Below are 113,115 nucleotides of genomic sequence, written 5' to 3'. Positions count from 1 at the left end.
GTTCCCGCGTGCTTGAGCGAGTTGACCGGGCTCGCGCCCGTTCCGCCGTCGTGACCCGAGACCAGGATGACGTCGGCCAGGGCCTTCGCCGTGCCCGCAGCGACCGCGCCGATGCCGGACTGGCTGACCAGCTTGGCGTGGATGCGGGCCGAGGGGTTCGCGCGCTTGAGGTCGAAGATCAGCTGCTTGAGGTCCTCGATCGAGTAGATGTCGTGGTGCGGCGGCGGCGAGATGAGGCCGACACCGGCGGTCGCGTGACGGGTGCGCGCGATCCACGGGTACACCTTGGTCGGCGGCAGCTGACCGCCCTCGCCGGGCTTGGCGCCCTGGGCGAGCTTGATCTGGATGTCGTCGGCGTGGGTGAGGTACATGCTCGTGACGCCGAAGCGCCCGGAGGCGACCTGCTTGATGGCGGAGCGGCGCTCGGGGTCGAGCAGTCGCTCCGTGTCCTCACCGCCCTCGCCCGTGTTCGACTTGGCGCCGAGGCGGTTCATCGCGATCGCGAGCGTCTCGTGCGCCTCGGGCGAGATGGAGCCGTAGCTCATCGCTCCCGTCGAGAAGCGCTTGACGATCGACTCGACCGGCTCGACCTCGTCGATCGGCACCGGCGTGCGGCCCTCGGTGTCGAGAGTGAACATGCCGCGCAGGGTCATGAGCGAGCTCGCCTGGTCGTCGACCATCTTCGTGTACTCGCGGAACACGTCGTAGCGGCGGTTGCGCGTGGAGTGCTGCAGGCGGAAGACGGTGTCGGGGTTGAAGAGGTGCGGAGCACCGTCGCGGCGCCACTGGTACTCGCCGCCGACCGCCAGGCGCTCGTGCGCGACGACCGCGCCGTCCTCCGGGTACGCGGCGCGGTGGCGCGCGGCGTTCTCCTCGGCGACGACGTCGATCCCGATGCCGCCGAGCTTCGAGACGGTGCCGGTGAAGTACTGGTCGACGAAGGCCTGGCTGAGGCCGACGGCCTCGAAGGTCTGCGCTCCCGCGTAGCTCGACACGGTCGAGATGCCCATCTTGGACATGATCTTGAGGACGCCCTTGCCGAGCGCCTTGATCACGTTCTTCACGGCCTTCTCGGGCGAGATGTCCGAGAGCATGCCGCTGCGGACGAGCTGCTCGCAGGTCTCCATCGCGAGGTACGGGTTGACCGCGGAGGCGCCGTAGCCGATCAGCGTCGCGACGTGGTGCACCTCGCGGACGTCGCCGGCCTCCACGACCAGCCCGACGCGCATCCGGTTCTCGGTGCGGATCAGGTGGTGGTGCACGGCGGCGAGCATCAGCAGCGACGGGATCGGAGCGAGGTCCTTCGTGGAGTCGCGGTCCGAGAGCACGAGGAACTGCGCTCCGGCGGCGATCGCCTCGTCGGCTTCGCTGCACATCTCGTCGATGCGGTCCTGCATGGCGCGCGGCCCGGCATCGACGCGGTAGAGGCCGCGGATCGTCGTCGTGATGTGGCTGAGCGGACGCGGCGCGATGTGCTGGATCTTGGCCAGCTCGTCGTTGTCGATCACCGGGAAGTCGAGGACGACCTGGCGGGCGTGCTCGGCTCCGGCCGACAGCAGGTTGCGCTCCGGGCCGAGCCCGAGGCGCAACGACGTGACGACCTCCTCGCGGATGGAGTCGAGCGGCGGGTTGGTGACCTGCGCGAACGCCTGGGTGAAGTAGTCGAACAGCAGTCGGGGGCGCTTGGACAGCACGGCGACGGGCGTGTCCGAGCCCATCGCTCCGAGCGGTTCGGCGCCGGCCTTCGCCATGGGCAGCAGGAGGAGGCGGACCTCCTCCTCGGTGTAGCCGAACGTGCGCTGACGGCGGTTCACGGACGCCGGCGTGTGCACGATGTGCTCGCGCTCGGGCAGGTCCTTGAGGTTGATCCGGCCCTTGTCGAGCCACTCCTCGAAGGGGCCGGACTCGGCGAGCTGGCCCTTGATCTCCTCGTCCTCGACGATGCGGCCCTGCTCCGTGTCGACCAGGAACATGCGTCCGGGCTGCAGGCGTCCCTTGCGGACCACCTTCGCGGGGTCGATGTCGAGCACGCCGATCTCGCTCGCGAGCACGACGAGACCGTCGTCGGTGACGACGTAGCGGCCCGGACGCAGCCCGTTGCGGTCGAGCGTGGCGCCGACGAGCTCGCCGTCGGTGAAGACGATCGCGGCGGGACCGTCCCACGGCTCCATGAGCATCGAGTGGTACTCGTAGAACGCACGGCGCTTCTGGTCGATCGCGGTGGCCTGGTTCTCCCACGCCTCCGGCACCATCATCATGATCGCGTGCGGCAGCGAGCGGCCGGCGAGGTTGAGGAGCTCCACGGTCTCGTCGAACGAGGCGGAGTCGCTGCGGCCGGGAGAGACGATCGGGAACAGCGGCGAGAGGTCGCCCAGCTCCTTGCTCTTCAGCTGGGACTGGCGGGCGCGCATCCAGTTGCGGTTGCCCTGCACGGTGTTGATCTCGCCGTTGTGCGCGATCATCCGGAACGGCTGCGCGAGCGGCCACGACGGGAACGTGTTCGTCGAGTACCGCGAGTGCACGAGGGCGAGCTTCGAGGTGAAGCGCTCGTCCTGCAGGTCGGGGTAGAACGGCTCCAGCTGGAGGGTCGTGACCATGCCCTTGTAGACGAGCGTGCGGCTCGACAGCGACATGAAGTACACCTCGAGCTCGCGCTCGACGCGCTTGCGGAGGCGGAAGGTCAGCCGGTCCAGGCGCACGGAGGAGAACGGCGTGCCGGTCTCGTCGGTCAGGTCGCTCCGGACGTAGAGCTGCTCGATCGCGGGCATCGCGGCGCGCGCGAGCGTGCCGATCTCGTCCGGCTGCACCGGGACGGAGCGCCAGCCGACGACCGTCAGGTTCTCCTCGCGGGCGATCTCGGCGATCGTCGACTTCACCCGCTCGCGCTCGAAGACGTCGACCGGGAGGAACGCGTTGCCGACGGCGTACTGCCCGAGCGGGGGCAGCTCGAACGTCGCGACCGCGCGGAGGAAGTCGTCCGGGATCTGCGTGATGATGCCGGCGCCGTCGCCGGTGCCCGCATCGGAGCCGACCGCGCCGCGATGCTCGAGATTGCGCAGGGCGTCGAGCGCGGCGTCGATGATGTCGTGCCCGGCGGTGCCGCGCATGGTGGCGACCATCGCGAGTCCGCACGCGTCCTTCTCGGCGCTGGGGTCGTACATCCCCTGGGCGGGCGGAGTGCCGAGAAACGGCACGACGGGGACGCGGGGCGAGGGCTGGGCGGGTGCCATGTCAGGAACCGTCCTCACGAGAGTTGTGGCGGATGGGGACGTCGCTGGCCCGCAGGGTGGTGATGGAGGGTCGGCTCCCCGATCGGGAGGGCCGTGTCGTGGGGGTCACGCGCCGTCGGCGTGACCGCACGGACGACACGCGGCAGCGCTTGTGGCTGAGCCGTGGAGTGCGATCGTGCGGTTGTCGGGCATCGGACGGGAGGCCGCGGAGTTCCGCGGCCTCCGTCAGGTGCGGGAGACCGTCTTCGTGTCGGCGTCGTCGCCGGAAGCAGTGCTGGTGGGTGCGTGCGAGTCGGACTCGACGTCCTCGAATTCTACCCCAGCCGCTTCGGGCTTCCACTCCTTGCCGGGCCGGTACGGGGACGGCTCGTCGCCGGTGTGCTCGCGACCCTGGACGATGACGATCGCGAGGCCGATCACGACGGCGATCAGGGCGGCCCACACGTTGGTGCGGAGCCCCAGGAACACCTCGCTCGGGTCGATGCGGATCGACTCGAACCAGATGCGGCCGATGCCGTACCAGACGAGGTAGACGCCGAAGACGTCGCCCCACTGGAGCCGGAAGCGGCGCTCGGCGACGAGGATGACGCCGATGCCGACGACGTTCCAGAGGATCTCGTAGAGGAACGTGGGGTGGAACAGGGTGTCGGCGGGGAGTCCGACGGGGAAGGCGGGGTTGGAGGACGGGACCTCGAGCCCCCACGGCAGAGTGGTCGGGAGTCCGTAGAGCTCGACGTTGAACCAGTTGCCCAGGCGGCCGAGGGCCTGCGCGGCGAGCATGCCGGGCGCGAGGGCGTCGGCGAAGGTCCAGAAGCGGATCCCGGTCCAGCGGCAGCCGATCCAGGCGCCGACCGCGCCTCCGATCAGACCGCCGAAGATGGCGTTGCCGCCCTCCCAGATGTAGAGGGTGCGCAGCAGATCGGCGCCCTCGAAGAAGTAGTCGCCGGGGTGGGTGAGCACGTGGTAAACGCGAGCACCGACGATGCCGAGCGGGACGGCCCAGATGATGATGTCGAGCACGACCCACGGCTCGGCACCGCGGCGGTTGAGGCGCGCGTTCGTCATGATCGTGGCGACCACGATGCCGGCGAGGATGCACAGCGCGTAGGTGTGGATCGAGAAGGTCCGCTCGAAGAGCGTGAAGTCGTACTGACTCCACGCCTCGGGCGGGCTCGGGATGCTCAGCGGTACGGACACCGGTACGTCGACCTTTCGAACGGAGGGGCTCCCCGGGCACGACGACGTCGCGCCCCGACGGGCATCCCGATTGTAGTGGGAGGCGTCAGGCGCGCGGACGCGTTCCGGCTGCCAGACCGCGTGCCGTCTCGGCCACCGCGTCGACTCCCCCGGAGGCGAGCGCGCGGACCAGCGCCGACCCGACGATCGCACCGTCGGCGTAGGCGAGGATCTCGGCGACCTGCTCCCCCGTCGAGATGCCCAGGCCCACGCACGCGCTGTCGGAGCCCGCGCTGCGCAGGCGGTCGACGAGCGTGCGCGCGGCGGTGTCGACGTCGGTGCGGGCGCCGGTGATGCCCATGGTGGACACCGCGTAGACGAAGCCGCGGCTCGAGGAGACCGCCTGGCGCAGGCGCTCATCGGTGGAGGACGGGGCAGCGAGGAAGACGCGGTCGAGACCGAGGCGTTCGGAGACGGCGATCCACTCGGCGCCCTCGTCCGGGATGAGGTCGGGCGTGATGAGGCCCGATCCGCCCGCTTCCGCGAGGTCGGTCGCGAACCGCTCGACCCCGTACTGCAGCACGGGGTTGTAGTAGGTCATCACGAGGACAGGCACGTCGACCCGGGCGCGGATCTCGCGCACGGCCTCGAAGCCGTGGCGCAGCTTAAAGCCGCCGGCGATCGCGGTCTGGGTCGCCTCCTGGATCACCGGGCCGTCCATCACCGGGTCGGAGTAGGGCAGGCCCAGCTCGATCGCGTCGACGCCGTTCTCGGCCATGGCGACCGCGGCGTCGATGCTCGTCGCGAGGTCGGGGAAGCCGACCGGGAGGTAGCCGATCAGGGCGCCCGCCGCCTCCGTGTTGCGGCGGCGGACGGTCTCGGCGACGCTCGGTCCCACTCCGCTCACGACTGCACCGCTCCCTGGTCCATCAGGCCGAAGTAGTGCGCGGCCGTGGTCATGTCCTTGTCGCCGCGTCCCGAGAGGTTGACGAGGATCGTCGCCTCGGGGCCGAGCTCGCGACCCAGTTCGAGCGTGCCGGCGAGGGCGTGCGCGGACTCGATCGCGGGGATGATGCCCTCGGTGCGGCTGAGGAGCTTGAGCGCGTCCATCGCGGCGCCGTCGGTGACCGCGCGGTAGTCGGCGCGCCCGATGCTCGCTAGCCAGGCGTGCTCCGGGCCCACGCCCGGGTAGTCGAGACCGGCCGAGATCGAGTGCGACTCGACGGTCTGCCCGTCCTCGTCCTGGAGGAGGAAGCTGCGCGCGCCGTGCAGGACGCCGGGACGCCCCTTGCTGATCGTGGCCGCGTGGCGCGGGGTGTCGATCCCGTCGCCGCCGGCCTCGAAGCCGACGAGGCGGACCTCGGGGTCGTCGAGGAAGGCGTGGAAGATGCCCATGGCGTTGGAGCCGCCGCCGACGCAGGCCGTGACGGCCGTGGGGAGCGAGCCGGTCAGCTCGAGGACCTGCTCGCGCGCCTCCTCGCCGATGATCTTCTGGAAGTCGCGCACGAGCGCCGGGAACGGGTGCGGGCCCGCGACGGTGCCGAAGATGTAGTTCGTCGTCTCGACGTTCGTCACCCAGTCGCGCATGGCGTCGTTGATCGCGTCCTTGAGGGTGCGCGAGCCGGTCTTCACCGAGACGACCTCGGCGCCCAGGAGGCGCATGCGGGCGACGTTCAGCGCCTGGCGCTCGGTGTCGACCTCGCCCATGTACACGACGCAGTCGAGGCCGAAGAGGGCCGCGGCGGTCGCGGTGGCGACGCCGTGCTGTCCCGCGCCGGTCTCGGCGATGACGCGCGACTTGCCGATGCGCTTGGTGAGCAGCGCCTGGCCGAGCACGTTGTTGATCTTGTGCGAGCCGGTGTGGTTCAGGTCCTCGCGCTTGAGGATGATGCGCGCACCGCCCGCGTGCGCGGCGAAGCGCGGCACCTCGGTGATGATCGAGGGGCGCCCGGTGTAGCTGCGGTGCAGCTCCATGAGCTCCGCGTGGAACTCCGGGTCGACCTTGGTGCGCTCGTACTCGGCGCTCAGCTCGTCGAGCGCCTCCACGAGGGATTCGGGGACGTAGCGACCGCCGAAGTCGCCGAAGTAGGGGCCGAGTTCGTCTCGGAGGGCCATGGCAGTACCGCCAGTCGGTGTCAGTGCGCCAGGAAGCTGGCGAGGGTGGAAACGGGGTCGCCGCCGGTGACGAGGGCCTCCCCGACGAGGACGACGTCGGCGCCGGAGCGCCTGTAGTGGGCCACGTCGTCGGCGGAGAGGACCGCCGATTCGGCGACCTTCACCGCGTCGGCGGGGAAGCGCTCGGAGAGGCGGCCGAAGAGGTCGCGGTCGAGCTGGAAGGTGGACAGGTCGCGGGCGTTCACGCCGATGAGGCGGGCGCCGAGGTCGGAGGCGCGCTCGAGCTCGTCGGCCGAGTGGGTCTCGACGAGCGGGGTCATGCCGAGCTCGAGGACGAGCGCGTGCAGCTCGCGCAGCACGCTCTGCTCGAGGGCGGCGACGATGAGCAGCACGAGGTCGGCCCCCGCGGCGCGCGCCTCGAGCACCTGGTAGGGCTCGGCGATGAAGTCCTTGCGCAGGACGGGGATCGACACCCGGGCGCGCACCGCCTCGAGGTCGTCGAGCGACCCCTTGAAGCGGCGCTGCTCGGTGAGGACGCTGATCGCGCTCGCTCCCCCCTGCTCGTACTGCGCGGCGAGGGCGGCGGGATCGGGGATCTCGGCGAGGGCGCCGCGCGAGGGGCTCGAGCGCTTGACCTCGGCGATGACGCGGACGCGCTCGGCCGGAGCCAGCGCCGCCAGCGCGTCGATCGCGGGAGCGCGCAGGGCTGCGCGCCGCTCGACCTCGGCGAGGGGGACGGTCTCGCGGCGCGTCGCCGCGTCGGCCAGGGCGCCGGCGGTCAGATCGGTCAGCACCTAGGCGCGCGCCTTCGGGTTGGCCTTGGAGCCGTTCACTCCGTAGCCGGCCTTGGCCATGCCCATGCCCACGAGGAGGCCGACGATCACGAGACCGGCGGAGAGCCAGACGACGAGCGGGACGTCGAACCAGAAGGCGATCGTGCCGACGGTGAACCCGACCAGCATGATGACGACGGCCGTCCATGCGGCCGGCGAGTGGCCGTGGCTGTCTTCGTCGTGCTCGGTGCTCATGGTTCTCCTCCTGGACGGGCATCGGGACCACAGCAGTCTAGCGGTTCGCGCCCGAGGCCCCCCGCGCCGGGGAGGCGGGTCGCGGGCTCCCTGTCAGCGCCGGGACGTGGGGTCGTCGCCGCGGGAGAGCTCGTCCCAGGAGACGACCGGATCGATCGTGCCGTCGTCCGTCTCGACGCTCGAGGCGCCGTGCCCGTAGCCGTCGGCGGGCTCGAAGCGCGACACGCGCTTCTTCTTCCGCGCGTCCGGCCAGCGGCGGACCGTGGCGAGGACCAGGACGCCCAGCAGGGCGGTCAGGGCGCCGGCGATCACCGCGAGGACGGGCCAGGCGGTCGAGCTCCAGGAGTCGACGAGCGCCGCCACCGACCGTTCGCCCGCGATGCCGGTCGCCTCCGTCACTGCGGCCGAGCCGGCACGCACCGGGTCGCCGAGCGCGGTCGTGGACGCCAGCACGACGGAGCCGCCGAGCAGCACCTGCAGGAGTCCGAGCACGATGCGGAAGGCGGGGCCGGCGATCGCGAGGGCGGCCGCCAGCGCGAGTCCCGCCAGCGCGAGAGCCGAGAGCGCAGGTGCGGCCACGGTGCCCGAGACGTCCAGCGCTCCGGAGTCGTCCGCGAGCTCCAGCGCGAACCACGGCTGCGTCGAGGAGGTCAACTCGAGCGCCGCGAGCAGGACGATCCCGAGGATGACCGAGTACTTGAGCCTGCGCCCGCTCACCGGCTCACGCCTCCGCGGAGGCGACCGGGTCGAGCGGATCGACGTCGAAGCAGGAGTGCTCGCCGGTGTGGCAGGCGGCGCCGATCTGCTCCACCTGCACCAGCAGGGTGTCGGCGTCGCAGTCGAGGGCGGCTCCGCGGACGTACTGGGCGTGCCCGGAGGTGTCGCCCTTCCGCCAGTACTCCTGCCGGGAGCGCGACCAGAAGGTGACGCGGCCCTCGGTCAGGGTGCGGCGCAGCGCCTCCCTGTCCATCCACCCCATCATCAGCACCTCGCGGGTGTCGTGCTGCTGGATGATCGCGGGCAGCAGTCCGGTCGCGTCGAAGGAGGCACGGTCGAGGACGGCGTCGAGCTCGGTCTCGGTCATCGTCTGATCTCCAGGCCTGCGCCGTCGAGGGCGCGCTTCACATCGCCGATCGTCATCTCGCGGTTGTGGAACACCGAGGCCGCCAGCACGGCGTCGGCGCCCGCCTCGATCGCCGGAGCGAAGTGCTCGATCGCACCGGCGCCTCCGGAGGCGATGACCGGGACCGAGCTGACCTCGCGCATCGCGGCGACGAGCTCGAGGTCGAAGCCCTGCTTCGTGCCGTCGGCGTCGATCGAGTTGACGAGCAGCTCGCCCGCCCCGCGCTCGACGGCCTCGGCCGCCCAGGCGAGCGCGTCGACCGTGGTCTCGCGGCGACCGCCGTGGGTCGTGACGACGAAGCCGGACGGCGTGGCGTCGCTCCGCTTGACGTCGAGCGAGAGGACGAGCACCTGCGCGCCGAACACGTCGGCGATCTCGCCGACGAGCGCCGGGCGGGCGAGGGCGGCGGAGTTGACGCCCACCTTGTCGGCGCCGTGGGCGAGCAGGCGCGACACGTCGTCGACGGCGCGCACCCCTCCTCCGACGGTCAGCGGGATGAAGACCTGCTCGGCCGTCGCGCGGACCACGTCGTAGGTGGTGGAGCGGTCGTCGACGGTCGCGGTGACGTCGAGGAAGGTGAGCTCGTCGGCACCCTGCTCGAAGTAGAGCCGGGCGAGCTCGACCGGGTCGCCGGCATCGCGGAGGTTCTGGAAGTTGACGCCCTTGACGACGCGCCCGGCGGCGACGTCGAGGCACGGGATGACGCGGACGGCGAGGCTCATCGCTGCCGTCCTAGAGGCGCGCGGCGTGGATCGACGTGACCAGGATCGCGCGGGCGCCGAGGTCGTAGAGGCGGTCCATGACCTGGTTCATGTCGGCGCGGGGAACCATGACGCGGACGGCGACCCACTCCGCGTCGTGCAGCGGCGAGACCGTCGGCGACTCGAAGCCGGGAGCGATCGCTGTGGCCTGCTCGAGGAGCGCGACCGGGCAGTCGTAGTCGAGCAGCACGTACTCGCGGGCGACCAGGACGCCCTGCAGCCGGCGGAGCAGGACGGGGATGCCCTCCGGCTCCCCCGCGGCCGACACGAGGACCGCCGTGGAGTCGAGGATGACCGGTCCGAAGATCTCGAGGCCCGCCTTGCGGAGGGTGGTGCCGGTCTCGACGACGTCGGCGATCACATCGGCGACGCCCAGCTGGATCGCCGACTCGACCGCTCCGTCGAGGCGGATGAGGGACACCTCGACGCCGTGCTCGCGGAGGAAGGAGCCGACGAGGCCGGGGTAGCTCGTGGCGACGCGCAGTCCGTCGATCTCGGAGAGCTCGGTGTAGCGGCCGGCCGGACCGGCGAAGCGGAAGGTCGAGTTCGCGAAGCCCAGGCTCGCGATCTCGCGGGCCTCGGAGCCCGAGTCGATGAGCAGGTCGCGGCCCGTCACTCCGACGTCGAGGGCGCCGGAGCCGACGTACGTCGCGATGTCGCGCGGACGGAGGTAGAAGAACTCGACGCCGTTGCGCTCGTCGACGACGTGCAGCTCCTTCGGGTCGCGGCGGCCGACGTAGCCGGCCTCGGCCAGCATCTGGCCGGCGGTCTCGGAGAGCGAACCCTTGTTGGGCACGGCGACGCGCAGCAGCGCGGGCGGGGTGGTGGTCACGGCAGGACGTCCTCTGGAGCTCGAGGGTGATTCGGTGAGCGGCGGTCTCGTCGACGACTCTGCGGTCGCGGACGCGCCTCGATGTGCGTGGGAGCGCGCGGCGACGGAGCGTCGGCGCACTCCGGCGATCGGAGGGAGGCTCACAGATGTCGGTAGACGTCGGCCGTCGTCAGGCCCTTCGCCAGCATCAGCACCTGGAGGTGGTAGAGCAGCTGCGAGATCTCCTCCGCGGTGCGCTCGTCGCCCTCGTACTCGGCGGCCATCCAGACCTCGGCGGCCTCCTCGACGATCTTCTTGCCGATGAAGTGCACACCGGCGTCGAGCTCGCGGACCGTGCCCGAGCCCTCGGGTCGCGCGGCGGCCTTCTCGCCCAGCTCAGCGAAGAGGTCGTCGAAAGTTTTCACCGGGGAAGTCTATACGCGCGGCGCCCCGGGGCAGGATCAGTGGCGGTGCAGGATCGACGACGCGGTGTCGCGGAGGGCGGCGATCGCCTTCTCGGGGTCGTCGGCGCCGAAGACGGCCGAGCCGGCCACGAAGGTGTCGGCGCCCGCCTCGGCGGCGATCTCGATGGTGCCCGGGGCGATCCCGCCGTCGACCTGCAGCCAGACGTCGAGTCCGGAGTCGCGGACGGCGCGACGGAGCGCGTGCAGCTTGGGCATCGTCTCCGCCATGAAGGACTGGCCGCCGAAGCCGGGCTCGACCGTCATCACGAGCACCTGGTCGAACTCGGGCAGCAGCTCGAGGTACTCCTCGACGGCCGTTCCGGGCTTGAGCGCGATCCCGGCGCGCGAGCCGATGTCGCGGAGCCGCCGGGCCAGGGCCACCGCGTCGCGCGCCGCCTCGGCGTGGAAGGTGACCGAGAACGCGCCCGTCTCGGCGTACCCGGGCGCCCAGCGGTCCGGGTCGTCGATCATCAGGTGCACGTCGAGCGGCCGCGGCGACACCTCCTGGAGGCGCTGCACCATGGGGAGCCCGAACGTGAGGTTCGGGACGAAGTGGTTGTCCATCACGTCGACGTGCACGAGGTCGGCCGAGGCGATCCGCTGCAGCTCGGCCTCGAAGTTGACGAAGTCGGCGGAGAGGATGCTGGGGTTGATCCGTGCAGGCATGCCGACCAGCCTAGGAGATCGACTCGGACGACTCGGCTCGCCGCAGCAGCTGGATGAACATGGCGTCGGTGCCGTGCCGGTGCGGCCAGAGCTGGACGTGGCGCGCTCCCTCCGGCAGGTCGAGCTCGTCGAGGGTGACGCCGCGGAGGACCTGGGGAGTGTCCATCAGCTCGAGCCCGTCGCCGTAGCGCTCCTGGGCGAGCGCCAGGACCCGCCGCGTCTCGCCGAGGTGCGGCGAGCACGTGACGTAGGCGAGCACGCCGCCCGGGGCGAGGGCCAGGAGCGCCGAGTCGAGGAGCTCGCCCTGGAGGGACGCGAGCGGCTCGACGTCCGCCGCGGTCTTGCGCCAGCGCGCCTCCGGTCGTCGGCGCAGGGCCCCGAGGCCGGTGCACGGGGCGTCGAGGAGGATCCGGTCGAACGCGCCGGGCTGCTCGGCGCCGAGATCGCGTCCGTCGCCCGTGCGCACCTCGACGTCCGGGTCGACCGCGGCGAGGGCCTGCCGGACGAGGCCGGCCCGGCCGGGCACGACCTCGTTGGCGAGCAGCGAGGCCCCGCCGAGGCGCGCCTCCGCCGCGAGCAGAGCGGCCTTGCCGCCGGGGCCGGCGCAGAGGTCGAGCCAGCGCTCCCCCTGGCGGACCGGTCGGACGCGCGACAGCGCCAGCGCCGCGAGCTGCGATCCCTCGTCCTGCACTCGCACCCGCCCCTCCCGCACGGCGCCGACGGCCTCGGGATCGCCGCCGGTGCTGACGAGGCCGACGGGCGACCAGCGGTCCTCCGCGGCGTCGGGGAGCTCGGATGCCTCAGCGAGACCCGGGAGCGCGACGAGGTTCACCCGCGGAGCCGCGTTGTCGGCCGCGAGGAGCGCGTCGAGCTCCTCGGCCCGCCCCTCCGCAGCCAGGGCGCGGCGCAGCGCCTTGACGATCCAGAGCGGATGCGAGCTCAGCGCGGCGATGCTGTCGTCGGTCGAGACGGCGGCGGCCGAGACGCGCTCCCGCCACTCCTCCGACGTGCCTCGCGAGACCGTCCGGAGCACGGCGTTGGCGAAGGCCACGGCTCCTCGGGAGCCGTCGGCGGCCACGAGCGCGACGCTCTCGTTCACCGCGGCGTGCGGAGCGACCCGGGTGCTGAGCAGCTGGTGCACTCCGAGGCGGAGCGCGTCGAGGACGGGCGCGTCGACGGACTCGATCGGGCGGCCCGCCGCCAGCACGATCACCCGGTCGTAGTAGCCGGACATCCGCAGGGTGCCGTAGCAGAGCTCGGTCGCGAGGCCCGCGTCGGCGGGCGAGAGCTCCGCGGCGCGGATCCGGCCGGGGAGGACGAGGTTGGCGTAGGCGTCCGACCCGCTGACGGCGCGCAGCACGTCGTAGGCGACGCGGCGGGCGGGGGCGGCCTCGCGGCGGGCGCTCATCGCAGCACCGTGCTCTCGCGCAGGCCCCTGGCCCAGTCGGCGGCGGCCATGGGCCTCTTGCCCGCGGGCTGCACGGTCACGAGCTCGACGGCTCCGTCGCCGGTGCCGACCAGCGCGCGGCCCTGCTCGACGAGCACCCGGCCGGGCTCGAGGGTGGGGGCCTCCTGGACCGCGCGAGCCGCGAGCACCTTCAGCCGCGCGTCGCCGACGGCCGCGGAGGCGCCGGGCTCCGGGGTCGTGCCGCGGATCAGCGCGAGGACGCGGGCGCTCGGCGCGGACCAGTCCAGGCGGCCGTCCGCCACGTCGAGCTTGGGAGCGAGCGTCACCTCGCCGGACTGCGGGACGGCCCGGGCGGTGCCCGCCGCGATCGCCTCGACGACCTCGACCGTCAACGCGGCGCCGGAGTCGGCGAGCACCTGGAGGAGCTCGCCCGCCGTGCGGTCGCGCACCTCCTCGGACACCTCGGCGAAGACATCGCCGGCGTCGAGCTCCGCGACCAGCTGGAACACGCTCGCGCCGATCGTCCCCTCCCCCGCCATCAGCGCGCGCTGCACCGGTGCCGCTCCGCGCCAGCGCGGCAGGAGCGAGAAGTGCAGGTTGATCCAGCCGTGCACCGGCACGGCGAGCAGCCGGGCGCGGACGAGCCCGCCGTAGGCGACGATCACGCCGAGGTCGGGAGCCAGCGCCTCGAGACGGTCGGTGACGGCCTCGTCGAGGCGGTTCGCCTTCAGGACGGGGAGGCCGAGCTCCTCCGCGACGACCGCGACCGGCGAGGGAGTCAGCACGCGCTTGCGCCCGACGGGTGCGTCCTGGCGGGTGACGACGGCCACGATCTCGTGACCGGAGGCGGCGAGGGCGCGCAGGGTCGGGACGGCGGGAGCCGGGGTGCCGGCGAAGACGAGGCGCACGAGGGGCTCCTGGGTGGCGGTGGTGCGGGTGGGACTAGAGGATGTCGGGATCGTCGAGGCGGACCCGCAGCTTCGGGGCCGGGCGGAAGCGGCCGGGGGTGGTCGGCGGTCGGCGGCGACGGGTGGCGTTCCGCACGACAGCGGATCGGAGCCGGGCGGCGACCTCCGCACCGCGAGCGTAGTCGAAGCGCACGATGGCCCGGACGGAGCCGTCCTCCAGCCCGACCGGGCCGAGGACCTCGTGCCGGTCGCTCTCGTCCAGCGCGTCGAGCGCCTCCTCGACCGCGTGGGCGTCGCCGCTGACGGTGGCCAGACGCACTGCGGGCGGGAAGCGGAGGGCGCGCCGCTCCAGCAGCTCGGCCCGGAGGTACTCGGCCTGGCGCCAGGTGGCCAGGGCGGTCGCGATCCGTCCGCCGACTCCGACGAGCAGGACCGGGGCGCCGGGCCGGGCCAGGGCGGCGGCGTTGGACCAGGTGCGCAGGGCGTCGTCGGCGACGCGCAGGCTCTCGCGCGCCAGCATCCGCTCGCCGTCGAGGAGGAGGACGGCGTGGTAGCCGCCGTCCACCCGGGGCTCGGCTCCCCGAGTCGCGACGACGAGCGCGGGCTCGTCGGGCAGGGTCAGGACCGGGCGCTGGCCGTCGGCGACGACGACCTTCGCTCCCGGGAACGCGCGGCCGAGCTCCTCCGCCGTGCGCCCGGCGCCGAGGGTCACCAGCCGGAGCGCCGTGGCCTCGCAGACCGAGCAGTGCCACTCGGCGGCGATCAGGCCGCACCACCCGCAGCTCGGCCGGGCGCCCGCGGCGTGCACGGCGAGTGGACCCTGGCAGCGGTTGCAGCGGGCGACCGTGCGGCAGCGGGCGCAGGCGACGACGGGCGCGTAGCCCGGGCGCGCGACCTGGACGAGGACGGGGCCCGAGTCGAGTCCGAGGCGCGCCTGCCGCCAGGCCGACGACGGGATGCGGGCCGCGGCGTCGTGCTCGTCGGCCGACGACTGCTGGGCGGTCGGCACGACGTGCGGCCGCTTGGCAGGGCGCGGTTCGACCTCGACCGCGAAGCCGATCTCGACGAGGCGCTCGACCTCGACGGTGCGGGTGTGCCCGAGGAGAACGAGTCCGGCTCCGCTCTGCTCCTGGCGTACGAGGGCGACGTCGCGGGCGTGCGCGTACGGGGCGAGCGGCTCGGCGAAGAGCGGGTCGCCGTCGTCCCACAGCGCGATCAGGCGCGGCGCCCGCGAGGGTGCGTAGAGGACGGAGCGGTTGCCGACGATCACCCGCGGCCCCGGACCGAGGCAGCGGAGGAACGCGCCGTAGCGCTCCGCTCCCTTCTGCCGGGCGTCGAGCCGCACGACGAGCTCCGCGGGCAGCAGATCCGCCAGCGCGAGCTCGAGCTGCTCCTGATCGCGGTAGTCCGGCACCGCCAGGATCGCGTCGCCGCCCGCGACCACGGTGTTGCGCGCGAGTTCGGCGAGCGTGAGAGCCCAGCCGCCGACCCACGTTCCCGTCGAGAGCTGCACCGGCGCAGGAACCGCGCCCACGGCGAGGCGACCGCCGACGGCCAGGGAGTCGAACGCGTCGGCGGCGTACCCCGCGACGGGAGCCGCTGCCACCGGCACCGGGACCACGACCGGCTCCGCCCCGAGGTGCGTGCGCTCCACCCGGACGTGCCGGCGCGGCACGGCCAGGCGAAGCACGTCGCTCGCGCCGCCGGCGGCCCGGTCGGCCACGCGGCGCGCCAGCGCCCACACCTCGGGCGTGAGGACCACGACCGGGGAGACCAGCTCCTCGATGTCGCTGAGGGTCCCGACGTGCTCGGACCCCTGGCCGACCTCGACCACGAAGGCGTCGGCGATGCGCCCGCCGGTGCGCAGCGGCACGCGGACCCGTACGCCGGGCCGGACGTCCGCGAGCATCGACTCGGGGACGGCGTAGTCGAGGAGGCGGTCGAGCTGGGGCAGCGGGGAGTCCAGGAGGACGCGCGCGACGACGTCCGACGCGCCGGAGGAGGTCTCCACCGCCTGCGCCGCGCCCGCTACGAGAGGCCCGCGGCGGAGCGGAGGTCGTCGACGCGGTCGAGGCGCTCCCAGGTGAAGTCGGGGAGCTCGCGGCCGAAGTGCCCGTAGACCGAGGTCTGCGAGTAGATCGGGCGGAGCAGGTCGAGCGCGTGGATGATCGCGGCGGGACGCAGATCGAAGACGGAGCGGATCGCCTCCGTGATCTGCTCGTCGGGGATCGTGCCGGTGCCGAACGACTCGACGTAGAGGCCGACGGGGGCGGCCTTGCCGATCGCGTAGGCGACCTGCACCTCGAGGCGCCGGGCGAGACCCGCCGCGACGGCGTTCTTGGCGACCCAGCGCATCGCGTAGGCCGCCGAGCGGTCGACCTTCGACGGGTCCTTGCCCGAGAACGCGCCGCCGCCGTGCCGCGAGGCTCCGCCGTACGTGTCGACGATGATCTTGCGGCCCGTGAGCCCGGCGTCGCCCTGCGGGCCGCCGATCTCGAAGCGTCCGGTCGGGTTGATCAGCAGGCGGACGGCGGAGGAGTCGAGGTCGACCGTCTCGAGGACCGGTCGGATCACGTGCGCCTCGATGTCGGCGTGGATCGTCTCGGTGCTCACGTGCTCGGCGTGCTGCGTCGAGAGCACCACCGTGTCGATCGAGCGCGGGGTCGTGCCGTCGTAGCCGATCGTGACCTGGGTCTTGCCGTCGGGGCGGAGGTAGTCGAGCTCGCCCGACTTGCGGACGGCCGCGAGGCGCTCGGCGAGCCGGTGCGAGAGCCAGCTCGGCAGGGGCATGTACTCGGGGGTCTCGTCGGTCGCGAAGCCGAACATCAGACCCTGGTCGCCGGCGCCCTGACGGTCGAACGCGTCGTCGTCGGAGGAGTCGGTGCGCACCTCGAGCGCGGTGTCGACGCCCGCGGCGATCTCGGGCGACTGCTGCCCGATCGAGACGGAGACCCCGCAGGAGCGGCCGTCGAATCCCTTCTCGGAGGAGTCGTAGCCGATCTCGACGATCGTGTCGCGCACGATCTTGGGGATCTCGACGTAGCCGGTGGTCGAGACCTCACCGGCCACGTGCACGAGGCCGGTGGTGACGAGCGTCTCGACGGCGACCCGGCTCTTCGGGTCCTCGCGCAGCAGCGCGTCGAGGATGCGGTCCGAGATCTGGTCGCAGATCTTGTCGGGGTGCCCCTCGGTGACGGACTCGGAGGTGAACAGGCGGAGCGATCCGGAGGAGGTCATGCGGGGGGTCTCATTTCGTTCCGGGGGCAGTGGCCGGGGCGTCGAGCGCGCCCACGGAGAGCGGGACCACCGGCGACGGCAGCGGGGCGTGGAGTCGTGCGGACACGGATCGCCGAGCTCAGGGGTGTTCCGCGCCCGACCGGCGGAGGTGCCGCGCTCGGACCTCGTCCGCGCACGCACGGGACCGCCTGAGAGCAGCCGCCGTCGGCTAGCGCGCGACCACGTCGAGGACGCGGTCGGCCACCGACGCCTTCGTGCCGGAAGCCTCGATCACTATATCCCCGGCCCGATCGAGGACGACGACGGCGTTGCTCTCGCTCTGGAAACCCTCGGTCCAGCCGACCCTGTTGAGGACGAGCAGGTCGCAGCCCTTGCGCGCGATCTTGGCGCGTCCGAGGGCCAGCATCGCCTCGCGATCCGGCTCCGTCTCGGCGGCGAAGCCGACCACGAGCTGGTTCCCCGCCTTCGCCGCCGCGATCTCGGCGAGGATGTCCGGGTTCTTGACGAGCTCGAGGACGAGACGATCGCCCTGCTGCTCCTTCTTGATCTTCGACTCCGAGACGTCGGCAGGACGGTAGTCGGCCACGGCCGCGGCCATGATGACGATGTCCGCGTCGGCGGCGGCCGCGAGTGCCGCCTCCCGCAGCTCGAGCGCCGTGCCGACGGCGACGACCTCGACCCCGCGGGGGGCCTCGACGTCGAGATTGGCGGCGAGCACGGTGACGCTCGCTCCCCTGGCCGCGGCGGCGAGGGCGAGGGCGACGCCCTGGCGACCGCTCGAGCGGTTGCCCACGAAACGGACCGGGTCCATCGGCTCGCGGGTGCCGCCGGCGGTCACGAGGACGCGGAGCCCCTCGAGGTCGCGCTTCGCGCCGACCGCGCGCCGGTGGACGGCGAGGGCCTCGGCGACGATCGTCGCGGGCTCCTCCATCCGACCCGGCCCGGAATCGGACCCGGTCAGCTGGCCGGAGGCGGGGCCGACGACGTGGACCCCGCGCGAGCGGAGGGTCTCGACATTCGCGACCGTGGCCGGATTCGCCCACATCTCGGTGTGCATCGCCGGGGCGACGACGAGCGGAGCGGTGCTCGCGAGGACGGTGTTGCCGAGGAGGTCGTCGGCGAGCCCGGTCGCGAGCTTGGCGAGGGTGTGCGCCGTCGCCGGGGCGATCACGATGAGATCGGCCGCCTGGCCGATCGCCACGTGCCGGACCTCGGCGACGCCCTCGTAGAGCTCGGTGTGCACGGCGTTCCGCGAGATCGCCTCGAGCGTCGGCTTCCCGACGAAGCGGAGAGCGGCCTCGGTGGCCACGACGTGGACGTCGTGCCCCTCGAGGACCAGGGCGCGCACCACTCCGACCGCCTTGTAGGCGGCGATGCCGCCGGTGATCCCGACGACGACGTTCAACCGCCGAGCGGTCTTCTGCGAGGAGCGCACCCGGAGGGGGCCGGACTACTCGGCGAGGGGCTGGGCGACGAGCTTGTCCTCGTTGATCTCGTGGAGAGCGACCGACAGCGGCTTGTCGTCGATGGTCGAGTCGACCAGCGGGCCGACGTTGTCGAACAGGCTGCCCTCGTGGAGGTCGGCGTAGTAGTCGTTGATCTGACGCGCGCGCTTGGAGGCGAAGATCACCAGCGCGTACTTCGAGTCGACCTTCGAGAGGAGCTCGTCGATGGGCGGGTCGATGATGCCGAGGTTGTTGGCCATGGTGTCTCCTTGTTGGCTTGTCAGCTTGTCAGCGCTGCGGGGCGCGTGAGCGCCGATCTGCGGCTCCGGAGGCGCTCGACGCCGCGGCACCGGAGGGCGGAGCCCAGTCGGCGATCGGGGCGTCGGCCCGGAGGTGGTCGGTGGCCCGGACGTCAGCGGCCCGGGTCGGCGGGCGCGCCGTCGGAACGAGGCGACATCAATTCTACGACCTCGCGGGCCGCTTCGGGCACGGTGCTGTTCACAACGGCGAAATCGAACTCGTCCTGCGCGGCCAGCTCGATGCGCGCGGTCGCCAGCCGGCGCTGCTGCTCCTCCGGGCTCTCGGTGCCGCGGCCGACCAGTCGGCGCACGAGCTCGTCCCAGCTCGGCGGGAGGAGGAAGACGAGTCGGGCGTCCGGCATGCGCTCGCGCACCTGCCGCGCGCCCTGGATGTCGATCTCGAGCATGACCTGGCGCCCCTGCGCGAGGGCGGCGTCGATCGGCCCGCGTGGAGTGCCGTAGCGGTAGGCGTTGTGGACGGTCGCGTACTCGAGGAACTCCCCCGCCTCGACCATCCGGTCGAACTCGGCGTCGTCGACGAAGTAGTAGCTGACGCCGTCGATCTCGCCCGGGCGCGGCGCGCGGGTCGTCGCCGAGACCGACAGCAGCACCTCGGGGTAGTTCTCGCGGATGTAGGTGGACACGGTGCCCTTGCCGACCGCCGTCGGTCCGGCGAGGACGACGAGGCGGGTGCGCTCCCCGCGACGCTGACGCGCCTCGCGCTGCTCGAGGAAGGAGTGGAGTCCCTCCACCTGGCGGCGGCCGAGGCCGCCCAGGCGCTTGGACGGAGCGATCTGCAGCTGCTCCATCACGCGCGGGGTCTTGACCACGCCGAGGGCTGGCACCGAGCGCAGGAGCTCGCTCACGCGCATCCGCCCCTCGACGCCGGTCGGGTCGCTCTGCGCGGCCGCGAGCACGGCCGTCGCCGGACGCTCGCCGGAGGCGACGTCCTTCTTCACGCCGGCACGAGCGCGCCGGGCGGCGATGGCCGCGGCGGAGGCGGCACGGCGGTCGACCTCGGGAGGCGACGGCCGGCGGGGGGCGGCGACGGTCCCGGGATCGGCGGGGGCGGCTTCAGCGGACAAGGGTCTCCTGGATGTCTCGGGCGCGGCGGTCGATCTCGGCGGCGATCCCGTCGGGACCGGCGCCGAGCACGCTGCGCGACTCGCTCACGAGGGTCGTCGCCGCGAGGGCCCCGAACAGCCGGGGCGCGTCCGCGACGCCGGCGCCCTGGTGGCCGAAGCCGGGTGCCAGCACCGGGAGCCCCGGGGTGAGCGCCGTGTCGGTCCGGATGCCGTAGTCGCCCAGGGCGACCGTGGCCCCCAGGACGACGCCGACCGAGCCGATCGGGGAGCGCGCGTGGTGCGCGTTCCAGGATGCCACGTCCGCCAGCACGGCGCTGGCCAGGGGGGATCCCGCGTGCTCGCCGTCCTGCACGAGCGCGCGCTGCACGGGTCCGGCCTCCGGATTGGAGGTGGCGGCGAGGACGAAGACGCCCTTCCCCGCCTCCTCGGCGAGCTCGAGCATGCCGTCGAGGGAGCCGAGCCCCTGATAGGCGGAGGCGGTCATCGCATCCGCTTCGAGAGGCGAGCCCGGGCGGAGCCACGCCTCGGCGTAGGCGGTGACGCTCGTGCCGATGTCGCCGCGCTTGACGTCGGCGATCACGAGGAGCCCGGCCGCGCGCGCGTCGGCGAGGACTCGCTCGAGCGCGAGGTAGCCCGCCGATCCGTGGCGCTCGAAGAACGCGACCTGCGGCTTCACCACGCCCACGCGCCCCGCAGCGGCCTCGACGACCCGGCGGCCGAACGACTCCAGCCCCGTCGCGTCGTCGCCGAGCCCCCACGCGTCCAGCAGGAACGCGTGGGGGTCGATGCCGACGCAGAGCTGTCCGTGCTCGTCGAAGGCGCGCTCGAGGCGCGCCCCGAACGACTCGGTCACGCCAGGCGCTCCGCCCGACGCAGCGCGTAGTCCTGCAGGCTCGTGACCTCGAAGGGCTCGTCGGCCACATCGAGCGAGGCGACGGCGGCCGCCAGCTGGGCGATGGTGGTGAAGAGCGGCTTGTCGGCGGCGACCGCGGCGGCGCGGATCTCGTACCCGTCGGCGCGGGAGGCGCCTCCGCTGGGCGTGTTGATCACGACGTCGACCTCGTCGCGGCTGACCAGCTCGACGATCGACGGCGAGTCGCCGACGGCCTCCTCGCTGTACTTGCGGACGATGCGGGTCGGGATGCCGTTGCGGTTCAGCACCTCCGCGGTGCCCTCGGTCGCGAGGATCTCGAAGCCGAGCTGGCGCAGGCGCAGCGCCGGCAGCACGATGGCCCGCTTGTCGCGGTCGGCGACCGAGATGAAGACGGTGCCGGAGGAGGGCATGCCGCCGTAGGCCGCGTCCTGGCTCTTCTTGAAGGCCCGGGGGAAGTCGCGGTCGATGCCCATGACCTCGCCGGTCGAGCGCATCTCGGGGCCGAGGAGGGAATCGACGATCTGGCCCTCCTTCGTGCGGAACCGCTTGAAGGGCAGGACCGCCTCCTTGACCGCGATCGGCGAGTCCATCGGCACATCGGAGCCGTCGCGCTCGGGCAGCAGACCCTCGGCCTTGAGCTCGGCGATCGTCTCGCCGACCATCAGCCGCGACGCCGCCTTGGCGAGCGGGATGCCGAGCGCCTTCGACACGAACGGCACGGTGCGCGAGGCGCGCGGGTTCGCCTCGAGGACGTAGAGCACGCCCTGGCCGATCGCGAACTGCACGTTGAGGAGTCCGCGGACACCGACGCCCTGCGCGATGGCGAGCGTCGCGTCGCGGACCTCGTCGATCTGCCGGCGGCCGAGGGTCACGGGTGGGAGGGTGCACGCGGAGTCGCCGGAGTGGATCCCGGCCTCCTCGATGTGCTCCATCACGCCGCCGATGTAGAGCTGCTCGCCGTCGTAGAGCGCGTCGACGTCGATCTCGATCGCGTCGTCGAGGAAGCGGTCGACGAGCAGCGGGTGCGTCGCGTCGATGATGCCCTGGTCGGCCATCCGCTCGAAGTAGTCCTCGAGCTGCGCGGCGCCGTACACGATCTCCATGCCGCGGCCGCCGAGGACGAACGACGGGCGGACGAGGACGGGGAAGCCGATGCCGGTCGCGACGCCGAGCGCGCCCTCGAGGTCGATCGCCGTGCCGTTGCGCGGAGCGAGCAGACCGGCCTCGTCGAGGATGCGGGAGAACGCGCCGCGCTCCTCCGCGAGATCGATCGCCGCGGGAGTCGTGCCGAGGATCGGGACCCCCGCCTCCTCGAGGCCCTTCGCCAGACCCAGGGCGGTCTGGCCGCCGAGCTGGACGACGACGCCGACGAGCTCGCCGGACTGCGACTCCGCGTGGATCACCTCGAGGACGTCCTCGAGGGTCAGCGGCTCGAAGTACAGGCGGTCCGAGGTGTCGTAGTCGGTCGAGACCGTCTCGGGGTTGCAGTTGATCATGATCGTCTCGTAGCCGGCCTCCGAGAGGGCGAACGAGGCGTGCACGCACGAGTAGTCGAACTCGACGCCCTGGCCGATGCGGTTCGGGCCGGAGCCGAGGATGACCACCTTGCGGCGGTCGGCCGCGACGACCTCGGTCTCCTCGTCGTAGGAGGAGTAGTGGTACGGCGTGAGCGCGGGGAACTCCCCCGCGCACGTGTCGACGGTCTTGTAGACGGGGCGGACGGCCAGCTCGTAACGGGTGGCGCGCACCTCCGCCTCCTCGAGGCCGCGGAGCTCCGCGATCTGCAGGTCCGAGAATCCGTGGTCCTTCGCGAGGCGCAGCAGCCCGGCGTCCAGCGACGGGTGCTCGCGCACCAGGTCGGCGATCTCGTTGATCAGCACGATCTGGTCGAGGAACCAGGGGTCGATCTTGGTGGATTCGAACGCCTGCTCGACGCTCGCGCCCAGCCGCAGCGCCTGCTGCACCGTGACGATCCGGCCGTCGGTCGGAGTCCTCGCGATCTCGAGGAGCTCCTCGACCGAATGCTGCTGCTCGCCCCAGTGGAAGGAGGAGCCGCGCTTCTCGAGCGAGCGGAGCGCCTTCTGCAGGGCCTGGGCGTAGTTGCGGCCGATCGCCATTGCCTCGCCGACCGACTTCATGGTGGTCGTCAGCGTCTTGTCGGCCGCCGGGAACTTCTCGAACGCGAAGCGCGGGACCTTGACCACGACGTAGTCGAGCGTGGGCTCGAAGCTCGCCGGGGTGACCTTCGTGATGTCGTTCGGGATCTCGTCGAGACGGTAGCCGATGGCCAGCTTCGCCGCGATCTTGGCGATGGGGAAGCCTGTCGCCTTGGAGGCGAGCGCCGACGAGCGCGAGACGCGCGGGTTCATCTCGATGACGATGATCCGGCCGTCGGCGGGGTCGACCGCGAACTGGATGTTGCAGCCGCCGGTGTCGACTCCGACGTCGCGGATGATCCGGATGCCGATGTCGCGCAGCTTCTGGTACTCGCGGTCGGTCAGCGTGAGCGCGGGGGCGACGGTGATCGAGTCGCCGGTGTGGACGCCGACCGGGTCGACGTTCTCGATCGAGCAGACGACGACCGTGTTGTCGGCGGTGTCGCGCATGAGCTCGAGCTCGTACTCCTTCCAGCCGAGGATCGACTCCTCGAGGAGCACCTCGGTGGTGGGGCTCTGGTGCAGCCCGTCGCCGACCATGCGCACGAGCTCCTCGCGGGTGTACGCGAAGCCGGAGCCGAGACCGCCCATGGTGAAGGAGGGACGGATCACGAGCGGGTAGCCGAGGTCCTCGGCGAACTCGATCGCCTCCTCGACGGTGTGCGCGATGTAGGACTTCGCCACGTCGGCGCCCGCATCCAGCACGAGCTGCTTGAAGATCTGGCGGTCCTCGCCGCGGTTGATCGCCTCGAAGCTCGCGCCGATCAGCTCGACGTCGTACTTCTCGAGGATCCCGAGGTCGTGCAGCTGGATCGCCGCGTTGAGAGCGGTCTGGCCGCCGAGGGTCGGCAGGATCGCGTCCGGCTTCTCCTTGGCGATGATCGCCTCGATCGCCTGCGGGGTGATCGGCTCGACGTAGGTGGCGTCGGCGAAGTCGGGGTCGGTCATGATCGTCGCCGGGTTGGAGTTGACGAGGATCACGCGCACCCCCTCGGCGCGCAGGACGCGGCAGGCCTGGGTGCCCGAGTAGTCGAACTCGACCGCCTGGCCGATCACGATCGGGCCGGAGCCGATGACGAGGACGCTGTTGATGTCTTCCCTGCGCGGCATTACTTCTGCTCTCCGGTGGTGCTGGTCGAAAGGATGTCGTTCGCGGGCTCGGCGCCGCCCTGCTCGGTCGTGCGCTGCACGACCATGGCGCGGAAGCGGTCGAAGAGGTAGTTCGAGTCGTGCGGTCCGGCGGCCGCCTCGGGGTGGTACTGCACCGAGAAGGCGGGGATGTCGAGGCAGCGCAGGCCCTCCACGACGGAGTCGTTCAGGCTGTAGTGGCTGACCTCGACGCGGCCGAAGCCCTCGGGCGAGTCGAGCTCGCCCTCGATGGGCGCGTCCACCGCGAAGCCGTGGTTCTGCGCGGTGATCTCGACGCGGCCGGTCAGCTTGTCGAGCACCGGCTGGTTGATGCCGCGGTGGCCGAAGGGCAGCTTGTACGTGCCGAAGCCGAGCGCCCGGCCCAGGAGCTGGTTGCCGAAGCAGATGCCGAAGAACGGCAGGTCGGCGCGCAGCGTCGTGCGCAGCAGGTCGACGTGGCGGTCGGAGGCCTCCGGGTCGCCCGGTCCGTTCGAGAAGAACAGGGCGGACGGGTCGAGCGCGAGGACCTCGTCGGCGGTGACCGACTCCGGGAGCACGTGGACGTCGAAGCCGCGCTCCGACAGGTAGTGCACGGTCGAGGTCTTCACTCCGAGGTCGATGACCGCGACGGAGCCCACGCGCTCGCCCTGGGCGGGCACCGTGTACTGCTCGGTCGTCGAGACGGCGGAGGAGAGGTTCATCCCCTCCATCTGCGCGCCGCCGAGGACCAGCGCGAGCTGCTCCTCCTCCCCCAGGGCGAGGTCGTCGCCCGAGAAGACGCCGGCGCGCATCGAGCCGGCCGAGCGGATGTGGCGCGTGATCGCGCGGGTGTCGACACCCGAGATCCCGACGATGCCGTCGGACTCGAGGTCGTCGTCGAGCGACCGCTGGGCGCGGAAGTTCGAGACGACACGGGAGGGATCGCGGACGACGTAGCCGGCGACCCAGATGCGCCGCGACTCCTTGTCCTCGTCGTTGGTCCCGGTGTTGCCGATGTGCGGTGCGGTCTGCACCACGATCTGCCCGGCGTACGACGGGTCGGTCAGGGTCTCCTGGTAGCCGGTCATGCCGGTCGCGAAGACGATCTCGCCGAGGGTGCGCCCGCGCGCGCCGTAGGCCTGACCCGGGAATCGTCGCCCGTCCTCGAGGACGAGGACGGCGGTGGGTTCGGTGCTGAGGCGTGACGTTGGCACGGACTAGGAGCCCTTCTGGGTCGGGGAGGAGTCGCCGTCGGCGGCTCCCGGGGTGGAGGGGGAGGAGGAGGGGCCGGCGAGCCGGCGGATCTCGGCGACGAGGTGCCGACGCAGGGGCGGCTCGGCGACGCGGAGGTAGGAGTCGACCGTCTCGGCACCGCGCGGCGACCACGAGAGGACGAGCAGGCCGCCCTCCTCGACGGCGCGGTCGATGGCGTAGCTGCCCTCGCCCGCCCCGCGCAGCAGGGCCGCCGGGATCACGGTCTCGCGCTCGCCGACCGGCGCGAGGACCACGCCGCGCTCGTGGAGTCGCAGCGTCGCCTTTCCGCGGAAGCCGAGGCCCGGCAGCACCACGCGCTCGAGCGGCTGCTCGAAGCGGGTCGTGGCGACGTAGGGCAGCTCGACCGACTCGAGCTCGGCGCCCAGCGACTCGGCCGGCACGGCCTCCGGTGCGAGGTCGGCGGAGCGGCGGCGGCGCGCTCGCCACGAGAGCATCATCCCGGCGAACACCAGGACGACGACCGCGGCGATGACGATCGTGATGACGGTCCTATCCACGGGCGGACCTCGCGGCGGCGGCGACCTCGACGGCGTCGACGAGCTGGCCGTCGAGCACCGTGGGGTAGCCGTCGTGGAACGTGGCGACGACGCGACCGGGCAGCTCTCGGCCGAGGTAGGGCGAATTCGCGCTGCGGCCGCGCAGGTCGGCCGTGGAGAAGCGGCGGCGCGCCGCCGGGTCGTAGAGCACGACGTTCGCCGGCGCGCCGACCGCGAGACCGCGGTCGTAGCCGTCGAGCCGGCCGATGCGCGCCGGAGCGGCGGAGAGGACGCGCGCGATGTCCGACCAGGTCATCCGGCCGTCGTCGACGACCGCGGCGTGGACGACCGAGAGCGCGCTCTCGAGACCGACCATGCCGAACGCGGCGGCGTCCCACTCGCAGTCCTTCGACTCCACGGGGTGCGGGGCGTGGTCGGTCGCGACGATGTCGATCGTGCCGTCGGCGAGGGCCTCGCGGAGGGCCACGACGTCCTCGTCGCGGCGCAGCGGCGGGTTCACCTTGAAGCGCGCGTCGTAGCCGCCGCCCCCGTCCTGCCCCGCGATCAGCTGCTCGGTCAGGAGCAGGTGGTGGGGAGTGACCTCGGCGGTCACGTCGATCCCGCGCGCCTTCGCCCAGCGGATCACGTCGACCGAGCCGGCGGTCGAGACGTGGCAGACGTGCAAGCGGGAGCCGACGTGCTCGGCCAGCAGGACGTCGCGGGCGATGATCGCCTCCTCCGCCACTGCGGGCCACCCGGTGAGTCCGAGCGCGCTCGAGACGGCTCCCTCGTTCATCTGCGCGCCGATGGTGAGCCGCGGCTCCTGAGCGTGCTGCGCGACGACTCCGTCGAAGGCCTTCACGTACTCGAGCGCGCGGCGCATCAGCAGCGCGTCCGAGACGCACTTCCCGTCGTCCGAGAAGACCCGCACGGCGGCACGGCTGCGGGCCATCGCGCCGAGCTCGGCGAGGGACTCCCCCGCGAGGCCCACGGTGACGGCTCCGATCGGCCGCACCGTCGCGTAGCCGGCGTCCTCGCCCAGGCTCTGCACCTGCTCGACGACCCCGGCCGTGTCCTGCACCGGGGAGGTGTTGGCCATGGCGAAGACGGCGGTGAAGCCTCCTGCGGCGGCCGCGCGCGATCCGGTGAGCACGGTCTCGCTCTGCTCGAAGCCGGGCTCGCGGAGGTGGGTGTGCAGGTCGACCAGGCCGGGCAGCGCCAGCAGGCCGTCGGCGTCGACGACGCGGGCCCCGCTCGAGTCGAGGTCGGCTCCGATGTCGACCACGACTCCGCCGTCGATCAGGATGTCGGCGGTGCTCTCGTCGGCGAGGGTCGCCCCCGAGATCAGGATCCGCCCGTGTCCGCGGGTGCTGGTCAGTGGCGTGCTCATCAGTGGATCTCCCGTTCGCCGGACAGCAGCAGGTAGAGCGCGGCCATCCGGACCGAGACTCCGTTGGTGACCTGTTCGAGCACCGTGGAGCGGCTCGAATCGGCGGCGGCCGAGGAGATCTCGACGCCCCTGTTCATGGGTCCGGGGTGCATGACGATGGTATCGGGGCCCAACCGGGCGAGGCGCTCGTCGTCGAGACCCCAGATGCGCGCGTACTCGCGGCCGTTGGGGAAGAAGCCGCTCGACATCCGCTCGAGCTGGATGCGCAGCAGCATCACGACGTCGGGCAGGCCCGAGTCGAGGGCGTCGTCGAGGTCGAAGCGGATGGTCGCGGGCCAGCCGGCGGTGTCGACCGGCACCAGGGTGGGCGGGGCGACGAGGGTCACCTCGGCGCCGAGCGCCGTCAGCAGCCAGACGTTCGACCGCGCGACCCGCGAGTGCAGGATGTCGCCGACGATCGTCACCGCGACTCCGTCGAGGCCCTTGCCGCGGGAGGCCGACGGGCCGTGCAGGCGCCGGCGGATGGTGAAGGCGTCGAGCAGCGCCTGCGTGGGGTGCTCGTGCGTGCCGTCGCCGGCGTTCAGGATCGACGCGTCGATCCAGCCGCTCGCCGCGAGCACGGCCGGGGCGCCCGAGGCGCTGTGCCGCACGACGACTCCGTCGGCGCCCATCGCGGCGAGGGTCTGCGCGGTGTCCTTGAGGCTCTCGCCCTTCGAGACGCTCGAGCCCTTGGCGCTGAAGTTGATCACGTCGGCCGAGAGCCGCTTGGCGGCCGCCTCGAACGAGATCCGGGTGCGGGTGGAGTCCTCGAAGAAGAGGTTGACGACCGTCTTCCCGCGCAGAGTCGGCAGCTTCTTGACCTCCCGGTTCTGCACGTCGGCCATGTCCTCGGCGATGTCGAGGAGGCCGATCGCGGAGGAGCGGTCGAGGTCGCGGGTCGAGAGGAGGTGCTTCACGCGTCGCTCCGTCCGTCGGATCCACCGTCGCGGGCGGACTCGATGGCGACGAGGTCCTCTCCGTCCGTCTCGACCAGGCGCACGTTGATCCTCTCGCTGAGGCTGCTCGGAAGGTTCTTGCCCACGAAGTCGGCCCGGATGGGGAGCTCGCGGTGGCCGCGGTCGACCAGGGCGGCGAGGCGGACGGCGCGCGGGCGGCCGATGTCGCTCAGGGCGTCCAGCGCGGCGCGGATGGTCCGCCCCGAGAAGAGCACGTCGTCGACGAGCACGACGGTGCGCCCGTCGATGCTCGCGGGGACGGTCGTCCTCGCGGGGGTGCGCACGGGGTGGCGGGAGAGGTCGTCCCGGTACATCGTCACGTCGAGGGCGCCGGCGAAGACGGGGGCGGCGTCGGGCTCGATGCGGGCGATGGCATCGGCGATCCGCCGGGCGAGGACCACGCCGCGCGTGGGGATCCCGAGGATCACCAGCGACTGCGCTCCCCGGTTCGACTCGAGGATCTCGTGGGCGATGCGCGTCAGAGCACGCGAGATGTCAGCGCCGTTGAGCACGATTCGTGCCGTCACACCGACCTCCTTCCCCGTCTCTCCGGACGGCCTTAAAGGAAATGTCCCCCCGAGTATAGAGGTCGCTCGACCGGTCGCGGCCCCGTTCCCGCCGAGGACCGGCACCGGCGGCGGAGCGGCGGCACACCACCACGGGTCCCCCTTTCGGGAGGCGGATCCGGGGAAAGAGAACGCCCGTTCCCGCCCCGTCCCCGATAGCCTGTAACCGGTGACGACGGCGCGCCGCCCCCCCTCCCGTCGCTGGTTCCGCCCATCCCCCTCCCGCGGAACGCCCCCGGCGCACTCCCCCGAGCGACCCGCTCACGTCCCGGCCGCTGTGCCCGCCGGAAGTAAGGATCCCCGCATGACCACGTCCTCCTTCGGCGCAGCCCCGCTCTCACGCCGCACCGTCCTCGCCGGATCGATCGCGGGGATCGGCGCGACGATCGTGCTGGCCTCCCCCGCCGCCGCGGCGCCGAACTACTCGGTGATCCCCAAGCTCCTCGGCGAGATCTCGCGCACGGACACGGTCCTCTCGCGCGTGGGCCGCACCCCCTACGAGGTCATCGACGTCTCGATCGGCGGCGACCGGACCCGGCTCTTCGTGCCGCACACCGCCGCGCCGAGCCTCACCTCCGCGAAGACCGTCCTCTGGTACTACCACGCCAACGGGAGCAGCTACGCGGCGCTCTCGGGCGCCTTCCAGTACGCGGCCGACCAGGCCGTCGACCGCGGCTTCGTCTGCATCTGCCCGAACTACGGCGGCAGCGAGTGGACCGGGCCCAAGGCGATCGCTGCTCACGGCAACGCCGTGAAGTGGGTCACCGCGCAGTGGAAGGTCGGAGCCAGCTTCCTCCGCTCCAACTCCGGTGGCGGCACCCTGCTGAGCTGGGCGTACGGCAACCGGCTCGTGCCGAACATCCGCGGTGCCTACATCGCCAGCGGCACCTTCGACATGGCCGACATCGCCGAGCGCGATCCGCTGCGCGTCCTGCCCGCTTACGACAACGACCTCTCCACCGTCCCGGCCACGAACCCGGCACTGCTGCCGCAGTCGGTCTGGGCCGGGACGCGGCTGCGGATCAGCGGCTCGGACGACGACATCATCGTCCCGTTCGCGAAGCACGGCCTCGCGCTGCACGAGAAGGCGCTGCCGGTCGCGAAGGAGACGAGCGTCCTCCGCCACTCCGGCGAGGGCGCTCCCTACGGTCACGTGGTGCCGAGCGCGACCAACAAGGACATGCTCGATCTGTTCGACCGCTGGCTGGCCGAGGGGCCCGTCGACGAGACGCCGAACCCGCCGCAGCCGACGGCACCCGGGGCGGGCACCTACCAGAACGGGTCGGAGTCCATCGTCACCGAGGGCTCCTGGTCGACGCTCTCCGCCTCGGCGGACAACGGCGGCAGCATCGCCTACTCCACCAGCACGGGAGCCTCGGCGACGCTCACCTTCACCGGCACCGCCGTGAGCTGGGTCAGCCGTCGCACGAGCTCCTCCGGCATCAACGAGGTCTACATCGACGGCGCCCTCGTCGCCTCGGTCGACCGCTACAGCTCGTCCACCGCGTACGCCCGGACGGTGTGGACCAGCGGCCCCCTCGCCGCCGGGACGCACACCATCACGATCAAGCGCGGTAGCACGAGGAACCCGTCCTCGAGCGGATCGAACATCATCCTCGACGCGTTCGTCGTCGAGAACACCCCCGTCACGACCCCTCCGACTCCGACGGCGGCCGGACCCGGCACCTACCAGAACGGCGACGCGGCGATCGTCACCGAGGGGAACTGGTCGTCGCTGTCGTCCTCCGCGGACAACGGCGGCAGCATCTCGTACTCGACCAGCGTCGGCGCCTCGGCGGCACTGACGTTCTCGGGGACGAAGGTCAGCTGGGTGAGCCGGCGCACGTCGTCCTCCGGGACCAACGAGGTCTACCTCGACGGCGCGCTCGTCACGACCGTCGACCGCTACAGCGCGTCGACGAAGTACAACCAGACCGTGTGGACGAGCGACGCGCTCCCCGCCGGCACGCACACGATCACGATCAAGCGCGGCAGCACCAGGAACGCGGCCTCGAGCGGCTCGAACCTGATCCTCGACGCGATCGTCGTCTCCTGAGACGCGACCGGGCGGCCCGTTCCCCTGAGGGGACGGACCGCCCGGTCGGCGGTGCAGTGCTCGGACGCGAGGGTCAGGCGGGAGTGCGCGACTCCGCCACCGACGCCAGCAGGCCGTTGATGAAGCCCGCGGAGTCGTCGGTCGAGAGCACCGTGGCGGCCTCGACGGCCTCCGAGATCGCGACGCCGTCGGGCACCTGGTCGTTGTGCAGGATCTCCCACACGCCGATCCGGAGGATCGCGCGGTCGACGAGGGGCATCCGCGCGAGCGTCCAGCCCTTCGAGAGGCGCTCGATCAGCGCGTCGATCTCGGCGGCGTGGTCGATGACGCCGTCGACGATCTCCCGCGCGTAGAGCCAGGAGGCTTCACGGGCGGGCTCGTGGACCGCCCGCTCCGCCTCGGCCCGCAGGGAGTCGGCGAGGGAGATCTGCCGGACGTCGGCGTTGTAGATGATGTCGAGGGCGCGCTTGCGCGCCTTCGTGCGTGCACTCACGGACGGCCCGGCTCAGCTGACGCGGCCGAGGTAGTCGCCCGTGCGGGTGTCGACCTTGACCTTGGTGCCCTGCTCGAGGAACAGCGGGACCTGGATCTGGTAGCCGGTCTCGACCGTGGCGGGCTTGGTGCCGCCGGTCGAGCGGTCGCCCTGCAGGCCCGGCTCGGTGTACGTGATCTCGAGCACCACGGAGGCGGGCAGGTCGATGTAGAGCGGGTCGCCGTCGTGCAGCGCCAGGGTGACGTTCTGGTTCTCGAGCATGAAGTTGGCCGCGTCGCCGACGACCGCCTCGGGCACGGTGATCTGGTCGTAGTCCGACGTGTCCATGAACACGAAGTCCTGGCCGTCGCGGTAGAGGTACTGGAAGTCGCGGCGGTCGACGTTCGCCGTGTCGATCTTCGCGCCCGCGTTGAACGTCTTGTCGACGACCTTGCCGGTGAGGACGTTCTTCATCTTGGTGCGGACGAACGCGCCGCCCTTGCCCGGCTTGACGTGCTGGAAGTCGATGACGTTCCAGAGCTGACCGTCGATGTTGAGGACGGTGCCGTTCTTGATGTCGGTGGTAGAGGCCATGCGAAGGGGGATCCGTTTCGGTGGAAGTCTGCTGCCGGTGGGCCCGACTCCGGGCGCGGCGATATCGGCCGGTACGGCTGACCCGTCGAGTGTAGTCGATGGGCACGGCGCGGCCGAGGGAGCCTGGACGGCCGGTGCGAATCCGCACCCGGTCCTCGCGGAGGGTGGAGGGTGGGAGGACGTCACGAGAGGAGACCCGCCATGGCGGACGTCACGACACCCTTCGACTCCGGCACGGTCGACGCCGCGTTCACCGCGGTCCCGATCGTCATCGCCGCGATGGTCGTCCTCATGGTCGTGCTGATCGTCGTGAACCTGCGACGCGCGAAGAAGCTCGGAGTGAATCCGCTCACTCTCCAGACCGATCTCGCGGCGAAGCTCGCGAAGGACGGCTTCGGCGGCGGCCGACCGCTCAGCGAGCGCCTCGCCGAGATCGACCGGCTGCACGCCGACGGCACTCTCAGCGACGAGGAGCACGCCTCGGCGAGGCGAGCGGCGCTCGAGGGCCGCACCTGACCGGAGCGGCCGCGCGAGCCTAGGAGCCGATCTCCTGGTAGGCGGCGAACAGCAGCGACGTCTCGGGCCCCTGCAGGATGCTCGGGCGTGCGATGTCGTCGAGCACCACGAAGCGGAGGATGCCCGCCCGGGACTTCTTGTCGCGCTGCATCGCCGCGAGGAGCGTCTCCCAGCGGCCCAGCGGGTAGCTGGTCGGCAGCGTGAGCGACTCGAGGACGCTGCGGTGGCGGTCGACCGCCGCGTCGCTCAGCGACCCCGTGAGCCGCGAGAGCTCGGCCGCGAAGACCATCCCGACCGAGACCGCCGCGCCGTGCCGCCACTGGTAGCGCTCGGCGTGCTCGATCGCGTGGCCGAGGGTGTGGCCGTAGTTCAGGATCTCGCGCAGTCCCTGCTCGGTGAAGTCCTCGCCGACGACGCGGGCTTTGATTCCGATCGAGAGCTCGACGAGGCGTCGGAACTCCTCGGACGTCGGATCCGTCGCCAGGTCGACATCGGACTCGATGATGTCGAGGATCTGCGGCTCGGCGATGAGGCCGTACTTCACGATCTCGCCGAAGCCCGCGAGGATCTCGTTCCGCGGGAGGCTCGAGAGCACGTCGAGATCGGCGACCACGGCGCGCGGCGCGTGGAAGGCGCCCACGAGGTTCTTGCCCTCGGCCGTGTTGATCCCGGTCTTGCCGCCGACGGCGGCGTCGACCATCCCCAGCACCGTGGTCGGCACCTGCACGACGCCGACACCGCGGAGCCAGGTCGCCGCGACGAAGCCGGCGAGGTCGGTGATCGATCCTCCGCCGAAGCCGACGACGACATCGGTGCGGGTGAAGTCCGACTGGCCCATGACCTGCCAGCAGAAGGCCGCGACCTCGACGCGCTTGGCCGCCTCCGCGTCGGGGACCTCCGCCAGGAGCACCTCGTAGCGCTCGAGCAGGCTCTCGCGGATCTCGGCGGCCAGGACCGCGAGCGTCGGCGGGTGCACGATGAGCACCTTGGCTGCGCGCGGGCCGATGGCGTCGGCGAGGCCGTCGAGGAGCCCCCGGCCGACGGTGATGTCGTAGCCGGTGGCGCCTGTCACGGTGATGGCGGTGGAGCCGTCGTTCATGGGAGTCTTCCGCTCGGGCGGCCGGAGGCGGCCGCCGGGTCGTCTGCACGGCCGCCGGCGGCGGTCGCGTCGTGTCGGGAGTCGTTCTCGCTCGCGCGCACCCACTCGGCGATCTCCGCGGCGATCGCGGTGATCGGCCGGCGGGAGGTGTCGACCGTGAGGTCCGCCAGCGCGTCGTAGATCGGACGGCGCTGCTCGTGCAGGCGCGTCCAGTCCGCGACTCCGCCGCGCACGAGCGGTCTGCTGCCCGAGCCGAGGCGGTCGCGGACGGCTTCGGCGGTCGTGGTCAGCAGGACCACGGGCACGTCGGCCAGGTCGGCCCGCGTGAGCGGATCGAGCACTGCTCCCCCGCCCAGGCTCAGCACGACGTCGCGGCGCACCGCGCGAGCGACGACGAGCCGCTCCTCCCGCCGGAAGGCCGCTTCACCGTGGGCGTCGAAGTAGGCCGCGATCGGGCCGTGAGCGGCGACGAAGTCGGCGTCGGAGTCGACGAACGGCGCGGCGAGGGACTTCGCGACCCGCTTCCCGATGGTCGTCTTCCCGGCCCCCATGGGACCGATGAACACCACTCGGGCGCGGGCCGCGCCGGTATCGTGTCCGGCCATCAGCGCTCTCGCCGGGCGGCGGGGGCGGGCATCAGGAGGCTCCGAGGGCCGGGTTGCTCGCCGTGGCGGTGCGCAGCTCCTCGGGGATCGCGTCGAGGTAGCCGCGCAGGTTGCGGCGCGTCTCGCCGATGCTGTCGCCGCCGAACTTCTCGAGCACGGCGTTCGCGAGCACCAGGGCGACCATCGCCTCGGCGACCACGCCCGAGGCGGGCACCGCGCAGACGTCGGACCGCTGGTGGTGCGCGCCGGCGGCCTCACCGGTGGCCACGTCGACCGTGCGCAGGGCGTGCGGGACGGTGGCGATGGGCTTCATGCCGGCGCGGACGCGGAGGACCGTGCCGGTGCTCATCCCGCCCTCGGTGCCGCCCGCACGGTCACTGGAGCGCGAGATGCCGGCGGCGTCCTGGAACAGCTCGTCGTGAGCCTCGGAGCCGCGGCGGGTCGTCGTGAGGAAGCCGTCGCCGACCTCGACTCCCTTGATGGCCTGGATGCCCATGAGCGCGGCGGCGAGCTGGGAGTCGAGGCGGCGGTCCCAGTGGACGTAGGAGCCCAGGCCCGGCGGGAGGCCGTAGGCGAGGACCTCGACGACGCCGCCGAGCGTGTCGCCGTCGTCGTGCGCCCGGTCGACCTCGGCCACCATCAGCGCGCTCGTGGCCGCGTCGTGGCAGCGGAGCGGATCCGCGTCCAGCGCGTCGACGTCGGCCGCGGACGGCAGCGGCGAGCCCTCGGGGACGCGCACGGGGCCGATCGCGAGGGTGTGGCTGACGAGCTCGATGCCGAGCTCGCCGAGGAAGCGGCGGGCGATCGCGCCCAGGCTCACGCGCGCCGCGGTCTCGCGGGCGGAGGCGCGCTCGAGGACGTTGCGCGACTCGGCGAAGCCGTACTTCTGCATGCCGACGAGGTCGGCGTGGCCGGGCCGCGGGCGCGTCAGTGCGGCTCCGCGCCCCTTGGGCAGGGTCTCGGGATCGCGCGGCTCGGCCGACATCACGTCGACCCACCGCGGCCACTCCGTGTTGCCGATGCGCAGGGCGATCGGGCTGCCCATGGTGGCGCCGTGACGGATGCCGGAGGAGACGGTGAGCTCGTCCTGCTCGAAGTTCATCCGCGCGCCGCGGCCGTAGCCGAGCTTGCGCCGAGCGAGATCGCTGCGGATGTCCTCGAGTGAGACGGGGACCCCCGCGGGGAGTCCTTCGAGGACGGCGATGAGTTCGGGACCGTGGGATTCCCCGGCCGTGAGCCAACGGAGCATCCTCCGATTCTCGCACACGGGGCCGGAGCGCACCGCCGGGCCACGGGCTCGCGCTCGCTGCTCGGCCGGTCAGTCCCCGTCGTCCACAGTGGCGCGCATGGCCGCGAGGACCTCGTCCTCGCGGGGCAGCGACGCGGCCGGATCCCCGGCCGTGAAGATCCGGACCTGGACCAGAGCCTGGTGCAGCAGCATCCCGAGCCCGGAGACGACGGGAGAGCCTCCGGCCCGCCAGCGGACGGCGAGGGGGCTCGGCCACGGCGAGTAGGCGACGTCGAAGAGCGTCGAGGCGGCGACGACGGCGTCGGGCACCGTGAGCGCTCCGGACGCGCCGCCGGGGAGCGTCGAGACGACGAGCGGATGCGGCTCCCCCGACTCCCAGTCGTCGAACGAGCGGATGTCGAGCTCCGTGCCCAGGGCCGCCGCCACCCGGCGCAGAGGCTCGGCGCGCTGCGGTGACCGTGCGGTCACGGTGATGCGGGTCGCCCCCCGCTCGGCCGCGGCGGCGATCGCCGAGGCGGCCGTCGCTCCCGCGCCGAGGATCTCGACGCGATCGGAGGCGGGGACCCCCGCCTCGCCCAGCGCCCGGACGATCCCGGCGACGTCGGTGTTGAAGCCCCTCCGCCGGACGACGCCGGCCCCGCGCTCGAGCAGCACGGTGTTCACCGCGCCGGTCGCGCGGGCGACCCGGTCCTCCTCGTCCAGCAACGGCCGCACCGCGTGCTTCAGCGGCATCGTCAGCGAGAGCCCGTGCCACCGGGCGACCGGATCGGCGAGCACGGCCGCGAGCGTCGCCTCCGTCGTCTCGAGGGCCGTGTAGCTCCAGTCGAGCCCCAGCACGCGGTACGCGGCCGCGTGCAGGGCCGGTGACTTCGAGTGCGCGATCGGCGATCCGAGGACCGCCAGGCGCGCGCCCGCCGTCACTGGTACTCCGGGTTCGCCCGCATCCACGCCTGCCACTGGTCGACCGCGGCGTTGTGCTCGGCGTCGGTGGTCGAGTAGACCGTCTCCCCCGTCTCGAGGTTCACCGTGACGAAGTACATCCAGGTGCCCTCGGCGGGACGCAGGACGGCCTCGATCGCGACGTCGCCGGGGTTCGAGATCGGAGCGGGCGGCAGGCCGTCGCGCTGGTAGGTGTTGTAGACGTTGTTCACGTCGGCGCGCTCGGCGTCGGTCGTCGACACGCGGTCCGTCGCTCCGGTGCCGTAGGCCACGGTCGCGTCGGACTGCAGCCGCCAACCCTGGTCGAGGCGGTTCTGGAAGACGCGCGCGACCTTCGGGAAGTCGTCGGCGATCCGAGCCTCGCGCTGCACGAGCGACGCGAACACGACGACCCGGTAGCGGTCCTCCGGCGCGACCTGCGCCTCGTCCAGCGCCTGGAACATCCGCGTCACGAGCGTCTGCAGGATGTCGTGGGCGGGGGTGCTCGGATCGATGTCGTACGTCGCCGGGAAGAGGAAGCCCTCGAGGCTGGTCGCCTCGGCGGGCAGCCCGTAGGAGCCGAAGTCCGCAGCCGCCGCCTGGAGCTCCTCCAGAGGGACCCCCGTGCCGTCCGCGATCAGCGGGAGGGCGCCCGCGAGAGCCGTCCCCTCCGGGATGACGAAAGTGTTGGCCAGGCGCGTCGACTCGGAGTCGAGCAGGGCGGCCAGGGCCGACTTCGCGCTCATCTCGGCCTTGAGCGAGTAGGCGCCGGGCTGGAACACGGGCTCCGGGCTCGTGGAGACCAGGAGCTCGTAGAAGGGCGCGTACGACTTGATGACCCCGTCCGCGACGAGGTTGCTCGCGATGTCGCTGCCGCCGTCGCCCTGGTGGATCGTGAACACGACCTCGCTCGTGCCGGTGCCCGCGTAGTCGGCCACCTCGGGCTCGGCGAAGAGCGCCCGGACCGGCTCGACGAACATCGTCACGGCGACGGCGACGAGCGCCACGAAGACGCCGAACGCGAGGAGTCCGCCGATCAGCCCGCGACGGCTGCGGCGCGCGCGGGTCGCTCCGCCGGAGCGCTCCCGGCGACGTCGGGTCGACGCACGCGCGTCGGGGTGGGCTGGCTCCACCGCGTCGCCGCGGTCGCGGGCGACGGGCACGTCGGGGCCGGAGAAGAGGCGGTCGAGCTGATCCGCGCCGGACGACGTCGTCTCGGCCTCAGTCGAACCGGGGAGCGGTCCGCGATTCGGAGGGAGCTGACTCGGCTGATCGGCGCCGCGGGCGTCGCGGCGGCTCGGGGGGACGTCGGTCACGGGTGGGTCGTCCTTCGTTCGGTTCGAGCGGGGAGCCGGCGGGGAGACCGCTGGAGCGCTCGGAATCGATGGCGTGCTGCAGGATCACCACGGCGGCGACCTGGTCGATCACGGCGCGGGAGCCGCGGGTGTCGCGTCCGGAGCGGTGGAGGGCGCTCTGCGCCGTCACCGTCGACAGACGCTCGTCGACGAGCCGGACGGGTGCGCTCGGCACCGCCGCGGCCAGACGCGCGGCGAACGCGCGCGCGTCGTCGGTGGAGGCCGTCTCGGCCCCCGAGAGCGACAGGGGCAGTCCGACGGTGATGCCGACCGCTCCGTGCTCCTCGGCGATCGCCGCGAGGCGCGCGATGTCCGCGTCCCCCTCGGCGTCCTTCTCGCGGGCGACGGTCTCGACCGGCACCGCGAGCAGACCGTCGGCGTCGCAGCGGGCGACACCGATGCGGGCGCGGCCCACGTCGATGCCGAGCCGGACGCCGAACCGGTCCATGCTCAGCGGGTCGCTTCCGCGACCACGGCCTCGAGGGCCGCGCCGATCGCCGAGACGTCCGAGCCTCCGCCCTGGGCCAGGTCCGGCTTGCCGCCGCCGCCGCCGCCGAGCACGCCCGCGGCCAGCTTGGCGAGCACGCCCGCCTTGGCACCGGAGTCGCGCGCGGCCTGGTTGGTCGCGACGATCACGGCGGGCTTGCCGGAGACGTCGGCCGCGAGGGCCACGACGGCCGGCTCGGAGCCGAGGCGCTCGCGCACCGAGGTCACCAGCGAGCGGAGCTCGTCGCTCGAGCCCGCCGTGCCGACGTTCTCGGCGACGACGGTGACGCCGTTCATCCGGCGCTGGTTCGCGACGATCGCGGGGACGCGGTCGGCGAGGGCCTTCGCCTCGAAGGCGGCGATCCTCTTCTCGGCGGCCTTGAGGCTCGCGACGAGGTCGGCGATCCGCTCGGGCAGCTGCTCGCGCGGCGTCTTCAGCGACGACGAGATCGTGCTGACGAGCGCGCGCTCGGCGGCCAGGTCCTGGAACGCCTCCCGGCCCACGAGCGACTCGACCCGGCGGTTCGTGGATCCGACGGACGACTCGCTGACGAGGCTGATCAGCCCGATCTCGGAGGAGCTCCCCACGTGGGTGCCCGCGCAGAGCTCCCGCGACCAGGGGCCGCCGATGTCGACGACGCGCACGACGTCGCCGTACTTCTCGCCGAAGAGGGCCATCGCGCCGAGCGCCTTGGCCTCGTCGAGGGGCAGCTCGCGGGTGACGACCTCGAGGTTGTCGCGGATGGCGGTGTTCGCGATGTCCTCGATCTCGCTGCGGGTGTCGAGCGACAGCGCCTGGTTCCAGGAGAAGTCGAGACGGAGGTAGCCGGCCTTGTTGTAGGAGCCGGACTGGTGCGCCTGCGGGCCGAGGACCTGGCGGAGGGCCGCGTGGATCAGGTGCGTGCCGGAGTGCGCCTGCGTCGCTCCGCGCCTCCAGTCGCGGTCGACGACCGACGTGGCGGCGTCGCCGACCCCGACCTCGCCGCTCGCGACCTGGACGGTGTGGCTGATGAGCCCCTTGACGGGCTTCTGCACGTCGAGGACCTCGAGGTCGAAGCCGTTGCCGACGATGCGGCCGGCGTCGGCCTCCTGCCCGCCGGACTCGGCGTAGAGCGAGGTCGCCTCGAGGATCACCTCGGCGATGTCGCCCGCCGACGCCTTCGTCACGGACTGACCGGCCACGACGAGGCCGACGATGCGGGACTCGGTGTCGAGCACGTCGTAGCCGGTGAAGAGCGTCTCGCCGTGCGCGCGGAACGCGGCGTAGACCGAGAGGTCGGCGAGGGCCGACTTCTTCGACTTCGCATCGGCCTTGGCCCGGGCGCGCTGCGCGGACATCAGCGAGTCGAACGCCTCGCGGTCGACGCTCAGCCCCGACTCCTCGGCGATCTCGAGGGTGAGGTCGATCGGGAAGCCGAAGGTGTCGTGCAGGAGGAACGCCGTGTCGCCCGGGAGCGTCTCCGCCTCGGCCTTCCTGGTCTTGAGCACCGCGAGATCCAGGATCTCGGTACCCGCGGCGAGGGTGCGCAGGAACGCCTCCTCCTCGCCGAACGCGCTCGTCGACAGGCGCTCGTACTCCGTCTGCACCTCGGGATAGGCGGCGGCCATCGCGTCGCGCGAGGCCGCGAACAGCTCGGGGAAGACGGCGGTGTCCACGCCGAGCAGGCGCATCGCGCGCACCGTGCGGCGCATCAGGCGTCGCAGGATGTAGCCGCGCCCCTCGTTCGACGGAGTGACCCCGTCGGACAGCAGCATCAGCGAGGAGCGCACGTGGTCGGCGATGACGCGCATGCGCACGTCGTCGTCGTGGTCGGCGCCGTAGCGGCGGCCCGAGATCTCGGCCGCGCGGTCGAGGACCGGGCGGACCTGGTCGATCTCGTACATGTTCTCGACGCCCTGCTTGAGGAACGCGACGCGCTCGAGCCCCATGCCGGTGTCGATGTTCTTGCGCGGCAGCTCGCCCAGGATGTCGAAGTCGACCTTGCTCGTGCCCTCGCCGCGCAGGTACTGCATGAAGACGAGGTTCCAGATCTCGACGTAGCGGTCGTCGTCGGTGGCGGGGCCGCCGTCGATGCCGTACGCGGGTCCGCGGTCGAAGAAGATCTCGGAGCAGGGACCGGCCGGACCGGGCTGGCCGGTGGACCAGTAGTTGGTGTCCTTGTCCAGGCGCTGGATCCGCTCGTCGGGCAGACCCGCGATCTTCTTCCACAGCGCGATGGCCTCGTCGTCGTCCTTGTAGACGGTGACCCACAGGTCCTTCTCGTCGAAGCCCAGGCCGCCGTCGCCCTCGGCGCCGGTCAGGAGCTCCCAGGCGTAGCCGATCGCCCCCTCCTTGAAGTAGTCGCCGAAGGAGAAGTTGCCGTTCATCTGGAAGAACGTGCCGTGACGCGGGGTCTTGCCGACCTCTTCGATGTCGTTGGTGCGGATGCACTTCTGCACGCTGGTCGCGCGCGGGTACGGCGCGGGGACCACTCCGGTCAGGTACGGCACGAAGGGCACCATGCCGGCGACGGTGAAGAGGAGGCTCGGGTCCTCGCTGACGAGCGAGGCGGACGGCACCACGGTGTGACCGCGGCTTCCGAAGAAGTCGAGCCAGCGGGTGCGGATTTCGGCGGTCTGCATGGGTTCCGTTACGTGTTCGGTCGGTGTCGACGCGGGAGTGGCCGGACGGCCGGGAGTGCGGGCGGGATCAGCCCTCGCCGATGGCGGCCTTCAGCTCGGCCTCCCGCTGGTGGTAGCCCTCGGAGACGGCGTCTCCGAGCTCCTTCGCCTTCCGGTTGATGTCCTCGAAGAGGCGGGCGCCGGCGGTGGTGCGGGCGATCTGGTGCGCCAGCGCGAAGCCGAGGCCGATCCCGACGACGACCAGGACGAGGTTCTTCACGGTGGTTCCTTCCGCGGCGGTGGGTGGCGGGCGGCGCGGCGGTGCGCGGCGACCGGATCGATTCTAGGGCGCGAGCCTGCGGCTATCGGGAGGAGGACCTGCGGGTGGGCTTCGAGCGCTTCGCCGCGGTCCGCCCGGCGGCCTCGCCGACCTTGTCGGCCGTCCGTCCGGCCACCAGCACCGCGCGGACGCCCGCCGTGAAGCCGGCGAGCTTGATCAGCGGCCCGCCGATGGTCGCCGCGGTGAGGGCGACGAGGGCGTTCACGTTGCCGGTCACCTCCGCCACGTCCTTGGTGATCGTGTCGACGCGGGCGAGCTGCTGGTTGGCCTCGCGGAGCGTGGAGGCCGACTCGTCGAGGATCGGGGTGAGACCGTCGCTGGCCTGCTTGATCGCCTCGCTGGTGCTGTCGAACACGCGTCCCAGCTTCCACAGCGGGATCGCGGCGATCGCGACCAGGATCGCGAACACTCCTGCGGCGATGAGTCCTGCGATGTCTCCACCGGACACGGTGACCTCCGTTCGGCGCCGCCCGATTGCGGCACTCCAGCCTAGCGACGAGGCGCGGCCGGGTCGGCAGGAGCACCGGCCGGGCGTGCGCTCCGGCCGATGCGCCCCCGGGACGGCAGAAGGCCCCGGCGGTGAGCCGGGGCCTTCTGGGACGTCGGTCGAGCGACCGGGTCAGGAGTGGATCAGCGGGCGGCGTAGTACTCGACGACCAGCTGGACCTCGCAGGTCACGGGGACCTCGGCGCGCTTCGGACGGCGCAGCAGCGTCGCCTGGAGCTTGTCGATCTCGACCTCGAGGTAGCCCGGGGTCTTGGGGAGCACGTCGACGTGTCCACCGGCGGCGGCGACCTGGAAGGGCTCGGTGCCCTCGGAGCGCTGCTTGACGTGGATGACCTGGCCCGGCTTCACGCGGAAGGAGGGACGGTCGACGGTCTTGCCGTCGACGAGGATGTGACGGTGGGTCACGAACTGGCGGGCCTGCGCCGTGGTACGGGCGAAGCCGGAGCGCAGGACGAGGGCGTCGAGGCGCATCTCGAGGAGCTCGACCAGGTTCTCACCGGTCAGGCCCTGGGTGCGGCGGGCCTCGCCGAAGGCGATGCGGAGCTGCTTCTCGCGGATGCCGTACTGGGCGCGCAGACGCTGCTTCTCACGCAGGCGGACCGCGTAGTCGGAGTCGGCCTTGCGCTTCGAGCGGCCGTGCTCACCGGGAGCGTAGGGACGCTTCTCGAGGTAGCGGGCGGCCTTCGGGGTCAGCGGGATGCCGAGGGCGCGCGAGAGGCGCGTCTTCGAGCGTGAACGGGAGGTGGTCGACACTGTGGTCCTTCCAAGGTCTGAGAGGTTCGGTCGCAGCTCTCGCCGACGTGCTCCGGGTGGAGCGCGGGCGCCGTGGTCGTGTCCGCTCGCGGGTGCGTGCGGAAGGGTGACCGCGGTGACGAGCTGCGCGATTCAGAGGGATGCGCTGCTCCGCTCGGCTACAGAGCGGTGGGCAACCGGAGAAGGCTATCACGGAGGAGCCGCGTTCCTCAGCCCTGCGCGGTCTCCGCCCCGATCGGCTTCGGCGCCGATCGGCCTCCACTCGGTTGCTCAGGAGCCCCGGATGATCCTCATCAGCTTCGACAGCCGAGCCGAGACGTCCCGCTCGTTGCCGTGCTCGGTCGGCACGTAGTACCGGGCGCCGTCGAGCGAGTCCGGCAGGTACTGCTGCTGCAGGACGCCCAGGTCGGCGTCGTGCGGATAGCGGTAGCCCTTCCCGTGGCCGAGCCGCTTGGCGCCCGGGTAGTGCGCGTCGCGCAGGTGCGGCGGCACCCGGCCCGCCTTGCCCGCGCGCACGTCGGCGATGGCCGCGTCGAGCGCGGTGTAGGACGCGTTCGACTTGGGAGCGGTCGCGAGGTGCACGACGGCCTGGGCGAGGGGGATCCGCCCCTCCGGCATGCCGATGAGCTGGACGGCGTCGGCGGCCGCCACGGCGATGACCAGCGCCTGCGGGTCGGCCATGCCGATGTCCTCGGAGGCCGAGACGATGATGCGCCGGGCGATGAACCGCGGATCCTCCCCCGCCTCGATCATCCGGGCGAGGTAGTGCAGTGCCGCATCGACGTCGGAGCCGCGGATCGACTTGATGAACGCGCTGATGACGTCGTAGTGCTCGTCGCCGTTGCGGTCGTAGCGCAGCAGCGCCCGGTCGACCGCGCGGGCGACGACCTCGGTCGTGATGAGCGGGAGCTCGGGCTCCGGGGCCGGGGCGTCGTCCTCGACGGGAACGTCGTCGTCCTCGTCGTCCTCCTCGTCGGAGTCGGACGCGCGCGCGGCCCTGTCCGCCTCCCTCGCGTCGGAGCGCGCGGACGTCGCCGCCGCCTCGAGCGCGGTCAGCGCACGGCGCGCGTCGCCCGAGGCCAGCCGGACGATGCTCGCCCGGGCCTCGGGATCGAGGGCGACGGTGCCACGCAGCCCGCGCTCGTCGACGAGGGCGCGATCGACCAGGATCCCGAGGTCGTCGTCGCTCAGCGGCTCGAGGGTGAGCAGGAGCGAGCGCGACAGCAGGGGCGCGATCACCGAGAACGACGGGTTCTCGGTCGTCGCGGCGATCAGGATGACCCAGCCGTTCTCGACCCCCGGCAGCAGCGCGTCCTGCTGCGCCTTGGTGAAGCGGTGGATCTCGTCGAGGAACAGGACCGTCGAGGTGCCGTACAGATCGCGCGTGGAGAGCGCCTCCTCCATCACCTGCCGCACGTCCTTCACTCCGGCCGTGACCGCCGACAGCTCGACGAACCGCCGCCCGCTCGAGTGCGCCACGGCCTGCGCGAGCGTCGTCTTGCCGGTGCCCGGCGGCCCCCACAGGATGACCGACACGGCGCCGCGCTCCCCCGTGGTGTCGGCGGCGAGGGCGACGAGGGGCGAGCCCCGCGTCAGCAGGTGGCGCTGCCCGGCGACCTCGTCGAGGCTGCGCGGGCGCATCCGCACGGCGAGCGGAGTCGCCCCCGAGCGGAGTCCTGCCTGCTGCATGGTCATGCGCACCAGCGTAACCAGGGGCTCCGACACGGGCACCGGCGCGGGCGGAGCGCCGTGTGGAGTCGCCGCGCCGATTCTCGTAGGCTCCTCTCGGTCTGCGCCTGCGCGCGGAGCGCCGCGCCGCCGGGGCGCGACCGGAGACGTCGGAGGAACACGTGGCCCAGGGAAAGTCGAACGATCGCGAGGCGCGCACCCGGCTCCGGGCCTACCAGGCCCGCCAGGCCCTCCACCGCACGCGGGCGGAGCGCCGCCGACGCGACAACGTGATCGCCGCCGTGGCCGGAGTCGTCGTGATCGCCCTCGCCGTCCTCGCCCAGGTCCTCTACTTCTCCGGCGGACCGGGCACCCCCGTCGCCGAGCCGTCCTCGAGCACGAGTGCGACCCCGACCCCCACCGCCACCGGCGAGAACACCGGCGATGTGCCCTCGGCCGACATCGCCGAGGGCCGCGACTGGACCGGTGAGATGACGATCAACACGGACGCACTGGGGATCACGCTCGCCGGCGCTGCGGCCCCGCAGGCCGTCTCCTCCTTCCTCTCCCTCGCGCAGTCGGGCTTCTACGACGGCGTCTCCTGCCACCGCCTGACCACCGAGGGCCTGTTCGTCCTCCAGTGCGGCGACCCCGACGGGGACGGCACCGGCGGACCGGGCTACAGCTACGGCCCCGTCGAGAACGCCCCGGAGGACGGGCTCTACCCCGCGGGGACCATCGCGATGGCGCGGCAGTCGGGCAACGGCTACAGCCAGGGGAGCCAGTTCTTCGTCGTCTACGAGGACACGACCCTCCCCGCCGACGCGGCCGGCGGCTACACCGTGATCGGGCAGGTGACCTCCGGGCTCGACGCCCTCGTGGCCGACGTCGTTGCGAAGGGCACAGCCGACGGATCCACCGACGGCGCTCCCGCCGAGCCGGTCGCGATCACCTCCGTCACGCTCCAGTAGACGCGCTGAGGCCGGCCGCCGCCCACGCGGGCAGGAGCCGGGGGCGCCCCCGTGCAATAGGCTGATCGTCACTGCCCGTTCGCGGCCGAGCGCGGTACCCGGCCTACCGGCCGTCGAGCCCGATCGGCCACCCGACGCGACGGACATCGAACAGCACGACATCGAACAGCAAGGTGAGGCTCCGAGCGATGAGTGACCAGCAGCCGTGGGGACGAGTCGACGACGACGGGACGGTCTACGTCCGAGTCGGAGACGGGGAGCGCGAGGTCGGCCAGTACCCCGACGCCACCCCCGAGGAGGCGCTCGCCTACTACGAGCGCAAGTACACCGAGCTGGCCGGGCAGGTCTCCCTGCTCGAGCAGCGGGCGAAGCGCGGAGCACCCGCCGCGGACGTCGCCCGGACCGTGCAGTCGCTGACCGCGGCGATCGCCGAGGCGCACGCCGTCGGCGATCTCGAGGCCCTGCGGGCCCGCGTCAGCGCACTGAGCGGATCGGTCGAGGACCTCACCGAGCAGCAGGCCGCCGAGTCGAAGGCCGTGCTGGCCGAGGCGCTCGCGTACCGCGAGGCGATCGTGGCCGAGGCCGAGGCCCTCGCGGCCGTCGACCCCGCCAAGACGCAGTGGAAGCAGGCGAGCGCCGCGATCGACGAGCTGTTCGCCCGCTGGCAGAGCCACCAGCAGCAGGGTCCCCGGCTGCCCAAGAACGAGGCCAACGAGCTCTGGCGCCGCTTCCGCGGTGCCCGCACCACGATCGAGCAGAACCGCAAGGCGTTCTTCGCCGACCTCGACTCCGCGCACCGCGAGGCGAAGGCGGCGAAGCAGTCGCTGATCGACCAGGCCGAGGCGCTCGTGCCGCGCGGCGCCGACGCGATCCCGGAGTACCGCACCCTCCTCGAGAGCTGGCGGGTCGCCGGACGCGCCGGCAAGCGGTTCGACGACGCGCTCTGGGCCCGCTTCAAGGCGGCCGGCGATGCGATCTACGGCGCGAAGGCCGAGATCGTCGCGCAGGAGAGCGTCGAGTACACCGAGAACCTCGACCGCAAGCTCGCCCTCCTCGAGGAGGCCGAGCCGCTCCTGCAGGAGCAGGACCGCGAGAAGGCCAAGCGCGCGCTCCTCTCCATCCAGGAGCGATGGGACGAGGTCGGCCGCGTTCCCCGCGAGCAGGTCCGCACGATCGAGGACCGGCTCCGCAAGGTCGAGGCGCACGTGCGCAAGCTCGACGAGGAGCATTGGAACCGCAGCAACCCCGAGCGGAAGGCGCGCTCCGAGGGTCTCGCCTCGCAGCTCACCTCGGCGATCCAGAAGCTGCAGGACGAGCTCGACGAGGCGAAGGCCCGCGGCGACCGCGCGGCCATCGCCCAGGCGCAGGAGGCGCTCGACGCCCGCAAGGTGTGGCTGGACGCCCTGGGCTGATCGGAGGGTCCTCCCTCCCCTGCGCCGATCCCTCCACAGATCGCCGTGAACGCCTCCGGAGGGGAGGCGCGTCGTCCACTCTCGAGGGATGACGCGCCTCCCCTCCGTTCTGCTCCCCGGCCATCTCCCGCTCGCCGAGCTGTGCGCGGCCCGCCTCGACGGCGAGCTCCGTGCCCTCGACGAGGGATTCGTGCTGTGCGATCTGCCGACCGGAGCAGCGGAGCGGGGGGCCGCGCTCCTCGCGGTCCTGCCCCGCGGCACGGTCGCCGACCGCTCGAGCGCCGCCTGGGTGCACGGAGCGACGACCGAGCCACCCGCGCTGCACAGCGCCTCGATCGACCGCGAGCACCGCCTCCGGCCACAGCCCCGTGCCCGCGTGCGCTTCCACGAGGTCCGGCTGCCCGCCGCGGACGTCGTCTCGATCGGCGGCTGCCCGGTCACGACTCCGGTGCGCACTCTGATCGACCTGACCCGCGTCCCGGACGCCTGCGACGACTCCCTGCTCCGGTCGCTCGCGCTGACGACCGGCACCGCTCTGGAGGACGTCCTCGCCGCGCTCGAAGCGGCGGGAAGCGCCGTGGCAGGACGCCGCATCGCCGAGCGCCGGCTGGCGGCCGCGCTGGGCGCGCGGCCGCCGTCAGGGCCTCTCAGCCCGCGTTGACCCGGTACACGTCGTAGACGGCGTCGATGCGCCGGACGGCGTTCAGCACGCGGTCGAGGTGAGTGGTGTCGCCCATCTCGAAGACGAAGCGGCTGATCGCGAGCCGGTCGCTGGAGGTCGACACCGTCGCCGAGAGGATGTTCACGTGGTGCTCCGAGAGCACGCGCGTCACATCGCTCAGCAGACCGGAGCGGTCCAGCGCCTCGACCTGGATCTGCACCAGGAAGATGCTCTTGGAGGACGGCGCCCACTCCACGTCCACGATCCGCTCGGGCTCCTTCAGGAGCTCCTGCACGTTGTGGCAGTTGGCCTGGTGGACCGAGACCCCGGCTCCGCGCGTGACGAAGCCGACGATCTGATCGCCCGGGACCGGGGTGCAGCACTTCGCGAGCTTGACCAGGATGTCCGGCGCGCCCTTGACCAGGACGCCCGACTCGCTGCTGCGGCTCCGCGGTCGCGGGGAGCGCGGGAGCGTGACCTCGTTCTCGTCCGACTCCGGATCGCCCTGGATCGACGCGACGACCTTCTCGAGCACCGACTGCGTCGACACGTGCCCCTCGCCGACGGCCGCGTAGAGCGCCTCCACGTCGTTGTAGCGCAGCTGGCTCGCCACCTCGGTGAAGGTGTCCTGGCTCATCAGCTTCTGCAGCGGCAGGTTCTGCTTGCGCATCGCGCGGGCGATGGAGTCCTTGCCCTGCTCGATCGCCTCGTCGCGGCGCTCCTTCGTGAACCACTGGCGGATCTTGTTGCGGGCCCGCGGGCTCTGCACGAAGTTCAGCCAGTCCTGGCTCGGGCCGCTGTCGGGGTTCTTCGAGGTGAACACCTCGACGACGTCGCCGGTGGTCAGCGAGGACTCGAGCGGCACCAGACGGCCGTTGACCTTGGCGCCCATCGTGCGGTGGCCGACCTCGGTGTGCACGGCGTAGGCGAAGTCGACCGGGGTCGCTCCGGTGGGCAGGCCGATGACCCGGCCCTTCGGAGTGAAGACGTAGACCTCCTTCGCGCCGATCTCGAAGCGGAGGGAGTCGAGGAACTCGTTCGGGTCGGTCGTCTCGGACTGCCAGTCCGAGAGGTGCGCCAGCCAGGCGAGGTCGGTGTCGTTCGAGCCGGACGTGGGCACCTTGCCCGTCGCCATCTGCTCCTTGTACTTCCAGTGCGCCGCGATGCCGAACTCGGCGTGCTGATGCATCTCGTTGGTGCGGATCTGGATCTCGACGGCCCGGCCCTTGGGGCCGACGACCGTCGTGTGCAGCGACTGGTAGAGGTTGAACTTCGGGGTCGCGATGTAGTCCTTGAACCGGCCCGGCATCGGCGTCCAGCGCGCGTGGATCGACCCCAGCACGGCGTAGCAGTCGCGGACCGAGTTCACGAGCACGCGGATGCCGACCAGGTCGTAGATCTCGTCGAACTCGCGGCCTCGGACGACCATCTTCTGATAGATCGAGTAGTACTGCTTCGGACGCCCGACGACGCGCCCGCGGATCTTGCCGGCCCGCAGATCCTCGCCGATCAGGTCGATGACGCTCTGCACGAACTCCTCGCGCTGAGGCGTCCTGCGCTTCACGAGGCTCTCGATCTCGTTGTAGATCTTGGGGTAGAGCACCGCGAACGAGAGGTCCTCGAGCTCCCACTTGATCGCCTGGATGCCGAGGCGGTGCGCGAGGGGCGCGTAGATCTCGAGCGTCTCGGTCGCCTTGCGGGCGGCGGACTCGGCGGGCACGAAGCCCCAGGTCCGCGCGTTGTGCAGGCGGTCGGCGAGCTTGATGATCAGGACGCGGATGTCCTTCGACATCGCCACGATCATCTTGCGGACGGTCTCGGCCTGGGCGCTGTCGCCGTACTTGACCTTGTCGAGCTTGGTGACGCCGTCGACCAGCATCGCGACCTCGTCGCCGAAGTCGGCGCGGAGCTCGTCGAGCTTGTAGTCGGTGTCCTCGACCGTGTCGTGCAGGAGGGCCGCGGCGATGGTCTTCGAGCCGATGCCGAGATCGGCCAGGATCTGCGCGACCGCGAGCGGGTGCGTGATGTAGGGCTCGCCGCTCCGGCGCTTCTGCCCCGAGTGGGCGCGCTCGGCGACCGAGTACGCGCGCTCGATGAGGGCGATGTCGCTCTTGGGGTGGTGCATCCGCACCGTGCGCACGAGGGTGTCGACCGCACCCGAGGGCTGCGCGCGCGAGAAGATCCGGGGGACCAGTCTGCGCAGGGCAGCGGTCGACGACGTGGTCGTGGTTTCCGTCACGCGGGCATCTCCATCGCCCCATTATCGCGCCTGCGGAACGTGCCGCCGACCGATCCGCCCGGGGCGAACCCCGGAGCCGTCAGTCGATGCGTCCGGGGCGGCCCTCGTCGTCGACGACGTCTCCCCCGGCGGCCGCCCACGCGGTCATCCCGGCGTCGACGTTGGCCGCCTCGTAGCCCGCGCCCTCGAGGGCCTGCACGACCATCGCGGAGCGGACCCCGGAGTGGCAGACGACCAGGATCGGCGCCTCCGCGGGCAGCTCGTCCTGGCGTGCACCGATCTGGTTCATCGGGATGTGGTGCGCGGCGGCGGCGTGGCCGAGCGCCCACTCGTGCGGCTCCCGGACGTCCAGGAGCCACACCTCGTCGCGCGCGACGAGTCCGACGGCGTCGGCCGCGGAGACCTGCGAGAACTCGGCCATCGCTGCTCCTACGCGCTCTGCTCGACGGCGGGCGTGCCCGCCTTCAGGCGCGCCGCCTCGACGCGCTTGTCGTTGCGGGCGACGTCGACCTCCCGGCCGCGCAGCTGCGCGTAGAGGGGCGCCGCGACGAAGATCGTCGAGTACGTGCCGACGACGATGCCGATCAGCAGGGCGAGCGAGATGTCGCGGAGCGTCCCGGCTCCGAGCACGAACGCGCCGATCACGAGGATCGCGCCGACGGGCAGCGCCGCCACGATCGACGTGTTGATCGAGCGGACCAGGGTCTGGTTCTCGGCGAGGTTCACCGTCTCGGCGAACGTCTTCGTCGTGCTGCCCAGCGCCTCGGCCGTGTTCTCGCGGATCTTGTCGAACACCACCACGGTGTCGTAGAGCGAGTAGCCGAGGATCGTCAGGAGGCCGATGACCGCGGCGGGCGACACCTCCGTGCCGGTGATGCCGTAGACGCCGGCGACGATCACGAGGTCGTGCACGAGGGCGACGATCGCGGCGAGCGACATCTTCCAGGTGCGGAAGTAGGCCCACATGGCCAGCGAGGCGAGCACCACGAAGATGATCAGACCGCGCAGGGCCTGCTGCGTGATGTCGTTGCCCCACGATGCTCCGATGAAGGAGGACGTGACCTGGTCGTTCGGGACGTCGTACGCCTCGGCGAGGGAGTTGCGGACCGCGGTCGACTCGTCCGTCGAGAGCTGATCGGTCTGCACGCGGATCGAGTCGTCGCCGACGACCGAGACGCGCGGAACGGTCTCGGGCGAGACCGCGGTGACCGCGTCGGTCGCCGTCGCCTGGTCGAGGCTCGACGGCGAGGAGACCGTGAACTCGGAGCCGCCGGTGAACTCGATGCTGAAGTTGAAGCCGCCGCGGGCGACCGTGCCGAGCACCGTGATCAGGATCAGGACGAGCGAGATCAGGTACCAGGTGCGGCGCCGTCCGACGAAGTCGATCGAGCGCTTGCCGGTGTAGAGGTCGTTGCCGAACTGCGAGAAGCTGGCCATCACGCGTCCTTGGTCGAGTCGGAGGAGCCGGGAGTGCGCGCCGCCTCGGCGGCCTTGCGCTCGGCGATGGTCTGGCGCTTCGCGGCCTCGCGGGCGGCGGAGGAGCCCTTGCCGGCGACGACGGCGTCCTGCGGACGGAACGCCGCACGGCCCCGGTAGACGGCGCCCAGGGCCCGGGGGTCGAGCCCGGAGAGCTTGTGCCCGTCCGAGAAGAACCGTGTCGTGGCGAGCAGCTGCAGCATCGGGTGCGTGAAGAGGATCACGACCACGAGGTCGATCAGCGTCGTGATGCCGAGGGTGAAGGCGAAGCCGCGGACGCTGCCGACGGCGAGGATGAACAGCACCACCGCTGCGAGCAGATTCACCATGTCGGAGGCGAAGATGGTGCGCAGCGCACGCCGCCAGCCGGCCTCGACCGCCGACTCCAGGCCGCGACCGTCGCGGAGCTCGTCGCGGATGCGCTCGAAGTAGACGATGAAGGAGTCGGCCGTGATGCCGATCGCGACGATCAGACCCGCGACTCCCGCGAGCGAGAGGCGCAGTCCCTCCCGCCACGAGAGGAGCGTCACGACGAGGTAGGTGACGACCGCGGCGACGATCAGCGACGCGATCGTGACCGCTCCGAGCACCCGGTACTGGGCGAGCGAGTAGACGACGACGAGGATCAGGCCGATCAGGCCCGCGAGCAGACCGCTCGCGAGCTGAGCCGTGCCGAGCGTGGCCGAGATGCTGTCCGAGCTCTGCACCTGGAAGCCGATCGGCAGGGCGCCGTACTTGAGCTGGTCCGCGAGCGTCTTCGACGACTCCTGGGTGAAGGAGCCCGTGATCTGCGCGTTGCCGTCGGTGATCGCGGCGTTGGTGGACGGCGCCGAGATGACGCGTCCGTCGAGCACGATCGCGAACTGGTTCTGCGCGCCCTGCAGGGCGACGAGGCGGGTCGTGACGTCCGAGAAGGCGGTGGTGCCGGCGTCGTCGAACGAGAGGTTCACTGCCCAGGTGCCGGTGCTGGCTCCCGACTGCGTCGTGACGAGGCCGTTCGAGGCGTCGGCGATGTCCTCGCCGGTCACCTCGACCGGGCCGAGGATGTACTTGACCGTCCCGGTGTCGTCGCAGGTGATCAGCGGCTGGTCCGCGGGGGCGAGGTTCGGATCCTGGCTGTTGAGGAACGCACAGTCGAACGCGGTGTACTGCGCCTCGAGCGCAGGAGTGATGTACGCGAGGTCGCTGGCGTCGGTCGGCTCCGCGGTGGGCTCGGTCGAGAGCGCGGGGTCGACCGGCGTGGGCGTCGGCGAGGACGTGGCGTCGCCTCCGACCGCGCTGTTCGTGGCCTGGCTGCCGACGAGGACGGGGCGGAAGTCGAGCTTCGCCGACGCCTCGATGCGCTGCAGCGTCTCGTCGTCGGGAGTTCCCGGGATGGAGACGACGATGTTGCTCGAGCCCTGGGTCGTGATCTCGGCCTCGGAGACGCCGGACGCGTCGATGCGCTGGCGGATGATCGAGACCGCCTGAGTCAGCTGCTCCGACGAGACCGTGTCACCGTCGTTCAGCTGCGGCTGGAGCACGATCTGCGTGCCGCCCTCGAGGTCGAGGGCGAGCTTCGGAGTCCAGGACCCGCCGCCCCAGAGGACGGCGGCGGTGTTCAGACCGACGAGAGCGAGGATCAGGACACCGAGCCAGCTCAGAGAGCGCCGGGCCTTCCGGACGGGGGTTGATGCGGCCACCCAGGGCTCAGCTTTCTCTTCGGTCGGCGATGACGTGCCGGGACGGACCCGGAGGAACGAGGGGCGGGCCGGGCGCTCGTGCGCCCGTGCCCGCCGAGGAGACTACTGCGCGTCGGGCTTGCGGTCGCGCTCGATCGGGTCGACCAGCGGGTCGGCCTGGTGCGCGGCGTCGCGCTCGCCGAACGCGGGGGCGGTGCCGTCGACGGCGACGGTCTCGTCCTCGTCGGCCGCGACCTCGTTCTCGCTCGGGTCGATCAGGCGCGCGATGGCCTGGCGGTGGATCGTCAGCAGCGTGCCGGGCGTCGACTCGATGACGATCTTGTTGGCGTCGTCGTCGATCGAGACGACGGTGCCGAAGAGGCCGGAGCCGGTCATCAGCTCGACCCCCGGGACCAGGTTGTTCTTCATGTTCTCCGCGTCGCGCTGGCGCTTCTTGTTGTTGCGGAACATGAAGATGATCATCACGGCGAGCAGCAGGACGAGCAGGATGATCGTCGGATCCATGGGTGAGCCTTCCGGAGTGGGTGGCGACTCCGCGCGGCGTCTCAGCCGGGTGCGCGGGATCGAGCGGCCCGTCGGGCCTTGAAGATTATAGGTCATCCCCGAAGAGCGACTGCTGGGACCCGGCGGCCCCGCGCGGGTCGAGCCCGAAATGCCGCCAGGCCGCGGGAGTGGCGACGCGGCCGCGCGGAGTGCGGGTCAGCAGGCCGATCCGCACGAGGAAGGGCTCGACCACCGCCTCGACCGTCTCGGCCTCCTCCCCCACCGAGACGGCGAGGGTGTTGAGCCCGACGGGCCCGCCGTCGAACCGGGTCAGCACGATCTCCATGACGGCGCGGTCGAGGCGGTCGAGGCCGAGCGCATCGACGTCGTAGAGATCGAGCGCGGCCCGGACGGCCGTCACGTCGGCGCGGCCGCCGTGCACGAGGGCGAAGTCGCGCACGCGCCGCAGCAGACGGTTCGCGATGCGGGGCGTGCCCCGGCAGCGACCGGCGATCTCGGCGATCGCGTCCGAGTCGATGTCGAGCTCGAGCAGCCGGGCGGCGCGGGCGAGGACCTGGCGCAGCTCGTCCTCGGCGTAGAACTCGAGGTGCGCGGTGAAGCCGAAGCGGTCGCGGAGGGGGTTCGGGAGCAGGCCCGACCGGGTGGTGGCTCCGACGAGCGTGAAGGGGGCCAGGTCGAGCGGGACCGACGTCGCTCCGGCGCCCTTGCCGACCATGATGTCGATCCGGAAGTCCTCCATCGCGAGGTAGAGCATCTCCTCGGCGGAGCGCGCCATGCGGTGGATCTCGTCGATGAAGAGGATCTCGCCGGGCAGGAGCGACGACAGGACGGCGGCGAGATCGCCGGCGTGCTGGATCGCCGGACCGCTCGAGAGGCGCAGCGGCGACGAGCTCTCCTCCGCGACGATCATCGCGAGCGTGGTCTTGCCGAGGCCCGGAGGACCGGCGAGCAGGATGTGGTCGGGCGTCCGCGCCTGCATCGCCGCGGCCTTCAGCAGGAGCTCGAGCTGCCCGCGGACCTTGCGCTGCCCGACGAACTCGCTCAGGCTCTTGGGCCGCAGGGCGCCCTCGAAGGCGATCTCGGCCTCGGAGACGACCTCGGGGCCGAGCAGTCCGTCGCCGCTCACGAGCGGGCCGCCGGGCCGAGTCGGGCGAGTGCGAGGCGCAGGAGCGCTTGCACGTTCGCGGCGTCGGACGCCTGGGCGTCGAGGAGGATCTCGTCGACCACCTCGGCCGCGATGCGCTCGGGCCAGCCGAGGCCGACGAGCGCCGACAGCACGCTCTGCGCGGCGGTCGCTGCCGGCCCCGAGCCGCGGGCGGCGCGCGGGCGGACCGCGAGCTTGCCCGCGAGCGACAGGATGATGAGTTTCGCCGTCTTCGGGCCGACGCCCGAGACCTTGCGGAACACGGCGTCGTCCTCGTCGGCGACGGCCTGGGCGATGCGCTCGGGCTCGACGGCCCCGAGGACCCCCAGAGCCGACTTCGGCCCGACTCCGGTCACCGCGATGAGGAGCTCGAAGATCTCGAGCTGCTCCTCGTCCGGGAAGCCGTAGAGGGTGAGCGAGTCCTCGCGGACGATGAGCGTGGTCGTGACCGTCGTCTCGTCGCCGACGCGCATCTCGAGCGCGTGCTGCGGAGTCACGTTGACCGCGTAGCCGACGCCGTGGACGTCGATCACGGCGAGACTCCCGCGGGCGGAGAGGACGGTGCCGCGGAGGGAGGAGATCACCGCGTCAGTCTAGATGCTCGAACAGGCGTTCGAGTGGAGGCCTCCGCGGCGCGCCACGCACGCTGCGCCGGCGTCTCCCCTTCCGTCGCGGACGACGGTCCGGCGGCGAGCGGAGCCCGCCACGCGTGGCAGACCGCGAGGGCCAGCGCATCGGCCGCGTCGGCCGGAGTCGGAGGCGCGTCCAGGCGGAGTACGCGCTGGATCATCGCGGTGACCTGCCGCTTGTCGGCGGCTCCGTAGCCTGTGACCGCGGCCTTCACCTCGCTCGGCGTGTGCATGCCGACCGGGAGGGAGCGGCGGGCCGCCGCGACGAGCGCCACTCCGCTGATCTGGGCTATGCCCATGACGGTGCGCACGTTGTTCTGCGCGAAGACGCGTTCGATCGCGACGGCGTCCGGGCGGTGCTCGTCGAGGAGCGCCTCGATGCCGTCGCCCAGCGCCAGCAGGCGCCGCTCGAGCGGGTCGTCGACGGGAGTGCGCAGCACGCTGACGTGCACCAGAGTGGCCCGCCGATCGCGGGCGACGTCGACGATGCCGACGCCGCACCGGGTGAGCCCCGGATCGATCCCGAGGACGCGCATCAGCGCGCGCCTCCCCGTCGACCCGGGGTCACCGGGTCACTCCTCGTTCTCGAGCTCGGCGCGCACCTCGGCGGTGATGTCGAGGTTCGTGTAGACGTTCTGCACGTCGTCCGAGTCCTCGAGCGCGTCGATCAGCCGGAACACCTTGCGGGCGGTCTCGGCGTCGGCCTCGACCTGGAGCGACGCGACGAACTCGACATCTGCGGAGTCGTAGTCGATGCCCGCCTCCTGCAGCGCCGACCGGGCCGGCACGAGCTCGCTCGGCTCGACACGGACCTCGAAGCTCTCGCCGTGGTCGAGGACGTCGTCGACGCCGAAGTCGAGGACCGCGCCGAGGACGTCGTCCTCGGTGACGCTCTCGCCGTGGGGCACGCTGATGACGCCCTTGCGCGCGAAGTTGTAGGCCACGCTGCCCGGGTCCGCCATGGTGCCGCCGTTGCGGGTCATGGCGGTGCGGACGTCGGCCGCCGCGCGGTTCTTGTTGTCGGTGAGGCACTCGACGAGCAGGGCGATGCCGTTCGGGCCGTACGCCTCGTACATGATCGTCGTGTAGTCGATGACCTCGCCGGTGAGGCCGGCGCCGCGCTTGATCGCGCGGTCGATGTTGTCGTTCGGGACCGACGTCTTCTTCGCCTTCTGCACGGCGTCGACGAGCGTCGGGTTGCCGGAGAGGTCGGCTCCGCCGATCTTGGCGGCGACCTCGATGTTCTTGATCAGCTTGGCGAACGACTTCGCGCGACGCGAGTCCTTGATCGCCTTCTGGTGCTTGGTCGTGGCCCACTTGGAATGCCCGGACACGGTGCTCCCTCGGAAAATCGTCGTAATGCGACCCCCGCAGGCGCCGCTGATAGCTGGATCAGTCTAATCCGGAGCCGGCTGTGCTGATTCGGAGCCGGTCCCTGCCCGGCTCCGCGCAGTCGGCTTCCGAGGGTGGTCGCGCAGGAAGAGCGTCCTGCGTCCGGCTACGCTGATCCGCTCGCACGCGGATCGCCGGTTCGCCTCGACCTGGAGAGAGCCGGCCCCCGCCAATTACGGCGCCCACTCGGAGCCGGTCCTCGCCCGGCTCCACGCAGTCGGCAGCGCTTCTCCGGAGCCGGTCCCCGCCCGGCTCCAGGCGGTCCACAGCGCTTCTCGGAGCCGGTCCCCGCCCGGCTCCACGCGGTCGGCTTCCCGAGGCGGTCCCGCAGGTGGAGCGTCCTGCGTCCGGCTACGCCGATCCGCTCGCACGCGGATCGGCGGTTCGCCTCACGCGGTGATCGGGCTGCCGCTCGCAGGACAGGGTCCGATGCGGGCGTCGGGGCCAGGACGCTCCCGCAGGATCGGGAAGGTGGGTCTCGATACGGCGCTGCGCGCCTACTCGACCAGCAGTGGGGGGTGCGGCCCTGAAGCAGCGGCGGTGGGATGCCGGACGGACGGACGCGGCGTCGGCTCCCGCACGATCGGTGAGGGTGTGCCTCCCTTGAAAGAAATTCCCAGTCTCCTTGCCGGTCGAGTAGCCCCGAAGGGGCGTATCGAGACCCGCGTCCTCCAGAAGATCCGCCGTTTCCTCGCCCTGCACTGGCACCGAAGGCGCCCCCTCCGCTCGATACGGCGCTGCGTGCCTGCTCGACCAACAGGAGCCAGTGTCCCGACTGGCAGGGGCCGGATCGGCGACCACCCGCGAGCCGAACCGGCGATTCGCGTGCCAGCGAATCGCCGTAGGCGTTCGCAGGACGCTCCACCCGCGCAACCACCTCGAGAAGCCGACTGCGCCGAGCCGGGCAGGGACCGGCTCGGACGCGGTTGCTGAAGCAGCCGGCTGCGCCGGCTACTTCAGCAACCGCGAGAGAACACGGTCCGCGAGGGGCTTCCCGTTGGTCTGGCAGGTGGGGCAGTACTGGAGGGTGGAGTCGGCGAAGATCACCTGGCGGATCGTGTCGCCGCAGACGGGGCAGGCCTCGCCGGTCCGGCCGTGCACGCGCATGCCGAGCTTCTTCTCCTTCTTGAGGTCGGCGGCGTGCAGCCCCTCGGCACGGCCGAGCGCCTCCTCGAGGGTGTAGCGCAGCGCCGAGTAGAGGCGGTCGAGCTCCTCGGCGGTGAGGGTAGCGGGCTTGAACGGCGACATGCGGGCGACGTGCAGGATCTCGTCGGAGTAGGCGTTGCCGATGCCGGCGATCCGCGACTGGTCGCGCAGCACGCCCTTCAGCTGGGCGCGACCGGCGGTCGCCAGGATCGCACCGAGGATCTCGCGGGTGAAGGCGGGGTCCAGCGGATCGGGTCCGAGTCGGGCCACGCGGTCGACGTCGCGCGGGTCGGCGACGATCGAGAGGGCGAGGCTCTTCTTCGTGCCGGCCTCGGTCACGTCGATCCCGGAGCCGTCCTCGAGGACGAAGCGGGCGGCGAGCGGTCCGCGGCCGGGCTTCACGGGAGCCGTCGGCCGCTCGGGGCGCCAGCGCACCCAGCCCGCGCGGGCCAGATGCAGGAGCACGTGCGCGTCGCCCACCGCGAAGTCGAGGAACTTGCCGTGCCGCTCGACTCCGTGCACCGGCTGCCCGGCAAGGGAGGACGGAGGGATCGCGACGGTCTTGAGCGCCGAGATCGCGAACACGTCGAGCCGTTCGAGGACGTGACCGCCGAGCCGCCCGTCGAGATCGCGCGCGAGCGCCTGCACTTCGGGAAGTTCGGGCATGGCCCTACACTGCCGCGCACCACCGACGCGGTCCACCCCCGCGCGACGGTCAGGCTCCGAAGCGCGTCGCCGCGACCTTCCGCAGGAACAGCTCGTGGAAGCGGTAGTCCCCCGTGATCTCCGGGTGGAACGACGTGCCCATCAGGTTGCCCTGCTCGACCGCGACGACCCGGCCGTCCGCGATCGCGGCGAGGGCGGTCGCCCGCTCCCCCAGCTCCTCCACGATGGGCGCGCGGATGAAGACCGCGTGCACGGGAGGGTCGCCGATCACCGGCACGTCGAGGTCGGTCTCGAAGGAGTCGAGCTGGTTGCCGAAGGCGTTGCGGCGCACGGTCACGTCGAGGCCGCCGAAGCTGTGCTGGCCCTCGATCCGGTCGAGCACGCGGTCGGCGAGCATGATCAGGCCGGCGCAGGTGCCGTAGACGGGCAGGCCCGCCTCGATCGCCTCGCCGATCGGCTCCGCGAGTCCGAAGAGCCGCGAGAGCTTGTCCATCACCGTCGACTCGCCGCCGGGGATGACGAGGCCGGCGACCGAGGCGAGCTCGGCTGGGCGGCGCACGAGCACCACCTCCGCGCCGAGCTCGCGCAGCACAGCCGCGTGCTCGCGGAAGTCGCCCTGGAGCGCCAGGACGCCGACCCGGAGCCCCTCGAGGGACTCGCGGGTCTCGCCCTCCCCCGCGACGCGGGGCCCGGTGCTACCAGCCACGCTCGGAGAGGCGGTGCGGCGCGGGGACGTCGGACACGTTGATGCCGACCATCGCCTCGCCGAGTCCGCGGGACGCCTCCGCGATGACCTTCGCGTCGTCGTAGAAGGTGGTCGCCTTGACGATCGCCGCGGCGCGCTTGGCCGGGTCGCCCGACTTGAAGATGCCGGAACCGACGAAGACGCCGTCGGCGCCGAGCTGCATCATGAGCGCCGCGTCGGCCGGAGTGGCCACGCCGCCGGCCGTGAACAGCACGACCGGGAGCTTGCCGGTCTGCGCGATCTCGGCGACGAGGTCGTAGGGCGCCTGCAGCTCCTTGGCCGCGACGTACAGCTCGTCCTTGGTCATCGCCTTGAGGCGGTTCACCTCGGCCGAGATGGTGCGGATGTGCTTGGTGGCCTCGGAGACGTCGCCGGTGCCGGCCTCCCCCTTGGAGCGGATCATGGCCGCGCCCTCGGTGATGCGGCGCAGCGCCTCGCCGAGGTTCGTCGCTCCGCAGACGAAGGGGACGGTGAACCTCCACTTGTCGATGTGGTTCACGTAGTCGGCCGGCGAGAGGACCTCGGACTCGTCGATGTAGTCGACGCCGAGCTCCGAGAGCACCTGCGCCTCGACGAAGTGGCCGATGCGGGCCTTCGCCATGACGGGGATCGAGACGGAGGAGACGATCGCGTCGATCAGGTCGGGGTCGCTCATCCGCGCGACGCCGCCCTGGGAGCGGATGTCGGCCGGGACGCGCTCGAGCGCCATGACGGCGACGGCGCCGGCGTCCTCGGCGATGCGGGCCTGCTCGGCCGTGACGACGTCCATGATCACGCCGCCCTTGAGCATCTCGGCGAGACCGCGCTTGACGCGGCTCGAGCCGAACTGCTCGGACGCGGCGGAGGAGGAGGGAGTGGTGGTGTCGGTCATGATCGCGGGTCCTGTTTCTCTGCTGTGTCTCCAGCCGGAGGCTGGGCTCTGTCGCCCGCCGACGGCTGGGCTCTGTCTGGGGCCGACGGCCGGGCGGCGTCTCGCGTCGGAGGCGCTGCCGCACGTGCCGCCGACAGCGCCGTCCAGTCTACCGAGGTCCGCCTGCGCGGACCCCGCCTACTCGGCGGGCCAGGCGGCGGCGATGCTCGCGCGGACGTCGCCCAGGAGCTGCGGCAGCGCCTTCGTCCGGGCGATGATCGGGAAGAAGTTCGCGTCGGTCGCCCAGCGCGGAACCACGTGCTGGTGCAGATGCGCGGCGATACCGGCTCCGGCGACCGCGCCCTGGTTCATCCCCAGGTTGAAGCCGTCGTTGTTCGACACCTCGCGGATCACGCGCATCGCGGTCTGCGTGAGGGCGCCGATCTCGGCCACTTCTTCCGGGGTGGCCTCGTCGTACAGCGGGATGTGGCGGTACGGGCAGACGAGGAGGTGGCCGGAGTTGTACGGGAAGAGGTTGAGCAGCACGTACGCGTGCTCGCCGCGGGCGACGATCAGCGCCTCCTCGTCGCTCAGCGTGGGCGCGACGCAGAACGGGCAGTCGTCGGCTCCGGGCTGCCCCTTCTGGATGTAGACCATGCGGTGCGGGGTCCACAGGCGCTGGAACTCGTCGGGGACGCCCGCGAGGTGCGCGGACCCCTCCGCTCCCTCGGGGACGAGCTCGTCCACGCTCACACCTGCGCCTTCGACGCGATCGCCTCGCGGATGCGCGCCACGGCGTCGGCGACGGGGATGCCGTTCTCCTGGGTGCCGTCGCGGAAGCGGAAGCTGACCGCGCCGGCGTCGCGGTCCTTCTCGCCGACGATGATCTGGAACGGCACCTTCTGCAGCGTGGCGTTGCGGATCTTCTTCTGCATCCGGTCGCTGGAGTAGTCGATCTCGGCGCGGACGCCGGCACGCTTGAGCTCGCCCACGACCTCCTCGAGGTAGGGCAGGTACTCGTCCGCGATCGGGATGCCGACGACCTGCACGGGCGAGAGCCAGACGGGGAACGCCCCGGCGTAGTGCTCGGTGAGGATCGCGAAGAAGCGCTCGATCGAGCCGAACAGCGCCCGGTGGATCATCACGGGGCGCTTCTTGGTGCCGTCGGACGCGGTGTACTCCAGCTCGAAGCGCTCGGGCTGGTTGAAATCGAGCTGGATCGTCGACATCTGCCAGGTGCGGCCGATCGCGTCGCGCGCCTGCACCGAGATCTTCGGACCGTAGAACGCGGCTCCGCCCGGATCCGGGACCAGCTCGAGACCCGACTCCACCGCGACCGCGCGGAGCGACTCGATGGCCGCCTCCCACTGCTCGGGGGCGCCGACGAACTTCGGGTTGCCCTCCTCGTTGGTGGAGAGCTCAAGGTAGAAGTCGTTGAGGCCGTAGTCGCGGAGGACCTGGAGGACGAACTCGAGGTTGCGGGTGAGCTCCGCCGCCACGTCCTCCTGCGTCACGTAGATGTGCGCGTCGTCCTGGGTGAGCCCGCGCACGCGGGTGAGGCCCTGCAGGGTCCCGCTCTTCTCGTAGCGGTAGACGGTGCCGAACTCGGCCAGGCGCAGGGGCAGCTCGCGGTAGCTGCGGCCGCGCGAGCGGAAGATCAGGTTGTGGAACGGGCAGTTCATGGGCTTGAGGTAGTAGTCCTGGCCCTGGCGGGTGACGTTGCCGTCCTCGTCCTGCAGCTCGTCGAGGTGCATCGGGGGGAACATGCCCTCGGAGTACCACTGCAGGTGCCCGCTGGTGGTGAAGAGGTCGCCCTTGGTGATGTGCGGCGTGTAGACGAGCTCGTAGTCGTGCGCGAGCAGCTGCTCCCGCATGTACTGCTCGATCTCGTAGCGGATGATGCCGCCCTTGGGGTGGAACACCGCGAGACCGGAGCCGATCTCGTCCGGGAACGAGAACAGGTCGAGCTCGTGCCCGAGCTTGCGGTGATCGCGGCGCGCGGCCTCCTCGAGGCGGGCCTGGTGCGCGCGCAGCTCGTCCTTCGTCGGCCAGGCCGTGCCGTAGACACGCTGCAGCTGGGGGTTCTTCTCGGAGCCGCGCCAGTAGGCGGCGGCGTTGCGGGTGAGCGCGTAGCCGTTGCCGATCATGCGGGTGTTGGGCAGGTGCGGACCGCGGCAGAGGTCCTTCCAGACCGTCTCGCCCGAGCGCGGGTCGACGTTGTCGTAGATCGTCAGCTCGGCGCCGCCGACCTCGACGGACTCCTCGTCACCACCGCCGCCCTTGATGCCGATGAGCTCCAGCTTGTAGGGCTCGCCGGACAGCTCGGCGCGGGCCTCGTCCTCGGTCACGACACGGCGCACGAAGCGCTGCCCCTGGCGGACGATGCGGTCCATCGCCTTCTCGAGCGCCTTCATCGCCTCGGGCGTGAAGGGCTCCTCGACGTCGAAGTCGTAGTAGAAGCCGTCGGTGACGGGCGGGCCGATGCCCAGCTTCGCCTCCGGGTTGATCTGCTGCACCGCCTGGGCGAGCACGTGAGCCGCCGAGTGGCGGAGGATGTTCAGCCCGTCCGGCGAGGAGATCAGGACCGGCTCGATGCGGTCGCCCGGCACGACGTCGGCGGCCAGGTCCTTCAGCTCGCCGTTGACCCGGATCGCCACGACGGCTCGGTCGGAGAAGTGCGTGAAGCCCGTCCCGGCCTCGGTCACCACCGCGACGGACTCGTTCTCGGACGGATTCGACGGTTCGTTCGACACGCGCGGACACTCCTCAGGGCTTCGCCAACCCCTCGACTTTAGTCGCCCGCGTGCGCCGGGACGTTCCGGAGCCGGCTGCGGCAGCGACGGACGGACGTCAGCCGAGCACGGCCCGGACGCGCTCGTCCAGACCGCGGAGGGCGTCGACGAGCTCGCCGCGGTCGGCCCCGTCGAGCAGCAGGTCGTTCTGCACGAGGTGGCGCACGAGGACGGCCTCGACCCCCTCGGGGAGGGCGTCCGAGACGAGAGCGCCCTCGAGGACGGCGAGGACCGCCACCACCGCGAGGGCGTCGTCGACGGAGAGCGGCAGCGCGCTGCGGTCCGTGTCCATGCATCCGATCCCGGACGCAGGTCGCGTGCGTCCGTCTGGGTCCCCTCCACCTTGGCAAAACCCTCGGCGGAGAGAGCCGGAGAACGCCCGGCGGCTTCGTTTCCCGTACAGGCCCGCGGACGGGAGGACTCCGCTCCCTCGGGCTCGGCTCCGCGCTGGTACGGTGTGCGAGACCTGCCCGGCACGCTGTACCGGTACACTGTGCCGGCGTCGGGGTGGGACGCGGACAGGCCGATCAGGAGGAGGATCCGATGAACCGACGCGAGGAGATCCTCCGGGCGGCCCGGGCGCTCGCCGCCGAGCACGGAGTCGCGGCGCTGAGCGTCCGCGGCGTCGCGGCGCGCGCGGGCATCGGGGCCAGCACGCTGCGCCACCACTTCCCCACGCAGCGTGCTCTCTACGACGCGGTGGTCGCGGAGCTCTTCGACCCCGGTCTCGGCGATCTGCGGATCGACGACCGGCGCGTGGATCCGCTCGAGAGACTGCTGGAGTGCGTCGGGCAGTTCCTCCCGGCCGAGGACGCCCCTCCCGCCCTGGGCGGCTGGTTCGCGCTCCACGCGGCGTCCGCCGGTCCGGGCTCGACGGAGCAGGGCCGCGCTCTGGTCGCCGCCCTCGACGCGAGCAGCCGCGCGAGCACGGTGCGCTGGATCGATCTGCTCGCCGAGGAGGGCGTGCTGCGGCGCGGTCCGCTCGAGCAGCACGTGGAGCTGATCCTCGCGCTCGTCGACGGACTGCGGCTGCGGATGCTCGTGCCCGGGAGCGGGACCACTCCGGGCCGAGCGCTCGGCCTCCTGGCGGCGACCCTCGAGCGGGCCGTGATCCGCGACTGATCGTCAGTCCGGGGCGCGGAGCCGTGTCGCCAGCGCGTCGAGCTCCCGACCGAGCACGTCGGACTCCTGCGCGGCGAGTGCGCGGGCCAGCGCGTCCCGCTGCCGATCGTCGAGGGCGTCCGCCGCGACGAGCCCTTCCAGCATCGAGCCGAGATCGGCGAGTGCCGCCGCGTCCCGTCGATCGAGCCCGTCCATCACGCCTCCTCGCGCCCGGGACAGTCTGCGCGCGGACCACCGGGGAGCGCTCCCCCCGGTGCACGTTCGGTACAGCGCCGCTGGCAACCCTCTTGTCGATGATCCGGATCCGGCGTGGGCTGGACTCCTCCCACCGCCGCCGTGCGGCTTCTCGACGAAAGGCGCAGCCATGCTCTCCGACTCACCCATCGGCCCCGTCCTCCTCTCCCAGGACCTCGCTGCTTCGCGCGCGTTCTACGCCGACGCCCTCGGCCTGGAGGTGCTGGAGGAGTCCGACTCCGCCATCGCCTACTCGACGGGAGGGACGCGCCTGACGGTCACCGCCAGTACGACGGGCTCGGAGGACGAGCAGACGAAGGCGGCCTGGCGCGTCGAGGACCTCCGCGCCGAGCTCGACGCCCTCGCGGCGCGCGGAGTGACGCCGGAGGACTACGACAGCGACGAACTGCGCACCGTCGACGGCGTCGCCGATCGCGGCAGCGTCTGGGCTGCCTGGATCCTCGACCCCGACGGCAACGCGCTGGGCATCGAGCAGCCGAAGGACTGATCGTCGAGGCGATCAGCCAGCCCTAGAATCGCCCCATGTCCGACGACTCCCCCCGCACTCCCGCGCCCGGATGGTACCCGCACCCCGCCGACATCGGCTCGGAGCTCTACTGGGACGGCTCGGCCTGGACCGACCGGTCACGCCCCTCCGCACCGCAGGCCCCGCTGTACGGCACGCCGAGCGCCCCCCAGGCCGGTTCGCCCGGAACGGCGTACGGCACCCCTCCGGCAGCGCCTTATGGCTCGGACCCGGCGGTCCCGTCCGCACCGTACGGAGCGGACCCGTACTCAGCCGCCCCGTACGGAGCGAACCCGTACGCCGCGAACCCGTACGACTCCACCGCCGCCTCCGGCCGCAACCCGATGGCCGTTGCGAGCCTCGTGATGGGGATCCTCAGCCTCGTGTTCAACGTGCTGTTCGTCCCCTCGATCCTCGCCATCGTCTTCGCGGTCCGCGGCCGGGCCGCGGCGACGGTCACCGGGATCGGACGGGGCATGGCGACCGCCGGTCTGATCACGGGCATCGTGGGCATCGCCGTCGGCGGCCTCATGTTCCTCGTCAACATCGCCGGGTTCCTCGCCGGCCTCGGCAGCTGAGCCGGGTGCGCCGCCCCGACCCCTCCTCGATGCGCCGATGACGCCGCGTCGGAGCGCCCCCTGGCTCTTCGTCGTCGCCGTCTCGCTCGTCGCCCTGGTCCTCCGCGGCCCGATCGTGGCGGTCGCCCCGGTGATCGACGCCGTCCGCCACGACCTGGCCCTGTCCTCCGGTCAGGCCGGGATCCTCACGAGCATCCCCGTGCTCTGCTTCTCTCTGGCGACCCCCCTCGCCCTCCTCGTCATCCGGCGCGCCGGACCGGACGCCGCCGTGACGGCGACGGTCCTCGGCGTCGCCCTGGGTACCGTCGTCCGCTCGGCCGGCGACACCGTCGCGGTCGTCGCGGGGACGATCCTCATCGGCGTCTTCATCACGATCGGCAATGTCGTCGTCCCGGTCGTCATCCGGCGCGACGTCCCTGCCCGGCGGGTCGACCTCACCACGGGCGTCTACACGGCGGCGCTCAACATCGGCTCGACGATCACCTCCCTCGGCACGGCGCCTCTGGCGAACGCGCTCGGCTGGCGCGGGGCCCTGCTGGCCTGGCTCCTCCTGTCGGCACTCGCACTGCTGGGCTGGCTCGCCGTCGCGGGCCCCTCCGGCGCGTTCCGGCCCGTCCCCCGGCCGGTGCCGCCCGCCGGCCTCGCCGCCGCTCCCCCGCGCGTCTTCCGCAGCGCCACGGTGCTCGCGCTCGCGGTCTGCTTCTCGAGCCAGGCGTTCTCCTACTACGGCGTGACCGCGTGGCTGCCGAGCCTCCTCGTCGACCGCAACGGCTTCTCGGTCGAGACCGCCGGAGCGAGCTCCTCCGTCTTCCAGGTCGCCGCCGTCGTGGGTGCGCTCGGCGTCCCGCTGCTCGTCCGCCGGCTCGCGCCGCTGGGCAGCATCGCGCTCGTCGGCTCACTCTGGTGCACGGTCCCCGCCGGCCTGCTGCTCGCGCCCGACCTCTGGGCGCTGTGGTGCGCTCTGGGCGGCATCGCGCAGGGCGGCGGATTCACGGTGGTGTTCGTCCTCGTAGTCCGGCTCTCGCAGTCCGACGCCCACGCCTCCCGGCTCTCGGCGACCGTCCAGGGCATCGGCTACGCGGTCGCCGCGACGGCGCCCACCGTCCTCGGCGTCGCGCACGACACGAGCGGCGGGTGGGACGCTCCCCTGCTCGTCGTCCTCGCGTCGACGACGTCGTTCCTCGTCTTCGGAACGATCGCCGCCGCGAGGCAGCGGCGGGCCCCGCGACTCCCGGTCGGCTGAGCGCCGCCTGACAGCGCGGGGCATCGCCGTCAAGGGCCACCGCCGGATCGCCGAGCGCCGTAGCGTGGCCGCATGGCCGAGAAGAGCACGACCCGCGAGAAGAGCGCGCCCGCACCCGACGACAGGCGCAAGCCCGACGAGCTGAGCGACCTGACGAAGCGGTCGTGGGGCTACGTGCTGAAGAAGACGATGCGCGAGTTCGGCGCCGACCAGTGCACCGACCTCGCCGCAGCACTCACGTACTACGCCGTCCTCGCACTCTTCCCGGCGCTGCTGGCGATCGTCTCGGTCCTCGGCCTCTTCGGCCAGGCGCAGGCCACCACCGACACCGTGCTCGAGCTGGTCGGGAACCTCGCCTCGGCGCAGGTCGTCGACGTCCTCCGCGAGCCCATCCAGTCGCTGACGAGCTCTCCGGCCGCGGGAGTCGCGTTCGTCACCGGTATCGTCGGGGCCCTGTGGTCCGCTTCGGGCTATGTCGGCGCGTTCGGCCGCGCCATGAACCGCGTCTACGAGATCGACGAGGGACGTCCGTTCTGGAAGCTGCGCCCGACGATGCTCGGTGTGACGCTCGCCACGGTCGTACTGATCGTCGTCGCCGCGCTGATCCTCGTGCTCAGCGGCCCCGTGGCCGAGGCCGTGGGCGACGTGGTCGGCCTCGGCTCCTCCGCTCTGCTGGTCTGGAACATCGCGAAGTGGCCCGTGCTGCTCGTGATCGCGATCGTGATCGTCGCGATCCTCTACTACTGGGCGCCGAACATCCGTCAGCCGAAGTTCCGCTGGATCGGAGCGGGCTCGGTCCTCGCCCTGCTGATCTGGCTCGTCGCCTCGATCGGCTTCGGCTTCTACGTCGCCAACTTCTCGAACTACGACAAGACCTACGGCTCGCTCGGCGCGGTGATCGTCTTCCTCCTCTGGATCTGGATCACCAACATCGCGCTGCTCTTCGGAGCGGAGTTCGATGCCGAGCTCGAGCGCGGTCGTGAGCTGCAGGCGGGCATCGAGGCGGAGGAGACCATCCAGCTCCCGCCGCGCGACACCGCCGCCAGCGAGAAGAAGGCCGCCGTGCACGAGCAGGACCTGCGCGACGGCCGGTGGCTGCGACTCGCGTCCGAGAACAAGGAGTCGGCGCAGGACGAGAAGAAGGACGACTCCGCGAAGTGAGCCGCGGGTCTCAGGACTCCGCGGCCCAGAGCGCGCGGTAGGCGGCGGCGCGCTCCTCGTCCGGCGCGATGCCGTACTCCTCGAGCAGGAGGCCGGTGAATCCGTCTCCGTAGTTCCAGTCGAGGCTCATCGCCGCGACGGCGAGGTCGGCCCAGCGGTCGCCCACTCCGAGGTCGCCGACGTCCACCGTGCCGCTCCAGGAGCCGTCGTCGTCGATCATCGTATTCGGGGCGCAAGCGTCGCCGTGCACGAGCACGGGCTGTTCGGACTCCGGTGCCGCCCCGCGGTGGAACCAGGAGTCGCGGCGGAGCTCCTCCGGCAGATCACCGGCGGGGACGGCGTGCAACGCCCGGAGGTTCTGCGCGATCGCCCGCACCGCCGTCTCGGGCCGCGCCAGCCAGAGCGGGTCGACGGCGCTGCACCCAGAGACCGGCGCCGTGAGCAGCCACTGGCCGCCGTCCTCGTCCCCCTCGTCGAGCACGCGGGGCGACGGGTGATGGCCCTCCAGCCAGCGCAGCCGCGCCGATTCGCGCCGCAGGTCGATGCCGGTGCCCGCGGGATTCCACTTGAGGTACCCGGTCGGAACGCGGAAGGTCAGCCCGCCGGCCTGGTTGCGCCACGCGAGCTCCGGACCGCCACCGCCGAGCCGTCGGGCTATCGCAGGGATCGCCGCCCCCTCGAGCGAGTACTGCCGCGAGAGGTCCGGACCGGTCATCCCGACAGCCTAGGCACCGCGCGAGCCCTGTGGTCCGACCACATGCTACGGTGTGGTCAGACCACACGAGGAGGAGCGGGATGAGCGACACCGGCGAACGCGCGTGGGAGGCCGTCCTCGCCCACGTCGAGGGCCTCCTGCTCACCGGAGCGCTCGCGCCTGGCGACCGCCTCCCGGGCGAGCGCGCCCTCGCCCTCGAGCTCGGAGTCGGCCGGTCCTCGGTCCGCGAGGCCGTCCGCGTCCTCGAGGTGATGGGGCTGGTGCGCACCCGCTCCGGCTCCGGGCCGGCGGCGGGCGCCGTGATCGTGGCGCGGCCGACCGGAGGGATGAGCGCACTGCTGCGCCTCCAGGTCGCCGCGAGCGGGTTCGCGGTGGAGGACGTCGTCCGCACCCGGCTCGTGCTCGAGACCGCCGTCGTCGACGACCTGGCCCGCACCCCCCGCCCGGCTCTGGGCGAGAGCCGCGAGCTCCTCGATGCGATGGACGCCGAGGTGCTCGACCACGACGCGTTCCTCGCCCTCGACGCGCAGTTCCACCTCTCCCTCGCCGAGGCCTCCGGGAACGCGGTGATCGCGGCGATGACCGCGGGCCTGCGCGACGCGGTCGAGAGCTACGTGATCACCGCCGCGCGCACCCTGCCCGACTGGCCGCGGACCCGGGATCGACTCCGCTCGGAGCACCGCGCCCTGGTCGCCGCGATCGCGGCCGCCGACCCCGACCGCGCCCGCGCGCTCGTCGAGGCCCACATCTCCGGCTACTACGCCGAGACCCACCTGACACCCACCGGAGCGGAGAAGGACTGACCATGGTCGACCGACGAATCCCGAAGGTGCGCGACCTCGCGCCCCTCATGCAGTTCAAGAAGCCCGAGCTCGACCTCAAGAAGGCCCGGCTCGACAAGGCGCTGACGATCCACGACCTCCAGCGCATCGCGAAGCGCCGGACGCCCAAGGCGGCGTTCGACTACACGGAGGGAGCCGCCGAGGCCGAGATCTCGCTGGGCCGTGCGCGCCAGGCGTTCGAGGACATCCAGTTCAACCCGGCGATCCTGCGCGACGTCTCGGAGGTCAGCACCGGCTGGGACGTCCTCGGCGCTCCCGTCTCGCTCCCCTTCGGCATCGCGCCGACCGGCTTCACCAGGATGATGCAGACCGAGGGCGAGATCGCCGGCGCGCGCAACGCGGCCAAGTGGGGCATCCCCTTCTCGCTCTCCACCATGGGCACCACCGCCATCGAGGACGTGAAGGCCGCGAACCCCGACGGCCGCAACTGGTTCCAGCTGTACATGTGGAAGGACCGCGACCGCTCGATGGCGCTCGTGGAGCGCGCGGCCGCGTCAGGCTTCGACACGCTCCTGGTGACGGTCGACGTCCCCGTCGCGGGTGCGCGCCTCCGTGACAAGCGCAACGGCTTCTCGATCCCGCCGCAGCTGACGCTGGGCACCGTGGTGAACGCGATGCCGCGCCCGTGGTGGTGGGTCGACTTCCTCACGACCGAGCCGCTGTCGTTCGCGTCGCTCGACCGCTGGTCCGGCACCGTCGGCGAGCTGCTCGACACCATGTTCGATCCCACCGTCGGATTCGAGGACCTCGCCTGGATCCGCGACCAGTGGCCCGGGAAGATCGTCGTCAAGGGCGTCCAGACGGTCGACGACGCACGTCGCGTGGCCGAGCTCGGCGTCGACGGCGTCGTCCTCTCGAACCACGGCGGCCGCCAGCTCGATCGCGCTCCGATCCCCTTCCACCTCCTCCCGGACGTAGTGCGCGAGGTCGGCACGGGCAGCACGTCCGGCATGGAGATCCACCTCGACACCGGAATCATGTCCGGCGCCGACATCGTGGCCTCGATCGCCCTCGGCGCGCGCTTCACCCTCGTCGGCCGCGCCTACCTGTACGGCCTGATGGCCGGCGGCGAGGCGGGCGTGAACCGGATGATCGAGATCCTGTCCGAGCAGATCACGCGCACCATGCGCCTGCTGGGCGTGAACTCGCTCGAGGAGCTGAACCCCTCGCACGTCACGCAGCTCGAGCGTCTGGTGCCGCGCGCGGTCTCTCCGCAGTTCGTCCTCGCCGACTGAGGCTCCGTCGGGGCGTCCGGCCGGCGCCCCGACCTCAGCGTGCGCGCAGGTAGCGCAGCAGCAGGGTGTCACCGGAGGCGAGGACGTGCGCGAGGCGCTGCACCCTCGCCTCCGCCTCGCCCCGGGCGATCCGGCCGGCGTCGCCGGCCTCGAGCGTCGGGCTGACGGTGAGGTCGAGCTCGTCGACCACGTCGTGCGCGAGGAGGGTACCCAGGAACCTCGGTCCGCCCTCGCAGTGGATCCTGGCGAGACCGCGATCGGCGAGGGCGTCGCGCATCCGCACCGCGTCCAGGTCCTCCTCGCCGCAGACCAGCACGTCCGCCACCTCGGCGAGCTCCTCGCGCCGACGGGCGGGAGACGCTCCGGTGGTGACCACGACCGGGCTCACCGGGGCCTCGGTGAAGATCCGCGAGGCCGGGTCCAGGTCCAGCGAGCCCGAGACGATCGCGAACACCGGATGCGCGGGGCGCCCCTCGGCGGAGCGCGCCGCGGCCGACTCCTCCCCCAGCACCATCGGCCCGTAGCCCTCGGTGCGGACCGTGCCCGCCGCGACCAGCACCACGTCGGCGAGACGACGGAGGAGGTCGAAGACCCGCTCGTCCGCGTCCCCGCCCAGCGCGCCCGAGACGCCCTCCCGGGTGACCGCTCCGTCGATGCTCGAGACGAAATTCCCCCGCAGCCACGGCTCGGAGGTCTCGGCCGAGTAGAGCGCGAGGAGCGCGTCGTCGTCGAGCGCCGCGAGCGGGGACGGGTGCAGGCGGTCGATCGCGGCGCTCATGCGACGGGCTCCTCCTCGATGTTGTGACGGAGGTGGGCGGGTGCCCGCCAGCCGAGAACGGCCTCGGTCAATCGGACCGCGTCGACGGCCTGGCGCACGTCGTGCATGCGCACGATGCGCGCACCGTTGAGGATGCAGATCACCGCCGCTGCGAGGGATCCCTCGAGCCGCTCGCCCTGCGGGCGGTCGAGCGTCTCGCCGATGAAGTCCTTGTTCGACACCGCCGCGAGCACCGGGAGTCCCAGCGCCGCGATCTCGCCCAGGCGACGGGTGAGCTCCAGGGTGTGCAAGGTGTTCTTGTTGAGGTCGTGACCGGGGTCGAGGATGATGCGCTCGTCCGGGACGCCGCCCGCGACCGCCCGGTCCCGCCTCTCGCGCAGGTGGGCGATCACCGAGGCCACGACGTCGTCGTACTCGGGCCGCACGGGCTCGCTCCGCGGTGCGCCCAGGCTGTGCGTGATCACGAGCTGCGCGTCGGACGACGCGACGACGGCGAGCATGTCCGGGTCGTGCAGCCCGCTGGTGTCGTTGACGACGGAGGCGCCCTCGGCGATGCTCAGCCGGGCCACCTCGGCTCGCGTCGTGTCGACCGAGACGACCACGTCGCTCCGCTCGTGGATGCCGGCGACGACGGGCACCACCCGGTCGATCTCCTCCTGCAGCGAGACGGCCGGGCCCCGGCCGAACGGCACTCCCCCGATGTCGACCCAGTCGGCGCCCTGCTCGGCCGCCCGCACCGAGGCGGCCACCGCTCGATCCAGCGCGAAGGTCGAACCCTTGTCGTAGAAGGAGTCGGGGGTGCGGTTCACGACCGCCATCACGGCGACCTGCCGCTCGAAGTCGAACTCGCGTCCGCCGATGGTGCGGGTCATGCTCCAGCCGTCCCTCTCGGTGCAAGCGCCGACGGATCACCGGCGCGGCCGTCGCCCACCCTAGACGAGACGACTCGGAGGCGGCTGCGGCCCCTCCGGCGGCGTCAGCGGTGCGTTCGGCGCAGGCTCGAGCAGTCGCTGGAACAGCACGTGGTCCTGCCACTCGCCCGCGATCCGGAGGTAGCGGCGGGCGATGCCGATGCGCTCGAAGCCGTTGCGCTCGAGCACCGTCTGCGAGCCGACGTTGTGGAGGAGGGTCCCCGCCTGGACGCGGTGCAGGCCCAGCTCGCCGCCGGCGATCCCCATCGCCTCGCCGACCGCGCGGGTCATCACGCCGCGCCCCTCGAGGCGGGCGTCGAGCCAGTAGCCCATCTCGGCGCTCTCGAAGGCGCCGCGGAGGATGTTCGACAGGGTGATCCGTCCGACGATCTCCTCGCCCTGCACGAGGACGAGCGGCAGCACGCTGCCGGAGCGATGGGCGAACAGCGAGTCGGCGATGGCGTCCGTCTGCCCGCCCGCCTCGAAGAACCGGGTCGAGCGCAGCGGCTCCCACGGAGCGAGGTGGCGGCGGTTCCGACGGTAGGCCGCTGAGAGCGCCGGTCCGTCCTCTCGGGCGACGAGGCGGAGCACCGTGCTCTCGTCGAGGCGGATCGGAGCGGGCACGTCCCGAGGGTAGCCCGCGCGGCCGCCCGCGCAGAACCTCGAGGCGAGCCGGAGGCGGGGGCCGCCGTTAACGACGGAACCCCGGCCGAGGGCCGGGGTTCCAGGTGGTGGGCGATACTGGGATCGAACCAGTGACCTCTTCCGTGTCAGGGAAGCGCGCTACCGCTGCGCCAATCGCCCGTTGCTCCAGGAGGAGCGCCTCGTTCGTCGGAACGATCGAGGTGGATACGGGATTCGAACCCGTGTATACGGCTTTGCAGGCCGCTGCCTCGCCTCTCGGCCAATCCACCGTGTATTGGGTTCGGTGTCGGCGGCCCGCGAGGCGAGCCGACCGGTTGGAGAAGACCCGGAGGCCCCCTCAGAAACATCGGCCCGGAGGCCGATATTCGAGCGGATGACGAGATTCGAACTCGCGACCCTCACCTTGGCAAGGTGATGCGCTACCGCTGCGCCACATCCGCATGTTGGTCGTATTCAGTTGTACTACTTCGGAGCCACGTCTTGCCGGACGCTTCCCGTCTTCGCCTCCCCGGCGCTTTCGCTGCCCGGCTCGACCTAGAAGACTTTATAGGACGGCCGCGGGAGAAACCAAATCGAGCGGACGCGGATCCGGGCCGTGTCGACGACTTGCCCGTCTTTCCGCCGGAAACCGCCCCGACACGCCCCGTTCACCCGGGCGTGGCGCGCCGCCGTGGTGCTCCGCGCGCTCCGGGATCCGCTAACATCGTCTCTCGGGTCGTTCACAAGACGGCCTCCTGGGCGATTGGCGCAGTTGGTAGCGCGCTTCCTTCACACGGAAGAGGTCATCGGTTCGAGTCCGGTATCGCCCACCCTCACCCCCGGCCCGTGCAGCAGCGCGGTACCGGGGGTTTTCTCGTGCCCCTCCCGGGCATCGCCGTCCCGCTCCGATCCGACCACGAGGTGCCACCCGCCGTGATGGGCCGCTCCCACGCCGTCTCCGGCGCTCTCGCCTGGTCGGTGGCCACCTCCGTGCCGGCGATCGCCGGTCCGCTCGGAGTCGCGGATCTGCCGCTCGACATCCGTCTCGTCGGTCTCGGGGTCGCCGCGGGATGGGCGCTCGCCCCCGATGCCGACCACGCCCGTGCGACTATCTCCCGCTCCGCACCGGGCGCGTCGATCCTGACGGCCACCGCCGGGCGCATCAGCGGCGGGCACCGCCACGGCATGCACTCGCTGCTCGCCGTCGCCGTGGTCTGGTACCTCGTGCCGGTCCTGACGGCGGTGCGCTTCCCGCTCCCTCCGCTGGGCACCGTGTCCCTCGCGGCGCTGCTGACGCTCCCCGCGCTCGCCTTCGCGGCGAAGGCCACCAGGACCGCCCGGTCCTGGCCGCTCGCCTGGGCCGTCGCAGCGGTGGTCACCGGGCTCCTGATCGGCCTCGCCGACGGCAGCTGGGCGTGGCTGCGCGTGGCGGCCACCCTGGGCTACTTCGTGCACATCGCCGGCGACGCGCTGACCACCGAGGGGATCAACTGGCTCTGGCCGCTGCGGATCCGGGCGCCCCGGGCGGTCCGCCGCATCCCGGTGCTGCGACGCCTCTGGACCTCCGGCGGGTACGCCGCGCTGCCGGTCCTCGGCTCGGCCGGCTCGTGGCGCGAGACGATCCTCTACTGGCTGATGTCCGCCGCGACGACGGTGCTGACCGCCGCGCTGCTCGTCTCGGAGCTCCTGCCCGCCTGACGCGTCAGAAGACCTTCCCCGGGTTCATGATCCCCAGCGGGTCGAACACCGCCTTGATCCCCCGCTGCAGGGCCGTCGAGTCCTCCCCCAGCTCCTCCTCGAGCCAGCGCCGCTTGAGGAGCCCCACGCCGTGCTCGCCGGTCAGGGTGCCTCCGAGCGACACCGCCGTGCGGAAGAGCTCGGCGGCCGCCTCCCAGACCTCCTCTCCGACCTCGTGCGCACCCGCGGGCAGCACGAAGTTCGGATGCAGGTTGCCGTCGCCCGCGTGGGCGACCGTGGGGATCGACAGTCCGGTCCGCTCCTCGATGCCCCTGATCGCCGCGAACATCGCGGGCAGCGCCGAGCGGGGCACGCAGACGTCCTCGATCAGGACCTCGCCCTCGGCCTCCAGCGCGGGGTGGAACGCTCGGCGCACCGCGAGCAGCGCCTCCCCGGCGGCCCGGTCCTCCGTGGACTCCGCGTCGCCGCCCGCGCGCACGACGATCCCGAGGATCCGCCGAGCCTCGTCGCGGGCTCCCCCGTCGTCGGTCTGCACGAGGAGGTAGGCCGCACCGCGGTCGAGCACCGTGCCCGTGTAGCGGCCGATCGCAGCGAGCGCCGCCTCGTCCATCAGCTCCATGACCGCCGGTCGGAGCCGCGCCGCGGTCACGGCCGCGGCGGCCGCTGCGGCGGCGACCACGCTCGGAAAGTACGCGCCGATCGTCACGACGGGCCCCTGCGGGAGGGGACGCAGCTTCACCGTCGCCTCGACGATCACGCCGAGCGTCCCCTCCGACCCGGTCAGCAGCGCGGTGAGGTCGTAGCCGGTCACGCCCTTGACGCTGCGCCGCCCGGTGCGCACCAGCCGCCCGTCCGGCAGCACCACCGCCAGGCCCAGCACGGCCTCCCGCGTCACTCCGTACTTCGCGCAGAGCAGGCCGCCGGCGTTGGTGGCGATGTTGCCGCCGATGCTCGAGATCGCCTTGCTCGCGGGATCGGGCGAGAAGATCAGCCCGTCGGCGGCGACGGCGTCCGAGAGCGCCTGGTTGATCACTCCCGGCTCCACGACGGCCAGCTCGTCCTCGAGCGAGGTCTCGAGGATCCGGTCCATGCGCGCGGTCGAGAGCACGATCGCGCCGCTCGTGGCGACGGCCCCGGCGGCCAGCCCGGTGCCGGCTCCCCGCGGGACGACCGGCACGCGGTGCGCGGTCGCGAGGCGCAGTACGGCCTGGACGTCCTCGACGGAGCGCGCGAGCACCAGGGCGAGCGCGCGCTCCCCCGTGGCGAAGCCCGACTTGTCGGTGTGCACCGCCTCGAAGTCCGGTCCGGCGACGACGAGCGCCTCGCCGACGGCGTCCTGCAGTCCGCGCAGGATCTCGGTGCTGTCCATGGTCCACTCCGTGCGTCGCGGTCGATCCTCTCGATCCTTCCACGCGGGAGGGGCAGGATGGCGGGATGACCAGGTGCCCGCGATGACCGCCCCGACGAGCGCGGGCCTCCTCCTGCACCGCACCGGCCCGGAGGGTCTCGAGGTGTTCCTCGGACGGATGGGCGGACCGCTGTGGACGAGGCGTCCGCGCGCGTGGTCGATCCCGAAGGGCCTGTACACGGAGGAGGAGGCGCCGCTGGACGCGGCGAGGCGCGAGTTCGAGGAGGAGATCGGCGTTCCCGCTCCCGACCTCGACTACCGGCGCCTCGGCGCGTTCCGGCAGTCCTCCGGCAAGATCGTCACGGTGTTCGCGGGCGGTGGGGGCGACGACGTGCGCTTCGTCACGAGCAACACCTTCGAGCTCGAGTGGCCGCGAGGTTCGGGCGTCGTCCGCGAGTACCCCGAGATCGAGACGGCTCGCTGGATGAGCGCGGCCGAGGCGCGGGGCGGGATCGTCGCCGGTCAGCTGCCGATCCTCGACGCGCTCGAGGCGGGGCTCTCGAGCGGCTCGCCGTCGTCGTAGCCGGCCGCCGGCGCGCCGGCCCGGCAGAAGCCGCACCGGCCCCAGGAGTCGCGCCCGGCCGCGTCTCAGTCGGCGGTCGCGTAGACCCGGAGCGCCAGCCGCACGATCCGCACCGACGCCTCCTCGTAGCCGTCGCGCCGGCCGTCGAAGACCTCGGTCTCGCCGTCGTGCGCCCAGCCCGGGTCCTCCCCGCCCGGTCGACGCACCGAGATCGTCAGCCGGTCGGTCGAGTACGACTCCACGACGGGAGCTCGCCAGCCGGGCACCCGCCCGACGATCGGAGTCGCGGTGCGGCCGAGCACGAGCGAGATCGCGCCCCGGGTGCGCGGCCGACGACCCGAGTGCAGGATGCGCACGTCCAGCTGCCCGTCGTCGAGGCGTCGACGCGCGAGGGGGGTCGCCGTCCGCGGGTGCTCCTGATTGACGCCGACGAAGTAGGACCACACGAGCTCGCTCCGCCCCTCGCGCCGCAACTCGAACGGGTCGGTGCCGCGCACCACCCGCAGAGCGGCGAGCACCGCCGAGACGGGCTTGCCGAGCACCTTCTCGTGCTTCTCGCGCGCGGCGACGAACTCCGGGTAGACGCCGACCGAGACCGTGTTCAGCACCGTCACCGGCTCGGAGTCGCCCGCGACGACCTCCGCCACGTCCACGTCCCGTCTCTCGCCGTGCGCGGCCGCGTCGAGGGCGTCCTCGATCGTCAGCAGCCCCAGCGCCTTGGCGAAGTGGTTCATGGTGCCGCCGGGCAGCACCAGCAGCGTCATCCCCTCGGCCCTCGCGAGCGCGGCGCCGACCGACATCGTCCCGTCGCCGCCGTAGACGCCGAGGACCTCCGGGGGCGCATCACCCGCCCGCGCCGCGCGCACGACGTCGGCGAGCTCCTCCCCGTCCTCCAGGCGGTGGACCCGGGCCTTCGGGAAGCGCTCGAGGATCATCGGCTCCGGATCGGGCCGGTGGGAGTCGCGACCCGCACCCGGGTTCAGCACCACGAGCAGTGACGCGCCGTCGCCGAGGGGGCGGGTGTCGACCGGCGGCAGCGTCGCGCGCTCCGAGACCGGGACGTGCCGCGGAGTGGCCGGCACCAGCACTCGCCCCAGCGTCGCGACCACCGCGCCGAGCGCGGCACCGCCCAGCACGTCCGACAGCCAGTGCACGCCCACGTGCAGTCGCGAGAAGGCCACCGCGGCGGCCAGCGGAGCGACCGCCGCGCCGACCTTCGGGTTCTCGAGAGCCACGCCCGCGGCGAAGGCGGCGGCGCTCGCCGCATGGCCGGAGGGGAACGACGGGGACGTGGGCACGCGGGCGAGCCTGCGCCCCACGGGTACATCGACGACCAGCGGGCGGTCGCCGCCGAAGAGGCGCTTGCCGATCAGGTTCGCCGCCGCACTCGCCGCGCTCAGCGAGAGCACGCCGCGCGCCGCCTCCCGCGGGCGCCCGGCGGCCAGCAGCACCGCACCGAGAGCGAACCACAGCACGCCGTGATCAGCCGCACGGGAGAGTCCGACGAGCGCGCCGTCGAGAGCCGGGGAGGCGCGTCGAGCGTTCAACCGCCGCGCTGCGCGGGCGTCCGCGCGGCGGACCGCCCGCGGCACCGCCGTGAGGCGGCGGAGGAGGACGATCGGGGGTCGGGTTCCGCGCAGGGCCATGGCCACAGCCTAGGAGCCGCGACCTGACGGAGCGCCGGTGCGTCAGACCTCGCCGAAGCCCGACTCGACGAGGTCGCCGAGTCGTCGCACGGCCTCGTCGGCCTGGGAGCCCGTCGCCGAGATCACGACCTCGTCCCCCCGGTTCAAGCCCAGCGACATCACACCGAGCAGGCTGGTCGCGTCCTTGCCGTTCGCGTCGATCCGCGCATCGAACGCGCTCGCCAGCGTGACGAACTCGGCGGCCGGCCGCGCGTGCAGCCCGTTCGGGTTGATCAGCACGACGCTGCGCCGGACCTGCGCCGCCGCGAGCTGCTCCTGGGGGGCGGACCCCGCGCCTCCCCGAGCCGACTCCGCGGCCAGCACGACGTCGTCGAGCGAAGCCCCCGTCTCGGCCGCCACCGCCGCCGCCACCGCGCCCTCGACGAGCGGAGCGTCGACCAGGCGCGCGCGGTCCCTCGCGTCGTCGTCCAGGAACTCCAGCGCCGTCTCGGCCGTCATGATCGCGGATCCGAGGTCGCAGAGGACCACGGCGCCCTCGCCCGAGTCCGCCTCGGCGAGAGCCGCCGTGATCCGGTCGAAGCTGGTGCCGATCCCGCCGTCGTCCGTGCCACCCGCGGCGATGAGCGCGACGGAGGGCGCCATCTGCGCTGCGAGCTCCGCCAGTCCCTCCGCGAGGCGTGCGCTGTGCGAGACGAGGACGAGCCCGACGCTCATGCCGCCGCCTCGGCCGCCGCGCGCAGCAGCAGCACGGTCGACACGCTCCCCGGGTCGCGGTGCCCGATGGCCCGCTCCCCCAGGTAGCTGGCCCTGCCCTTGCGGGCGACGAGCGGATCGGTCGACTCCGCTCCGGCCTGCGCCGCGTCCGCCGCCGCGCTCAGCACCGCGCCCGGCGCGGCACCCGCCGAGACGGCGGCCTCCGCGGCCTCCACGGCCGGGATCCACGCGTCGACCATCGTCTTGTCCCCAGCCTCCGCCTTCCCCCGGAGCACGATCCCGTCGCGCGCGGCGGTCAGCAGCGCCACCAGCGCAGGCCCGTCCAGCTGCTCGAGACCGGCGACCGCTCCCGAGGCCTTGAGGAACGCCGTGCCGAAGAGCGGACCGGAGGCGCCGCCCACCGTCGAGATCAGCGTCGTCGCGACCAGCTTGAGCACCTCGGCGGGGGTCGCCCCGCCGCCGACGGCGTCCAGCTTCGCGACCACCGCCTGGAATCCGCGGTCCATGTTCTCGCCGTGATCGCCGTCGCCGATCGCCCGGTCGAGCGTGATCAGCTCCACGCGGTGCTGCGCGATCGACTCCGCCGCCGCGCGCACCCACGCGAGTGCCCACTCGGCGTCCAGCGCCGTCCGTCCGTCCTGCATCGTTCCCTCTCCTGCGACCGCTCCCGCGGCCGTCGTGTCGTGTGCGGCCCGAGCGCCGTCCTCGTCGATCAGCGTCCCCAGCGCAGCGCGGCCGTCTCGACAGGGGCGTCCCAGAGCTCGGTCATCGCCGCATCCAGCTTCAGCACGCTCAGCGAGAACCCCTGCATCTCGAGCGAGGTGACGTAGTTGCCGACGAGGCTGCGCGTCACCTCGATGCCCTTCTCCGCGAGCACCTCCGCGGCCCGGCGGTACGCGATGTAGAGCTCGATCTGCGGCGTGCCGCCCATGCCGTTCACGAACAGCAGCACGCTGTCACCGGAGGAGAAGGGCAGGTCCTCGAGGATCGGGCCGAGGATGCGGTCCACGATCCGGTCCGCCGGCTCGAGCGCGATCTTCTCGCGGCCCGGCTCGCCGTGGATGCCGATCCCGATCTCGATCTCGTCCTCGCCGAGCTCGAAGCTCGGCTCTCCCGCATGCGGCACGATGCACGGCGAGAGAGCGACTCCCATCGACCGCACGTTCGCGTTCACGGCCTCGGCGATCGCTGCGACCTCGTCGAGGGAGTCGCCGCGCTCGGCTGCCGCGCCGGCGATCTTCTCGACGAGGACGGTGCCCGCCACCCCGCGGCGCCCGGCCGTGTAGAGCGAGTCCTTGACCGCCACGTCGTCGTCGATGACGACCGAGCGGACCTCGACGCCCTCCGCCGCCGCGAGATCGGCGGCGGTCTCGAAGTTCAGCACGTCGCCGGTGTAGTTCTTCACGAGGTGCAGCACGCCCGCACCGCCGTCGACCGCCTGCGTCGCCGCGACGATCGGATCGGGAGTGGGCGAGGTGAAGACGGCGCCGGGCACCGCGGCGTCGAGCATCCCGTGCCCGACGAATCCGGCGTGCAGCGGCTCGTGGCCGCTGCCCCCGCCGCTGACGATGCCGACCTTCCCCGCTCGCGGCGCGCCGACGCGCACGACCAACAGCGGGTCCGCCTGGACCCGGACGAGATCGGCGTGGGCGAGGCCGAAACCGGCCACGGACTCGGCGACGACGTTCTTGGGGTCGTTGATGAGCTTCTTCATCGAGGTCTCCTCCAGGGTCCGACCACCACTCGCGGACCGGGGCGATCCGGCTCGGGGTGGATCGCGGTCCGCTCCGTCGCGGACAGCGCTCCCACGTTACGCCCTGGCGCCGTGTCCGGGCAGGGCCGGTCCGCGCCCTCGCGTCGGTCCCGGCGCAGCGTCAGTCCTGCCGTCGCGTCTCCGCGACCCAGGCGTCGAGCTTGGCCGTGGCGGCACCGGAGTCGACCGCATCGGCCGCCCGCCCCATGGCGCTCCGGAAGCGGTCGAGGATCGCGGTCTGGATGAGGGACGGGTCGCGCGCGAGATCGAACGCGATGAGACCGGCCGCCGCGTTCAGCAGCACGATGTCGCGCACGGGCCCGCCGTCGCCCGCGAGCACCGACCGGACCACCTGGGCGTTGTACGCGGCGTCCTTCCCGCGGAGCTGGTCGATGCTCGCGCGGCGCAGGCCCAGATCGCGGGGATCGAGGTCGTGCTCGACGACGAGCCCGCGCGACACCTCCCAGATGTGGCTGTGCCCCGTGGTCGTCAGCTCGTCGAGCCCGTCGTCGCCGCGGAACACCAGCGCGGTCGCCCCGCGGGTCTGGAACACGCCGACGAACAGCGGCACGCGGTCGAGGTGCGCCACGCCGACGGCCGACGCCTCGGGGCGCGCCGGATTGCACAGCGGCCCGAGGAAGTTGAAGACCGTCGGGATCCCGAGCTCGGCCCGCACCGGACCCGCGTGCCGGAAGCCGGGGTGGAACATCGCCGCGAAGACGAACGCGATGCCGGTGCGCCGGAACGCCTCGGCCACGCGCTCGGCCGACAGGCTCAGGTCGACGCCGAGGGCGCCGAGCACGTCGGAGGAGCCGGAGGACGACGAGGCCGCCCGGTTCCCGTGCTTGATCACCGGAGTGCCGGCGGCCGCCGCGATGATCGACGCGGTCGAGGAGATGTTGACGGTGCCGAAGCGGTCGCCGCCCGTCCCGACGATGTCCAGCGCCATCGGATCCACGTCCAGCGGGACCGCGTGCTCGAGGATCGCGTCGCGGAAGCCGACGATCTCGTCGACCGTCTCGCCCTTCGCCCTCAGCGCCACCAGGAGCCCCGCCAGCTGCGCCGGAGTGGCCTCGCCCCGCATCACCTGCTCCATCGCCCAGGTCGCCTCCGAGACGCTGAGATCGGAGGATTCGAGGAGAGCGCTGAGAATCCGCGGCCAGGACAGGGTTTCCGACATGGCACTCAGATTATCCGGGTACGAACGGCATACGGGAAGTGCGAATCACCCCTCCGGGCATCGTCCATAATGGTCTGTGTGACGAGCAGCACTCTTACCCCCACGGCCACCGCGCCCGTAGTGAACCGACCCAACCCGGTCGCGGTCGGAACGATCGTCTGGCTGGGCAGCGAGGTCATGTTCTTCGCGGGCCTGTTCGCGATCTACTTCACCCTCCGCAGCACCTCCCCGGAGCTGTGGGAGGCCGAGACGAGCATCCTCAACGTGCCGTTCGCGAGCGTCAACACGGTGATCCTCGTCGCCTCGTCGTTCACGTGCCAGTTCGGCGTGTTCGCGGCCGAGCGGCTCCAGGCGCGCTCCACCGGGCTCAGCCCGTTCAAGTGGGGCATGGTCGAGTGGTTCTTCCTCACCTACGCGCTCGGCGCGATCTTCGTCTGCGGCCAGGTCTTCGAGTACGCGACCCTCGTCTCCGAGGGTGTGAGCCTGTCGAGCAACGCCTACGGCTCCGCGTTCTACATCACGACCGGCTTCCACGCCCTGCACGTCACCGGCGGGCTCATCGCCTTCCTCCTCGTCATCGGCCGCGCGTTCGCGGTCAAGAACTTCGGTCACAAGGAGGCGACGAGCGCCATCGTCGTCTCGTACTACTGGCACTTCGTCGACGTCGTCTGGGTCGGCCTCTTCGTGGTCATCTACTTCCTCAAGTGATGGGTGCCGCCCCGATGAACTCCTCCACCCCCGATCCCCGCAGGAAGGTTGCCTCGATGGCCTCCCCGAAGACGAAGAGCCGCGCCAAGAAGGGTCGCCGACACCCCCTGGCCACGCTGGCCCTGATCGCCATCGGCCTCGGACTCACCGGAGGCACCTACGCAGCCGTCGGCGTCGCCACGTCGGCCTCCGCCGAGACGTCCGCCAACAGCCAGCAGACGATCGACGAGGGCTCGAAGCTCTTCGCCGCGAACTGCGCGACCTGCCACGGCCTCGCCGCCGCGGGCACCGACAACGCGCCGTCGCTCATCGGCGTGGGCGCCGCCTCGGTCGACTTCCAGGTCGGCACCGGCCGCATGCCGATGCAGATGCACGGCCCGCAGGCGCTCGAGAAGCCCGTCCAGTTCACCGACGAGCAGGTCGCCGAGCTGGCTGCATACGTCGCGTCCCTGGCGCCCGGCCCGGCCATCCCCACCGGCGAGGTCCTCGACGGCCAGGGCGACACCGCCAACGGCGCCGAGCTCTTCCGCATCAACTGCGCGATGTGCCACAACGTCGCCGGAGCCGGCGGCGCGCTGACCGAGGGCAAGTTCGCTCCCCCGCTGGGCGGCGTCACCGAGGCGCACATCTACGAGGCGATGGTCACCGGCCCGCAGAACATGCCGGTCTTCAACGATCTGAACATCTCGCCCGAGGACAAGCGGGACATCATCTCGTACCTCAAGTACATCGAGGCCAACCCGTCCCCGGGCGGATTCGCGCTCGGCTCCCTCGGGCCGGTCGCGGAGGGCCTCTTCCTCTGGATCTTCGGCCTCGGCGCCATCGTCGCGCTCACGGTGTGGATCACCGCCCGATCGAACTAGTGAACATCCGCGCCCTGACGGGCGTGACAACCCCCACGGCTCCGACCGGAGCCGATAGGCGTGAAAAGGAGAACCATGGCAGAGCACGATGAGGGTGGCACGGACCTCGCCACCTCGTCGGCCACCGGGCACGGTTCGGCTCCGGCCGGCACCGCGGTCGTCACACGGGGCCGGGTCCAGGACCCGGGACTCCCGCCGCACCGCCCCCGGATGACCGATCTCGACCCCAAGGTCGAGAAGCGTGCCGAGCGCACGGTGTACACGCTCTTCTACCTCTCCTTCGCGGGATCCCTGTTCGCGGTCGCCGCGTACATGGCCTTCCCCATCACGGAGGAGATCGAGTCCGTCCGCCTGAACACGCTGTTCATCGGCCTGGGCATGTCCCTCGCCCTGCTCGCGATCGGCATCGCCGCCGTCCACTGGGGCAAGCAGCTGATGTCCGACCACGAGGGCATCGACATCCGCCACCCGGTCCGCTCGTCGGAGGACACCCGGGCCCGCGCCCTCGAGATCTTCGACCAGTCCGACAAGGAGTCCGGCTTCGGCCGCCGCTCCGTCATCCGGAACAGCCTGATCGCCTCGCTGGTCGTCTTCCCGCTGCCGGCGGTCATCCTGTTCCGCGGCCTCGGCCCGCAGGACCAGAACCCCGTCGCCCTCCTCAAGACCACCATGTGGAAGGAGGGCACCCGGCTCACGCTGGACCCCTCCGGTGCCCCGATCCTCGCATCGGACGTCACCCTGGGCTCCGCCTTCCACGTCATCCCCGAAGGCCTCGAGCAGGTCGAAGGCAAGCTCGAGGAGAAGGCCAAGGCCTCCGTCCTCCTGATGCGCCTGAAGCCCGAGGACCTCGTCGTCAGCGAGGGTCGAGAGACCTGGAACTACGACGGAATCGTCGCCTATTCGAAGATCTGCACGCACGTCGGCTGCCCTGTGGCGCTGTACGAGCAGCAGACCCACCACCTGCTGTGCCCGTGCCACCAGTCGCAGTTCGACATCAAGCACGAGGCTGCCGTCATCTTCGGCCCGGCGAAGCGCCCGCTTCCGCAGCTGCCCATCACCGTCGACGACGAGGGCTATCTGGTCGCGCAGAGCGACTTCACGGAGCCCGTCGGACCGTCCTTCTGGGAGCGATGACTCACATGTCCACCACCACACCGTCACGACCCTCGTCGTCGCCCCAGGGCAACGACGACGGCGGCATCCTCGGCAGCGGCAAGCTGCAGAAGGGCTATGTCGGAGCAGCGTCGAACTACATCGACGAGCGGACGAGCATCTCGGCCGTCGTCAAGGAGTTCGGCCGCAAGATCTTCCCCGACCACTGGTCCTTCCTCCTCGGCGAGGTCGCGCTCTACAGCTTCGTCATCATCCTGCTGTCGGGCACCTTCCTCACGTTCTTCTTCCAGGCGTCCATGGTCGAGACACACTACGAGGGCAGCTACCTGCCGATGAAGGGCATCGAGATGTCCGCGGCGATGGCCTCGTCGCTCGACATCTCCTTCGACATCCGCGGCGGCCTGCTGATGCGCCAGATCCACCACTGGGCGGCGCTGCTGTTCGTGGCCTCGATCGGCCTCCACATGCTGCGCATCTTCTTCACCGGCGCGTTCCGCAAGCCGCGCGAGCTCAACTGGGTCATCGGCTTCGTCCTCTTCATCCTCGCGATGGCCGAGGGCTTCACCGGCTACTCCCTCCCCGACGACCTGCTGTCGGGCAACGGCCTCCGCATCATCGACGGGATGGTCAAGGGCATCCCGGTCGTCGGCACCTGGATCTCGTTCCTGCTCTTCGGCGGCGAGTTCCCGGGCACCGACATCGTCGGCCGCCTGTACACCCTGCACATCCTGCTGCTGCCGGCCCTGGTGCTCGCGTTCATCGCCCTGCACCTCGTGTTCGTGGTCGTCCACAAGCACACCCAGTTCCCCGGTGCGGGCAAGACCGAGCAGAACGTCGTCGGCTACCCGGTGCTCCCGGTCTACGCCGCGAAGGCCGGTGGATTCTTCTTCATCGTCTTCGGTGTCGTCGTCCTCATCGCGTCGCTGTTCACGATCAACCCGATCTGGAACTACGGCCCCTACGACCCCTCGCCCGTGTCCGCCGGCACCCAGCCCGACTGGTACATCGGCTTCGCGGACGGTGCGCTGCGCCTCGTCCCGCCGGGACTCGAGTGGGCCATCCCGGGCCTCGGCACGCTGTCGTTCAACATCCTCATCCCGCTCGTCGGCCTGGGTCTGTTCATCGTCGCGGTCATGCTCTACCCGTTCCTCGAGGCGTGGATCACGGGTGACAAGCGCGAGCACCACCTGCTCGACCGCCCGCGCAACGCCGCGACCCGCACGGCGATCGGTGCCGCCGGAGTCACGTTCTACGCGGTCCTCTGGGCTGCTGCGTCCTCCGACATCATCGCCACGCACTTCCACCTCACGATGGAAGGCGTCATTCACGCCCTGCAGTTCTGCCTGATCGTCGGCCCCTTCGTCGCGTACTTCATCACGAAGCGCATCTGCCTCGCCCTGCAGAAGAAGGACCGCGAGATCGCCCTGCACGGCTTCGAGTCCGGCCGCATCGTCCGCCTCCCCGGCGGCGAGTTCATCGAGGTGCACCAGCAGCTCGACGAGTACGAGCGCTGGAAGCTGGTCAGCCAGGACGAGTACGAGCCGCTGATGATCCGCCCGAACTCGCGTGGACGCATCACCGCCCCGCAGCGCGTGCGTGCCGGTCTCTCCCGCTGGTTCTTCGAGGACCGCATCACCCCCGTCACCCAGAAGGAGCTCGAGAGCTCGCACAGCGAGCACTGACCTCCCTCCCCCGAAGGGCCCGGACGATCCGTCGTCCGGGCCCTTCGTCGTTCCCGGGCGAACTCCGCGCTTCTCCCCCGTTGCCGTCCGCCGCGAGTCGCGATGACACCTGCGCCTGTGGTTCGTCGTCATCACTGCAGTCGGATCGGCTCTCAGGGCCGGGCAGGTGATCGTCGGGACGGAGTCGCCGTGGCGGTGGTACTCGGCCGGTCGTATGACGGCCCGGTGAGGGCGCCAGGTGGTGGTTGTCGATGCTGCGATCCACCGGCGCCGACGCCGTGAGCGGAGGCGCACGAGCCGGGAGCCGGAGAGCGGCCTGGCGTCGACGAGCCGCAGCCCGGACTGGGCGGCCCGGAGCGGACGGAGGAGCCGTCTCAGGCGAGTCCGGCTCCGGACGAGCACGATCAGCTCGTCGACGAGGCCCTCGCGCAGCAGCGGGTTCCAGGCCGTCGCGCGGCCGACCATCAGTAGATTCCGGCTACGGCGGCGTCACGCGGCACCATGAGGGTGGTCGATGCCCAGGGGGCATCCGCACCGGCGGCCGGCGAGTCACTCACGACCAGGGAAGCCTGGAGTCAGCGTCCTTGCTCGCGAGTGGATGAAAGCCGGAGGGACGGCCCACCAACCCTTCTGAAGGGTCCATTTGCCTCCGCCGAACATGATTCCCACGCGGCCGACACGGTGTGGCGCGCTCGATGCTCCGGGCGGTGTCGAACGAGCTCTGGCCGTCGGCTCTCGTCGATCCGGGGCGCGGAATGAGGATCCGACGTCGACAGGGCGCGCGCGAGGGCGCTCACCCGGTGACCGCTCGTCCACGTCTCCGCCGTGCCACCGCTCACCGTCGTGGCCACCGCCGTCCGCGTTCCTGCCTTCCGAGCCCCAGGTGGCGCTGACAGGTCCAGGAAGCCGTGGAGGCGGCCGTCGGGCTCACTCACGGCCCCACAGTTGAGGGCCCACGGCGCCGCGGCGACCACACGGTCGGACCCTGACCGTTCCTCCGTCGACGGCGAACTGCTCGCTGACATGACGCGGAACGTGTCGCCGAGCATCCCGTGCACCTCCGTCGCCGCTCGACCGCGCAGCGGGCCCTGCCGGGCAGCGGGCCCTGCCGGGCACAGCGAAAGGGCCAGGTGCCGGGAGCTGTCGCTCCCGTGCACCCGGCCCTCAGCCGATGCCCTCCGCCTAGCGGGCGAAGTATCCGCGGTAGTACTCGTAGACCCAGCCCGTGATCGCGATCAGGAAGATGCCGGCCGCGATGTAGGTGATCCAGATGCCGACGGCGAGGCCGAGGAACGCCAGAGCCGCGGCACCGCCGAGGATCAGCGGCCACCAGCTCCAGGGGCTGAAGAAGCCGAGCTCCGGGTCCCCGTCGTCGATGTCGGCGTCGAGGCGGTCCTCGGGCAGTTCGGCACCCTGCGCCTTGTGCACGCGACCGACGTAGAACGCGATGAACGCGCCCAGCACAGCTGAGAGGGTGATGCCGACGGTCCCGACCCACTCCACCTGCTCGGTGTCGATGAGCGACCAGACGGTGTACGCGACGGCCGCGAGGAGGAAGAAGCCGGACAGGAGCCAGAACAGATTGACGTTGGCGCGCATGGCCCTACTTCACCGTGCCTTCGGACTTGTCGTACGTGGGGGCGTCCGGAGCGTCCTTCGCCGGACCGATTCCGACGGGGATGCCGGCCTCGGGGTGGTTCAGGTCGAAGGCCGGAGCCTCGCTGCGGATGCGCGGGATGGACGTGAAGTTGTGGCGGGGCGGCGGGCAGGAGGTCGCCCACTCGAGCGAGCGCGAGAAGCCCCACGGGTCGTTCACGGTGACCTTCGGCGCCTTGCGGGCCGTGATGTACACGTTGAGGAAGAACGGGATCAGCGAGACCGCGAGGATCATCGCTCCGATCGTCGACAGCTGGTTCATCCAGGTGAAGCCGTCCTCGGGGAGGTAGCTCGCGTAGCGGCGGGGCATGCCCACGACGCCGAGCCAGTGCTGGATGAGGAACGTGGTGTGGAAGCCGATGAACAGCAGCCAGAAGTGCCACTTGCCCAGGGTCTCGTTCAGCATCTTGCCGGTCCACTTGGGCCACCAGAAGTAGAAGCCCGAGAACATCGCGAACACGACGGTGCCGAACACGACGTAGTGGAAGTGGGCGACCACGAAGTACGAGTCGGACACGTGGAAGTCGAGCGGCGGGGACGCCAGGATGACGCCGGTGAGGCCACCGAAGGTGAAGGTGATCAGGAAGCCGATCGCCCAGATCATCGGGGTCTCGAACGTGACCGATCCGCGCCACATGGTGCCGATCCAGTTGAAGATCTTCACGCCGGTCGGGACCGCGATGAGCATCGTCATCAGCGAGAAGAACGGCAGGAGCACCGACCCGGTGACGTACATGTGGTGCGCCCAGACCGTCACGGACAGCGCCGCGATGGCGATCGTCGCGTAGATCAGCGTCTTGTAGCCGAAGATCGGCTTGCGGCTGAAGACCGGGAAGACCTCGGACACGATGCCGAAGAACGGCAGCGCGATGATGTACACCTCGGGGTGGCCGAAGAACCAGAACAGGTGCTGCCAGAGCAGGACGCCGCCGTTGGCCGCGTCGTAGATGTGGGCGTCGAAGACGCGGTCGGCACCGAGGGCGAACATCGCCGCGGCGAGGACCGGGAAGGCCAGCAGCACGAGGATCGACGTCACGAGGATGTTCCAGGTGAAGATCGGCATGCGGAACATGGTCATGCCCGGAGCGCGCATCGTGATGATCGTGGTGATGAAGTTCACCGCGCCGAGGATCGTGCCGAAGCCGGACAGGCCCAGGCCGAAGACCCAGAGATTGCCGCCCAACCCTGGCGAGAACGTCGTGCTCGACAACGGCGCGTAGGCGAACCATCCGAACGAGGCGGCGCCCTGCGGGGTGACGAAGCCGGCGACCGCGATGAGCGAGCCGAAGCTGTAGAGCCAGTAGGCGAAGGCGTTCAGTCGCGGGAAGGCGACGTCGGGGGCACCGATCTGCAGCGGCATCAGGACGTTGGCGAAGCCGGCGAACAGCGGCGTCGCGAACATCAGCAGCATGATCGTGCCGTGCATGGTGAACAGCTGGTTGTACTGCTCGCGCGTCTCGACGACGGCCAGGCCCGGCTGGAAGAGCTGGGCACGGATCACCAGCGCCATCACTCCTGCTATGCAGAAGTAGATGAACGACGTGATCAGGTACATGTACCCGATGACTTTGTGATCGGTGGACGTCATCCAGCGAACGAGGACGTTCGCCTTGCGCTCGACGGGCGGGGTGCCGAAGGTGCGGGACGACGGGGCGGGTGCGGTGGCGGTGCTCATGCTCCCCTACTCCTCGTTCTCGGTGCGGACCGGCGCACCGGTTCCGGGAAGGTTGCTGTTGCGGTCGTACTCCGCGCCGAGCTGGCCGGTCTGGCCCGCGTCGCGCAGCGACTGGATGTAGTCGTCGTACGTGTCTCGGTCGACGACCTCGACGTTGAAGAGCATCGCGGAGTGGTACTCGCCGCAGAGCTCGGCGCACTTGCCGGCGTACGTGCCCTCCTTGAGCGGCGTGACGTACATGTAGTTCGTCTTGCCCGGGATCATGTCCTTCTTGTAGAGGAAGTCGACGACCCAGAAGGAGTGGATGACATCGCGGGCGTCGAGCTGGATCTTGATCTTCTCGCCGACGGGCAGGTAGAGGGTGGGCACCTCGGACTCGACGAGCGAGCCGTTGGCGTCGCCGTCGGAGGACTCGTACTGGCCCTGGATGCCGGCGGAGTACACGTCCTCGTCGACGTAGTTGAAGTCCCACGCCCACTGCTTGCCGTAGACCTGGATGGTCTCGTCGGGGTTCTCGTAGGGCTCCTCGATCGCCGCCTGATCGCGGGCGGTGAAGGCGAAGAAGCCGATCACCAGGATCAGCGGCACGATCGTGTAGAAGATCTCGATCGGCATGTTGTAGCGCAGCTGCACCGGGAGGCCCGTCTGGCCCTTGCGGCGCCGGTACACGACGACGGCCCAGATCGTGAGCCCCCACGTGACGACGCCGACGGCGAGGAGGACGATCCAGGAGGTGACCCAGAGCCCGATGACCCGGTCGACGTGGTTCGTCGTGCCGGGTTCGGTGGGGAGCCAGCCCTGGAGCTGCTCCTGCGTGCAGCCCGCGAGAACGAGGGCGAGGGCTCCTGCAACGGGGGCAGCGACCCATCTGCGGAGACGGCGATTGAAGCGCACCGGTGACCTTTCGGAAGACTGGGGACCAGTTCACACGAAACTGTATTAGACCGGCTCCAGCCTACCTTCCCCGTCGGGACCGGAGTGCACCGCCGTCCGCTCTTGACCTCCGCGGCCGAGGGTGCGAAGAACGACGGACGGCGCCCGACCGCCCGCTTCTGCGAGCCGTCGGACGCCGTCCGGGAGGTGCTGGAGCGGCGTGTCGCCGCCGCCGATCAGTGGAAGCTGTCGCCGCAGGCGCAGCTGCCGCCCGCGTTGGGGTTGTCGATGGTGAAGCCCTGCTTCTGGATGGTGTCCTCGAAGTCGATCGAGGCGCCGTCGAGGTACGGGACGCTCATCTTGTCGACGACGAGGCCGACGCCCTCGAACTCGACCGCCGCATCGCCGTCGAGGGTGCGCTCGTCGAAGTAGAGCTGGTAGATGAGACCCGAGCAGCCACCGGGCTGGACGGCGACGCGCAGGCGCAGGTCGTCGCGGCCCTCCTGCTCGAGGAGGCTCTTGACCTTCGCGGCGGCGACGGGGGTCATCGAGACGCCGTGCGCGGTCTTCTGGTCGACGGTCGATGTCGTGTCGGACATGTCACTCCTCGAGGGGGTCGGTGCGGTGATGACGGCGTGGCGTCGGGGGGACGGCGTGCTGCCGTCGGTGATGCCACACGATTCTACGGTGGCAACTGCTCCGCGGAGCCGGGTATTCCGGATCCGTGCGGCCGCGTCAGCCGCGGTGGGCCGCCGCGCGCAGCAGGAAGAGCGCCTCCGTCTGCGCGGCCCGCTTGAAGACGCCGAGGTGGAGGGACTCGTTGGGGCTGTGCGCGCGCGAGTCGGGGTCCTCCACGCCGGTCACCAGGATCTGGGCGGCCGGGAACTCCCGGACGAGGTCGGCGATGAAGGGGATGCTGCCTCCCGCGCTCGTCTCCAGCGCGTCGCGGCCCCAGGCGTCCGCCATCGCCTGCTTGACGAGGCCCACGGCCCAGCCCGAGGTGTCGACGAGGAAGGGCTCCCCCGTGTCGACGTCGTCGATCTCGAGGTGGGCGCCGAACGGAGCATGGCCGCGCAGGTGGCGCTCGAGCGCGGCGAAGCCCTCGGGCGCCTCCTGCCCGGGCGCGATGCGCGCGCTGATCTTCACCCGGACGGAGGGGCTCAGCGTGTTGGAGGCGTCCACCACGCTCGGAGCGTCGATCCCCGTGACCGTGATCGAGGGCTTGGACCAGATGCGCGACAGGAACGGGCCGGAGCCGATCGGCGAGACTCCGTCGAGCAGGCCGGCGTCGCGGCGGAGGTCGCCCTCGCTGATCTCGGGGACGGCGCCGTCGTGCTCGCGCAGACCGTCGACGGCGACCGAGCCGTCCTCGTTCCACAGGGTGGAGAGCAGGCGCACCGTCGCGAGCATCGCATCCGGGACCGCTCCGCCGAGCATCCCGGAGTGGGAGGCGTGGTCGAGGGTCCGGACGGTGAGCGTGAAGGTGACGTTTCCACGCAGGCCCACGGTCAGCGACGGAGTGTCCACGTCCCAGTTGTCGCTGTCGGCGACGACGATGACGTCGGCGCGCAGGGCGTCGTGGTGCTCGCGGAGGAAGGTCGGGAACGACCGCGAGCCGAACTCCTCCTCGCCCTCGATGAAGAGCACGAGGCCGAGGTCGTGGTCGTCACCCGCCACCTGGCGCAGCGCGCGGACGGCGGCGAGGTGGGACACCACTCCGGCCTTGTCGTCGGCCGCGCCCCGGCCGTAGAGGCGGTCGCCGCGCACGGTCGGCTCGAACGGAGGGGTCTCCCACGAGGTCTCGGCGCCCTGCGGCTGGACGTCGTGGTGCGCGTAGAGGAGGACCGTGGGAGCGCCGTTGCGCGCGGCACGGGTGGCGAGGACGGCCGGCTGCCCGAGGACTCCCGAGTCGCCGATCGTCGACCGGCGGATCGAGACGTCCTCGAAGGCCCCGGTCTCGCGGACGAGCTCGGCGATCGCCTCGGCGCTCGCGGCCACCCGGGTGGCGTCGAAGCCGTCCCACGAGACGGAGGGGATGCGCACGAGGCGCCCGAGCTCCGCGAGCGAGCGCGGCAGGTCGTCGCGGACGGCGGCCAGGACCGCCTCCTCGGCTGCTGGGAGAGTGGACGTCGGAGTCGGAGCGTCGTGGGCCATGCAGGTAATCTTAAGAGACCCTCGATTCCAAGGACGTTCACCGTGGCCAAGCACCCGATCGCAACCGACACGCCCGACGACGCCGACTCGGCCCCGTCGACCGGCAAGGGGCGGCCGACGCCGACCCGGCGCGAGCGCGAGCTCGCCAACCAGCGTCCGCTCGTGACGACCGATCGCAAGCAGGCCGCGCGCGACGCCCGCGAGAAGGCCGCCGTGGCGCGCGAGCAGGCCCGGATCGGCCTCGCCGCCGGTGACCAGCGCTACCTGCCGCTGCGCGACAAGGGCCCGCAGCGCAAGTTCGTGCGCGACTGGGTCGACGCGCGCTTCAGCCTCGGCGAGTTCCTCATCCCCGTGATGGTCGTCGTCCTGCTGCTGAGCTTCTTCCCGCAGCCCGAGCTCCAGTACGTCACGCTCATCGTTCTCTGGGCGTTCTTCCTCGTCGCCGTGCTCGACTGCGTGCTGCTCGGCATGCGCATGCGGAAGAAGCTCGGGGAGCGCTACGGAGCCGACAAGGTCGAGAAGGGCATCCGCTGGTACGCCGCGATGCGCGCCCTCCAGCTCCGCGTCATGCGCCTCCCCAAGCCCCAGGTGAAGCGCGGGCAGTTCCCGGAGTGAGCGCGCTGCGCTCGCTCCGGGAACTGGTGCTCGCCTGCTCGGCCTCCGGCCTCGCCGCGGTCGGCTGAGTGGGCGGTCGCGTTCCGAGGAGCGTCCTGCGTCCGACTAGGTCGATCCGCTGCCACGCGGATCGACCGTTCGTCTTCTCGCGCCCGGGCGGTGAGGTGACTCGTCCTCGAGACGGGGAGTGACGACGGAGCGACGAGCTTCGTGGCGGTCGTCGCTCCCTCCAACCGGGATGCCGTCGATTTCCTGATCTCCACCGTCTCCAACGGCGACATGATGGAGTCGTCGGGCGGCTGCCCTCTGCTCTCCTCGCAGCACCTCCGACATCCGTCGACGTCGGGAAGTCGAGCTCACGGTCGAGGTCCGAGAGCAGAGCTCTGCGGAGCACGAGACGCGTCCGACCGATAACCTCTGTTCGGTCTTCGGCGAGGAGATCTTGCGGAGGCGAACGGGTGATTCGCGTGTCAGCGAATCGCCCTAGCCGAGCGCAAGACGCTCTGCAGGACGCGACCGCCTCGGGAGGCCGACTGCGCCGAGCCGGGCAGGGACCGGCTCGGGATCAGCACCGCGGGCAGGGACCGGCTCGGGATCAGCGCAGCGCGCGATTCACCTTCGCAGCCCACAGGGGGCCCTCGTAGATGAAGGCGGTGTAGCCCTGGACGAGGGTGGCGCCGGCGGCGAGACGCTCCTGCACGTCGGCGGCGGTCTCGACGCCTCCGACCGAGACGACGCAGAACTCCGCGGGGACGACGGCGCGGATCACGCGGAGGACGGCGAGCGAGCGGGCGGCGAGCGGGACTCCCGAGAGCCCCCCGGCACCGGCGGCGTCGACGACGGAGGCGGCCGTCCCGAGGCCCTCGCGGGAGAGGGTCGTGTTCGTGGCGATGACGCCGTCGAGCCCGAGGCGCACGGCGAGCTCGGCGACGCGCACGACCTCGTCGTCGGAGAGGTCGGGGGCGATCTTCACGAGCAGCGGAGTCGTGTCGGCCGCGTCCTTCACTGCGGCGAGCAGGGGCTCCAGCTTGTCGATCTCCTGCAGCCCGCGCAGGCCGGGGGTGTTCGGAGAACTCACGTTGACGACCAGGTAGTCGGCGAGAGGCGCCAGCATCCGGGCGCTGATCAGGTAGTCCTCGATCGCGTCGTCGACGTCGACCGCGCGGCTCTTGCCGATGTTGACGCCGATGACCGGACGCCCGCGGACCCCGCGGAGTCGGGCCAATCGACCCGCGGCCGCCCGCGCCCCGAGGTTGTTGAAGCCCATCCGGTTGATGACGGCGCGGTCCGCGACGAGGCGGAAGAGGCGCGGTCTGTCGTTGCCGGGCTGGGGGCGGGCCGTGATCGTGCCCACCTCCACGTGCCCGAAGCCCAGCGCGCCCAGCCCCAGGACGGCCGTGGCGTTCTTGTCGAAGCCGGCGGCGACTCCGAACGGCGTCGCGAAGCGCAGCCCGAGGGTCTCGACCGAGGTGTCGTGCTTCGGCAACGTGAACCGGCGCGCGAGGGGCGCGACGAGGGCGAGGCCGCGGATGACCGGGAAGGCGAGGTGATGCGCGCGCTCCGGATCGATGCGCCGCAGGACCGTGCGGAACAGGAGCGGGTAGACGGCAGCCATCAGAGCTCCTCGACGTCACGCGCAGGCCCGCTGCGCTCGGCGCGCAGGAGGGTGATGGCCGAGTCGAAGTCGTCGAGCGAGTCGAAGGCCTGGTACACGCTCGCGAAGCGCAGGTACGCGACCTCGTCGAGCTCGCGCAGCGGCGCGAGGATCGCGAGGCCGATGTCGTTCGCGTCGATCTGCGAGGCGCCGGTGGAGCGGATGCTCTCCTCCACCCGCTGGGCGAGCACCGCGAGATCGGAATCGGTGACGGGGCGGCCCTGGCAGGCCTTCCGCACACCGCTGACGATCTTCTCGCGGCTGAACGGCTCGACCACTCCGCTGCGCTTGATCACGACGAGGCTGGCGGTCTCGGTGGTCGAGAAGCGGCGACCGCACGAGGGGCACTGGCGCCGGCGTCGGATCGAGAGGCCGTCGTCGCTGGTACGCGAGTCGATCACCCGGGAGTCGGGGTGCCGGCAGAACGGGCAGAACATCGCGGAGTGCCTCTCGGGTCAGGCGAAGCGCGCGTCGACGGCGTCGCCGTGCGCGGGGAGCGCCTCGGCGTCGCTGAGCGCGCGGATGTGCGGGGCGACGCGAGCGAGGGCGCCGCGGTCGTAGCTGATGAGCTGCTGCGGGCGCAGGAACGTGTAGGCGCCCAGACCGGAGGAGAACCGCGCCTGGCCCATCGTGGGCAGCACGTGGTTGGAGCCGGCCAGGTAGTCGCCGAGGCTGACCGGCGCCGTGGGGCCGAGGAAGATCGCGCCCGCGTCGTGGATGAGCGCGGCGGTCGCCTCGGGGTCGCTCGTGTGCAGCTCGAGGTGCTCGGGGCCGTAGGCGTCGCTGAAGGCGCAGGCGGTCTCGAGGTCGTCCACGATGACGAGTGCCGACTGGGGACCGTCGAGCGCGATCGCCACGCGCGCGGAGTGGTGGGTCGTCGCGGCCTGACGCTCGACCTCCGCGCCGACCGCGCGGGCCAGCTCGGCGTCGTCCGTGACCAGCACGGCCGAGGCCGCCTCGTCGTGCTCGGCCTGGCTGACCAGGTCGGCGGCGATCAGCCGGGCATCGCCGGTGGAGTCGGCGATGACGAGGATCTCCGTCGGGCCGGCCTCGGAGTCGATCCCGACCTGGCCGAGCACCTGGCGCTTCGCGGTCGTGACCCAGATGTTGCCGGGGCCGGTGATCATGCCGACGGGCTCGAGGCCGATCGACTCGACACCGTAGGCCAGGGCGGCGACGGCGCCCGCGCCGCCTGCGGCGTAGACCTCGTCGACGCCGAGGAGACCCGCTGCCGCCAGGATCGTCGGGTGGACGGCGCCGCCGAACGCCTTTTGCGGCGGGGAGACGATCGCGATGGACTCGACGCCTGCGGCCTGAGCCGGGACGACGTTCATCACGACGCTCGAGGGGTACACGGCCTTGCCGCCGGGGACGTAGAGGCCCGCGCGGGCGACCGGCGTCCAGCGCTGGACGACAGTGGCGCCGTCGTCGAGGACGGTGGTCCGCTCGGGCGGGATCTGCGCGGCGCTCGCGCTCCGCACCCGGGCGATCGCCTCGTCGAGGGCCGAGCGGATGGCCGGATCGAGGTCGCGGACGGCGGCGGCGATGTGCTCGGCCGGCACCCGCAGGTGCGGCTGACGGACTCCGTCGAGTCGCTCGGACTGGTCGAGGAGCGCCTCCGCGCCGCGGGCTCGGACGTCGGCGATGAGCTCGGCGACGATCGGTCCGACGTCGGCGGAGGTACCCGGGTTGCGCGGCACGAGGGCGAGCAGCTCGGCGGCGGAGGGACGACGGCCGCGGAGGTCGAGAGTCTGGATCATGGCCGCCCCAGTCTACCGGCCGCCCCCGCCGCCCTCCGGCGCTGCGGCGCCGCTCCACTCGGGCTGCGGCCGGTCGCCCGGCACATCGCGCCGATCATCAGCCGGGAGCGAGCACGGCACTGTCGTCTCGACCCGCAGAGAGAGGGCAGCTCGGATCCGCTCGGCGGGTGCAAGGGTCTCGATACGCCGCTCCGCGGCTACTCGACCAGCAGGGGCGGCGGCGAGCCGTCCGTGTGGGGAGCTGCAAGGAGCGCGCCGCCGCGGGCGCGCCTCCCCACCTCGCAGCACCCCCGAGGCGAACCGGTGATCCGCGTCCCAGCGGATCGCCTTAGCCGGACGCACCCCGCTCCACCCGACGCACCCCGTCGCGAAGCCGACCGCGCGACGCCGGGCAGGGACCGGCGTCGACTTCAATACAGGCAGTTGGGCCCCAGCAGGGACTTCAGCTCTCCGAACAGGTCGGGGGTGATCCGGACAGGGAACGGCACTTCGAAGACGCGGGCCGTGTCGCCCTTGATGAGCTTCAGCCGCACCTCGGTCGAGCCGGAGTGGCGGATGAGCACGTCGCTGAGCTGCGAGACGGTGTCGGTCGTCGCGCGGGACTCGGGCAGGGAGACGGTCAGCGGCCCGGAGTCGCCGTCCTGGTTCATCTCGGGGGCGAAGAGGCTGAAGGCGTGCAGGTTCATGCCGTCGTCGCGCATGCTGACGCGGCCGCGGACGACCACGATGGAGTCGTTGGTGAGCGCGGGAGCGAACTCCTGGTACGCCTTGCCCATGAACATGCAGGTGATCTCGCCGCCGAAGTCCTCGACCTGGATCATCCCGTACTGGTTGCCCGAGGTCTTCGCCATGCGGTGCTGGACGCTCGTGACGAGCCCGGCGACGACGACCGTCTCGCCGTCGCCGATGGTCTCCGACACGAGGAGATCGGCGATGGTCGTGCTGTAGTGCTTGGCCAGTTCCGTCTCGAGGCCCGCGAGCGGGTGGTCCGACACGTAGAGGCCGAGCATGTCCCGCTCGAAGGCGAGCTTGTCGCGCTTGGCCCACTCGGGCCGCTCGGGCACCTGGACCGCCGCCTGCGGTTCGTCCCAGAGGCTGTCGAAGTCGAAGCCGACCTGTCCGTTGGCCTCGTTCCGCTTCTCGCCGACGGCCGCCTCGACGGCGTCCTCGTGGATCTCGACGAGGGCACGGCGTGTGGATCCGAGCGAGTCGAACGCGCCGGCCTTGATCAGCGACTCGATGGTGCGCTTGTTGGTCGCCTGCATCGGCACCTTGCGGAGGAAGTCGTGGAACGTCTCGAAGCGCCCCTTCTCCTCCCGTGCCGCGCGGATGCCCTCGACGACGTTCGTGCCGACGTTGCGGACGGCGCCCAGGCCGAAGCGGATGTCGGTCCCGACCGCGGTGAAGAAGCCGATGGACTCGTTGACGTCCGGCGGCAGCACCTTGATGCCCATCCGGCGGCACTCGTTGAGGTACGCCGCCATCTTGTCCTTGGAGTCGCCGACGCTCGTCAGCAGCGCCGCCATGTACTCCGCGGGGTAGTGCGCCTTGAGGTAGGCCGTCCAGTACGAGACGACGCCGTAGGCGGCCGAGTGCGCCTTGTTGAAGGCGTAGTCCGAGAACGGCAGCAGGATGTCCCAGAGCGTCTTGACGGCCTCCATGGAGTACCCGTTGGCGATCATGCCGCCCGAGAAGCCCTCGAACTGCTTGTCCAGCTCGGACTTCTTCTTCTTGCCCATCGCGCGCCGCAGAAGGTCGGCCTGCGCGAGCGTGAAGCCCGCGAGCTTCTGCGCGATCGACATGACCTGCTCCTGGTACACGATCAGTCCGTAGGTGCCGCCGAGCACCTCCGCGAGCGGTTCCTCGAGCTCGGGGTGGATCGGAGTGATCGGCTGGACGCCGTTCTTGCGCAGCGCGTAGTTCGTGTGGGAGTCGGCGCCCATCGGACCAGGACGGTAGAGCGCCAGCACGGCCGAGATGTCCTCGAAGTTGTCGGGCTTCATCAGCCGCAGGAGCCCGCGCATGGGGCCGCCGTCGAGCTGGAACACGCCGAGGGTGTCGCCGCGGGCGAGGAGCTCGTAGGCCGCGGGGTCGTCGAGCTCGAGGTCCTCGAGCACGAGGTCCTGCCCGCGGTTGGCCCGGATGTTGTCGAGCGCGTCGTCGATGATCGTGAGGTTGCGCAGCCCCAGGAAGTCCATCTTGATGAGGCCCAGGGACTCGCACGCGGGGTAGTCGAACTGCGTGACGATCTGGCCGTCCTGCTCCCGCTTCATGATCGGGATGATGTCGAGCAGCGGATCGCTCGACATGATGACGCCCGCGGCGTGCACGCCCCACTGCCGCTTCAGGTTCTCGAGTCCGAGCGCGGTGTCGAAGACGAGCTTCGCCTGGGGGTCCTCGGCGATCACGTTCCGGACGTCGACCGCTTCCTTGTAGCGGGCGTGCGCGGGATCGTTGATGCCGCTGAGGGGGATGTCCTTGCCCATGATCGCGGGCGGCATCGCCTTGGTCAGCTTCTCCCCCATGCCGAACGGGAAGCCCAGCACGCGCGAGGCGTCCTTGAGCGCCTGCTTCGCCTTGATGGTGCCGTAGGTGACGATCTGCGCGACGCGCTCGTCGCCGTACTTGTCGGTCACGTACCGGATGACCTCGCCGCGGCGACGGTCGTCGAAGTCGACGTCGAAGTCGGGCATGGAGACGCGGTCGGGGTTCAGGAACCGCTCGAAGATCAGGCCGTGGCGCAACGGATCGAGGTCGGTGATCTTCATCGCGTACGCGGCCATCGAGCCGGCGCCGGATCCTCGGCCGGGACCCACGCGGATCCCGTTGCGCTTGGACCAGTTGATGAAGTCGGCGACGACGAGGAAGTAGCCGGGGAAACCCATCTGCAGGATGACCTGCGTCTCGTAGTCGGCCCGGGCGCGGACCTCGTCGGAGATGCCGTCGGGGTAGCGCTCGCGCAGTCCCGCCTCGACCTCCTTGACGAACCAGGTGTCCTCGGTCTCCCCCTCCGGAACCGGGAAGCGCGGCATGTAGTTCGCGCTCGTGTCGAACTGCACATCGCAGCGCTCCGCGATGAGGAGCGTGTTGTCGCACGCCTCCGGGTGGTCGCGGAAGACCTGCCGCATCTCGCGGGGCGACTTGAGGTAGAACTCGTCGGCGTCGAACTTGAAGCGCTTGGGGTCGTCGAGGGTGGTGCCCGACTGCACGCAGAGCAGCGCCGCGTGCGAGGTCGCGTCGTGCGCGTGCGTGTAGTGGAGGTCGTTCGTGGCGACGAGCGGCAGGTCGAGGTCCTTGGCGAGCCGGATCACGTCGCCGATGACCCGGCGCTCGATGTCGAGGCCGTGGTCCATGATCTCGGCAAAGAAGTTCTCCTTGCCGAAGATGTCGCGGTAGTCCGCCGCCGCCTGCCGGGCCTCCTTGTACTGCCCCAGCCGCAGGCGCGTCTGCACCTCGCCGCTCGGGCAGCCGGTCGTGCCGATGAGGCCCTCGGAGTACTGCGAGAGGATCTCGCGGTCCATGCGGGGCTTGAAGTAGTAGCCCTCGATCGATGCCCGCGAGGACAGCCGGAAGAGGTTGTGCATCCCCGTCGTCGTCGAGCTCAGCAGCGTCATGTGGGTGTAGGCGCCGGAGCCGGACACGTCGTCGCCGCCGCCGTCGCCCCAGCGGATCCGCGTCTTGTCCGAGCGGTGCGTGCCGGGGGTGAGGTACGCCTCGGTGCCGATGATCGGCTTGATGCCCGCTGCCGTCGCCGTGCGCCAGAAGTCGAAGGCGCCGAACACGTTGCCGTGGTCGGTCACGGCGATCGCGGGCATGCCCTCCTCGACCGCCGCGTCGATGAGCGGCTTCACCCGCGCGGCACCGTCGAGCATCGAGTACTCGCTGTGCACGTGGAGGTGGACGAAGGAATCGTTACTCGGCAAGGATGCGCCTCCGACGGACTGCGAGCGAGGGGACCGGGGACCCGGGGAGGGTCGTGACCGACCGCGGTGGAAAAGTCTAACCGCGCGGAGGCGGCCCGACGGCGGGTGCCGCGGATCACTCCCCGCGCAGCACCGAGAGCGCGTGCGCGAGGTCGTCGGGATAGGACGCCTGGAACTCGACCCACTCCCCCGAACCCGGGTGTGCGAAGCCCAGGCGCACCGCGTCGAGCCACTGCCGGGTGAGTCCGAGCCGGGCCGACAGAGTGGGATCGGCCCCGTACATCGCGTCGCCGACGCACGGATGGCGCTGGGCGGCCATGTGCACCCGGATCTGGTGGGTGCGGCCGGTCTCGAGGTGGATCTCGAGCAGCGAGGCGAACGGGAAGGCCTCGATGGTCTCGTAGTGGGTCACGGACGGCTTGCCGTCGGCCCGCACCGCGAACTTCCAGTCCGAGGAGGGGTGGCGTCCGAGCGGAGCGTCGATCGTGCCGGCGAGCGGGTCCGGGTGGCCCTGGACCACAGCGTGGTACACCTTCTCGACCGTGCGGTCGTGGAACGCGCGCTTGAGGTGGGTGTAGGCCCGCTCCGACTTCGCGACGACCATGAGGCCGCTGGTGCCGGCGTCGAGGCGGTGGACGATGCCCGCACGCTCGGCCGCTCCCGACGTGGACACCGTGAAACCGGCTGCCGCGAGAGCGCCGAGGACCGTGGGGCCCTCCCAGCCGACCGCGGGATGCGCCGCGACTCCGACCGGCTTGTCGATGACGACGATGTCGTCGTCGTCGTGCACGATGCCGAGATCGGGCACGGCGATCGGGACGATTCGCGGCTCCTCGCGGGGTGACCACTCGACCGTCAGCCAGGAGCCGGCGACGACCCGGTCGCTCTTGTCGAGGACGCGGCCGTCGGCCGTCACTCCCCCGGCCTCCGCGACGTCGGCGGCGAAGGTGCGCGAGAAGCCCAGGAGTTTGGCGACGGCGGCGTCGGTGCGCAGGCCGTCGAGCCCGTCGGGGACGGGCAAGGAGCGGGACTGCACCATCAGGCGCCGGTCCTCGGCTCGCCGTGCGGCGCGTCGGCGTCGTCGGCCGATCGCGCGGCGTCGGACGACTCCTCGGCCGCGGCGGCCTCACTCGCCTTCGTCGTGCGCGTGCCGTCGAGGTTCACGCCACGCAGACTCAGGATCACGAAGATCGCCATCGCCGAGCAGATGGCGATGTCGGCGATGTTGTAGATCGCCGGGAGCAGCCACGGCGTGTAGAGGAAGTCGACGACGTGTCCGAGGCCGAAGGACGGCTCGCGGAAGAGACGGTCGAACAGGTTGCCGAGCGTGCCGCCGAGCAGCAGCCCGAAGAACAGCGCCCAGGCGGCCGAGCGGATGCGCCGGGCGAACCAGATCACCGCGACGACCACGCACGCGGCGATGATCGAGAAGATCCAGGTCGAGCCGCTCGCGAGCGAGAACGCCGCCCCCGGGTTCTTCACGTAGTGGAGGATCAGGACGTCGCCCAGGACGTGGACGTCCTCGCCGAGCGTGAGGGTCGTCGTGACCAGGTGCTTCGCGATCTGGTCGATCGCGAACACCGCGAGCGCAACGAGGCCGAGGGTGACGAGCACCCTCGGCCTGACGTTCGCTGCGGTGGTGCTACGCCCCAAAGCCGGGGAACGAGGACGACTCCGCCGGAACCGGCTGGACGTCGAGCTCGCGGAGCTGACCCTCGATGTAGCTCTTCAGCTTCTGGCGGTACTCGCGCTCGAAGGTGCGGAGCTCGTCGATGCGGTGCTCCACGGTCGCGCGCTCCTCGTCGAGCTTCGCGAGCTGCTGGCGCTGCTTCGCCTCGGCCTCGGCGACGAGACGGGCGGCGGTCGCCCGACCCTCGGCGACGAGAGCATCGCGCTTCTCGGCGCCCTCGCGGACGTGCTCCTCGTGGAGACGGCGGGCGAGCTGCAGAAGTCCGCTGGAGGACTCGGCCTCGTCGACCGGAACCGACTGCGACGCGCTGGGAGCGGCGACGGGCGCGGGCGCCGGAGTGGGCTCGGGCTCGGGCTCCGGCTCGGGAGCCGGGGTCTCGTCGACGACGGGAGCGGGGGACGTCACCGGCGCGGCGTCGCGCGGTGCGTCGGAGCCGCCGGAGGCGAGGCTCTGGCGCAGCTCCTCGTTCTCCTGGTTCAGGCGGCGGAGCTCCACGACGACCTCGTCGAGGAAGTCGTCGACCTCGTCCTGGTCGTAGCCCTCGCGGAACTTCGTCGGCTGGAACCGCTTATTGACAACATCTTCGGGAGTGAGCGCCATGGCTTTCCACCTTCGATTTCAAGTAGGTACACGTTTATCGACGTTCGACTAAAGCTAGCAACTTCGTGAACGCGGCGCAGTGCGAGCACCGCGGAGAACGTCAGGACGCCCCCACGATACAGGGAGCGGAAGTGATCCCGGCACCGCCCGGTGCGTCCCTCGGCTGAGGGATCACCGGGAGCGGCCGGAGTCGGATCAGGCGGCGCGGAGCCAGGTCGCGATGTACATGCCCACGATCACGCAGAGCATGGTGAGGCTCCAGCCGAAGTCGAGGGCGATCGGACCGATCGACACGGGCTTGATGAGCCGCCGGAAGAAGGAGATGGGCGGGTCCGTGACCGTGTAGACGGTCTCGGCGGCGACGAGACCGGCGCCGCGCGGACGCCAGTCCCGGCGGATGACCCGCACCAGATCGAGCACGAACCTCGCCCACATGGCGAAGAAGTACAGGAGCAGGACGAAGTAGAGGACGCTCCCGAGGAGCGAGACGACGGAGGTCACCGCTGGCCAGGGCTCCCCGGGGTCAGGACTTCGCGAAGAACGACGCGTCGGCGTCGCTCTCGGCGGAGGCCGAGTCGCCGGCGACCGTGATGTGCGACGGCGAGAGCAGGAAGACCTTGCTCGTCACGCGCTCGATCCGGCCGTACAGGCCCTGCGAGAGGCCGCTCGCGAAGTCGATGAGACGACGGGCGTCCGCATCGCTCATCTGCGAGAGATTGATGATCACGGGGATGCCGTCGCGGAAGTTCTCCGCGATGACCTGCGCGTCACGGTACTGCTTGGGGTGGACGGTGAGGATCTCGTTCATCTCGGCGTGGGCCGTCGCCTTCGGAGTCTGGGGGGTGGGCTTGCGGAGCGGGGTGACCGTCGCGCGGGGCTGCTGCGGAGCGGTCTGCTCGACCGGCGGGACGGGCTGGACGGGCGAGACCGGGGCGCGGTGGGCCGTGGTCGGAGCCGCCTCGACGGTGTCGGCGCGCTCGTACTCGACCTCTTCATCGGCGAGTCCGAGGTAGACCATCGTCTTCTTCAGCGGGTTGGCCATCTGTGTCCTCCGTGTCGTGTCTGCTCCCACTAGTGGGTCAGGTCGAGGTTAAGGGCGGGCGGGTCGATTGCCGGTGATTGCCGACCCGATTCGCAGGTGTGTCGCGCCCTCCGCGATCGCCACGGCGAAGTCGTGCGACATGCCGGCCGAGACGGCGGAGGCCGACGGATCGATGGCGCGCACGCGCTCCGAGAGCACGCGGAGTCGCGCGAACGCGGGTCGGGGGTCCTCGCCGAGCGGAGCGACCGCCATGACGCCCCGGAAGCGCAGGTGCGCGGCGCTCGCGAGGGCCTCGGCGAGGTGCTCGACGTCGTCGGGTGCCGCGCCTCCGCGGTCCGGGTCGTCGGTGAGGTTGATCTGCAGGAAGACGTCGAGAGCGTCCTCACCCGCGTCCAGGAGCGGAACCAGGGCGAGGCGGTCGACGGAGTGGACCGCCGACGCGTACCGACGCGCCTGCCGGGCCTTCTTGCTCTGCAGCTGCCCGATGAAGTGCCAGCGCGCGGGGGTGCCGGCGAGCTCGGCCGCCTTCTCCTGCGCCTCCTGGTGCCGGTTCTCGCCGAAGTCGACGACGCCCAGCTCGAGCAGATCGCGGATCAGCGCGACGGGATGGAACTTGGTCACGACGATGGTGGTGATGTCACCGGGATCGCGACCGGCCGAGCGGGCCGCATCGGCGACCCGCTCGGAGACCGAGGACCAGCGCGCGGCCAGCTCGGGATCGGTCACAGCCGACTACTTGAGGAAGTCGGGGATGTCGAGGTCGCTGTCGTCGTCGTCGAACGACGGGTCGGCGACCGGTGCCGGAGCCGCGACGGGCGCGCTCGACCAGATCGATCCGGCGGCGGGGGCGGCCGCGGCCACGGGGACCGGCTCGGACGACTCCGACGCCGCGCTCTGCTGCGTGCGGGGCTGAGCGAGGGCCGCGGGACCCTGCCCGCCCGGCTCTCCGCCGTCGAAGCCGGCCGCGATGACCGTGACGCGCACCTCGTCGCCGAGGGTGTCGTCGATGACGGCACCGAAGATGATGTTCGCCTCGGCGTGCACCGCCTCCTGGACCAGTCGGGCGGCGTCGTTGATCTCGAAGATGCCGAGGTTCGATCCGCCCTGGATCGAGAGCAGCACGCCGTGCGCGCCGTCGATGCTCGCCTCGAGCAGCGGGGACGCGACCGCGAGTTCGGCGGCCTTGATCGCGCGGTCCGCCCCGCGCGAGGATCCGATGCCCATGAGCGCGGATCCGGCGCCCTGCATGACCGACTTGACGTCGGCGAAGTCGAGGTTGATCAGGCCCGGAGTGGTGATGAGGTCGGTGATGCCCTGCACACCGGCGAGGAGGACCTGGTCGGCGGTGGCGAACGCCTCGAGCATCGAGATGCCGCGGTCGCTGATCTCGAGCAGGCGGTCGTTCGGGACGACGATGAGGGTGTCGACCTCGTTCTTGAGCGTCGCGACACCCGCCTCGGCCTGGGTCTGGCGACGACGTCCCTCGAAGCCGAAGGGCTTGGTCACGACGCCGATCGTCAGGGCGCCGATCGACTTGGCGATGCGCGCGACGACGGGCGCGCCGCCGGTGCCGGTGCCGCCGCCCTCTCCGGCGGTCACGAAGACCATGTCGGCGCCCGCGAGCACCTCCTCGATCTCCTCGGCGTGGTCCTCGGCGGCGCGGCGGCCGACCTCGGGGTCGGCGCCCGCGCCGAGTCCACGGGTGAGCTCGCGTCCGACGTCGAGCTTGACGTCGGCGTCGCTGAGGAGGAGCGCCTGTGCATCGGTGTTGATGGCGATGAACTCGACGCCGCGAAGGCCGAGCTCGATCATGCGGTTGACGGCGTTGACGCCGCCGCCGCCGATGCCGACGACCTTGATCACGGCGAGGTAGTTCTGGTGTGAAGTCACGTGTCCGGCCTCCGGGCTGAACCTTAAACCTGTAGTTGAGGCTTAAAGTTATGCTGAGTATGCATTTGGGGTGTGGGATCGACGGTAGGCGGAGTCCGCTCCCGCTCGCGACAGACACGCCCGCATTCGGCAAAGAGCCGAGCGGATCCGTCCGAGCCGGGGCTCAGCGTCGGCCGACGACGGCAGCGGCGGGCGAGGACACGTCGTACGACGACACCTCCGCCGGGTCCGTGGCCGCCATGAGCTTCTCGAGGACGATCGCCTTCTGCGCCGAGCGGTCGGGCCCACCCCACATCACGACCGCTCCGTCGCCCAGGGTGAGCGTGACGTCGTCGCCCGTGGTGGCGGTCACCGCGGCGACCCGCCCGTCGAGGGACGCCGGGAGCGTGAGCAGCACCCGGGCCAGCGAGTGGAACGCCGTCCCCGTCGCTCCGCCCGACGGCGTGGTGAGGGTCGGATAGCCGGCCGGGGCCGTGTCGGAGGTCTCGATGACGACGCCCGCCGAATCGACGAGGTCGAACCGGTCCCCGTTCTGCAGGACGCCGACGGGAGTCCGCTCGACGACGGACACGACCAGTGTGCTCGGCGGGCGGGTCTGGAGGGAGTAGCTCTGGATGAGCGGGTAGCCGCCGATCACGTCGCCGACGGCGTCGCGGTCGACGAGGGTCAGTGGGACCCCGATCTGATCCGACAGCGAGTCCTCGAGCGCGACCGCGTCGATGCGCGCGGTGCCGGTGATCTCGATGGTCCTGACCGCCATCAGCGGGGAGTACGCCGCGACCGCGACGACGATCGCGAGGAGCACCAGGGATCCGGCGACGACCAGCGCGGTCAGGCGGCGGCGGCGGGCGCGCCGGGTGAAGCGGCGCACCTCGCCGCGCTCGAACCGGCGCCGGGTGCGTGCGGCTCGCGCGACGGCGCGCTGCTCGGCGCCGGGCATCCGGAGCCCGGCGACGGCCGAGCGCGCGGAGGCCGCAGTCCGGGAGGCGGTGCGCCGCGCAGAGGCGGGAGCGGAGGACGCACCGGAACCGGATGACGCTCGTTCCGTCGCTCGTTCCTCAGCCGGCGTCGACGAGGCGGAACGAGTAGCCGGGACGATGCGGATCGGCTCGGTCGGCTCTCCGCTGGACTCCGGCACGGACTCCCGCTCGCGCGGCTCCGGGTGCACGGGCGGCGCCGGGCGGCGCCCCTCGGGCCGCTTCACGCCCGTCGCCCCGGTCGATCCGATCCGGTCATCGACCGACCGCGGCGTCCTCGCTCGCTCCGAGCGACTCGAGCAGCTGCGGGATGATCCGGTAGACGTCGCCGCAGCCCAGCGTGATGACGAAGTCGCCCTCGCGCGCGAGCCGTGCGGTCTGCTCCGCGGCCTCCTGCCAGTCGGCGAGGAAGGACACGTGCGACGGGTCGGCGAACTTGCCGCTGACGAGCGCGCCGGTGACGCCGGGCTCCGGGTCCTCGCGAGCGCCGTAGACGTCCAGCACGATCGTCTCGTCGGCGTAGCGCTCAAGCGTCTCGGCGAACTCCTTCGCGAAGAGTCGGGTCCTGCTGTACAGGTGCGGCTGATGCACCGCGATGATGCGCCCCTCCCCCACGACGGTCCGTGCGGCCGACAGTGCGGCCGCGACCTCGGTGGGGTGGTGGGCGTAGTCGTCGTAGACGCTGACGCCGCGGACCGCACCGTGCAGCTCGAACCGGCGCTCGGTCCCTCCGAAGGCCGACACCGCCTCGAGCGAGGCGGCGGGATCGAAGCCGAGGCCCACCAGCACGGCGAACGCGCCGGCCGCGTTGACGGCGTTGTGGCGGCCCGGGATGCGCAGGCGGGCGGAGTAGCGGCGGCCCTCGAACTCGACGGTGAAGCCCACCGGGCCCACGAGCTCCAGGTCGACGACCCGCACATCGGCGCCCTCCGCCTCGCCGAAGGTGAGGACCCGCTTGCCCTCGAGCTTCTCGGAGACCTTCACCGCGCCGGGGTCGTCGGAGGAGATGACGACGAGTTCGCCCGCGTTCGACGCGAAGGTGACGAACGCGTCCTCGAACGCCTGCAGCGAGCCGTAGTGGTCGAGGTGGTCGGGATCGACGTTGGTGATCAGCGTCACCGCGGTGTCGTAGAGCAGGAAGCTGCCGTCCGACTCGTCCGCCTCGACGACGAAGAGGTCGCTCGACCCCGCCGCCGAGGAGGTGCCCAGGCTCTCGATGATGCCGCCGTTCACGAAGCTCGGATCGGCGTCGAGACCCAGCAGACCGGTCACGATCATGCCGGTCGAAGTGGTCTTGCCGTGCGCGCCGGCCACCGCGACGAGGCGATGCCCGCGGACGAGCCAGGCGAGCGCCTGCGAGCGGTGCAGGACGGGCAGGCCCCGCTCCTTCGCGAGCACGTACTCCGGGTTGTCCGGCCAGAGGGCGGAGGTGACAACGACGGCCTCCGCGTCGCCCAGGTTCTGCGCGTCGTGACCGATGGCGACCGGGATGCCGAGCTCGCGGAGCTGCTCGATCGGGTGCGACTCGCGCACGTCCGATCCGGTGACCCGGTGCCCGGCGTGGTGGAAGAGGCGCGCGATACCGCTCATGCCCGATCCGCCGATGCCGATGAAGTGCACCGATCCGAGTTCGTCGGGGACGGTGATGCCGAGGTCGGGCTTGATCACGGAGGTCTCGCTTTCGGGTCTTCGGCGGCCGGGAGTCGCTGCGGCGAGGGGGCCGGGGCGTGGCGCCGGATCAGTGTAGACGGTGCTGCGGAAGCGTTCGGGGAGCCGCGCGGAGGGGTGTCATCGGCGTGCCGCGAGGGCCGAGTCGACGAGGTCGACGAGCCGCTCCGAGCCGTCGCGGACGCCGACCGTGGCGGCACGGCGGCCCATGGTCTCGAGCCGGGCGGGGTCCTGCAGCAGCGGGACGAGCCCGCCCTGCACCCAGCCGGGGAGGAAGGCGGCGTCCTCGACCAGGAGCGCTCCCCCGGCCTCGACGACGCCCCGGGCGTTGAAGCGCTGCTCGCCGTTGCCGACGGGGTAGGGGACGTAGACCGCGGGCAGGCCGAGCGCGCTCAGCTCGCTGACGGTCGCCGCTCCTGCTCGAGAGACGGCCACGTCGGCGGCCGAGAGGGCGAGGTCCATCCGGTCGCAGTACGGGAGGAGGTGGTAGCCGGGAAGACCCGGATCGGAGATCTCGGCGCGGTCGCCGGTGATGTGCAGGATCTGGACGCCGGTGGCGAGGATCACCGCGGCCGACGCGTGCACCGTGGCGTTGATCCGCCGGGCGCCAAGCGAGCCGCCCGTCACGAGCAGAGTGGGGCGCGCCGCGTCCAGCCCGAACGCCGCGATCGCCTCGTCGCGCCGGGCGGAGCGGTCGAGGTCCGCGATCTCGCGGCGCAGCGGCATGCCGACCACGGTCGCGTGCGGCAGCGGAGTGCCCTCGAACGCGACACCGACGAAGCGGGTGCCGCGGGCGCCGAGCCGGTTCGCGAGGCCCGGGCGGGCGTTCGCCTCGTGCACGACGTACGGCAAGCGGGCGCGGCGGGCGGCGAGGTAGGCGGGAGCCGCCGCGTAGCCGCCGTAGCCGACCACGACGTCGATCCGTCGGTCGCGGATCGTGCGCACGACGCCGTCGATCGCGGCCTTGAGCGCGCCGGGGAAGCGCAGGACCGCGGCGTCCGGCCGCCGCGGGAAGGGCAGCCGGGGGATCACCGACAGCTCGTAGCCGCGGAGCGGGACGAGGCGGGCCTCGAGTCCCTCCGCGGTGCCGAGCACCAGGACCTCGGCGTCCGCGTCGCGTGCGCGGATCTCGTCGGCGGTCGCGAGCAGCGGATTCACGTGGCCGGCGGTGCCTCCGCCGGCGAGCAGGTAGCGGGTCACTTCGCAGCGGCCTTCCGCGAGCGGCGGGGCGCACCGAGGTGCGGCAGTCCGGTCGTCTGGTTGCGGGAGAACGAGAGCACGACCCCGATGGCGAGCAGTGAGCTGAGCAGGGCGGTTCCTCCGGAGGAGATGAGCGGGAGCGGGACACCCAGGACCGGGAGGACCCCGAGCACCACTCCGATGTTCACGAACGCCTGGCCGATCAACCAGACCATGACGGCCGCCGTGGTCACGCGCACGAAGGGGTCGGTGGCGGCGTGGATGATGCGGAAGAAGGCGACGGACAGCACCACGAACAGCGCCAGCACGACGATCGCGCCGATCAGGCCGAGCTCCTCGCCGATGATCGCGAAGATGTAGTCGTTGTCGGCAGCCGGCAGCCACGACCACTTGGCCTTCGAGTTCCCGAGCCCGACGCCGAAGACGCCGCCGGAGGCCATCGCCCAGGTGCCGTGCAGGGGCTGCCAGCAGGACGTCTCGTACTGCCCGGGCCCCGAGCAGTTGCCGAGGAAGGAGAAGATGCGGGTGCGGCGGTTCTCGGTCGAGATCGCGAAGAGGACGGCTCCGGCCGCGCCGATGAGCACGATCGGCGTGAGCACCCGCATCGGCATCCCGGCGTAGAACAGCGCGGCGAGCACGATGCCCGCCATGATCACGACGGTTCCGAGGTCCCCTCCCGCGAGCACCAGCATGATCGCGGATCCGGCGACGAGCAGGACCGGGACGAGCGCGCTCTTCCACTCCGTCACCGCTCGGAAGCGCCGAGCGAGCAGCAGACCGAGCCAGAGGGCGAGGCCGAGCTTGAGGATCTCGGAGGGCTGCAGCGTGAAGGCGCCCAGCTTCAGCCAGTTCTTGTTGCCGCCTGTACCCACTCCGAGCGGGGAGACGAGGACGAGCAGCTGCAGGACGCAGCCCGCGCCGAGCAGCCACGGCGTCGACCGCTTGAGCAGGGTGAGCGGGACGCGCGAGACGAGGAGCATCAACGGGATCCCGGCCAGCGCGAAAACGCCCTGGCGGAGGAACCCTCCGAACGAGTCGGCGCTCGACCGGAACGAGGTCACCGAGGAGGAGGAGAGGACCATGGTCAGCCCGAACAGCACCAGGAACAGCGTGGTGCCGAACAGGAGGTAGAAGTTCGGCGACTCCGAGGCGAAGACCTTCGCGAGGACGACGCGCGCGGTGCGCACCCCTCCACGCTCCTTCGCGGACCGGCCGCTCTCGGGCTTCGCGCCCTGCGGACCCCTGCCGGCGTCAGTGCGGGAGCGGCCCGTCGTCGGAGCGGTCATCGGCCCCTCCTCCCAGATACGTCTCGACGGCCGCAGCGAACGAGCGGCCCCGCGCCGCGTAGTCGCGGAACTGGTCCATGGATGCTGCGGCGGGTGCGAGCAGGACGACGTCGCCCTCCAGGGCGAGCACCGCGGCGGCCTCGACGGCCGTCTGCATCACCGCCCCAGTGTCATCCGGGACCACCTCGGTGACGGGGAGTTCGGGCGCGTGTCGCCGGAATGCCTCGAGGACCGCGACGCGGTCGACTCCGATCACCACGGCGCCCCGGAGTCGATCGACATGGGCGGCGACGAGGGCGTCGACGTCGACGCCCTTGAGCAGGCCGCCGACCAGCCAGACGACCGACGGGTAGGCGCGGAGCGACGCGTCGGCGGCGTGCGGGTTGGTGGCCTTCGAGTCGTCGATCCACGTCACTCCGGAGCGCTCGGCGACGACCTGGATGCGGTGCGCGTCGAGCTCGAAGACCGCCAGGGCGCGGCGGATCGCCCCCGGCTCGATGCCGCAGGCCCGCGACAGGGCGGCGGCGGCGAGGACGTTCTGCACGATGTGCGGGGCGGCGAGGTGGCGGGCGGCCAGTTCGTCGACCGTCGCGATCTCGATCGCGCTGCTGTGCCGGTCCTCCAGGAACGCGCGGTCGCAGAGGATCCCGTCGACGATGCCGAAGTCGCTCGGCCCGGGCACGCCGAGTCCGAAGCCGATCGCCCGAGCGCCCTCGATCACCTCGGCGTCGAGCACCATCTGCTCGGTGGCGGAGTCGGCGCGGTTGTACACGCAGGCCACCCGCGTGTTCGCGTAGACCTTGGCCTTCGCGTCGCGGTACGCCTCGAACGAGCCGTGCCAGTCGAGGTGGTCCTCGGCGATGTTGAGGCAGGTGGAGGCGATCGGCTCGATCGCGCCGAGGTAGTGCAGCTGGTAGCTCGAGAGCTCGACGACGAGCACGTCGAAGCCCTGCGGATCGCGCACCGCGTCGAGGACCGGGACGCCGATGTTCCCGCAGGGCGCGGCTCGCAGCCCTCCGGCGACGAGCATCGTCGCGGTCAGCTGGACCGTGGTGGTCTTGCCGTTCGTACCGGTGACGAGCACCCAGTCGGCCGGGGTGCCGTCGGCGCGCACGACCTTGTCGCGCACGCGCCAGGCGAGCTCGACGTCGCCCCACACCGCGGTGCCTCTCGAGGCGGTCCACTCGAGGATCGGATGCGTCGGCCGGAAGCCGGGCGAGACGATCACGAGCTCCGGGTCGAACGCGACGAGCTCGTCTGGCACGGTGTCGAGGCTCTCGGCGCGGTGGAGGCGGGCGCCGATCACCTCGAGCAGTCGCTCGCGCTCCTCGTCCGCGCGGTCGGCGAGGACCAGGACCTCCGCCCCGAGCTCGGTCAGGGTGTCGGCGACGGAGAAGCCCGTGACTCCGAGCCCCAGGACCGCGACGCGGAGCCCGCGCCAGTCGGAGTGCCAGCTGCGGAGGGAGTCGAGACGGTCGGCGCGTGCGGAGTCGGTCATGCCAGGGAGAGCCATTCGAGGTAGAAGAGCCCGACACCGGCGGCCACGAGGATGCCGGCGATGATCCAGAAGCGGACCACGACGGTGATCTCGGCCCACCCCTTGAGCTCGAAGTGGTGGTGGAGCGGGCTCATCAGGAAGATGCGCTTGCCCCGGGTCAGCTTGAAGTAGATCCGCTGCACGATCACCGATCCGGTGACGATGACGAAGAGCCCGCCGATGAGGATGACGAGCAGCTCGGTGCGGGTCAGGATCGCCAGCGCGGCGAGGGCGCCGCCGAGGCCCAGCGAGCCGGTGTCACCCATGAAGATCTGCGCCGGCGAGGTGTTCCACCAGAGGAACCCGACGAGCGCCCCCGAGATGGCCGCGGCGATGATCGCGAGGTCGAACGGATCGCTCACCGTGTAGCACTTGTCGGCGACCTCGGGATTGAGCTGCGCGTCGAAGCACCACTGGTTGGACTGCCAGAAGCCGATGATGACGTAGGAGCCGATGGCGAGGATCGAGGATCCCGTCGCAAGTCCGTCGAGACCGTCGGCGACGTTCACGCCGTTCGACGTGCTCGTGACGATGACGCAGATCCACAGCACGAACAGACCGATGCCGATCCAGCCGAGCGAGGCGAAGTCGAACGGCAGGTCCCGGATGAACGAGATCGACGTCGACGCGGGAGTCAGCCCGTTCTGGTCGCGCACCATGATCGCGATCACCGCGAAGCCCGCGGCGACGATCACCTGGCCCGCGATCTTCGCCCAGCCGCCGAGACCCAGGCTCCGCTGGTTGCGGGTCTTGAGGAAGTCGTCGAGGAAGCCGACGAGGCCGAGGCCGACCATCATGAACAGCACGAGCAGCGCCGAGGGCGCCACGGCGCGGTTCCCGAACAGCATGCCGAGGAAGTACCCCGCCACGGTCGCGATGATGATGACGATCCCGCCCATCGTGGCGGTGCCGTGCTTCACGTGGTGCGACTTCGGTCCGTCCTCGCGGATGAACTGGCCCCACTGCAGCCGGTGGAAGAGCCGGATGAACAGCGGCGTCAGGAGGAGGGTGAACGCGCCGGAGAAGGCGCCGGCCAGAAGGAGTGCTCTCATCGGTGTCGCTCTCCCAGTCGGTCGCCGAGGAATCGCAGCCCGGCCGAGTTCGAGGACTTCACCAGGACGGTGTCGCCGCTCTGCAGGTAGTCCTCGAGGTACGCGTACGCGTCGTCGGCCGTGTCGACGAAGACGGACTCGCCGCTCCACGACCCCTCGCGCTCGGCCGCGATGTGGATGCGCCGCGCTCCGGCGCCCACGACCACGATCTGCGAGAGGTTCAGGCGGACGGCGTGCAGACCGATGCGGTCGTGCTCCTCGTCGGCCCACTCCCCCAGCTCGCTCATCTCGCCGAGGACCGCGACCGTGCGGCCTCCGGGCTTCGCGATCTGCGCCAGCGTGCGCAGCGCTGCCGCGGTGGAGTCCGGGCTCGCGTTGTAGGCGTCGTTGACGACCACGACGTCCGACCCGCCGAGCACCTGCATCCGCCAGCGCTCGGCGAGCGTGACGGTCGAGAGCGCCTCGACGATCGCCGGCAGCGGG

107 protein-coding genes and 4 tRNA genes (2 of these 111 only partly in view) are annotated in these 113,115 nt (G+C 71.5%); 20 read left to right on the top strand and 91 right to left on the bottom strand.

Annotated elements, in window-relative coordinates; translation table 11 throughout:
- The 26 genes from gltB to pyrR form a co-directional block, all read right to left on the bottom strand.
- A protein-coding gene (gltB, locus tag LRG51_RS01115; protein ID WP_442966629.1) for a glutamate synthase large subunit crosses the window boundary here: on the bottom strand, window positions 1-3,230 show its 5' portion. Its footprint begins 1,366 nt before the window's first position; the window shows 3,230 of its 4,596 coding nt (coding positions 1-3,230); it begins with the start codon at window positions 3,228-3,230; its stop codon lies off the left edge, out of view.
- Window positions 3,231-3,455: 225 nt separating this feature from the next.
- A complete protein-coding gene (gene lgt, locus LRG51_RS01110) occupies window positions 3,456-4,427 on the bottom strand; it encodes a prolipoprotein diacylglyceryl transferase (RefSeq protein ID WP_230670495.1) in 972 nt (323 codons plus the stop codon).
- Between the two features lie 85 nt (window positions 4,428-4,512).
- Window positions 4,513-5,313 carry a tryptophan synthase subunit alpha gene (gene trpA, locus LRG51_RS01105; RefSeq protein WP_055791863.1) on the bottom strand — a complete coding sequence of 267 codons (801 nt, stop codon included), beginning with the start codon at window positions 5,311-5,313 and terminating at the stop codon, window positions 4,513-4,515.
- Window positions 5,310-6,521 carry a tryptophan synthase subunit beta gene (trpB, locus tag LRG51_RS01100; RefSeq protein WP_055791860.1) on the bottom strand — a complete coding sequence of 404 codons (1,212 nt, stop codon included), beginning with the start codon at window positions 6,519-6,521 and terminating at the stop codon, window positions 5,310-5,312. The genes trpA and trpB overlap by 4 nt, the downstream gene beginning before the upstream one ends.
- Before the next feature lie 20 nt (window positions 6,522-6,541).
- Window positions 6,542-7,315: an indole-3-glycerol phosphate synthase TrpC gene (trpC, locus tag LRG51_RS01095; protein ID WP_055791857.1), complete on the bottom strand. Its 774-nt coding sequence runs from the start codon at window positions 7,313-7,315 to the stop codon at window positions 6,542-6,544.
- Entirely contained in the window at window positions 7,316-7,549 is a 234-nt protein-coding gene (locus tag LRG51_RS01090; protein WP_055791855.1) for a DUF6704 family protein, read from the bottom strand.
- Window positions 7,550-7,642: 93 nt separating this feature from the next.
- Window positions 7,643-8,266 (bottom strand): Trp biosynthesis-associated membrane protein, encoded by a 624-nt coding sequence (locus tag LRG51_RS01085; RefSeq protein WP_055791851.1) that lies wholly within the window; start codon window positions 8,264-8,266, stop codon window positions 7,643-7,645.
- A gap of 4 nt (window positions 8,267-8,270) precedes the next feature.
- Window positions 8,271-8,633: a phosphoribosyl-AMP cyclohydrolase gene (gene hisI / locus LRG51_RS01080; RefSeq protein WP_055791847.1), complete on the bottom strand. Its 363-nt coding sequence runs from the start codon at window positions 8,631-8,633 to the stop codon at window positions 8,271-8,273.
- Entirely contained in the window at window positions 8,630-9,394 is a 765-nt protein-coding gene (gene hisF, locus LRG51_RS01075; protein WP_055791845.1) for an imidazole glycerol phosphate synthase subunit HisF, read from the bottom strand. Before hisF ends, hisI begins: the two co-directional genes overlap by 4 nt.
- 10 nt (window positions 9,395-9,404) lie before the next feature.
- Window positions 9,405-10,244 carry an ATP phosphoribosyltransferase gene (hisG, locus tag LRG51_RS01070; protein WP_055793084.1) on the bottom strand — a complete coding sequence of 280 codons (840 nt, stop codon included), beginning with the start codon at window positions 10,242-10,244 and terminating at the stop codon, window positions 9,405-9,407.
- Between the two features lie 161 nt (window positions 10,245-10,405).
- Window positions 10,406-10,669 carry a phosphoribosyl-ATP diphosphatase gene (locus tag LRG51_RS01065; protein WP_055791842.1) on the bottom strand — a complete coding sequence of 88 codons (264 nt, stop codon included), beginning with the start codon at window positions 10,667-10,669 and terminating at the stop codon, window positions 10,406-10,408.
- Between the two features lie 36 nt (window positions 10,670-10,705).
- Window positions 10,706-11,374, bottom strand: a complete 669-nt coding sequence (gene rpe, locus LRG51_RS01060; protein WP_230670493.1) for a ribulose-phosphate 3-epimerase — start codon at window positions 11,372-11,374, stop codon at window positions 10,706-10,708.
- A 10-nt stretch (window positions 11,375-11,384) separates the two neighbouring features.
- Complete coding sequence (locus LRG51_RS01055) at window positions 11,385-12,782, bottom strand: RsmB/NOP family class I SAM-dependent RNA methyltransferase (RefSeq protein WP_230670490.1); 1,398 nt, start codon at window positions 12,780-12,782, stop codon at window positions 11,385-11,387.
- Complete coding sequence (gene fmt, locus LRG51_RS01050; protein ID WP_230670488.1) at window positions 12,779-13,690, bottom strand: methionyl-tRNA formyltransferase; 912 nt, start codon at window positions 13,688-13,690, stop codon at window positions 12,779-12,781. The genes LRG51_RS01055 and fmt overlap by 4 nt, the downstream gene beginning before the upstream one ends.
- Before the next feature lie 34 nt (window positions 13,691-13,724).
- The gene (locus LRG51_RS01045) at window positions 13,725-15,701 is read right to left on the bottom strand and encodes a primosomal protein N' (protein ID WP_230670485.1); all 1,977 of its coding nucleotides are present in this window, start codon (window positions 15,699-15,701) and stop codon (window positions 13,725-13,727) included.
- Between the two features lie 17 nt (window positions 15,702-15,718).
- Complete coding sequence (metK, locus tag LRG51_RS01040; RefSeq protein WP_055791827.1) at window positions 15,719-16,927, bottom strand: methionine adenosyltransferase; 1,209 nt, start codon at window positions 16,925-16,927, stop codon at window positions 15,719-15,721.
- A 208-nt stretch (window positions 16,928-17,135) separates the two neighbouring features.
- Window positions 17,136-18,332: a bifunctional phosphopantothenoylcysteine decarboxylase/phosphopantothenate--cysteine ligase CoaBC gene (gene coaBC, locus LRG51_RS01035; RefSeq protein WP_230670482.1), complete on the bottom strand. Its 1,197-nt coding sequence runs from the start codon at window positions 18,330-18,332 to the stop codon at window positions 17,136-17,138.
- 45 nt (window positions 18,333-18,377) lie between these two features.
- Window positions 18,378-18,632, bottom strand: a complete 255-nt coding sequence (gene rpoZ / locus LRG51_RS01030; protein WP_055791825.1) for a DNA-directed RNA polymerase subunit omega — start codon at window positions 18,630-18,632, stop codon at window positions 18,378-18,380.
- Window positions 18,633-18,784: 152 nt separating this feature from the next.
- Window positions 18,785-19,756: a guanylate kinase gene (gene gmk, locus LRG51_RS01025; protein WP_055791823.1), complete on the bottom strand. Its 972-nt coding sequence runs from the start codon at window positions 19,754-19,756 to the stop codon at window positions 18,785-18,787.
- Entirely contained in the window at window positions 19,746-20,609 is an 864-nt protein-coding gene (gene pyrF / locus LRG51_RS01020; RefSeq protein ID WP_055791820.1) for an orotidine-5'-phosphate decarboxylase, read from the bottom strand. Before pyrF ends, gmk begins: the two co-directional genes overlap by 11 nt.
- A complete protein-coding gene (carB, locus tag LRG51_RS01015) occupies window positions 20,606-23,896 on the bottom strand; it encodes a carbamoyl-phosphate synthase large subunit (protein WP_055791818.1) in 3,291 nt (1,096 codons plus the stop codon). The genes pyrF and carB overlap by 4 nt, the downstream gene beginning before the upstream one ends.
- Complete coding sequence (gene carA, locus LRG51_RS01010; RefSeq protein WP_055791815.1) at window positions 23,896-25,107, bottom strand: glutamine-hydrolyzing carbamoyl-phosphate synthase small subunit; 1,212 nt, start codon at window positions 25,105-25,107, stop codon at window positions 23,896-23,898. Before carA ends, carB begins: the two co-directional genes overlap by 1 nt.
- Before the next feature lie 3 nt (window positions 25,108-25,110).
- Window positions 25,111-25,665 (bottom strand): PH-like domain-containing protein, encoded by a 555-nt coding sequence (locus LRG51_RS01005; RefSeq protein ID WP_055791813.1) that lies wholly within the window; start codon window positions 25,663-25,665, stop codon window positions 25,111-25,113.
- Window positions 25,658-27,034 carry a dihydroorotase gene (locus LRG51_RS01000; protein ID WP_230670480.1) on the bottom strand — a complete coding sequence of 459 codons (1,377 nt, stop codon included), beginning with the start codon at window positions 27,032-27,034 and terminating at the stop codon, window positions 25,658-25,660. The genes LRG51_RS01005 and LRG51_RS01000 overlap by 8 nt, the downstream gene beginning before the upstream one ends.
- On the bottom strand, window positions 27,034-27,990 hold the full coding sequence (locus LRG51_RS00995; RefSeq protein WP_055791805.1) for an aspartate carbamoyltransferase catalytic subunit: 957 nt from the start codon (window positions 27,988-27,990) through the stop codon (window positions 27,034-27,036). The genes LRG51_RS01000 and LRG51_RS00995 overlap by 1 nt, the downstream gene beginning before the upstream one ends.
- Window positions 27,987-28,556 carry a bifunctional pyr operon transcriptional regulator/uracil phosphoribosyltransferase PyrR gene (gene pyrR, locus LRG51_RS00990; protein WP_055791802.1) on the bottom strand — a complete coding sequence of 190 codons (570 nt, stop codon included), beginning with the start codon at window positions 28,554-28,556 and terminating at the stop codon, window positions 27,987-27,989. The genes LRG51_RS00995 and pyrR overlap by 4 nt, the downstream gene beginning before the upstream one ends.
- 343 nt (window positions 28,557-28,899) lie before the next feature.
- On the opposite strand from pyrR, the gene LRG51_RS00985 reads away from it, so the two are divergent.
- The gene (locus tag LRG51_RS00985; RefSeq protein WP_055791798.1) at window positions 28,900-30,651 is read left to right on the top strand and encodes a hypothetical protein; all 1,752 of its coding nucleotides are present in this window, start codon (window positions 28,900-28,902) and stop codon (window positions 30,649-30,651) included.
- A 73-nt stretch (window positions 30,652-30,724) separates the two neighbouring features.
- On the opposite strand, the gene nusB is transcribed toward LRG51_RS00985, so the two are convergent.
- Both nusB and efp read right to left on the bottom strand, forming a co-directional pair.
- Complete coding sequence (gene nusB / locus LRG51_RS00980) at window positions 30,725-31,144, bottom strand: transcription antitermination factor NusB (protein ID WP_055791796.1); 420 nt, start codon at window positions 31,142-31,144, stop codon at window positions 30,725-30,727.
- A 12-nt stretch (window positions 31,145-31,156) separates the two neighbouring features.
- Window positions 31,157-31,717: an elongation factor P gene (gene efp / locus LRG51_RS00975; protein WP_055791792.1), complete on the bottom strand. Its 561-nt coding sequence runs from the start codon at window positions 31,715-31,717 to the stop codon at window positions 31,157-31,159.
- A 201-nt stretch (window positions 31,718-31,918) separates the two neighbouring features.
- On the opposite strand from efp, the gene LRG51_RS00970 reads away from it, so the two are divergent.
- Entirely contained in the window at window positions 31,919-32,233 is a 315-nt protein-coding gene (locus tag LRG51_RS00970) for a hypothetical protein (protein WP_230670478.1), read from the top strand.
- Window positions 32,234-32,252: 19 nt separating this feature from the next.
- Here LRG51_RS00970 and aroB read toward each other — a convergent pair whose 3' ends face one another.
- The 11 genes from aroB to LRG51_RS00915 all read right to left on the bottom strand — a co-directional run bounded on the left by aroB (window position 32,253) and on the right by LRG51_RS00915 (window position 43,841).
- Window positions 32,253-33,332 (bottom strand): 3-dehydroquinate synthase, encoded by a 1,080-nt coding sequence (gene aroB, locus LRG51_RS00965; protein WP_055791787.1) that lies wholly within the window; start codon window positions 33,330-33,332, stop codon window positions 32,253-32,255.
- Window positions 33,329-33,937, bottom strand: a complete 609-nt coding sequence (locus LRG51_RS00960; protein WP_230670475.1) for a shikimate kinase — start codon at window positions 33,935-33,937, stop codon at window positions 33,329-33,331. The genes aroB and LRG51_RS00960 overlap by 4 nt, the downstream gene beginning before the upstream one ends.
- Before the next feature lie 31 nt (window positions 33,938-33,968).
- On the bottom strand, window positions 33,969-35,186 hold the full coding sequence (gene aroC / locus LRG51_RS00955) for a chorismate synthase (RefSeq protein WP_107575283.1): 1,218 nt from the start codon (window positions 35,184-35,186) through the stop codon (window positions 33,969-33,971).
- Between the two features lie 69 nt (window positions 35,187-35,255).
- On the bottom strand, window positions 35,256-36,107 hold the full coding sequence (locus tag LRG51_RS00950; RefSeq protein ID WP_230670472.1) for a shikimate dehydrogenase: 852 nt from the start codon (window positions 36,105-36,107) through the stop codon (window positions 35,256-35,258).
- Window positions 36,104-37,420, bottom strand: coding sequence for an endolytic transglycosylase MltG (gene mltG / locus LRG51_RS00945; protein WP_230670469.1), 1,317 nt, complete (start codon window positions 37,418-37,420; stop codon window positions 36,104-36,106). The genes LRG51_RS00950 and mltG overlap by 4 nt, the downstream gene beginning before the upstream one ends.
- Window positions 37,326-37,907 carry a Holliday junction resolvase RuvX gene (gene ruvX, locus LRG51_RS00940; RefSeq protein ID WP_442966628.1) on the bottom strand — a complete coding sequence of 194 codons (582 nt, stop codon included), beginning with the start codon at window positions 37,905-37,907 and terminating at the stop codon, window positions 37,326-37,328. The genes mltG and ruvX overlap by 95 nt, the downstream gene beginning before the upstream one ends.
- 2 nt (window positions 37,908-37,909) lie before the next feature.
- A complete protein-coding gene (alaS, locus tag LRG51_RS00935) occupies window positions 37,910-40,567 on the bottom strand; it encodes an alanine--tRNA ligase (protein ID WP_230670466.1) in 2,658 nt (885 codons plus the stop codon).
- 67 nt (window positions 40,568-40,634) lie between these two features.
- Window positions 40,635-40,826, bottom strand: a complete 192-nt coding sequence (locus LRG51_RS00930) for a hypothetical protein (RefSeq protein ID WP_055791777.1) — start codon at window positions 40,824-40,826, stop codon at window positions 40,635-40,637.
- An 82-nt stretch (window positions 40,827-40,908) separates the two neighbouring features.
- Window positions 40,909-41,334: a DUF948 domain-containing protein gene (locus LRG51_RS00925; protein ID WP_055791774.1), complete on the bottom strand. Its 426-nt coding sequence runs from the start codon at window positions 41,332-41,334 to the stop codon at window positions 40,909-40,911.
- A 182-nt stretch (window positions 41,335-41,516) separates the two neighbouring features.
- Window positions 41,517-42,146 (bottom strand): 30S ribosomal protein S4, encoded by a 630-nt coding sequence (rpsD, locus tag LRG51_RS00920; RefSeq protein ID WP_055791772.1) that lies wholly within the window; start codon window positions 42,144-42,146, stop codon window positions 41,517-41,519.
- Between the two features lie 270 nt (window positions 42,147-42,416).
- Window positions 42,417-43,841: a replication-associated recombination protein A gene (locus tag LRG51_RS00915; protein ID WP_230670463.1), complete on the bottom strand. Its 1,425-nt coding sequence runs from the start codon at window positions 43,839-43,841 to the stop codon at window positions 42,417-42,419.
- Between the two features lie 155 nt (window positions 43,842-43,996).
- Here LRG51_RS00915 and LRG51_RS00910 point away from each other — a divergent pair, with 155 nt between their 5' ends.
- From LRG51_RS00910 to LRG51_RS00900, 3 genes are all read left to right on the top strand, one after another.
- Window positions 43,997-44,785, top strand: a complete 789-nt coding sequence (locus LRG51_RS00910; protein WP_230670460.1) for a peptidylprolyl isomerase — start codon at window positions 43,997-43,999, stop codon at window positions 44,783-44,785.
- Between the two features lie 188 nt (window positions 44,786-44,973).
- Window positions 44,974-46,197 carry a DUF349 domain-containing protein gene (locus LRG51_RS00905; protein ID WP_055791767.1) on the top strand — a complete coding sequence of 408 codons (1,224 nt, stop codon included), beginning with the start codon at window positions 44,974-44,976 and terminating at the stop codon, window positions 46,195-46,197.
- 88 nt (window positions 46,198-46,285) lie between these two features.
- Entirely contained in the window at window positions 46,286-46,858 is a 573-nt protein-coding gene (locus LRG51_RS00900) for a type IV toxin-antitoxin system AbiEi family antitoxin (RefSeq protein WP_230670457.1), read from the top strand.
- On the opposite strand, the gene LRG51_RS00895 is transcribed toward LRG51_RS00900, so the two are convergent.
- From LRG51_RS00895 to LRG51_RS00825, 15 genes are all read right to left on the bottom strand, one after another.
- On the bottom strand, window positions 46,845-49,097 hold the full coding sequence (locus LRG51_RS00895) for a RelA/SpoT family protein (RefSeq protein WP_055791761.1): 2,253 nt from the start codon (window positions 49,095-49,097) through the stop codon (window positions 46,845-46,847). The two genes, LRG51_RS00900 and LRG51_RS00895, sit on opposite strands and share 14 nt — an antisense overlap.
- Window positions 49,098-49,176: 79 nt before the next feature.
- A complete protein-coding gene (locus tag LRG51_RS00890; protein ID WP_055791758.1) occupies window positions 49,177-49,518 on the bottom strand; it encodes a rhodanese-like domain-containing protein in 342 nt (113 codons plus the stop codon).
- Between the two features lie 8 nt (window positions 49,519-49,526).
- Window positions 49,527-50,534, bottom strand: a complete 1,008-nt coding sequence (gene secF, locus LRG51_RS00885) for a protein translocase subunit SecF (protein WP_230670453.1) — start codon at window positions 50,532-50,534, stop codon at window positions 49,527-49,529.
- Window positions 50,534-52,255, bottom strand: coding sequence for a protein translocase subunit SecD (gene secD, locus LRG51_RS00880; protein ID WP_055791753.1), 1,722 nt, complete (start codon window positions 52,253-52,255; stop codon window positions 50,534-50,536). The genes secF and secD overlap by 1 nt, the downstream gene beginning before the upstream one ends.
- A 102-nt stretch (window positions 52,256-52,357) precedes the next feature.
- A complete protein-coding gene (gene yajC / locus LRG51_RS00875) occupies window positions 52,358-52,759 on the bottom strand; it encodes a preprotein translocase subunit YajC (RefSeq protein WP_056867232.1) in 402 nt (133 codons plus the stop codon).
- An 85-nt stretch (window positions 52,760-52,844) separates the two neighbouring features.
- Window positions 52,845-53,885: a Holliday junction branch migration DNA helicase RuvB gene (gene ruvB, locus LRG51_RS00870; RefSeq protein ID WP_055791747.1), complete on the bottom strand. Its 1,041-nt coding sequence runs from the start codon at window positions 53,883-53,885 to the stop codon at window positions 52,845-52,847.
- Window positions 53,882-54,487 (bottom strand): Holliday junction branch migration protein RuvA, encoded by a 606-nt coding sequence (ruvA, locus tag LRG51_RS00865; protein WP_230670450.1) that lies wholly within the window; start codon window positions 54,485-54,487, stop codon window positions 53,882-53,884. Before ruvA ends, ruvB begins: the two co-directional genes overlap by 4 nt.
- Window positions 54,484-55,068, bottom strand: coding sequence for a crossover junction endodeoxyribonuclease RuvC (ruvC, locus tag LRG51_RS00860; protein WP_107575292.1), 585 nt, complete (start codon window positions 55,066-55,068; stop codon window positions 54,484-54,486). The genes ruvA and ruvC overlap by 4 nt, the downstream gene beginning before the upstream one ends.
- A gap of 36 nt (window positions 55,069-55,104) precedes the next feature.
- Window positions 55,105-55,866, bottom strand: coding sequence for a YebC/PmpR family DNA-binding transcriptional regulator (locus tag LRG51_RS00855; protein WP_055791739.1), 762 nt, complete (start codon window positions 55,864-55,866; stop codon window positions 55,105-55,107).
- A 1,009-nt stretch (window positions 55,867-56,875) separates the two neighbouring features.
- Entirely contained in the window at window positions 56,876-57,736 is an 861-nt protein-coding gene (locus LRG51_RS00850) for an Fpg/Nei family DNA glycosylase (protein ID WP_230670447.1), read from the bottom strand.
- A 49-nt stretch (window positions 57,737-57,785) separates the two neighbouring features.
- Window positions 57,786-58,364, bottom strand: coding sequence for a pyridoxal 5'-phosphate synthase glutaminase subunit PdxT (gene pdxT, locus LRG51_RS00845; RefSeq protein ID WP_230673063.1), 579 nt, complete (start codon window positions 58,362-58,364; stop codon window positions 57,786-57,788).
- Between the two features lie 67 nt (window positions 58,365-58,431).
- Window positions 58,432-59,352, bottom strand: a complete 921-nt coding sequence (gene pdxS / locus LRG51_RS00840; protein WP_230670444.1) for a pyridoxal 5'-phosphate synthase lyase subunit PdxS — start codon at window positions 59,350-59,352, stop codon at window positions 58,432-58,434.
- Window positions 59,353-59,529: 177 nt separating this feature from the next.
- Window positions 59,530-60,078 (bottom strand): HIT family protein, encoded by a 549-nt coding sequence (locus LRG51_RS00835; protein WP_230670441.1) that lies wholly within the window; start codon window positions 60,076-60,078, stop codon window positions 59,530-59,532.
- Between the two features lie 2 nt (window positions 60,079-60,080).
- Window positions 60,081-62,039, bottom strand: coding sequence for a threonine--tRNA ligase (thrS, locus tag LRG51_RS00830; RefSeq protein ID WP_230673062.1), 1,959 nt, complete (start codon window positions 62,037-62,039; stop codon window positions 60,081-60,083).
- Between the two features lie 142 nt (window positions 62,040-62,181).
- Window positions 62,182-62,415 (bottom strand): hypothetical protein, encoded by a 234-nt coding sequence (locus LRG51_RS00825; protein ID WP_055791728.1) that lies wholly within the window; start codon window positions 62,413-62,415, stop codon window positions 62,182-62,184.
- A gap of 251 nt (window positions 62,416-62,666) precedes the next feature.
- Between LRG51_RS00825 and LRG51_RS00820 the strand changes: the two genes are divergently transcribed.
- The gene (locus LRG51_RS00820) at window positions 62,667-63,245 is read left to right on the top strand and encodes a TetR/AcrR family transcriptional regulator (RefSeq protein ID WP_230670438.1); all 579 of its coding nucleotides are present in this window, start codon (window positions 62,667-62,669) and stop codon (window positions 63,243-63,245) included.
- 3 nt (window positions 63,246-63,248) lie between these two features.
- Here LRG51_RS00820 and LRG51_RS00815 read toward each other — a convergent pair whose 3' ends face one another.
- A complete protein-coding gene (locus tag LRG51_RS00815) occupies window positions 63,249-63,440 on the bottom strand; it encodes a hypothetical protein (protein ID WP_230670435.1) in 192 nt (63 codons plus the stop codon).
- Window positions 63,441-63,609: 169 nt separating this feature from the next.
- Here LRG51_RS00815 and LRG51_RS00810 point away from each other — a divergent pair, with 169 nt between their 5' ends.
- The 4 genes from LRG51_RS00810 (at window position 63,610) to LRG51_RS00795 (ending at window position 66,987) form a co-directional block, all read left to right on the top strand.
- Window positions 63,610-63,987 (top strand): VOC family protein, encoded by a 378-nt coding sequence (locus tag LRG51_RS00810; protein ID WP_230670433.1) that lies wholly within the window; start codon window positions 63,610-63,612, stop codon window positions 63,985-63,987.
- A 35-nt stretch (window positions 63,988-64,022) separates the two neighbouring features.
- The gene (locus tag LRG51_RS00805; protein ID WP_230670431.1) at window positions 64,023-64,583 is read left to right on the top strand and encodes a DUF4190 domain-containing protein; all 561 of its coding nucleotides are present in this window, start codon (window positions 64,023-64,025) and stop codon (window positions 64,581-64,583) included.
- Window positions 64,584-64,620: 37 nt separating this feature from the next.
- Window positions 64,621-65,826 carry an MFS transporter gene (locus LRG51_RS00800; RefSeq protein WP_230670429.1) on the top strand — a complete coding sequence of 402 codons (1,206 nt, stop codon included), beginning with the start codon at window positions 64,621-64,623 and terminating at the stop codon, window positions 65,824-65,826.
- A 72-nt stretch (window positions 65,827-65,898) separates the two neighbouring features.
- Window positions 65,899-66,987: a YihY/virulence factor BrkB family protein gene (locus tag LRG51_RS00795; RefSeq protein WP_107575301.1), complete on the top strand. Its 1,089-nt coding sequence runs from the start codon at window positions 65,899-65,901 to the stop codon at window positions 66,985-66,987.
- A 10-nt stretch (window positions 66,988-66,997) separates the two neighbouring features.
- On the opposite strand, the gene LRG51_RS00790 is transcribed toward LRG51_RS00795, so the two are convergent.
- Window positions 66,998-67,702, bottom strand: coding sequence for an aminoglycoside 3'-phosphotransferase (locus LRG51_RS00790; protein WP_230670427.1), 705 nt, complete (start codon window positions 67,700-67,702; stop codon window positions 66,998-67,000).
- 80 nt (window positions 67,703-67,782) lie between these two features.
- Between LRG51_RS00790 and LRG51_RS00785 the strand changes: the two genes are divergently transcribed.
- Both LRG51_RS00785 and LRG51_RS00780 read left to right on the top strand, forming a co-directional pair.
- On the top strand, window positions 67,783-68,505 hold the full coding sequence (locus LRG51_RS00785; RefSeq protein WP_230670425.1) for a FadR/GntR family transcriptional regulator: 723 nt from the start codon (window positions 67,783-67,785) through the stop codon (window positions 68,503-68,505).
- Window positions 68,506-68,507: 2 nt separating this feature from the next.
- Entirely contained in the window at window positions 68,508-69,779 is a 1,272-nt protein-coding gene (locus LRG51_RS00780) for an alpha-hydroxy acid oxidase (protein WP_056867248.1), read from the top strand.
- A 34-nt stretch (window positions 69,780-69,813) separates the two neighbouring features.
- Here the strand turns inward: LRG51_RS00780 and LRG51_RS00775 are convergent, their stop codons facing one another.
- From LRG51_RS00775 to LRG51_RS00750, 6 genes are all read right to left on the bottom strand, one after another.
- Window positions 69,814-70,557 carry a pyrimidine reductase family protein gene (locus LRG51_RS00775; RefSeq protein ID WP_230670423.1) on the bottom strand — a complete coding sequence of 248 codons (744 nt, stop codon included), beginning with the start codon at window positions 70,555-70,557 and terminating at the stop codon, window positions 69,814-69,816.
- The gene (gene folP, locus LRG51_RS00770; RefSeq protein ID WP_230670421.1) at window positions 70,554-71,429 is read right to left on the bottom strand and encodes a dihydropteroate synthase; all 876 of its coding nucleotides are present in this window, start codon (window positions 71,427-71,429) and stop codon (window positions 70,554-70,556) included. The genes LRG51_RS00775 and folP overlap by 4 nt, the downstream gene beginning before the upstream one ends.
- Window positions 71,430-71,489: 60 nt before the next feature.
- On the bottom strand, window positions 71,490-72,092 hold the full coding sequence (locus LRG51_RS00765) for a GNAT family N-acetyltransferase (protein WP_230670419.1): 603 nt from the start codon (window positions 72,090-72,092) through the stop codon (window positions 71,490-71,492).
- 105 nt (window positions 72,093-72,197) lie between these two features.
- Window positions 72,198-72,272 (bottom strand) — tRNA-Val (locus tag LRG51_RS00760).
- Window positions 72,273-72,311: 39 nt separating this feature from the next.
- A tRNA-Cys gene (locus tag LRG51_RS00755) sits at window positions 72,312-72,382 on the bottom strand.
- 99 nt (window positions 72,383-72,481) lie between these two features.
- A tRNA-Gly gene (locus LRG51_RS00750) sits at window positions 72,482-72,553 on the bottom strand.
- Between the two features lie 296 nt (window positions 72,554-72,849).
- Between LRG51_RS00750 and LRG51_RS00745 the strand changes: the two genes are divergently transcribed.
- Both LRG51_RS00745 and LRG51_RS00740 read left to right on the top strand, forming a co-directional pair.
- Window positions 72,850-72,922, top strand: a tRNA-Val gene (locus LRG51_RS00745).
- Window positions 72,923-72,968: 46 nt separating this feature from the next.
- Complete coding sequence (locus LRG51_RS00740; RefSeq protein WP_157603165.1) at window positions 72,969-73,790, top strand: metal-dependent hydrolase; 822 nt, start codon at window positions 72,969-72,971, stop codon at window positions 73,788-73,790.
- Window positions 73,791-73,794: 4 nt separating this feature from the next.
- On the opposite strand, the gene LRG51_RS00735 is transcribed toward LRG51_RS00740, so the two are convergent.
- Window positions 73,795-75,159, bottom strand: a complete 1,365-nt coding sequence (locus tag LRG51_RS00735; protein WP_230670417.1) for an FAD-binding oxidoreductase — start codon at window positions 75,157-75,159, stop codon at window positions 73,795-73,797.
- Window positions 75,160-75,241: 82 nt separating this feature from the next.
- On the opposite strand from LRG51_RS00735, the gene LRG51_RS00730 reads away from it, so the two are divergent.
- Window positions 75,242-75,721: an NUDIX domain-containing protein gene (locus LRG51_RS00730; RefSeq protein ID WP_055793070.1), complete on the top strand. Its 480-nt coding sequence runs from the start codon at window positions 75,242-75,244 to the stop codon at window positions 75,719-75,721.
- Between the two features lie 65 nt (window positions 75,722-75,786).
- Here LRG51_RS00730 and LRG51_RS00725 read toward each other — a convergent pair whose 3' ends face one another.
- The 5 genes from LRG51_RS00725 to trpD form a co-directional block, all read right to left on the bottom strand.
- A complete protein-coding gene (locus LRG51_RS00725) occupies window positions 75,787-77,367 on the bottom strand; it encodes a bifunctional phosphatase PAP2/diacylglycerol kinase family protein (protein ID WP_082481391.1) in 1,581 nt (526 codons plus the stop codon).
- 42 nt (window positions 77,368-77,409) lie between these two features.
- Window positions 77,410-78,081, bottom strand: coding sequence for a dihydroxyacetone kinase phosphoryl donor subunit DhaM (gene dhaM, locus LRG51_RS00720; protein ID WP_055791690.1), 672 nt, complete (start codon window positions 78,079-78,081; stop codon window positions 77,410-77,412).
- The gene (gene dhaL / locus LRG51_RS00715; protein ID WP_230670415.1) at window positions 78,078-78,725 is read right to left on the bottom strand and encodes a dihydroxyacetone kinase subunit DhaL; all 648 of its coding nucleotides are present in this window, start codon (window positions 78,723-78,725) and stop codon (window positions 78,078-78,080) included. The genes dhaM and dhaL overlap by 4 nt, the downstream gene beginning before the upstream one ends.
- 68 nt (window positions 78,726-78,793) lie before the next feature.
- Window positions 78,794-79,795: a dihydroxyacetone kinase subunit DhaK gene (gene dhaK, locus LRG51_RS00710; RefSeq protein WP_230670413.1), complete on the bottom strand. Its 1,002-nt coding sequence runs from the start codon at window positions 79,793-79,795 to the stop codon at window positions 78,794-78,796.
- A 160-nt stretch (window positions 79,796-79,955) separates the two neighbouring features.
- The gene (gene trpD / locus LRG51_RS00705) at window positions 79,956-81,014 is read right to left on the bottom strand and encodes an anthranilate phosphoribosyltransferase (RefSeq protein ID WP_055791681.1); all 1,059 of its coding nucleotides are present in this window, start codon (window positions 81,012-81,014) and stop codon (window positions 79,956-79,958) included.
- Between the two features lie 69 nt (window positions 81,015-81,083).
- Between trpD and ctaE the strand changes: the two genes are divergently transcribed.
- The 4 genes from ctaE to qcrB all read left to right on the top strand — a co-directional run bounded on the left by ctaE (window position 81,084) and on the right by qcrB (window position 85,380).
- Entirely contained in the window at window positions 81,084-81,722 is a 639-nt protein-coding gene (gene ctaE / locus LRG51_RS00700) for an aa3-type cytochrome oxidase subunit III (protein ID WP_055791679.1), read from the top strand.
- Window positions 81,723-81,778: 56 nt separating this feature from the next.
- Window positions 81,779-82,585, top strand: coding sequence for a cytochrome bc1 complex diheme cytochrome c subunit (qcrC, locus tag LRG51_RS00695; protein ID WP_230670412.1), 807 nt, complete (start codon window positions 81,779-81,781; stop codon window positions 82,583-82,585).
- A 75-nt stretch (window positions 82,586-82,660) separates the two neighbouring features.
- A complete protein-coding gene (gene qcrA, locus LRG51_RS00690; RefSeq protein WP_055791673.1) occupies window positions 82,661-83,719 on the top strand; it encodes a cytochrome bc1 complex Rieske iron-sulfur subunit in 1,059 nt (352 codons plus the stop codon).
- Between the two features lie 5 nt (window positions 83,720-83,724).
- Window positions 83,725-85,380 (top strand): cytochrome bc1 complex cytochrome b subunit, encoded by a 1,656-nt coding sequence (gene qcrB, locus LRG51_RS00685; RefSeq protein ID WP_230670410.1) that lies wholly within the window; start codon window positions 83,725-83,727, stop codon window positions 85,378-85,380.
- A 1,182-nt stretch (window positions 85,381-86,562) separates the two neighbouring features.
- Here qcrB and LRG51_RS00680 read toward each other — a convergent pair.
- The 5 genes from LRG51_RS00680 to LRG51_RS00660 form a co-directional block, all read right to left on the bottom strand.
- Window positions 86,563-86,979, bottom strand: coding sequence for a cytochrome c oxidase subunit 4 (locus tag LRG51_RS00680; protein WP_055791667.1), 417 nt, complete (start codon window positions 86,977-86,979; stop codon window positions 86,563-86,565).
- A gap of 4 nt (window positions 86,980-86,983) precedes the next feature.
- A complete protein-coding gene (ctaD, locus tag LRG51_RS00675) occupies window positions 86,984-88,711 on the bottom strand; it encodes an aa3-type cytochrome oxidase subunit I (RefSeq protein WP_055791665.1) in 1,728 nt (575 codons plus the stop codon).
- Between the two features lie 6 nt (window positions 88,712-88,717).
- The gene (ctaC, locus tag LRG51_RS00670; protein WP_055791662.1) at window positions 88,718-89,605 is read right to left on the bottom strand and encodes an aa3-type cytochrome oxidase subunit II; all 888 of its coding nucleotides are present in this window, start codon (window positions 89,603-89,605) and stop codon (window positions 88,718-88,720) included.
- Window positions 89,606-89,820: 215 nt separating this feature from the next.
- Window positions 89,821-90,183: an iron-sulfur cluster insertion protein ErpA gene (erpA, locus tag LRG51_RS00665; RefSeq protein ID WP_055791660.1), complete on the bottom strand. Its 363-nt coding sequence runs from the start codon at window positions 90,181-90,183 to the stop codon at window positions 89,821-89,823.
- 136 nt (window positions 90,184-90,319) lie between these two features.
- The gene (locus tag LRG51_RS00660) at window positions 90,320-91,738 is read right to left on the bottom strand and encodes a dipeptidase (protein ID WP_230670408.1); all 1,419 of its coding nucleotides are present in this window, start codon (window positions 91,736-91,738) and stop codon (window positions 90,320-90,322) included.
- A gap of 42 nt (window positions 91,739-91,780) precedes the next feature.
- Between LRG51_RS00660 and LRG51_RS00655 the strand changes: the two genes are divergently transcribed.
- Window positions 91,781-92,353 carry a DUF3043 domain-containing protein gene (locus LRG51_RS00655; protein ID WP_082485339.1) on the top strand — a complete coding sequence of 191 codons (573 nt, stop codon included), beginning with the start codon at window positions 91,781-91,783 and terminating at the stop codon, window positions 92,351-92,353.
- Window positions 92,354-92,948: 595 nt separating this feature from the next.
- On the opposite strand, the gene LRG51_RS00650 is transcribed toward LRG51_RS00655, so the two are convergent.
- The 18 genes from LRG51_RS00650 to LRG51_RS00565 form a co-directional block, all read right to left on the bottom strand.
- Entirely contained in the window at window positions 92,949-93,968 is a 1,020-nt protein-coding gene (locus tag LRG51_RS00650; RefSeq protein WP_230670407.1) for a quinone-dependent dihydroorotate dehydrogenase, read from the bottom strand.
- Complete coding sequence (gene nrdR, locus LRG51_RS00645; protein WP_055791651.1) at window positions 93,968-94,444, bottom strand: transcriptional regulator NrdR; 477 nt, start codon at window positions 94,442-94,444, stop codon at window positions 93,968-93,970. Before nrdR ends, LRG51_RS00650 begins: the two co-directional genes overlap by 1 nt.
- Before the next feature lie 18 nt (window positions 94,445-94,462).
- Entirely contained in the window at window positions 94,463-95,767 is a 1,305-nt protein-coding gene (gene hisD, locus LRG51_RS00640; protein ID WP_230670405.1) for a histidinol dehydrogenase, read from the bottom strand.
- 410 nt (window positions 95,768-96,177) lie between these two features.
- A complete protein-coding gene (gene dnaE, locus LRG51_RS00635; protein WP_055795046.1) occupies window positions 96,178-99,639 on the bottom strand; it encodes a DNA polymerase III subunit alpha in 3,462 nt (1,153 codons plus the stop codon).
- Window positions 99,640-99,805: 166 nt separating this feature from the next.
- On the bottom strand, window positions 99,806-100,726 hold the full coding sequence (locus tag LRG51_RS00630; protein WP_055795043.1) for an RluA family pseudouridine synthase: 921 nt from the start codon (window positions 100,724-100,726) through the stop codon (window positions 99,806-99,808).
- 2 nt (window positions 100,727-100,728) lie between these two features.
- Window positions 100,729-101,304, bottom strand: coding sequence for a signal peptidase II (lspA, locus tag LRG51_RS00625; RefSeq protein ID WP_055794991.1), 576 nt, complete (start codon window positions 101,302-101,304; stop codon window positions 100,729-100,731).
- Between the two features lie 28 nt (window positions 101,305-101,332).
- Window positions 101,333-101,980: a DivIVA domain-containing protein gene (locus tag LRG51_RS00620; protein ID WP_055794989.1), complete on the bottom strand. Its 648-nt coding sequence runs from the start codon at window positions 101,978-101,980 to the stop codon at window positions 101,333-101,335.
- A gap of 195 nt (window positions 101,981-102,175) precedes the next feature.
- Complete coding sequence (locus tag LRG51_RS00615; RefSeq protein ID WP_055794987.1) at window positions 102,176-102,481, bottom strand: YggT family protein; 306 nt, start codon at window positions 102,479-102,481, stop codon at window positions 102,176-102,178.
- A 22-nt stretch (window positions 102,482-102,503) separates the two neighbouring features.
- Window positions 102,504-103,022, bottom strand: coding sequence for a cell division protein SepF (locus LRG51_RS00610; RefSeq protein WP_055794981.1), 519 nt, complete (start codon window positions 103,020-103,022; stop codon window positions 102,504-102,506).
- Between the two features lie 48 nt (window positions 103,023-103,070).
- Window positions 103,071-103,748 carry a YggS family pyridoxal phosphate-dependent enzyme gene (locus LRG51_RS00605; protein ID WP_230670403.1) on the bottom strand — a complete coding sequence of 226 codons (678 nt, stop codon included), beginning with the start codon at window positions 103,746-103,748 and terminating at the stop codon, window positions 103,071-103,073.
- A 6-nt stretch (window positions 103,749-103,754) separates the two neighbouring features.
- Window positions 103,755-104,912 carry a cell division protein FtsZ gene (gene ftsZ / locus LRG51_RS00600; protein ID WP_230670401.1) on the bottom strand — a complete coding sequence of 386 codons (1,158 nt, stop codon included), beginning with the start codon at window positions 104,910-104,912 and terminating at the stop codon, window positions 103,755-103,757.
- A gap of 163 nt (window positions 104,913-105,075) precedes the next feature.
- Complete coding sequence (locus LRG51_RS00595; protein ID WP_230670399.1) at window positions 105,076-105,852, bottom strand: cell division protein FtsQ/DivIB; 777 nt, start codon at window positions 105,850-105,852, stop codon at window positions 105,076-105,078.
- 292 nt (window positions 105,853-106,144) lie between these two features.
- Window positions 106,145-107,557 carry a UDP-N-acetylmuramate--L-alanine ligase gene (murC, locus tag LRG51_RS00590; protein ID WP_055794971.1) on the bottom strand — a complete coding sequence of 471 codons (1,413 nt, stop codon included), beginning with the start codon at window positions 107,555-107,557 and terminating at the stop codon, window positions 106,145-106,147.
- 120 nt (window positions 107,558-107,677) lie between these two features.
- Window positions 107,678-108,757: a UDP-N-acetylglucosamine--N-acetylmuramyl-(pentapeptide) pyrophosphoryl-undecaprenol N-acetylglucosamine transferase gene (locus tag LRG51_RS00585; RefSeq protein WP_230670397.1), complete on the bottom strand. Its 1,080-nt coding sequence runs from the start codon at window positions 108,755-108,757 to the stop codon at window positions 107,678-107,680.
- Window positions 108,754-110,043 carry a putative lipid II flippase FtsW gene (gene ftsW, locus LRG51_RS00580; protein ID WP_230670395.1) on the bottom strand — a complete coding sequence of 430 codons (1,290 nt, stop codon included), beginning with the start codon at window positions 110,041-110,043 and terminating at the stop codon, window positions 108,754-108,756. Before ftsW ends, LRG51_RS00585 begins: the two co-directional genes overlap by 4 nt.
- Window positions 110,009-111,541, bottom strand: coding sequence for a UDP-N-acetylmuramoyl-L-alanine--D-glutamate ligase (gene murD, locus LRG51_RS00575; protein ID WP_055794962.1), 1,533 nt, complete (start codon window positions 111,539-111,541; stop codon window positions 110,009-110,011). The genes ftsW and murD overlap by 35 nt, the downstream gene beginning before the upstream one ends.
- A complete protein-coding gene (gene mraY / locus LRG51_RS00570) occupies window positions 111,538-112,632 on the bottom strand; it encodes a phospho-N-acetylmuramoyl-pentapeptide-transferase (RefSeq protein WP_055794958.1) in 1,095 nt (364 codons plus the stop codon). The genes murD and mraY overlap by 4 nt, the downstream gene beginning before the upstream one ends.
- A protein-coding gene (locus tag LRG51_RS00565; RefSeq protein ID WP_230670393.1) for a UDP-N-acetylmuramoyl-tripeptide--D-alanyl-D-alanine ligase crosses the window boundary here: on the bottom strand, window positions 112,629-113,115 show its end. 938 nt of this gene lie beyond the right edge of the window; 487 of the gene's 1,425 nt are visible here — the last part of the coding sequence; its start codon lies beyond the right edge, outside the window; it ends in the stop codon at window positions 112,629-112,631. Before LRG51_RS00565 ends, mraY begins: the two co-directional genes overlap by 4 nt.

It is taken from the genome of Rathayibacter sp. Leaf248 (assembly GCF_920939495.1).
GTDB classification, from domain to species: domain Bacteria; phylum Actinomycetota; class Actinomycetes; order Actinomycetales; family Microbacteriaceae; genus Rathayibacter; species Rathayibacter caricis.
The sequence above is the reverse complement of the archived record's forward strand: the minus strand, read 5'-3'. Positions and strand labels throughout refer to the sequence as shown.

What these genes read in the sequence shown, in the direction of transcription:
- trpB (WP_055791860.1), bottom strand. Translation starts at nt 6,521, where the DNA reads ATGGCCCTCCGAGACGAACTCGGCCCCTACTTCGGCGACTTCGGCGGT.
- LRG51_RS01090 (WP_055791855.1), bottom strand. Translation starts at nt 7,549, where the DNA reads ATGAGCACCGAGCACGACGAAGACAGCCACGGCCACTCGCCGGCCGCA.
- LRG51_RS00650 (WP_230670407.1), bottom strand. Translation starts at nt 93,968, where the DNA reads ATGGCTGCCGTCTACCCGCTCCTGTTCCGCACGGTCCTGCGGCGCATC.
- pdxS (WP_230670444.1), bottom strand. Translation starts at nt 59,352, where the DNA reads ATGACCGACACCACCACTCCCTCCTCCTCCGCCGCGTCCGAGCAGTTC.
- LRG51_RS00800 (WP_230670429.1), top strand. Translation starts at nt 64,621, where the DNA reads ATGACGCCGCGTCGGAGCGCCCCCTGGCTCTTCGTCGTCGCCGTCTCG.
- LRG51_RS00985 (WP_055791798.1), top strand. Translation starts at nt 28,900, where the DNA reads ATGACCACGTCCTCCTTCGGCGCAGCCCCGCTCTCACGCCGCACCGTC.
- LRG51_RS00820 (WP_230670438.1), top strand. Translation starts at nt 62,667, where the DNA reads ATGAACCGACGCGAGGAGATCCTCCGGGCGGCCCGGGCGCTCGCCGCC.
- aroB (WP_055791787.1), bottom strand. Translation starts at nt 33,332, where the DNA reads ATGAACGACGGCTCCACCGCCATCACCGTGACAGGCGCCACCGGCTAC.
- LRG51_RS00900 (WP_230670457.1), top strand. Translation starts at nt 46,286, where the DNA reads ATGACGCGCCTCCCCTCCGTTCTGCTCCCCGGCCATCTCCCGCTCGCC.
- mraY (WP_055794958.1), bottom strand. Translation starts at nt 112,632, where the DNA reads ATGAGAGCACTCCTTCTGGCCGGCGCCTTCTCCGGCGCGTTCACCCTC.
- LRG51_RS00915 (WP_230670463.1), bottom strand. Translation starts at nt 43,841, where the DNA reads ATGACCATGCAGCAGGCAGGACTCCGCTCGGGGGCGACTCCGCTCGCC.
- carB (WP_055791818.1), bottom strand. Translation starts at nt 23,896, where the DNA reads ATGCCGCGCAGGGAAGACATCAACAGCGTCCTCGTCATCGGCTCCGGC.
- trpD (WP_055791681.1), bottom strand. Translation starts at nt 81,014, where the DNA reads ATGTCGGAAACCCTGTCCTGGCCGCGGATTCTCAGCGCTCTCCTCGAA.
- LRG51_RS00850 (WP_230670447.1), bottom strand. Translation starts at nt 57,736, where the DNA reads ATGCCCGAACTTCCCGAAGTGCAGGCGCTCGCGCGCGATCTCGACGGG.
- folP (WP_230670421.1), bottom strand. Translation starts at nt 71,429, where the DNA reads ATGACCCGCACCATCGGCGGACGCGAGTTCGACTTCGAGCGGCAGGTC.
- LRG51_RS01055 (WP_230670490.1), bottom strand. Translation starts at nt 12,782, where the DNA reads ATGAGCGCCCGCCGCGAGGCCGCCCCCGCCCGCCGCGTCGCCTACGAC.
- LRG51_RS00780 (WP_056867248.1), top strand. Translation starts at nt 68,508, where the DNA reads ATGGTCGACCGACGAATCCCGAAGGTGCGCGACCTCGCGCCCCTCATG.
- qcrC (WP_230670412.1), top strand. Translation starts at nt 81,779, where the DNA reads ATGGCCTCCCCGAAGACGAAGAGCCGCGCCAAGAAGGGTCGCCGACAC.
- LRG51_RS01000 (WP_230670480.1), bottom strand. Translation starts at nt 27,034, where the DNA reads ATGAGCACGCCACTGACCAGCACCCGCGGACACGGGCGGATCCTGATC.
- secF (WP_230670453.1), bottom strand. Translation starts at nt 50,534, where the DNA reads ATGGCCAGCTTCTCGCAGTTCGGCAACGACCTCTACACCGGCAAGCGC.
- aroC (WP_107575283.1), bottom strand. Translation starts at nt 35,186, where the DNA reads ATGCTCCGTTGGCTCACGGCCGGGGAATCCCACGGTCCCGAACTCATC.
- qcrA (WP_055791673.1), top strand. Translation starts at nt 82,661, where the DNA reads ATGGCAGAGCACGATGAGGGTGGCACGGACCTCGCCACCTCGTCGGCC.
- LRG51_RS00785 (WP_230670425.1), top strand. Translation starts at nt 67,783, where the DNA reads ATGAGCGACACCGGCGAACGCGCGTGGGAGGCCGTCCTCGCCCACGTC.
- murD (WP_055794962.1), bottom strand. Translation starts at nt 111,541, where the DNA reads ATGACCGACTCCGCACGCGCCGACCGTCTCGACTCCCTCCGCAGCTGG.
- rpe (WP_230670493.1), bottom strand. Translation starts at nt 11,374, where the DNA reads ATGCCTGCACGGATCAACCCCAGCATCCTCTCCGCCGACTTCGTCAAC.
- LRG51_RS00790 (WP_230670427.1), bottom strand. Translation starts at nt 67,702, where the DNA reads ATGACCGGTCCGGACCTCTCGCGGCAGTACTCGCTCGAGGGGGCGGCG.
- LRG51_RS00805 (WP_230670431.1), top strand. Translation starts at nt 64,023, where the DNA reads ATGTCCGACGACTCCCCCCGCACTCCCGCGCCCGGATGGTACCCGCAC.
- LRG51_RS00610 (WP_055794981.1), bottom strand. Translation starts at nt 103,022, where the DNA reads ATGGCCAACCCGCTGAAGAAGACGATGGTCTACCTCGGACTCGCCGAT.
- LRG51_RS00735 (WP_230670417.1), bottom strand. Translation starts at nt 75,159, where the DNA reads ATGGACAGCACCGAGATCCTGCGCGGACTGCAGGACGCCGTCGGCGAG.
- ruvC (WP_107575292.1), bottom strand. Translation starts at nt 55,068, where the DNA reads ATGCGCGTCCTCGGGATCGATCCGGGGCTCACCCGGTGCGGCGTCGGC.
- dhaL (WP_230670415.1), bottom strand. Translation starts at nt 78,725, where the DNA reads ATGCAGGACGGACGGACGGCGCTGGACGCCGAGTGGGCACTCGCGTGG.
- LRG51_RS00815 (WP_230670435.1), bottom strand. Translation starts at nt 63,440, where the DNA reads ATGGACGGGCTCGATCGACGGGACGCGGCGGCACTCGCCGATCTCGGC.
- hisI (WP_055791847.1), bottom strand. Translation starts at nt 8,633, where the DNA reads ATGACCGAGACCGAGCTCGACGCCGTCCTCGACCGTGCCTCCTTCGAC.
- efp (WP_055791792.1), bottom strand. Translation starts at nt 31,717, where the DNA reads ATGGCCTCTACCACCGACATCAAGAACGGCACCGTCCTCAACATCGAC.
- dhaM (WP_055791690.1), bottom strand. Translation starts at nt 78,081, where the DNA reads ATGAGCGTCGGGCTCGTCCTCGTCTCGCACAGCGCACGCCTCGCGGAG.
- LRG51_RS00595 (WP_230670399.1), bottom strand. Translation starts at nt 105,852, where the DNA reads ATGCCCGGCGCCGAGCAGCGCGCCGTCGCGCGAGCCGCACGCACCCGG.
- LRG51_RS00775 (WP_230670423.1), bottom strand. Translation starts at nt 70,557, where the DNA reads ATGAGCGCCGCGATCGACCGCCTGCACCCGTCCCCGCTCGCGGCGCTC.
- dhaK (WP_230670413.1), bottom strand. Translation starts at nt 79,795, where the DNA reads ATGAAGAAGCTCATCAACGACCCCAAGAACGTCGTCGCCGAGTCCGTG.
- LRG51_RS00825 (WP_055791728.1), bottom strand. Translation starts at nt 62,415, where the DNA reads ATGGACACGGACCGCAGCGCGCTGCCGCTCTCCGTCGACGACGCCCTC.
- rpoZ (WP_055791825.1), bottom strand. Translation starts at nt 18,632, where the DNA reads ATGGCCAACAACCTCGGCATCATCGACCCGCCCATCGACGAGCTCCTC.
- erpA (WP_055791660.1), bottom strand. Translation starts at nt 90,183, where the DNA reads ATGTCCGACACGACATCGACCGTCGACCAGAAGACCGCGCACGGCGTC.
- alaS (WP_230670466.1), bottom strand. Translation starts at nt 40,567, where the DNA reads ATGCAGACCGCCGAAATCCGCACCCGCTGGCTCGACTTCTTCGGAAGC.
- LRG51_RS00660 (WP_230670408.1), bottom strand. Translation starts at nt 91,738, where the DNA reads ATGGCCCACGACGCTCCGACTCCGACGTCCACTCTCCCAGCAGCCGAG.
- LRG51_RS00730 (WP_055793070.1), top strand. Translation starts at nt 75,242, where the DNA reads ATGACCGCCCCGACGAGCGCGGGCCTCCTCCTGCACCGCACCGGCCCG.
- LRG51_RS00795 (WP_107575301.1), top strand. Translation starts at nt 65,899, where the DNA reads ATGGCCGAGAAGAGCACGACCCGCGAGAAGAGCGCGCCCGCACCCGAC.
- ctaE (WP_055791679.1), top strand. Translation starts at nt 81,084, where the DNA reads ATGGTCTGTGTGACGAGCAGCACTCTTACCCCCACGGCCACCGCGCCC.
- LRG51_RS00810 (WP_230670433.1), top strand. Translation starts at nt 63,610, where the DNA reads ATGCTCTCCGACTCACCCATCGGCCCCGTCCTCCTCTCCCAGGACCTC.
- LRG51_RS00725 (WP_082481391.1), bottom strand. Translation starts at nt 77,367, where the DNA reads ATGGCCCTGCGCGGAACCCGACCCCCGATCGTCCTCCTCCGCCGCCTC.
- metK (WP_055791827.1), bottom strand. Translation starts at nt 16,927, where the DNA reads ATGACCTCCTCCGGATCGCTCCGCCTGTTCACCTCCGAGTCCGTCACC.
- LRG51_RS00970 (WP_230670478.1), top strand. Translation starts at nt 31,919, where the DNA reads ATGGCGGACGTCACGACACCCTTCGACTCCGGCACGGTCGACGCCGCG.
- dnaE (WP_055795046.1), bottom strand. Translation starts at nt 99,639, where the DNA reads ATGCTCGACGGTGCCGCGCGGGTGAAGCCGCTCATCGACGCGGCGGTC.
- LRG51_RS00905 (WP_055791767.1), top strand. Translation starts at nt 44,974, where the DNA reads ATGAGTGACCAGCAGCCGTGGGGACGAGTCGACGACGACGGGACGGTC.
- LRG51_RS00620 (WP_055794989.1), bottom strand. Translation starts at nt 101,980, where the DNA reads ATGGCGCTCACTCCCGAAGATGTTGTCAATAAGCGGTTCCAGCCGACG.
- LRG51_RS00680 (WP_055791667.1), bottom strand. Translation starts at nt 86,979, where the DNA reads ATGCGCGCCAACGTCAATCTGTTCTGGCTCCTGTCCGGCTTCTTCCTC.
- LRG51_RS00960 (WP_230670475.1), bottom strand. Translation starts at nt 33,937, where the DNA reads ATGGCCGGACACGATACCGGCGCGGCCCGCGCCCGAGTGGTGTTCATC.
- hisF (WP_055791845.1), bottom strand. Translation starts at nt 9,394, where the DNA reads ATGAGCCTCGCCGTCCGCGTCATCCCGTGCCTCGACGTCGCCGCCGGG.
- yajC (WP_056867232.1), bottom strand. Translation starts at nt 52,759, where the DNA reads ATGGATCCGACGATCATCCTGCTCGTCCTGCTGCTCGCCGTGATGATC.
- ruvX (WP_442966628.1), bottom strand. Translation starts at nt 37,907, where the DNA reads ATGGACCGGTTCGGCGTCCGGCTCGGCATCGACGTGGGCCGCGCCCGC.
- ftsW (WP_230670395.1), bottom strand. Translation starts at nt 110,043, where the DNA reads ATGACCGCTCCGACGACGGGCCGCTCCCGCACTGACGCCGGCAGGGGT.
- hisD (WP_230670405.1), bottom strand. Translation starts at nt 95,767, where the DNA reads ATGATCCAGACTCTCGACCTCCGCGGCCGTCGTCCCTCCGCCGCCGAG.
- nrdR (WP_055791651.1), bottom strand. Translation starts at nt 94,444, where the DNA reads ATGTTCTGCCCGTTCTGCCGGCACCCCGACTCCCGGGTGATCGACTCG.
- qcrB (WP_230670410.1), top strand. Translation starts at nt 83,725, where the DNA reads ATGTCCACCACCACACCGTCACGACCCTCGTCGTCGCCCCAGGGCAAC.
- ctaD (WP_055791665.1), bottom strand. Translation starts at nt 88,711, where the DNA reads ATGAGCACCGCCACCGCACCCGCCCCGTCGTCCCGCACCTTCGGCACC.
- LRG51_RS00890 (WP_055791758.1), bottom strand. Translation starts at nt 49,518, where the DNA reads ATGGCCGAGTTCTCGCAGGTCTCCGCGGCCGACGCCGTCGGACTCGTC.